Annotated in this window: 119 protein-coding genes and 2 pseudogenes (1 of these 121 running past the window's edge); 51 read left to right on the top strand and 70 right to left on the bottom strand. The window is 61.8% G+C overall.

Annotation, left to right across the window (positions count from 1 at the left end; translation table 11 throughout):
• Window positions 1-176 carry the 3' portion of a hypothetical protein gene (locus RWK44_RS26340; RefSeq protein ID WP_168286410.1) on the top strand. Its footprint begins 160 nt before the window's first position, so the window shows 176 of its 336 coding nt (coding positions 161-336); its start codon lies off the left edge, out of view; the stop codon is at window positions 174-176.
• A gap of 911 nt (window positions 177-1,087) precedes the next feature.
• Complete coding sequence (locus RWK44_RS26335) at window positions 1,088-2,125, top strand: fatty acid desaturase (RefSeq protein WP_017959652.1); 1,038 nt, start codon at window positions 1,088-1,090, stop codon at window positions 2,123-2,125.
• A 155-nt stretch (window positions 2,126-2,280) separates the two neighbouring features.
• Here RWK44_RS26335 and RWK44_RS26330 read toward each other — a convergent pair whose 3' ends face one another.
• On the bottom strand, window positions 2,281-3,195 hold the full coding sequence (locus RWK44_RS26330; protein WP_316029601.1) for an SDR family oxidoreductase: 915 nt from the start codon (window positions 3,193-3,195) through the stop codon (window positions 2,281-2,283).
• A gap of 118 nt (window positions 3,196-3,313) precedes the next feature.
• Here RWK44_RS26330 and RWK44_RS26325 point away from each other — a divergent pair, with 118 nt between their 5' ends.
• Entirely contained in the window at window positions 3,314-3,874 is a 561-nt protein-coding gene (locus RWK44_RS26325; protein WP_168284821.1) for a TetR family transcriptional regulator, read from the top strand.
• A 6-nt stretch (window positions 3,875-3,880) separates the two neighbouring features.
• Here the strand turns inward: RWK44_RS26325 and RWK44_RS26320 are convergent, their stop codons facing one another.
• The gene (locus tag RWK44_RS26320) at window positions 3,881-4,354 is read right to left on the bottom strand and encodes a YcgN family cysteine cluster protein (RefSeq protein ID WP_316029600.1); all 474 of its coding nucleotides are present in this window, start codon (window positions 4,352-4,354) and stop codon (window positions 3,881-3,883) included.
• Window positions 4,355-4,558: 204 nt separating this feature from the next.
• Between RWK44_RS26320 and RWK44_RS26315 the strand changes: the two genes are divergently transcribed.
• From RWK44_RS26315 to RWK44_RS26305, 3 genes are all read left to right on the top strand, one after another.
• Entirely contained in the window at window positions 4,559-6,769 is a 2,211-nt protein-coding gene (locus RWK44_RS26315) for a transglycosylase domain-containing protein (RefSeq protein WP_316029599.1), read from the top strand.
• Between the two features lie 302 nt (window positions 6,770-7,071).
• Window positions 7,072-7,659 (top strand): DUF1214 domain-containing protein, encoded by a 588-nt coding sequence (locus RWK44_RS26310; RefSeq protein ID WP_062945160.1) that lies wholly within the window; start codon window positions 7,072-7,074, stop codon window positions 7,657-7,659.
• The gene (locus RWK44_RS26305) at window positions 7,652-8,200 is read left to right on the top strand and encodes a DUF1254 domain-containing protein (protein ID WP_017963550.1); all 549 of its coding nucleotides are present in this window, start codon (window positions 7,652-7,654) and stop codon (window positions 8,198-8,200) included. The genes RWK44_RS26310 and RWK44_RS26305 overlap by 8 nt, the downstream gene beginning before the upstream one ends.
• Window positions 8,201-8,213: 13 nt before the next feature.
• Here RWK44_RS26305 and RWK44_RS26300 read toward each other — a convergent pair whose 3' ends face one another.
• On the bottom strand, window positions 8,214-8,381 hold the full coding sequence (locus tag RWK44_RS26300) for a hypothetical protein (protein ID WP_165503768.1): 168 nt from the start codon (window positions 8,379-8,381) through the stop codon (window positions 8,214-8,216).
• A 540-nt stretch (window positions 8,382-8,921) separates the two neighbouring features.
• Here RWK44_RS26300 and RWK44_RS26295 point away from each other — a divergent pair.
• Together RWK44_RS26295 and RWK44_RS26290 are read left to right on the top strand one after the other, a co-directional pair.
• A complete protein-coding gene (locus RWK44_RS26295; RefSeq protein ID WP_026158597.1) occupies window positions 8,922-9,128 on the top strand; it encodes a hypothetical protein in 207 nt (68 codons plus the stop codon).
• A 247-nt stretch (window positions 9,129-9,375) separates the two neighbouring features.
• A complete protein-coding gene (locus RWK44_RS26290) occupies window positions 9,376-10,425 on the top strand; it encodes a DUF2336 domain-containing protein (protein WP_316029598.1) in 1,050 nt (349 codons plus the stop codon).
• Window positions 10,426-10,495: 70 nt separating this feature from the next.
• Here the strand turns inward: RWK44_RS26290 and RWK44_RS26285 are convergent, their stop codons facing one another.
• From RWK44_RS26285 to RWK44_RS26270, 4 genes are all read right to left on the bottom strand, one after another.
• A complete protein-coding gene (locus RWK44_RS26285; protein WP_222374456.1) occupies window positions 10,496-10,840 on the bottom strand; it encodes a DUF1491 family protein in 345 nt (114 codons plus the stop codon).
• A gap of 62 nt (window positions 10,841-10,902) precedes the next feature.
• A complete protein-coding gene (locus tag RWK44_RS26280; RefSeq protein WP_316029597.1) occupies window positions 10,903-12,351 on the bottom strand; it encodes a methyl-accepting chemotaxis protein in 1,449 nt (482 codons plus the stop codon).
• Window positions 12,352-12,471: 120 nt separating this feature from the next.
• Window positions 12,472-13,386, bottom strand: coding sequence for a peptidoglycan-binding domain-containing protein (locus RWK44_RS26275; protein WP_077976025.1), 915 nt, complete (start codon window positions 13,384-13,386; stop codon window positions 12,472-12,474).
• Complete coding sequence (locus tag RWK44_RS26270; RefSeq protein ID WP_316029596.1) at window positions 13,358-14,938, bottom strand: sensor histidine kinase; 1,581 nt, start codon at window positions 14,936-14,938, stop codon at window positions 13,358-13,360. Before RWK44_RS26270 ends, RWK44_RS26275 begins: the two co-directional genes overlap by 29 nt.
• 413 nt (window positions 14,939-15,351) lie before the next feature.
• Here RWK44_RS26270 and RWK44_RS26265 point away from each other — a divergent pair, with 413 nt between their 5' ends.
• Together RWK44_RS26265 and RWK44_RS26260 are read left to right on the top strand one after the other, a co-directional pair.
• Window positions 15,352-15,846, top strand: a complete 495-nt coding sequence (locus tag RWK44_RS26265; RefSeq protein WP_222000485.1) for a DUF5330 domain-containing protein — start codon at window positions 15,352-15,354, stop codon at window positions 15,844-15,846.
• Window positions 15,847-16,091: 245 nt separating this feature from the next.
• Window positions 16,092-16,514, top strand: a complete 423-nt coding sequence (locus RWK44_RS26260; RefSeq protein WP_017959631.1) for a SufE family protein — start codon at window positions 16,092-16,094, stop codon at window positions 16,512-16,514.
• Window positions 16,515-16,849: 335 nt separating this feature from the next.
• Here RWK44_RS26260 and RWK44_RS26255 read toward each other — a convergent pair whose 3' ends face one another.
• The 9 genes from RWK44_RS26255 to RWK44_RS26215 all read right to left on the bottom strand — a co-directional run bounded on the left by RWK44_RS26255 (window position 16,850) and on the right by RWK44_RS26215 (window position 24,439).
• Window positions 16,850-17,281 (bottom strand): MucR family transcriptional regulator, encoded by a 432-nt coding sequence (locus tag RWK44_RS26255; protein ID WP_003557810.1) that lies wholly within the window; start codon window positions 17,279-17,281, stop codon window positions 16,850-16,852.
• Between the two features lie 440 nt (window positions 17,282-17,721).
• Window positions 17,722-18,054, bottom strand: a complete 333-nt coding sequence (gene mnhG, locus RWK44_RS26250; protein ID WP_020049186.1) for a monovalent cation/H(+) antiporter subunit G — start codon at window positions 18,052-18,054, stop codon at window positions 17,722-17,724.
• Entirely contained in the window at window positions 18,051-18,404 is a 354-nt protein-coding gene (locus RWK44_RS26245) for a cation:proton antiporter (protein ID WP_131641471.1), read from the bottom strand. The genes mnhG and RWK44_RS26245 overlap by 4 nt, the downstream gene beginning before the upstream one ends.
• Window positions 18,401-18,874, bottom strand: a complete 474-nt coding sequence (locus tag RWK44_RS26240; protein WP_077976021.1) for a Na+/H+ antiporter subunit E — start codon at window positions 18,872-18,874, stop codon at window positions 18,401-18,403. Before RWK44_RS26240 ends, RWK44_RS26245 begins: the two co-directional genes overlap by 4 nt.
• A complete protein-coding gene (locus RWK44_RS26235; RefSeq protein ID WP_131641473.1) occupies window positions 18,871-20,454 on the bottom strand; it encodes a Na+/H+ antiporter subunit D in 1,584 nt (527 codons plus the stop codon). Before RWK44_RS26235 ends, RWK44_RS26240 begins: the two co-directional genes overlap by 4 nt.
• A 378-nt stretch (window positions 20,455-20,832) precedes the next feature.
• Window positions 20,833-21,210: a Na+/H+ antiporter subunit C gene (locus RWK44_RS26230; RefSeq protein WP_168284840.1), complete on the bottom strand. Its 378-nt coding sequence runs from the start codon at window positions 21,208-21,210 to the stop codon at window positions 20,833-20,835.
• On the bottom strand, window positions 21,210-21,629 hold the full coding sequence (locus tag RWK44_RS26225) for a Na(+)/H(+) antiporter subunit B (RefSeq protein ID WP_168284826.1): 420 nt from the start codon (window positions 21,627-21,629) through the stop codon (window positions 21,210-21,212). Before RWK44_RS26225 ends, RWK44_RS26230 begins: the two co-directional genes overlap by 1 nt.
• Window positions 21,630-21,633: 4 nt before the next feature.
• Window positions 21,634-23,991 carry a putative monovalent cation/H+ antiporter subunit A gene (locus RWK44_RS26220; protein ID WP_316029595.1) on the bottom strand — a complete coding sequence of 786 codons (2,358 nt, stop codon included), beginning with the start codon at window positions 23,989-23,991 and terminating at the stop codon, window positions 21,634-21,636.
• 232 nt (window positions 23,992-24,223) lie between these two features.
• Window positions 24,224-24,439, bottom strand: coding sequence for a hypothetical protein (locus tag RWK44_RS26215; protein WP_017959623.1), 216 nt, complete (start codon window positions 24,437-24,439; stop codon window positions 24,224-24,226).
• Window positions 24,440-24,628: 189 nt separating this feature from the next.
• Here RWK44_RS26215 and msrB point away from each other — a divergent pair, with 189 nt between their 5' ends.
• Entirely contained in the window at window positions 24,629-25,042 is a 414-nt protein-coding gene (msrB, locus tag RWK44_RS26210; RefSeq protein WP_017959622.1) for a peptide-methionine (R)-S-oxide reductase MsrB, read from the top strand.
• Between the two features lie 131 nt (window positions 25,043-25,173).
• Here the strand turns inward: msrB and RWK44_RS26205 are convergent, their stop codons facing one another.
• Together RWK44_RS26205 and RWK44_RS26200 are read right to left on the bottom strand one after the other, a co-directional pair.
• A complete protein-coding gene (locus tag RWK44_RS26205) occupies window positions 25,174-25,683 on the bottom strand; it encodes an Hsp20/alpha crystallin family protein (RefSeq protein ID WP_017959621.1) in 510 nt (169 codons plus the stop codon).
• A gap of 41 nt (window positions 25,684-25,724) precedes the next feature.
• A complete protein-coding gene (locus RWK44_RS26200; protein WP_027665108.1) occupies window positions 25,725-26,201 on the bottom strand; it encodes an Hsp20 family protein in 477 nt (158 codons plus the stop codon).
• A gap of 209 nt (window positions 26,202-26,410) precedes the next feature.
• Here RWK44_RS26200 and RWK44_RS26195 point away from each other — a divergent pair, with 209 nt between their 5' ends.
• Window positions 26,411-26,632: a hypothetical protein gene (locus RWK44_RS26195; protein WP_168284829.1), complete on the top strand. Its 222-nt coding sequence runs from the start codon at window positions 26,411-26,413 to the stop codon at window positions 26,630-26,632.
• A gap of 215 nt (window positions 26,633-26,847) precedes the next feature.
• Here the strand turns inward: RWK44_RS26195 and RWK44_RS26190 are convergent, their stop codons facing one another.
• From RWK44_RS26190 to RWK44_RS26175, 4 genes are all read right to left on the bottom strand, one after another.
• The gene (locus RWK44_RS26190) at window positions 26,848-27,549 is read right to left on the bottom strand and encodes a pentapeptide repeat-containing protein (protein ID WP_131708464.1); all 702 of its coding nucleotides are present in this window, start codon (window positions 27,547-27,549) and stop codon (window positions 26,848-26,850) included.
• A 151-nt stretch (window positions 27,550-27,700) separates the two neighbouring features.
• On the bottom strand, window positions 27,701-28,252 hold the full coding sequence (locus RWK44_RS26185) for a GNAT family N-acetyltransferase (RefSeq protein ID WP_168284830.1): 552 nt from the start codon (window positions 28,250-28,252) through the stop codon (window positions 27,701-27,703).
• Window positions 28,253-28,318: 66 nt separating this feature from the next.
• Entirely contained in the window at window positions 28,319-28,987 is a 669-nt protein-coding gene (gene trhA, locus RWK44_RS26180; RefSeq protein WP_027665105.1) for a PAQR family membrane homeostasis protein TrhA, read from the bottom strand.
• 188 nt (window positions 28,988-29,175) lie between these two features.
• Window positions 29,176-29,595: a universal stress protein gene (locus RWK44_RS26175; RefSeq protein ID WP_168284831.1), complete on the bottom strand. Its 420-nt coding sequence runs from the start codon at window positions 29,593-29,595 to the stop codon at window positions 29,176-29,178.
• A gap of 191 nt (window positions 29,596-29,786) precedes the next feature.
• On the opposite strand from RWK44_RS26175, the gene RWK44_RS26170 reads away from it, so the two are divergent.
• Window positions 29,787-30,752 (top strand): VOC family protein, encoded by a 966-nt coding sequence (locus tag RWK44_RS26170; protein ID WP_410056141.1) that lies wholly within the window; start codon window positions 29,787-29,789, stop codon window positions 30,750-30,752.
• A gap of 10 nt (window positions 30,753-30,762) precedes the next feature.
• Here RWK44_RS26170 and RWK44_RS26165 read toward each other — a convergent pair whose 3' ends face one another.
• A complete protein-coding gene (locus RWK44_RS26165) occupies window positions 30,763-31,146 on the bottom strand; it encodes a hypothetical protein (protein ID WP_077976011.1) in 384 nt (127 codons plus the stop codon).
• 171 nt (window positions 31,147-31,317) lie between these two features.
• On the opposite strand from RWK44_RS26165, the gene RWK44_RS26160 reads away from it, so the two are divergent.
• Both RWK44_RS26160 and RWK44_RS26155 read left to right on the top strand, forming a co-directional pair.
• Window positions 31,318-32,484: an AI-2E family transporter gene (locus RWK44_RS26160; protein ID WP_077976010.1), complete on the top strand. Its 1,167-nt coding sequence runs from the start codon at window positions 31,318-31,320 to the stop codon at window positions 32,482-32,484.
• A gap of 18 nt (window positions 32,485-32,502) precedes the next feature.
• Window positions 32,503-33,795, top strand: coding sequence for an NAD(P)/FAD-dependent oxidoreductase (locus tag RWK44_RS26155; protein WP_168284834.1), 1,293 nt, complete (start codon window positions 32,503-32,505; stop codon window positions 33,793-33,795).
• Between the two features lie 224 nt (window positions 33,796-34,019).
• Here RWK44_RS26155 and RWK44_RS26150 read toward each other — a convergent pair.
• A pseudogene (locus RWK44_RS26150) lies at window positions 34,020-34,190 on the bottom strand (polysaccharide deacetylase family protein); the annotation flags it as partial.
• A gap of 10 nt (window positions 34,191-34,200) precedes the next feature.
• On the bottom strand, window positions 34,201-34,590 hold the full coding sequence (locus RWK44_RS26145; RefSeq protein WP_168284835.1) for a DUF930 domain-containing protein: 390 nt from the start codon (window positions 34,588-34,590) through the stop codon (window positions 34,201-34,203).
• Window positions 34,591-34,841: 251 nt separating this feature from the next.
• On the opposite strand from RWK44_RS26145, the gene RWK44_RS26140 reads away from it, so the two are divergent.
• Both RWK44_RS26140 and RWK44_RS26135 read left to right on the top strand, forming a co-directional pair.
• The gene (locus RWK44_RS26140; protein ID WP_316029593.1) at window positions 34,842-36,950 is read left to right on the top strand and encodes a S9 family peptidase; all 2,109 of its coding nucleotides are present in this window, start codon (window positions 34,842-34,844) and stop codon (window positions 36,948-36,950) included.
• 42 nt (window positions 36,951-36,992) lie between these two features.
• Entirely contained in the window at window positions 36,993-37,517 is a 525-nt protein-coding gene (locus RWK44_RS26135; protein ID WP_316029592.1) for a DUF1697 domain-containing protein, read from the top strand.
• 52 nt (window positions 37,518-37,569) lie between these two features.
• Here RWK44_RS26135 and RWK44_RS26130 read toward each other — a convergent pair whose 3' ends face one another.
• Window positions 37,570-38,199, bottom strand: a complete 630-nt coding sequence (locus RWK44_RS26130) for a TetR/AcrR family transcriptional regulator (protein ID WP_077976004.1) — start codon at window positions 38,197-38,199, stop codon at window positions 37,570-37,572.
• A 218-nt stretch (window positions 38,200-38,417) separates the two neighbouring features.
• Between RWK44_RS26130 and RWK44_RS26125 the strand changes: the two genes are divergently transcribed.
• Window positions 38,418-39,365: a homocysteine S-methyltransferase family protein gene (locus tag RWK44_RS26125; protein ID WP_316029591.1), complete on the top strand. Its 948-nt coding sequence runs from the start codon at window positions 38,418-38,420 to the stop codon at window positions 39,363-39,365.
• A 24-nt stretch (window positions 39,366-39,389) separates the two neighbouring features.
• The gene (locus RWK44_RS26120; protein ID WP_222302831.1) at window positions 39,390-39,620 is read left to right on the top strand and encodes a hypothetical protein; all 231 of its coding nucleotides are present in this window, start codon (window positions 39,390-39,392) and stop codon (window positions 39,618-39,620) included.
• 270 nt (window positions 39,621-39,890) lie between these two features.
• Here RWK44_RS26120 and RWK44_RS26115 read toward each other — a convergent pair whose 3' ends face one another.
• A complete protein-coding gene (locus tag RWK44_RS26115; protein ID WP_316029590.1) occupies window positions 39,891-41,342 on the bottom strand; it encodes an MFS transporter in 1,452 nt (483 codons plus the stop codon).
• 239 nt (window positions 41,343-41,581) lie between these two features.
• On the opposite strand from RWK44_RS26115, the gene RWK44_RS26110 reads away from it, so the two are divergent.
• From RWK44_RS26110 to RWK44_RS26100, 3 genes are all read left to right on the top strand, one after another.
• Window positions 41,582-43,084 carry a protein adenylyltransferase SelO gene (locus RWK44_RS26110; RefSeq protein ID WP_316029589.1) on the top strand — a complete coding sequence of 501 codons (1,503 nt, stop codon included), beginning with the start codon at window positions 41,582-41,584 and terminating at the stop codon, window positions 43,082-43,084.
• 196 nt (window positions 43,085-43,280) lie between these two features.
• Window positions 43,281-45,620: a glucose/quinate/shikimate family membrane-bound PQQ-dependent dehydrogenase gene (locus RWK44_RS26105; RefSeq protein WP_131665891.1), complete on the top strand. Its 2,340-nt coding sequence runs from the start codon at window positions 43,281-43,283 to the stop codon at window positions 45,618-45,620.
• A gap of 71 nt (window positions 45,621-45,691) precedes the next feature.
• The gene (locus RWK44_RS26100) at window positions 45,692-46,156 is read left to right on the top strand and encodes an AraC family transcriptional regulator (protein WP_131665890.1); all 465 of its coding nucleotides are present in this window, start codon (window positions 45,692-45,694) and stop codon (window positions 46,154-46,156) included.
• A 243-nt stretch (window positions 46,157-46,399) separates the two neighbouring features.
• Here RWK44_RS26100 and bla read toward each other — a convergent pair whose 3' ends face one another.
• The 3 genes from bla to dmeR all read right to left on the bottom strand — a co-directional run bounded on the left by bla (window position 46,400) and on the right by dmeR (window position 48,852).
• Window positions 46,400-47,302 (bottom strand): class A beta-lactamase, encoded by a 903-nt coding sequence (gene bla, locus RWK44_RS26095; protein ID WP_168285063.1) that lies wholly within the window; start codon window positions 47,300-47,302, stop codon window positions 46,400-46,402.
• 145 nt (window positions 47,303-47,447) lie between these two features.
• Window positions 47,448-48,431, bottom strand: coding sequence for a CDF family Co(II)/Ni(II) efflux transporter DmeF (gene dmeF / locus RWK44_RS26090; RefSeq protein WP_168285062.1), 984 nt, complete (start codon window positions 48,429-48,431; stop codon window positions 47,448-47,450).
• A 148-nt stretch (window positions 48,432-48,579) separates the two neighbouring features.
• On the bottom strand, window positions 48,580-48,852 hold the full coding sequence (gene dmeR / locus RWK44_RS26085) for a Ni(II)/Co(II)-sensing transcriptional repressor DmeR (protein WP_003546569.1): 273 nt from the start codon (window positions 48,850-48,852) through the stop codon (window positions 48,580-48,582).
• 268 nt (window positions 48,853-49,120) lie between these two features.
• Between dmeR and RWK44_RS26080 the strand changes: the two genes are divergently transcribed.
• Both RWK44_RS26080 and RWK44_RS26075 read left to right on the top strand, forming a co-directional pair.
• Window positions 49,121-49,615, top strand: a complete 495-nt coding sequence (locus RWK44_RS26080; protein ID WP_131665887.1) for a GNAT family N-acetyltransferase — start codon at window positions 49,121-49,123, stop codon at window positions 49,613-49,615.
• A 68-nt stretch (window positions 49,616-49,683) separates the two neighbouring features.
• Window positions 49,684-50,313, top strand: a complete 630-nt coding sequence (locus RWK44_RS26075) for a glutathione S-transferase family protein (protein WP_077975986.1) — start codon at window positions 49,684-49,686, stop codon at window positions 50,311-50,313.
• A gap of 79 nt (window positions 50,314-50,392) precedes the next feature.
• On the opposite strand, the gene RWK44_RS26070 is transcribed toward RWK44_RS26075, so the two are convergent.
• From RWK44_RS26070 to RWK44_RS26060, 3 genes are all read right to left on the bottom strand, one after another.
• Window positions 50,393-51,307, bottom strand: coding sequence for a cytochrome c (locus RWK44_RS26070; protein WP_221985846.1), 915 nt, complete (start codon window positions 51,305-51,307; stop codon window positions 50,393-50,395).
• 134 nt (window positions 51,308-51,441) lie between these two features.
• Window positions 51,442-51,882: a c-type cytochrome gene (locus RWK44_RS26065; protein WP_017959595.1), complete on the bottom strand. Its 441-nt coding sequence runs from the start codon at window positions 51,880-51,882 to the stop codon at window positions 51,442-51,444.
• Window positions 51,883-52,072: 190 nt separating this feature from the next.
• Complete coding sequence (locus tag RWK44_RS26060) at window positions 52,073-52,708, bottom strand: LysE family translocator (protein ID WP_017959594.1); 636 nt, start codon at window positions 52,706-52,708, stop codon at window positions 52,073-52,075.
• A 128-nt stretch (window positions 52,709-52,836) separates the two neighbouring features.
• Between RWK44_RS26060 and RWK44_RS26055 the strand changes: the two genes are divergently transcribed.
• The gene (locus RWK44_RS26055; protein WP_012756619.1) at window positions 52,837-53,529 is read left to right on the top strand and encodes a helix-turn-helix transcriptional regulator; all 693 of its coding nucleotides are present in this window, start codon (window positions 52,837-52,839) and stop codon (window positions 53,527-53,529) included.
• A gap of 22 nt (window positions 53,530-53,551) precedes the next feature.
• On the opposite strand, the gene RWK44_RS26050 is transcribed toward RWK44_RS26055, so the two are convergent.
• A complete protein-coding gene (locus RWK44_RS26050; RefSeq protein WP_316029588.1) occupies window positions 53,552-54,322 on the bottom strand; it encodes an SDR family NAD(P)-dependent oxidoreductase in 771 nt (256 codons plus the stop codon).
• 177 nt (window positions 54,323-54,499) lie between these two features.
• Between RWK44_RS26050 and RWK44_RS26045 the strand changes: the two genes are divergently transcribed.
• On the top strand, window positions 54,500-55,408 hold the full coding sequence (locus RWK44_RS26045; protein ID WP_316029587.1) for an AraC family transcriptional regulator: 909 nt from the start codon (window positions 54,500-54,502) through the stop codon (window positions 55,406-55,408).
• Here RWK44_RS26045 and RWK44_RS26040 read toward each other — a convergent pair.
• On the bottom strand, window positions 55,405-56,250 hold the full coding sequence (locus tag RWK44_RS26040; protein ID WP_221947534.1) for a metallophosphoesterase: 846 nt from the start codon (window positions 56,248-56,250) through the stop codon (window positions 55,405-55,407). The two genes, RWK44_RS26045 and RWK44_RS26040, sit on opposite strands and share 4 nt — an antisense overlap.
• 139 nt (window positions 56,251-56,389) lie before the next feature.
• The gene (locus RWK44_RS26035) at window positions 56,390-56,992 is read right to left on the bottom strand and encodes a superoxide dismutase (RefSeq protein WP_316029586.1); all 603 of its coding nucleotides are present in this window, start codon (window positions 56,990-56,992) and stop codon (window positions 56,390-56,392) included.
• A gap of 225 nt (window positions 56,993-57,217) precedes the next feature.
• Between RWK44_RS26035 and RWK44_RS26030 the strand changes: the two genes are divergently transcribed.
• The 3 genes from RWK44_RS26030 to RWK44_RS26020 all read left to right on the top strand — a co-directional run bounded on the left by RWK44_RS26030 (window position 57,218) and on the right by RWK44_RS26020 (window position 59,219).
• A complete protein-coding gene (locus tag RWK44_RS26030; protein WP_027665080.1) occupies window positions 57,218-57,544 on the top strand; it encodes a hypothetical protein in 327 nt (108 codons plus the stop codon).
• A gap of 228 nt (window positions 57,545-57,772) precedes the next feature.
• Window positions 57,773-58,426, top strand: coding sequence for a class I SAM-dependent methyltransferase (locus RWK44_RS26025; RefSeq protein ID WP_221947533.1), 654 nt, complete (start codon window positions 57,773-57,775; stop codon window positions 58,424-58,426).
• A gap of 61 nt (window positions 58,427-58,487) precedes the next feature.
• Window positions 58,488-59,219 carry a sulfite exporter TauE/SafE family protein gene (locus RWK44_RS26020; protein ID WP_221947532.1) on the top strand — a complete coding sequence of 244 codons (732 nt, stop codon included), beginning with the start codon at window positions 58,488-58,490 and terminating at the stop codon, window positions 59,217-59,219.
• 29 nt (window positions 59,220-59,248) lie between these two features.
• Here the strand turns inward: RWK44_RS26020 and RWK44_RS26015 are convergent, their stop codons facing one another.
• Window positions 59,249-59,593 (bottom strand): nuclear transport factor 2 family protein, encoded by a 345-nt coding sequence (locus RWK44_RS26015; protein ID WP_168285055.1) that lies wholly within the window; start codon window positions 59,591-59,593, stop codon window positions 59,249-59,251.
• Between the two features lie 309 nt (window positions 59,594-59,902).
• Between RWK44_RS26015 and RWK44_RS26010 the strand changes: the two genes are divergently transcribed.
• A complete protein-coding gene (locus RWK44_RS26010) occupies window positions 59,903-61,141 on the top strand; it encodes a multidrug efflux MFS transporter (protein ID WP_168258159.1) in 1,239 nt (412 codons plus the stop codon).
• On the opposite strand, the gene RWK44_RS26005 is transcribed toward RWK44_RS26010, so the two are convergent.
• On the bottom strand, window positions 61,138-61,758 hold the full coding sequence (locus RWK44_RS26005; RefSeq protein ID WP_168285054.1) for a TetR/AcrR family transcriptional regulator: 621 nt from the start codon (window positions 61,756-61,758) through the stop codon (window positions 61,138-61,140). The genes RWK44_RS26010 and RWK44_RS26005 overlap by 4 nt on opposite strands.
• 115 nt (window positions 61,759-61,873) lie before the next feature.
• Here RWK44_RS26005 and gstA point away from each other — a divergent pair, with 115 nt between their 5' ends.
• On the top strand, window positions 61,874-62,557 hold the full coding sequence (gene gstA / locus RWK44_RS26000) for a glutathione transferase GstA (protein ID WP_168285053.1): 684 nt from the start codon (window positions 61,874-61,876) through the stop codon (window positions 62,555-62,557).
• A 42-nt stretch (window positions 62,558-62,599) separates the two neighbouring features.
• Here the strand turns inward: gstA and nadE are convergent, their stop codons facing one another.
• The 3 genes from nadE to RWK44_RS25985 form a co-directional block, all read right to left on the bottom strand.
• Window positions 62,600-63,433 (bottom strand): ammonia-dependent NAD(+) synthetase, encoded by an 834-nt coding sequence (gene nadE, locus RWK44_RS25995; RefSeq protein ID WP_168285052.1) that lies wholly within the window; start codon window positions 63,431-63,433, stop codon window positions 62,600-62,602.
• A 226-nt stretch (window positions 63,434-63,659) separates the two neighbouring features.
• Window positions 63,660-64,547 carry a branched-chain amino acid aminotransferase gene (locus tag RWK44_RS25990; protein ID WP_168285051.1) on the bottom strand — a complete coding sequence of 296 codons (888 nt, stop codon included), beginning with the start codon at window positions 64,545-64,547 and terminating at the stop codon, window positions 63,660-63,662.
• Window positions 64,469-64,801, bottom strand: a complete 333-nt coding sequence (locus RWK44_RS25985; RefSeq protein WP_168285050.1) for a hypothetical protein — start codon at window positions 64,799-64,801, stop codon at window positions 64,469-64,471. Before RWK44_RS25985 ends, RWK44_RS25990 begins: the two co-directional genes overlap by 79 nt.
• Window positions 64,802-64,895: 94 nt before the next feature.
• Here RWK44_RS25985 and RWK44_RS25980 point away from each other — a divergent pair, with 94 nt between their 5' ends.
• Window positions 64,896-65,939: a zinc-dependent alcohol dehydrogenase family protein gene (locus RWK44_RS25980; RefSeq protein ID WP_168285049.1), complete on the top strand. Its 1,044-nt coding sequence runs from the start codon at window positions 64,896-64,898 to the stop codon at window positions 65,937-65,939.
• Window positions 65,940-66,084: 145 nt separating this feature from the next.
• Here RWK44_RS25980 and RWK44_RS25975 read toward each other — a convergent pair whose 3' ends face one another.
• Complete coding sequence (locus RWK44_RS25975; RefSeq protein ID WP_168285048.1) at window positions 66,085-66,903, bottom strand: sugar phosphate isomerase/epimerase family protein; 819 nt, start codon at window positions 66,901-66,903, stop codon at window positions 66,085-66,087.
• Window positions 66,904-67,312: 409 nt separating this feature from the next.
• Between RWK44_RS25975 and RWK44_RS25970 the strand changes: the two genes are divergently transcribed.
• A complete protein-coding gene (locus RWK44_RS25970) occupies window positions 67,313-67,780 on the top strand; it encodes a cupin domain-containing protein (RefSeq protein ID WP_131665874.1) in 468 nt (155 codons plus the stop codon).
• 61 nt (window positions 67,781-67,841) lie between these two features.
• Here the strand turns inward: RWK44_RS25970 and RWK44_RS25965 are convergent, their stop codons facing one another.
• The 3 genes and pseudogenes from RWK44_RS25965 to RWK44_RS25955 form a co-directional block, all read right to left on the bottom strand.
• A complete protein-coding gene (locus RWK44_RS25965; RefSeq protein ID WP_131665873.1) occupies window positions 67,842-68,351 on the bottom strand; it encodes an AAA family ATPase in 510 nt (169 codons plus the stop codon).
• Between the two features lie 73 nt (window positions 68,352-68,424).
• Window positions 68,425-68,895: a GNAT family N-acetyltransferase gene (locus RWK44_RS25960; protein WP_131665872.1), complete on the bottom strand. Its 471-nt coding sequence runs from the start codon at window positions 68,893-68,895 to the stop codon at window positions 68,425-68,427.
• Between the two features lie 57 nt (window positions 68,896-68,952).
• Window positions 68,953-69,200, bottom strand: a pseudogene (locus RWK44_RS25955) (AAA family ATPase); the annotation flags it as partial.
• Window positions 69,201-69,969: 769 nt separating this feature from the next.
• On the opposite strand from RWK44_RS25955, the gene RWK44_RS25950 reads away from it, so the two are divergent.
• The 3 genes from RWK44_RS25950 to zwf all read left to right on the top strand — a co-directional run bounded on the left by RWK44_RS25950 (window position 69,970) and on the right by zwf (window position 73,752).
• On the top strand, window positions 69,970-71,250 hold the full coding sequence (locus tag RWK44_RS25950; protein ID WP_025393767.1) for a hemolysin family protein: 1,281 nt from the start codon (window positions 69,970-69,972) through the stop codon (window positions 71,248-71,250).
• Window positions 71,251-71,337: 87 nt separating this feature from the next.
• Window positions 71,338-72,108 (top strand): trans-aconitate 2-methyltransferase, encoded by a 771-nt coding sequence (gene tam, locus RWK44_RS25945; RefSeq protein WP_131665870.1) that lies wholly within the window; start codon window positions 71,338-71,340, stop codon window positions 72,106-72,108.
• Window positions 72,109-72,243: 135 nt separating this feature from the next.
• Entirely contained in the window at window positions 72,244-73,752 is a 1,509-nt protein-coding gene (gene zwf, locus RWK44_RS25940) for a glucose-6-phosphate dehydrogenase (RefSeq protein WP_131665869.1), read from the top strand.
• Window positions 73,753-73,784: 32 nt separating this feature from the next.
• On the opposite strand, the gene RWK44_RS25935 is transcribed toward zwf, so the two are convergent.
• Window positions 73,785-74,126, bottom strand: a complete 342-nt coding sequence (locus tag RWK44_RS25935) for a hypothetical protein (protein WP_221947521.1) — start codon at window positions 74,124-74,126, stop codon at window positions 73,785-73,787.
• Between the two features lie 76 nt (window positions 74,127-74,202).
• Window positions 74,203-74,658, bottom strand: a complete 456-nt coding sequence (locus RWK44_RS25930) for an NUDIX hydrolase (RefSeq protein ID WP_168287821.1) — start codon at window positions 74,656-74,658, stop codon at window positions 74,203-74,205.
• 196 nt (window positions 74,659-74,854) lie between these two features.
• Between RWK44_RS25930 and RWK44_RS25925 the strand changes: the two genes are divergently transcribed.
• Both RWK44_RS25925 and RWK44_RS25920 read left to right on the top strand, forming a co-directional pair.
• Window positions 74,855-75,118: a type II toxin-antitoxin system ParD family antitoxin gene (locus RWK44_RS25925; protein WP_020049113.1), complete on the top strand. Its 264-nt coding sequence runs from the start codon at window positions 74,855-74,857 to the stop codon at window positions 75,116-75,118.
• A 3-nt stretch (window positions 75,119-75,121) separates the two neighbouring features.
• Entirely contained in the window at window positions 75,122-75,376 is a 255-nt protein-coding gene (locus RWK44_RS25920) for a type II toxin-antitoxin system RelE/ParE family toxin (RefSeq protein ID WP_222060293.1), read from the top strand.
• A 211-nt stretch (window positions 75,377-75,587) separates the two neighbouring features.
• Here the strand turns inward: RWK44_RS25920 and RWK44_RS25915 are convergent, their stop codons facing one another.
• Window positions 75,588-75,977: a hypothetical protein gene (locus RWK44_RS25915; RefSeq protein WP_020049111.1), complete on the bottom strand. Its 390-nt coding sequence runs from the start codon at window positions 75,975-75,977 to the stop codon at window positions 75,588-75,590.
• Window positions 75,978-76,201: 224 nt separating this feature from the next.
• Here RWK44_RS25915 and RWK44_RS25910 point away from each other — a divergent pair, with 224 nt between their 5' ends.
• From RWK44_RS25910 to RWK44_RS25890, 5 genes are all read left to right on the top strand, one after another.
• Window positions 76,202-77,764, top strand: a complete 1,563-nt coding sequence (locus tag RWK44_RS25910) for a helicase HerA-like C-terminal domain-containing protein (RefSeq protein WP_168285043.1) — start codon at window positions 76,202-76,204, stop codon at window positions 77,762-77,764.
• Window positions 77,765-77,983: 219 nt separating this feature from the next.
• A complete protein-coding gene (locus RWK44_RS25905; protein WP_316029585.1) occupies window positions 77,984-78,343 on the top strand; it encodes a type II toxin-antitoxin system RelE/ParE family toxin in 360 nt (119 codons plus the stop codon).
• Window positions 78,333-78,662, top strand: a complete 330-nt coding sequence (locus RWK44_RS25900) for a helix-turn-helix domain-containing protein (protein WP_020049108.1) — start codon at window positions 78,333-78,335, stop codon at window positions 78,660-78,662. The genes RWK44_RS25905 and RWK44_RS25900 overlap by 11 nt, the downstream gene beginning before the upstream one ends.
• A 259-nt stretch (window positions 78,663-78,921) precedes the next feature.
• Window positions 78,922-80,517, top strand: coding sequence for an ABC-F family ATP-binding cassette domain-containing protein (locus tag RWK44_RS25895; protein WP_222060291.1), 1,596 nt, complete (start codon window positions 78,922-78,924; stop codon window positions 80,515-80,517).
• A 697-nt stretch (window positions 80,518-81,214) separates the two neighbouring features.
• The gene (locus tag RWK44_RS25890; RefSeq protein ID WP_316029584.1) at window positions 81,215-82,735 is read left to right on the top strand and encodes an ABC-F family ATP-binding cassette domain-containing protein; all 1,521 of its coding nucleotides are present in this window, start codon (window positions 81,215-81,217) and stop codon (window positions 82,733-82,735) included.
• Between the two features lie 235 nt (window positions 82,736-82,970).
• Here the strand turns inward: RWK44_RS25890 and RWK44_RS25885 are convergent, their stop codons facing one another.
• From RWK44_RS25885 to RWK44_RS25875, 3 genes are all read right to left on the bottom strand, one after another.
• Window positions 82,971-83,750, bottom strand: a complete 780-nt coding sequence (locus RWK44_RS25885) for a VOC family protein (protein ID WP_131666800.1) — start codon at window positions 83,748-83,750, stop codon at window positions 82,971-82,973.
• A 70-nt stretch (window positions 83,751-83,820) separates the two neighbouring features.
• Window positions 83,821-84,288 carry a DUF1579 domain-containing protein gene (locus RWK44_RS25880; protein ID WP_131666799.1) on the bottom strand — a complete coding sequence of 156 codons (468 nt, stop codon included), beginning with the start codon at window positions 84,286-84,288 and terminating at the stop codon, window positions 83,821-83,823.
• A gap of 108 nt (window positions 84,289-84,396) precedes the next feature.
• A complete protein-coding gene (locus RWK44_RS25875; protein WP_131666798.1) occupies window positions 84,397-85,125 on the bottom strand; it encodes a DUF899 domain-containing protein in 729 nt (242 codons plus the stop codon).
• A gap of 88 nt (window positions 85,126-85,213) precedes the next feature.
• Here RWK44_RS25875 and RWK44_RS25870 point away from each other — a divergent pair, with 88 nt between their 5' ends.
• Window positions 85,214-85,660: a MarR family winged helix-turn-helix transcriptional regulator gene (locus RWK44_RS25870; RefSeq protein ID WP_020049099.1), complete on the top strand. Its 447-nt coding sequence runs from the start codon at window positions 85,214-85,216 to the stop codon at window positions 85,658-85,660.
• A gap of 92 nt (window positions 85,661-85,752) precedes the next feature.
• Here RWK44_RS25870 and RWK44_RS25865 read toward each other — a convergent pair whose 3' ends face one another.
• On the bottom strand, window positions 85,753-86,175 hold the full coding sequence (locus RWK44_RS25865) for an organic hydroperoxide resistance protein (RefSeq protein WP_077975934.1): 423 nt from the start codon (window positions 86,173-86,175) through the stop codon (window positions 85,753-85,755).
• A 124-nt stretch (window positions 86,176-86,299) separates the two neighbouring features.
• Between RWK44_RS25865 and RWK44_RS25860 the strand changes: the two genes are divergently transcribed.
• Entirely contained in the window at window positions 86,300-86,788 is a 489-nt protein-coding gene (locus RWK44_RS25860; protein WP_168255382.1) for a MarR family winged helix-turn-helix transcriptional regulator, read from the top strand.
• A gap of 55 nt (window positions 86,789-86,843) precedes the next feature.
• On the opposite strand, the gene RWK44_RS25855 is transcribed toward RWK44_RS25860, so the two are convergent.
• From RWK44_RS25855 to RWK44_RS25810, 10 genes are all read right to left on the bottom strand, one after another.
• Window positions 86,844-87,068, bottom strand: a complete 225-nt coding sequence (locus RWK44_RS25855; protein ID WP_003546479.1) for a hypothetical protein — start codon at window positions 87,066-87,068, stop codon at window positions 86,844-86,846.
• Window positions 87,069-87,289: 221 nt separating this feature from the next.
• Window positions 87,290-87,529, bottom strand: a complete 240-nt coding sequence (gene rpsU, locus RWK44_RS25850) for a 30S ribosomal protein S21 (RefSeq protein WP_003546477.1) — start codon at window positions 87,527-87,529, stop codon at window positions 87,290-87,292.
• A 76-nt stretch (window positions 87,530-87,605) separates the two neighbouring features.
• On the bottom strand, window positions 87,606-87,890 hold the full coding sequence (locus RWK44_RS25845) for a cold-shock protein (protein ID WP_221947516.1): 285 nt from the start codon (window positions 87,888-87,890) through the stop codon (window positions 87,606-87,608).
• A 164-nt stretch (window positions 87,891-88,054) separates the two neighbouring features.
• The gene (locus tag RWK44_RS25840) at window positions 88,055-88,264 is read right to left on the bottom strand and encodes a cold-shock protein (RefSeq protein WP_003546468.1); all 210 of its coding nucleotides are present in this window, start codon (window positions 88,262-88,264) and stop codon (window positions 88,055-88,057) included.
• A gap of 348 nt (window positions 88,265-88,612) precedes the next feature.
• A complete protein-coding gene (locus RWK44_RS25835) occupies window positions 88,613-89,347 on the bottom strand; it encodes a L,D-transpeptidase family protein (RefSeq protein ID WP_020049095.1) in 735 nt (244 codons plus the stop codon).
• Window positions 89,348-89,524: 177 nt separating this feature from the next.
• Window positions 89,525-90,331: a L,D-transpeptidase gene (locus RWK44_RS25830; protein WP_131666794.1), complete on the bottom strand. Its 807-nt coding sequence runs from the start codon at window positions 90,329-90,331 to the stop codon at window positions 89,525-89,527.
• 105 nt (window positions 90,332-90,436) lie between these two features.
• Entirely contained in the window at window positions 90,437-91,357 is a 921-nt protein-coding gene (locus tag RWK44_RS25825) for an alpha/beta hydrolase family protein (protein WP_316029583.1), read from the bottom strand.
• Between the two features lie 113 nt (window positions 91,358-91,470).
• Complete coding sequence (locus tag RWK44_RS25820; protein ID WP_316029582.1) at window positions 91,471-93,096, bottom strand: cisplatin damage response ATP-dependent DNA ligase; 1,626 nt, start codon at window positions 93,094-93,096, stop codon at window positions 91,471-91,473.
• 265 nt (window positions 93,097-93,361) lie between these two features.
• Window positions 93,362-94,372, bottom strand: coding sequence for a ligase-associated DNA damage response exonuclease (locus RWK44_RS25815; protein ID WP_131666790.1), 1,011 nt, complete (start codon window positions 94,370-94,372; stop codon window positions 93,362-93,364).
• Window positions 94,373-94,459: 87 nt separating this feature from the next.
• Window positions 94,460-95,266, bottom strand: a complete 807-nt coding sequence (locus RWK44_RS25810; RefSeq protein WP_316029613.1) for an alpha/beta fold hydrolase — start codon at window positions 95,264-95,266, stop codon at window positions 94,460-94,462.
• 111 nt (window positions 95,267-95,377) lie between these two features.
• Between RWK44_RS25810 and RWK44_RS25805 the strand changes: the two genes are divergently transcribed.
• Window positions 95,378-96,349, top strand: a complete 972-nt coding sequence (locus tag RWK44_RS25805; protein ID WP_222010748.1) for a glycerophosphodiester phosphodiesterase family protein — start codon at window positions 95,378-95,380, stop codon at window positions 96,347-96,349.
• A 110-nt stretch (window positions 96,350-96,459) separates the two neighbouring features.
• Here the strand turns inward: RWK44_RS25805 and RWK44_RS25800 are convergent, their stop codons facing one another.
• The 3 genes from RWK44_RS25800 to RWK44_RS25790 are packed head-to-tail and all read right to left on the bottom strand — an operon-like array spanning window position 96,460 to window position 99,463.
• Window positions 96,460-97,440, bottom strand: a complete 981-nt coding sequence (locus tag RWK44_RS25800; protein ID WP_131666788.1) for a GGDEF domain-containing protein — start codon at window positions 97,438-97,440, stop codon at window positions 96,460-96,462.
• A gap of 44 nt (window positions 97,441-97,484) precedes the next feature.
• Window positions 97,485-97,619, bottom strand: a complete 135-nt coding sequence (locus RWK44_RS25795) for a hypothetical protein (protein WP_276508043.1) — start codon at window positions 97,617-97,619, stop codon at window positions 97,485-97,487.
• A 50-nt stretch (window positions 97,620-97,669) separates the two neighbouring features.
• Window positions 97,670-99,463 (bottom strand): methyl-accepting chemotaxis protein, encoded by a 1,794-nt coding sequence (locus RWK44_RS25790; RefSeq protein ID WP_168285196.1) that lies wholly within the window; start codon window positions 99,461-99,463, stop codon window positions 97,670-97,672.
• A 464-nt stretch (window positions 99,464-99,927) separates the two neighbouring features.
• Here RWK44_RS25790 and RWK44_RS25785 point away from each other — a divergent pair, with 464 nt between their 5' ends.
• On the top strand, window positions 99,928-100,650 hold the full coding sequence (locus RWK44_RS25785; RefSeq protein ID WP_131666786.1) for a helix-turn-helix transcriptional regulator: 723 nt from the start codon (window positions 99,928-99,930) through the stop codon (window positions 100,648-100,650).
• Between the two features lie 35 nt (window positions 100,651-100,685).
• Here RWK44_RS25785 and RWK44_RS25780 read toward each other — a convergent pair whose 3' ends face one another.
• A complete protein-coding gene (locus RWK44_RS25780) occupies window positions 100,686-102,983 on the bottom strand; it encodes a sensor domain-containing protein (RefSeq protein WP_316029581.1) in 2,298 nt (765 codons plus the stop codon).
• Window positions 102,984-103,238: 255 nt separating this feature from the next.
• Between RWK44_RS25780 and RWK44_RS25775 the strand changes: the two genes are divergently transcribed.
• Window positions 103,239-104,606, top strand: a complete 1,368-nt coding sequence (locus RWK44_RS25775; protein ID WP_168285202.1) for a TIGR03808 family TAT-translocated repetitive protein — start codon at window positions 103,239-103,241, stop codon at window positions 104,604-104,606.
• 36 nt (window positions 104,607-104,642) lie between these two features.
• On the opposite strand, the gene RWK44_RS25770 is transcribed toward RWK44_RS25775, so the two are convergent.
• Entirely contained in the window at window positions 104,643-105,107 is a 465-nt protein-coding gene (locus RWK44_RS25770; RefSeq protein ID WP_316029580.1) for a YbhB/YbcL family Raf kinase inhibitor-like protein, read from the bottom strand.
• A gap of 17 nt (window positions 105,108-105,124) precedes the next feature.
• The gene (locus RWK44_RS25765; RefSeq protein WP_065279281.1) at window positions 105,125-105,364 is read right to left on the bottom strand and encodes a hypothetical protein; all 240 of its coding nucleotides are present in this window, start codon (window positions 105,362-105,364) and stop codon (window positions 105,125-105,127) included.
• A 289-nt stretch (window positions 105,365-105,653) separates the two neighbouring features.
• On the opposite strand from RWK44_RS25765, the gene RWK44_RS25760 reads away from it, so the two are divergent.
• A complete protein-coding gene (locus RWK44_RS25760) occupies window positions 105,654-106,319 on the top strand; it encodes a glutathione S-transferase family protein (RefSeq protein ID WP_131666783.1) in 666 nt (221 codons plus the stop codon).
• A 3-nt stretch (window positions 106,320-106,322) separates the two neighbouring features.
• On the opposite strand, the gene RWK44_RS25755 is transcribed toward RWK44_RS25760, so the two are convergent.
• Window positions 106,323-107,219 carry a LysR substrate-binding domain-containing protein gene (locus RWK44_RS25755; protein WP_131666782.1) on the bottom strand — a complete coding sequence of 299 codons (897 nt, stop codon included), beginning with the start codon at window positions 107,217-107,219 and terminating at the stop codon, window positions 106,323-106,325.
• A 172-nt stretch (window positions 107,220-107,391) separates the two neighbouring features.
• On the opposite strand from RWK44_RS25755, the gene RWK44_RS25750 reads away from it, so the two are divergent.
• Together RWK44_RS25750 and RWK44_RS25745 are read left to right on the top strand one after the other, a co-directional pair.
• A complete protein-coding gene (locus RWK44_RS25750) occupies window positions 107,392-107,592 on the top strand; it encodes a hypothetical protein (protein WP_131666781.1) in 201 nt (66 codons plus the stop codon).
• A gap of 38 nt (window positions 107,593-107,630) precedes the next feature.
• Window positions 107,631-107,996, top strand: coding sequence for an MmcQ/YjbR family DNA-binding protein (locus RWK44_RS25745; RefSeq protein WP_131666780.1), 366 nt, complete (start codon window positions 107,631-107,633; stop codon window positions 107,994-107,996).
• Here the strand turns inward: RWK44_RS25745 and RWK44_RS25740 are convergent.
• Window positions 107,981-108,601 (bottom strand): glutathione S-transferase family protein, encoded by a 621-nt coding sequence (locus tag RWK44_RS25740; RefSeq protein WP_131666779.1) that lies wholly within the window; start codon window positions 108,599-108,601, stop codon window positions 107,981-107,983. The genes RWK44_RS25745 and RWK44_RS25740 overlap by 16 nt on opposite strands.
• Between the last annotated feature and the right edge of the window lie 286 nt (window positions 108,602-108,887).

The following is a 108,887-nucleotide window of genomic DNA, read 5'->3' as shown; positions in this document are numbered from 1 at the left end:
AAGTGGATATGCTTCTGTCGATGACAGACCGCCTGCTCAAGGCCGGCGGCATGCTGGTGCCGCTCGATATCGGACGGGACATAGAACTCTGTTTGGCCCGCGGCATCATGTCTGCATCAGGCCGTGCGGAGATGGAAAGAACGAAGCTGATCCGCCTGTTTCCCGTGAATGACTAAGCGCGTCGGAAGATTCATCTCTCGCTTTAGTCCTATTGTTTCGAATGTCGTTATCGCAAAACCGCCGCCCCCTTTGCGCGGCACGCTTTATCCCCTGTGGAAATATGGCTTTCCTGCGGCGGCGGCCTTAATGGCACCTCAATTTTACTCTATAAGGAGGGCTCGCTGATTTGGCCGATGCGGCATTTGCGGTGACCGGATTTCCGGCCCCGCCATTTTCCCGATCGCGAAAGCATGGTGACGTCCCGTCTCAACGTCGGGTTTGGCTTTCGGTGACCTCTCCGGTCATCCGCCTCCAGACTGCGATGCGGTTTCAGCAGGCATCATTTTCATTCCATCCCTGCGGCCCGGTGTTGTCGGGTTGCCCCTCATGACGATCCCGCGATCTCCGATCGCGACCGACAAGCGGGGCGAATACCACGCAGGCTGCGGCTTTCAATTTCGATCTAAAGGGAGATTTTATCGATGGCAAAAGGACAAGTAAGAAGCAATCGCGAGGTCCGGAAGCCGAAGAAGGACAAGCAGGCAGCGAAGGTGGAAAGCACATTCGCCAATCAGATGAAGACGGCGACCAAAACTGCCCCGCAGGGCAGTGCTCCAAAGAAATAGAACCTCTTATCGAGCCCCCGCTCCGCCCCCGTGCGCATAACAGCGCCAGTGATAGCGCGTCTTGTCGGACGCGCCGCGCTCCGGCGCGACACCATCACCCATTGACATGTTTTCGGAAAAACAGGAATTGCTGCAACCATGACAACTCTTAATACAATGTACAACTTCGACTATCCGCTCTTCCTCATTCGCTCGGCCGTGGTGATTGCACTCGGCTTTTCGGCGATCGCCGCCTTTCACGGCGTCACTCTATGATCGAATCTGCGCGCCGCAGCGAGTGCGAGGAAATCCAAGTGGCCCCTTTGGGAGAGCCCGACGACAACCCGGAGCGATCCGCACTTTTCGCAGAAAAGCGCTGGCTGAAGATCCTTGCCGGATATCGCCAGCCGCGGGCCGGACGCAGCGCCTTCGAGCTTGCCGTCACAGTCGTCCCCTTCGCGCTGTTCTGGGCTGCCGCTTGGGCAGCGGTTCATTACAGTTTCTGGCCCGGCCTGATCCTCATCCTTCCCGCCGCTGCTTTCCTGCTCCGGCTGTTCATGATCCAGCATGATTGCGGCCACGGCTCGTTTTTCGCTCGTCGCCGCGTCGACGACTGGGTTGGACGCACGATCGGCATCCTGACGCTGACGCCCTACGACTACTGGCGCCGGGCGCATGCGGAACACCACGCCTCGGCCGGAAACCTGGACGAGCGCGGCGTTGGCGATATCGAAACGCTGACGATCGCCGAATATAACGCGCTGTCGCGCTGGGGCCGGCTTGGCTACCGGCTCTACCGGCACCCGATCGTGATGTTCGGGATCGGACCGGCATGGCTGTTCCTCTTCAAGCAGCGCCTGCCTTTCGGCATGATGCGCTCCGGCGCCCTGCCCTGGATCTCGACCATGGCGACCAATCTTGCCATCGCGGTGGTCGCCGCGCTGCTGATCTGGGCGGTCGGGATCGTCCCCTTTTTACTGGTGCATCTGCCGACCGTGCTTCTGGCAGGTGCTGCCGGCGTTTGGTTGTTCTACGTGCAGCATCAATTCGAGGAAACACATTGGTCGAAGGAGCCGGACTGGCAGTTCCAGCATGCGGCCCTGCACGGCGCCTCGCATTACGACCTGCCGCCAGTGCTGCGGTGGATCACCGGCAATATCGGCATCCACCACGTGCATCATCTGTCGAGCCGGGTGCCTTACTACCGGCTGCCGGAGGTGCTGCGAGATCATCCTGAGCTTGCCGATCTGGGCCGCATCACGCTCATGGAAAGCCTGCGCTGCGTCAAGCTGGTGCTGTGGGACGAGCAGACGAAGCGACTGGTCTCGTTTCGCGAGGCGGCGCGGCTTGCCACAGCATGATAACGGGGCGTTAGAGCGGTTTAGCTTTCACGGAAGCGCAGAGCCGCTCTAACCTTTTGTTCCTGGAATTGCTCCAGTAAAATCATCCTGTTCTAAATTAAACAGTTAGAGCATGTTGTCGTCCGAAAACCGCTCACACTTTTCGGCATCATGCTCTAGCGATAGTCTGTCACATCCGCCGGTCCGCCCGGCTCCTGCACTTCCACCATGTAGCGCCAGCAATCCGGCCGCGAACCGTCGATATCGTCGAAGCCATAGGTCTTGGCCACTCCGCCGCTCGACAGCGACTGGCCGTTCCAGCGGGCGCGGTCGGGATCGGCGGCGATGGCCGCAACGGCCCGGCCGACGAAGCGCGGGGTTTCGGAAATGGCGAAATGCGGCTGTACTTTCGTCGCCTCGCTCCAGTTCTCCTCGCGAACACCATAAGCATCCAGCATCATTTCCGAACGCAGCCAGCCGGGCGTGATCGAAACGGCGGTGGCGCCGTGTTTCGCCAGATCTTGCGCATGCGCCCAGGCCATGCGGGTGACGCCTGTCTTGACGAGGTCGTAAAAGGGCGACAGCCGGTAATGGGTGGCATTGTATTCGGCCGTGCCGTCGGTCATCTCCACCAGCAGCCCGCCGGGCCGCTCGATCATCAGCGGCAGGGCGTAATGTGCGGTGATCAGATGCGTCTCGATGCCGAGCTGCAGCATGCGCAGGCCCTTATCCAGCGAATGCTCCCAGACGGCCTTGTCCCATTCGAACAGTTTCTCGCAGCCCCAGATGTCGTTGACGAGAATATCGAGTCGGCCGGCCTCCTCGCGGATGCGGGCGACCAGCGCCTCGACCTGTTGCTTGACGAGATGGTCCACCTGCACGGCGATACCCTTACCGCCTGCGGCGGTTACCAGTTCGGCCGTCTCTTCGATCGTCTCCGGCCTGGCATACTCGGATTGCTGAGCGCGCGTCGTGCGCCCGGTCACGTAGACGGTGGCGCCGGCGGCGCCGAGTTCCACCGCGACGCCGCGGCCGGCGCCACGCGTAGCACCCGCCACCAAGGCCACTTTCTCCCGCAAGTTCGCTGTCACTTCTCCATCCTCCACGCTAGAACGCCTCATGCCGTAATGAAGCGCCAAGTATTAGCCAGCGCCGCTTGTTTATAAACGAATGATCGTTTATATACGACCTGAATGCAAGAGGAATTTCATGCCGCGCCGCCGCACACTGTCCGACGAACAGCTTCTCGCCATGGTGCTGGCGCTGATTCATGCCGAGGGGCCGGATGCAGCGACCTTTGCGGCGGTGGCGAAAGCCAGCGGACTTTCCGGTTCGACGCTGGTGCAGCGTTTCGCCACGAAAGCGGCGATGCTGCGCGCAGCGCTGCTTTATGCCTGGGACAGGCTGGATTCGGAAACGGCGCGGCTTGCCGAGACCGTGCCGAAAACGCCGGACGGCGCCGTCGTGCTGCTCGTCGGTCTGTCGCAGGATTACGGCGACAATGCCGCTGCCTATGGCGAGGGACTGCTGGTGCTTCGCGAGGATTTCCGCGATCCGGTGCTGCGCGCCCGGGGTGCGGCCTGGGGAACGGCACTGACGGCGGCAATCGCGCAATGTTTCGGATCGGCGAAGGCGCCGGAGACGATCGCCCGGCTGATGCTGTCGCAATGGCAGGGTTCGCTCATCTGGTGGGGTTTTGGCGCCGAGGGGCCGGTGGCCGCCTATGTGGAGACGGAGCTTCGGCGCTTCCTCGCCGCGCTTAAATCCTGAGCCCGCCTACGCTTCTTCGTCCTTCTCCTCGCCCACGGTCAGCGGCCAATCGACGACGTAATCTTCGAGGTCGTCGAGATCGATCTCATTTTCGTTGATCGCGCGGCCTCTCGCGGAAATGCCGGCTGCATGGACGGTCTCCGGGTCGCCGGAGACGAGCGGATGCCACCAGTAGAGGTCGCGGCCTTCATTGACCAGCCGGTAGCCGCAGGTGGGCGGCAGCCAGGCGATATCGGGCACATTCTCCTTCGTCAGCTGCACGCAGTCCGGCACGAAATCCCAGCGGTTCTCATAGCTGGAGCAGCGACAGCTTTCGCCGTCGAGCAGCTTGCAGCTGACCGAGGTGAAATAGATATCGCCGCTATCCCATTCCTCGATTTTATTGAGACAACAGAGGCCGCAGCCGTCGCAGAGGCTTTCCCACTCGGCGACGGTCATTTCGGCAAGCGTCTTACTCTTCCAGAAGGGCAGATCGTTCATCGTTCGTTTCTTGCAACAGCAACCCGCAAATTCGCGTGACCCTGATGCATCTCTCTTGTTATCAGCCGCAAAATCAATCAATCCTTCAGCATACTCCTGATACTCGGAGAATTCTTTCCTCGTATCGGAGAGCTTTGCGGCCATATGCGGGCCTCGCGCTTTCGTCGGGTATGACCAAAGCGAGATCAGGCGGGAATACAGGACGTGCAGGATCCGGACAACCCAGGAAATGGGCCAGGAAGTGGGCCAGGAAACGGGCCAGAAAAAAGGCCCGGAAAAGCGGCGAACGAGACGGCGGAAAAGCGGCCGGCGAAGAGCCGTCACATTCTGCTGCGTATCGATTCCTGGATCGATTCGACCGTCTGGAACGCCGGCTTCCGCGCCGCCGAGATCTGGGAAGACATCACCATTTTCTTCCGCCGCTTCCGCGTGCGCGGCTGGAAGCGCATGGTCTTCGAACTTGCCGGCGAAGGACTGACGCTCGGAGCGGCCGGCTCGGTGTTGATGCTGCTGCTTGCCCAGCCCGCCTTCGAGGCGACCAAGGAAGACTGGCGCAACCGGGGCGATTTCGCCGTCACCTTTACCGACCGCTACGGCAATGTCATCGGCCATCGCGGCGTCATCCACCAGAATTCCGTGCCGATCGACGAGCTGCCGGATTCGCTGATCAAATCGGTGCTCGCCACCGAGGACCGGCGCTTTTTCGACCATTTCGGTATAGATTTCATCGGCCTCTTCCGCGCCATGAGCGAGAATGCGCGCGCCGGCGAAGTCGTCCAAGGCGGCTCGACGCTGACGCAGCAGCTCGCCAAGAACCTGTTCCTGTCGAACGAACGCTCGATCGACCGCAAGGTCACCGAGGCGTTCCTGGCGCTTTGGCTCGAGGCGAACCTTTCCAAGAAGGAAATCCTCTCCACCTATCTCGACCGCGCCTATATGGGCGGCGGCACTTTTGGCGCAGCGGCGGCGGCGCAGTTCTATTTCGGCAAGAACATCACCGATGTGAACCTCGCCGAATCCGCCATGCTTGCCGGCCTGTTCAAGGCGCCGGCGAAATACGCGCCGCATGTCAACCTGCCGGCGGCGCGTGCCCGCGCCAACGAAGTGCTGACCAATCTCGTCCAAAGCGGGCTGATGACCGAGGGCCAGGTGATCGCCGCCAGGCGCAATCCAGCTACCGTCGTCGACCGCAACGAGGTGGAATCGCCCGATTTCTTCCTCGATTGGGCTTTCGACGAGGTCCAGCGGCTTTCGTCGCGCTTCCACCAGCATTCGCTGATCGTGCGCACGACGATCGACATGGGCATCCAGCAGGCGGCGGAGGATTCGGTCGAGACGTCGCTGCGCGAATATGGCGAGGCCTATCACGCCAAGCAGGGCGCGATGGTGATGATCGAAAACGGCGGCGCCGTGCGCGCCATGGTCGGCGGCCGGGATTACGGCGAGAGCCAGTTCAACCGCGCCAGCAGGGCGCTGCGCCAGCCAGGCTCGTCCTTCAAGGTCTACACTTATGCAGTGGCGATGGAGAGCGGCATGACGCCGCAGACGACGATCGTCGATGCGCCGATCTACTGGGGCAACTGGAGCCCGCATAATTACGCAAACCGCTATGCCGGCCGCATCACGCTTGAGACCGCGATCGCCCAGTCGATCAACACCGTGCCGGTGCGGCTCGCCAAGGAAAAACTCGGTATTCAGCCGATCCGGGCGATGGCGAAGAACCTCGGCGTCGAAACGCCGATCCGCGACGACGTCACCATTCCGATCGGCACCTCCGAGGTGACGGTGCTCGACCAGGCGACCGCCTATGCCACCTTCCCGGCCGGCGGCTACCAGTCGCGCCGCCACGGCATCACCCAGATCCTCGATTACGACGGCGACGTGCTTTACGATTTCGACCGCGACGAGCCGGCGCCGAAGCGTGTGCTCTCCGAACAGGCCGACGCCTATATGAACCAGATGCTGTCGCGCGTTCCCTATGTCGGCACGGCGCGCAAGGCGGCCCTCGACAACGGCATCCTGACGGCCGGCAAGACCGGCACGACCCAGGCCTATCGCGACGCCTGGTTCGTCGGCTTCACCGGCAACTACACCTGCGCCGTCTGGTTCGGCAATGACGACTACACCTCGACCAACGAGATGACCGGCGGCTCGCTGCCGGCGATGACCTTCAAGCGCGCCATGGACTACGCCCATCAGGGCGTCACGCTGCGCGCCATCCCCGGCGTCGAAAACCCGCTGCCCTCGGAAAAGGACCTCGCCAAGACTGCCGCCGCCAAGCCGCAGGATGGATTGCCGCAGCTCATCCGGCCGCGCATGCTCTCGGTTCAATCGACTGGCATCCTCAAGAAGCTCGGCGAGAAGCTGAAGGATGCCGCCCCGCTCGCGCCGGCGAAGGTGGCGAGCGCGGAGTAGTTGGCCCAGGAGATTGCCGGACTGCCCCTCATCCGGCTGCCGCCACCTTCTCCCCGTAAACGGGGCGAAGGGACCATGTCGCCACCTCTCCGTTCCCCGCACACCTCTCGTAGGGCACGTCCCCTCGCCCCGTTTACGGGGAGAGGGTTAGGGTGAGGGGCAGCCATTCGCGCAAACCGGACAGCCCTGTTGCCGCACTTTGCATAACGTGGATCAATCGGCGCCTATGTCACGGCGCGGCATTCCACCCTGCCAGAATCAGTGGTAACCGTTTCATCCGATATGGTTTCCAAGGTCATGACGTGTTTCGATTCCCCCTCTTTATCGCGATCACGCTGATCGTCGCCTTCGGCGGCGGGATCATGATTTCGCTTTATGCGCTGGACGCGACACAGGGTTTCGGGGCGATCAAGCTCGGTGCCTGGGAGGCCTTTCCGGCGTTGCAGACAGTCGAGGCCGATCCTTACGCCAAGTCGCACCGGGCGCGCGCCGGCAAGCTGCTCTATGGCAGCGCCGAGGGCCTGACCTTCACGGCGAGCGTCGACGACGAGGGCGCGCGGCTGAATGCCAATTGCCGCTACCGCATCAGCGGGCAGACGCCGCCTGCCCGGCTCTGGACGCTCTTTACCGCCGACAATGGCGGCAATCCGGCAGCGGTGAAGACCGGGCATCCCTCAGCGCTCAATTCCTGGACGGTGCTGCGCAATCAAGACAGCAGTTTCTCGGTTGAGATCTCCGCCGTCGCGCAGCCGGGCAACTGGCTGGCATTGCCAGAGGCCGGCACCTTCCGGCTGGTGCTCACGCTGTTCGACACACCGACAGCCGGCAGTTCCGGCGTGATCGACCTCGCTATGCCGAAGCTCACCAAGACCGGATGCGGCAATGCTTAGGATATTTTTCGCCGTCCTGACCGGCCTTTTCGGCGCAGCCCTGCTGCATCTCGTCATCATCCTGTCGCTGCCGCATTTCACCGGCAGGGATGCGGCGACCCGCGTGGAGGCAGAGGGCGACCTCAATAATTTCTACCTGCTCGGCGACCAATATGACGAGGCTGGCCTTGCCAATGGCGACCCCTTCCTGCGCACCGCCGTCTGCTCCTTCGACGTCGAGGATGCGCCGGTACATTTCACCGCCAAGGGCAATGTGCCCTTCTGGTCGATCGCGATCTATGACAGCGCCTCCAACGAGGTCTTCAGCATGAACGACAGGACATCGGTCGGCGGCGCGCTCGATGTGCTGGCCGGCAGTCCGATCCAGCTGACAGACCTGCGCAAGAACTTGCCGCAGGAGCTGCAGCAGGCGATCCTGGTGGAAATGGCACGGCCGGACGGCTATGCCGTGCTGCGGACGCTGGCGCCGCAGGCGAGCTTCGATGAGGCTGCGCGCAACTTCCTGACGGAAGCCGGCTGCGAGCAATTCGCCGCTCGCTGAGGTTGAAGAGCGGTTACTTCTTGTTGACGCGCGGCGCGGGCGCCGGACGATGTTTCGGGCTCTCGGCCAACCGCTCGTAGCGGACGCCGGTGAACCAAAGGATCTTGGCTTCGCGGGGCTCCTTGTCCGGGCGCCGCGGCGCCCGCGGCCGCCGATCCGCCAATGCAATTACTATTGCCATTCTCGTCTCCATGCACTGCCCGAGACGGATGAAGTTGCGATGGATTTCACCCTGCCCGCCAATGTGCGGGCCGGCGCGTCCTGCAGTGCCGGGATGACCGGACCGAGGGCATTCGCGCCTTTCCCACGGCACCTGATTGAAATACCGTGATGCGGAGTTTCAACGATCCAAATACTCAAATCGCGTCGTTCCTATCCGAATTGAGACAGATGACAGTTAACAGTTTACTAATACTCGGCCGATGCCGAACACAGTTCACGTTACTTCCCCTTTAACGCTCGAAGAGTTGATTTGGTTTCACCCCGCCTGCGCAAACGGCCGGCTGGAGATCAACGGATAAAATTAGAAACAATTCATATAGTTGACATCGGCGCTGCAATCCGCCGGCCGGGAAAAAGGGCGATGTTGCAAAAAAACATCATGAAAATATTTAATTGCGAGGCGCACAGATGCGCGTATGTTCGCTCATGTCGATCACACGTTTCCGGCTTCCGATCGATCGGGATTTCCACGTTCTTGCCGGAATGCGGAGGGCAAGCGGTGTCTTTGCTGGTGAATTCATCTTTCTCGCCTGAAGATCTCGACGTGCTGCGCAGTGCGCTTGATGCCTGGTGCACAGAACGGCGCATCGACATCAAAAGCGTCGACGCGCAATTCGCGGCATCCGCAGCACTCGACCTTTATCAGGCCGGTTACGACAGCCGCGAAAAGCTGCTGCACGCGCTGCGCGATCATAGGATCGCCTGATTTTTCCTCTATCTCGGCAGCGATGCGCGATCGTCGCAACGCGCCTTCCAAACCGCCCATTTTTATATTGCCGGCTGACAATGCCGCGACACGTTAAGCGTGTATATTTCTGTTGCATTTTAATAAAATCTTCAGCATGCATTAACCGTACCGGTGTAGGATTTGTTCATAACCGTATGGCCTGACATGCGTTCCGCCAGCGCATATCGGCCTTGGTCCCCTTATTCTGCGTTTTCGGGGTGTTTTTGTGCGTGACCGGTTTCGAGACCTAGAAGGCCCCTTGGCCGTCAGGAAAAAGGACGTGGTATTGATGGCGACTGTCAGCAGTTTCGAGAACCTGTCTCATCCGACACGGTCCGAACTGCGCCAATTCGCCGAGCTTTTCATGCCGCTGTTCCAGGCCTCCTCCGACGAGGCCAAGCGCCAGGCGGTCGCGGCGCTATCCCAATGCGAGAACATGCCGGCCGCCGTGGCGCTGTTCATCGGCAACCAGCCGATCGAGATCGCAGCCCCTTTTCTTGCCGCCTCAAAGGCAATCGCCGACGATACGCTGATCACCATCGCACGCATGCAGGGTGCAGCACATGTCAAGGCGATCGTCAGCCGCGATTCACTCTCGCCGAAGGTCATCGATGCACTGGTGGCGCTACGCCAGAGCCAGCCGCGGTCCGCGAGCGCATCGACGCCAGTCATGGAATCACCGGCGGTCCCGCTTTCACCAGCGCCTACCGAGACAAACGAGGCAGATGCGCTGGAGGAACAGCGGATTGCCAATGAAGAGGCGTTGCGCGAGCGTATCCTTGGCCTTGCCGGCCATCTCGGCCGTGCCGACGAGGACAGGCTCGGTCTGCGCACGCTCACCGACATTCAGGAGGCGCTGCTGGTGCGCTTCGCGCGCTCGCGCGAGGCGACGCATTTCGCGACCGCACTTGCCGATGCGCTTTCCGCCAGCCGCTGGCTTGCCGAGCGCATCATGCTCGATCTTTCCGGCCAGCAGCTCGCCACGACACTGACGAGCCTCGGCATGGGCTTTCTCGATGCCGTCTTCGTGCTCGAAAGACTCTATCCGCACCTTGCCGAACAGCAGCACAACGTCACGCGGGGCTGGATGGCGCTCGATGCGCTCGACCCGGAAGAATGCCACGAACGCGTCGAAGCCTGGCGGCGTGCCGATCGCTACACCTACAAGCCGGAAACCGCAGATATGCCCGCGCCGGCGGCAACGCCCGACTATCGCTTCATCCGTCAGGCGCCGCCGCAGCGCGACATGCGCGTCATGGGACGGCGGTCTCGCTGAGCTGCGGGTTGATGACCTCGCCCGAGATCAGCGGTCCGAAATGGCGCTGAGCTGACGAGCGCCTTGGCTGTCAGCCGCCCTTTGCAAGCGGGATCATGTCCCCCAGTTCCTCCGCCTCCAGTTCGACGATCCAGAGATCGGGGTCGAATTTGCGTTCGCGCTCCAGCATCGCCCGGACAGCTTCCGGATCGCTGCGCGACAGGCGGACCTCGAACAGACGGTCGCCGGCCTGGCCTTCGTCGAAAGCGGTCTGCGGCGCCGGCGCATAGAGCGTTTCCAGGCCGTCGCGGAAGTGCTGGCGGATGAAGATCGCACCCGCCTCCTCCGCACCCTTCTTCTCGACGGCGGCGAAATCGCCGCTGGCGAAGACGCGGCGCAGGAGGGCTGAAACGAAGATGTCGGCGCGTAATCTCATCGGCGCGGTATAGACCGGCGCGCCGGTGGCGGCAATGCAGGCTCAGAGTTTGAGCCCAGGGGTCAGACCTTGACTGCCAGCCGCAATCCGCCCCAATGCCGTCCGCCGACGGTGATTGGAGCGGAGATATCCTTCATCATCACGAAATTGCCGCCGCCCATGTCTCGCCGATAGGTCTGGACGAGGAAGGGTGCGGTGCTGCGGCCGGCGGCAAGACCGACGCGATCGGCGAAGATGCGGCGATTGCGGCAATTGGCAGTGTTCCAGACGGTGTCGCCAGGCCGCTGGGCTTGCGAGAATTTTCGGTTGTGGGTCGGCAGATAGCCGTTCTCGTCGATCGCCGCGCAGAAGGCGATGCGCTCGTCCAAAGCTGTGACGGGCTCCTGGATCGGCGGCAGCAGGCGGTCGGTGAGTTCGGTGAAGGCTGCCATCATCTGCGCCGGATCGGAGCCTGGAATCGGCCGATACCGTCGATCGAAGAGCGCATCGAACCCGATCTGACCCTCGGCGACGGCACGTTCGAAGGCGCCGGAAATCTGTCTTGCCACCGACTGCGCTTCCTCGATCCAACGGCTGTCGGCGGTCTTGACGCCGGCGCTCGCCGTCAGCTGGATCAGGGTTTCCGAGAGGCCGACGACGCTGTCGACGCGTTTTGCCGCCTGCTGCAGCCTGACATTCGAGCCGGCGACCTCGGCCGACATCTCGCCGAGTTTCTCGACGAAACCGGCGCATTGCTGATCGACCGCCTCGGTGGTGTTGGCCATGACAGTCGAACTGTCGAGGATGCGGGTGATGACATGTTCCATGTTTTCGAAGGCGCCACGCATCGCCTCCGACTTGTCACGCACGCCGGCCGCACTGTCGCGCGCATCGCTGCCGGCGGCCGACAGCCGGTCGATCTTCACGCGCAGTTCGTCCAGCGTCTGCTGGATGGAGCCGGTCGCCTTCGAGGTCTGCAGCGAAAGCGCGCGGACTTCGGTGGCGACGACCGCAAAACCCTTGCCCGCATCGCCGGCGCGCGCCGCCTCGATCGCGGCGTTCAGCGCCAGCAGGTTGGTCTGGCGGGCGATGGTGCTGATCTCCTCGGCAATATTGTCGACATCGGCAAGCGACTTGGAGAAGCCGGCGATCTCAGCGCCGATCTCGTTGGAGGACTGGACCATGTGGCCGATCTCGGCGACGGAGCCCGTCAGGCGGTCGGCCGATTCTTTCAGCATGTGGCGGGCCTCGGCGGCGGTGCGGTCGGTCTCGCGCAGCGACACGGCGACCGAGCGGTTGGTCTCGGCAATCGAAAGCGCGGTGCGGGTGACATGATCGAAGGCGGAGGCATGCCGGGCCGACATTCCCGCCATGTCCTGGATGGCGCCGGCGATATCGACGAGATCGATGCCAAGGGTGGAGGCTTCTTCGGCAAGACGCAGCAGGATGTGGCGCAGCGGCTCGCGATCAGGCCCTCCCGCTTCGACCGCCGGTTCTCCGGCCAGATCGTCTATCGCCTTCAGCGCATGCATGACCGATGCTCCCCGCCCCAATCAGAAAAGCTTCCGGCAACATGGTTAATAAGTTGCAAACAACAGCCTCGCCTTAGACTTAGGTTGTAGGGCGAAGCCAACTGTGCGGCATCATGGCGGCTATATCGCGCCGATTTCCTTGAGTTTCTTCAGTACCGCCTGGTTCGGCTCACCGTCTTCGGGCAGGTTGTAGTGCTTCTGAAAATGGCGGATGGCCGCGCGGGTCTGCTCGCCGGCGACGCCGTCGACGCCGACATTGGCATAGGCCATGTTGGAAAGACCCTTCTGGATCTTCAACACCAGGTCGACATTGGTGATTTGGCTTGATGGAACCTGCTTTGCCGCCGATGGAACGGTTTTGACGGTCTTCTCGGCGCTGCGGATCGCCGCTGCCACCGGGTCTTCCGCCGCCGCCTTCGAGCTGACATCCTCGGGTGGCTTTTCGGCGGGTACGGTCGAGGGGCCGGCAGCATCGGTCTTCAGCGCCACGAGCACCTCCGGCGTCGGATCGCCGGTCTGGGTCATGCCGACGGTTTCCTCGAAGAAGAGAATGGCCGCACTGGTGCGGGGGCCGATGATGCCGTCGGGTATGCCGTTATAGAGGCCGCGGCGCACCAGCTGCTGCTGGATGTCCATGACGAGTTGGCTCGGCTGCTGGCCGGGTGCGGCAGGCGCCGGTGTCGCGTTGGTGGCGGCGGTATCCTGCGGCCGTTCGATCCGGAAGGTGGTGACATCACCCTGTTGCTCCTCGGCCGGACGGCGGGCGCCGAGCACGGTTGGGGACTGCGGATCGCGGGTGCGGAAGATCGGATGCGGATGCAGGCCCGGCTGATACCAGAGCGCATTGGCGGCGACGAAGGAGAAGATGACGGCGAAGGTGATCGTGCCGCCGGCGACCGACGGATTGCGGCCGATGACGCCGCCGAGCACGGAGGCGCCCTGCAGGCCGAGCCCGCCGAGGGCGGCGGCGCCTGACATCAGAAGGCCCGGCTGCTGGCGCTTCCCCTTAGGCGATTTTCGCTTGCGCGCGGCCATCGAAACGCCCCTCTTCTAATTCTGCACCTGTGTTGACCGCGCCCTTCAGCCGCGGCGGAAACTCGACAGTCGCGCCATGGCCGGCGTCTTCGGCGTGCTGGGCACCCGAGCCGTCCATTGCGATCTCAATGGTAACGATCGTGCCTTCGCCCGGCTGGCTGGCGATGGCGAAATACCCGCCATGCAGCGCCACCAAGCCCTTGACCAGGGAGAGACCGAGGCCGGAGCCTTCGAACTGTCGGGTATAGTCGTTCTGGATCTGGACGAAGGGCTGGCCGAGCAATGCCAGCTTGTCGGCCGGGATGCCGATGCCGGTGTCGCTGACCGTCAGCTTGAGGATGCCGTCGCGCGCTGCCGCATCGACCGAGACCACGCCGCCGGCCTCGGTGAACTTTATGGCATTGCCGACGAGATTGATGAGGATCTGCTGGATGGCCCGCTGATCGGCGACGACCTCGCCGAGGCCGCGCTGGATACGGCTCGTCAGGGTGAGGCCCTTGGTCTTCGCCTGCAATGCCAGCATCGATTCGCAGGATTTGACGGAGCTTGATATGTCGAAGGCTTCGAGGATCAGCTCGTAGCGGCCGGCTTCGATCTTGCTCATATCGAGCATGGTGTTGACGACGGACAAGAGATGCGCGCCGGATTCGCGGACCAGGCCGACATATTCGCGCTGGCGGTCGTTTTCAAACTTGCCGAAATATTCGCCGATCAGGATGTCGGAAAAACCGAGAATGGCGTTCAGCGGCGTGCGCAGCTCATGGCTGACGGCGGCGAGGAAGCGCGATTTGGCATCATTTGCGGATTCGGCATCGGCCGCGCGGTTCTGGGCTTCGTCACGCAGCTGTTGCTCGACGGAGACATCGCGCAGCTGGGCAATGATGGCGGCAAGTTCGCCGTCGGCATCGCGCCGGGCCGTCATGTCCATTCTCAGATAGGCAAACTGGCGCTGATCGCGCGAGACCGAGGGCCGGTCGAGGCGCAGATCGACGCTCTGAGCATCCTCGCCCCGGCGCAGGCCATCGAGCGCCTGCAGGAAAAGAATGCGATCGGAGACATGCACCTGCTCGAGGAAGCCCCTGCCCTTGGGATCGCGCATCCAGGCGAGGAAGTCGCGCCGGTCGCGGCCGCCGACGGTCGCCACACTGCCATGCGGGTCGAGGAAGAAGACGAGGCCCGGTGTGGCGGCAAGGAAAAAATCCTCGGCCGACTGCGTGGCGATACCGGCGGACGAACCCTGACGGGCGAGCGCGATGCTGCCGACGGCGGAAAAAAGAAAGGCGGCGCAGACCATGGCGACACCGGCCGGCAGCGCCACGGCCGGACTGGTGACTGCCGAAAGGCCGATAGGAGCTGCAACGAGAGCAGCCGACGAGAGCAGCACGAGGCGGCGCAGGATCGCGAGCTCGCGTTGGCGCACGGCCTCGCCGCCGCCCGTCCGGGAGAGCCAGCTTGTCGCTGCCCGGTCTACGAGGGCCGTCATCCAGCCGCCAATGTTACTCAATACACGCACGCAATACCCGCCCGAAAGGCTGTCTATCGATCCGGACAATAGGCCTTGGCGACTTAAAGAAAGGATAAGGCAAAAGCGCTGTTCACAGCCTGAAACGGCCGAAATTCTCGTTTTGGCGCATCTGGAAGGCTCTTTGCCTTTTGTGGTTAATAGGGGGTAAGCGACGGATTTTCCTCATATTTCAGCATTGCGTTAACTCCTGTGGCAAGGCGAGCCGGCAAAAGTCCTGCAATTGCAAGCAGGTGCTGCCCTGATGCTTAACGGCGATCGCTCGCATTCGACTAAAATGCGGCTCAAATGCCGTTCGCTAAAATTTGAACTAAATTTGCCGCAAATGCGCGTGAGTTTCGAAAAGCGGCATTCGCAACTTGGCGGTAGGGTGAAAACACACCGGACAACCGGCCTGATTCGGCGACAAGAACCGGACGGGGAAAACAGGATGGGCAACGACAATGTGGTTTCTGATCAAAGGATCCTTCTGGTTTGGCCTCGTGCTCGTGCTTCTTTCCGTCTTCAGCACGGAGAGTTCCGACAAGCTCGCCAACGGCCCGCAATTGCAGCTTTCCGACACGTTCACGGCGGCAAGCGGCGCCTATGACTATTTGACCGGCATGTGCTCGGAGAAGCCCGAGGTCTGCGCCAAGGGCACCGAGACCCTCACCGCACTCGGCTATCGGGCCCGTGAAGGCGCCCGCGTTGCCTATGAACTTCTCGACAGCCAGTTCAAGGACGAGGCGCCGGCAGCCGCAAAGCTTGCCGAACCGCAGATGCCGGTGGCGCTCAACATGCCTTCCCTCACCACGCCTGCCATCCAGGAAAAGGTGCGCGAGGCAAAGGCCGCGCTCAACCAGCCGATGCCTTACCGTCCGCCGGTCGAAGATGACGCCTCCTCTGAGACGGTGGTGACCGGCGCTATTCCACTGCCGACGCCGAAGCCGGCGACCTGACCCTCAACCAGCTTGCATCGGTGGTCCGCATGACGCGGAGATGCCCCATGCCTGACGTGCCTGCCCTGTTTAATTCAGCATGTTGCTGCGCCGTGAGGATGCCCATCCCTCACGGCATTTCTTTTTAACGGTTCAAATCTGCCGGTCTTTCACCTATATGCAGTGTTAGAGCACTTCCTGACGCATTCCGGACGCAAAACCGCTGCGCACTTTTGCTGGAACTGCTTTAATAGTGAAAGGCTACCATGGCATCCCTCGACCAGATCATCGACGACTTCGCCTTCCTGGACGATTGGGAAGACCGCTACCGCTATGTCATCGAACTCGGCAAGGCGCTGCCCGACTTGGCGGAGGAAAAGCGTACCTCCGAGAATAAGGTGATGGGTTGCGCCAGCCAGGTGTGGCTGGTGAGCCATACGGCGGGCGATCCCGACAATCCCGTCATGAGCTTCGAGGGTGATTCCGACGCCCATATCGTGCGCGGCCTCGTCGCCATCGTGCTTGCCACCTATTCCGGCAAGACGGCCTCCGAGATCGCCGGGCTCGATGCCTTCGAGATATTCTCGAAGATCGGCCTGGTGGAGAACCTGTCATCGCAGCGTTCGAACGGACTGCGGTCGATGGTGAACAGGATCCGCGAAGAGGCGAGAGTCCGCGCTGCGGCTTGACCGTGCTCGTGGCTGCTGGCCTGTTTTGAAAGCGACAGGACGGGCGAGTGGGGCGGTGCCGGCTCTGCAATCGAGTATATTAACACTTACTCATAGTATAGGAAAACATTCTAAGCCCGTCGGCAAAGCATAAGACGGGACCGCTTACGCTGTCGTGGCGTCCGGCCGAAACGGGCCGGCCGGTCGACCAGCCGACTCCGTTTGAGCCAACAGAATGCTTCAATCTAACCCGGAAAGGCTCTAAATATCGGAATGAGTATTTCTTCGTCTTGAAAAAGCACACAAAAAGCCGGGCACAAGACCCGGCTTTTTGTCGTCGATGCTTTCGAAAAAGCTCAGCCGCGGCCGCGCTTGCGGCGCTGCCCGAGGCCCATTTCCTTTGCCAGGCGCGAACGCGCTTCGGCATAAGCGGGCGCTACCATCGGGTAATCGGTCGGCAGATCCCACTTCTCGCGGTATTCTTCCGGCGAGAGGCTGTGATGCGTCATCAGGTGACGCTTCAGGGACTTGAAGTTGCCGCCGCATTCCAAACACGTGATCTGCTCGTCCTGTACGGACTTGCGGACAGAAACTGCAGGCTTCTGTTTTTCGACGATCGCCGCAGCAGGCTGCGGTACGGACGTGTTGCTCAGTGCCGAATGCACGTCGGAAATCAGATTGGCCAGGTCGCTGACCGGTACAACATGGTTGCTGACATAGGCCGCGACGATGTCGGCTGTCAGTTCCACAAGCAGCTCCGGCGCATTGCCGGTCGCTATATCCGTCATATTCTTTCTCCTGTTAGCATGCTCAAACGGTCTTTGACTGACACGCCAAAGACCCGCCTCGTAGAAGCGAACAGCAAAAGCACAGGAAGCGACCTTCTGTTTCGAAAAACGCGAAATCCACCCCTAGATTCCGAAGAGCGTAACCTGTTCTTATACTGCCTGACTGGAAACCACTACGTCATGCCCCAGGCGATGGCCTCAGTTTAGACATTAAAAATCAAAACTGAGGGACTTGGAAGCAGTACGATTGCAATCCACAATCAGAACTCTACTTGCATTTTCAAATACCATCGTTTGGTCGAAAGGCCAATTATTATTTGTCGTTTTTCTTGAGAAAAAATGACAGATGAAGAATTGAGGGTCTCTTCGGCAAGCTTTACTCACAGCTTCCTGTGCATAAGTTTTGCATAAATCTGGTAAAGTCGCCGAACAGCATAGGCTCAACGATCCCTGATATCGTCACGGACCGAGAGTGCACCGAGATCATATCCCGAACGATGGGCAGCTCTGGCAAGCAGGTGGGCAGACACCGGCGCCGTCAGCAGGAAGAAGACGAAACCGGCAAGGGCGCGGGCGAGAATCGCCGGGTCCTCTGAATAGAGACCGGCGGCAAGGAGCAACAGCCCGGAGCCGACGGTCCCCGCCTTCGAGGCCGAATGCATGCGCGTATAGAGATCGGGCAGCCGGACCAGGCCGATCGCCGCCGCAAGCGCAAAGAGCGCACCGACGATCAAAAGCAGGGCGGTGACGGCAGCCACGATATAATCGATCATCGCTTCTTTCCCCCTGCCCGGCGCTTCTGCGTGTTGCTATTTGCCGTAGCGGCGGGCGGCTTCGATTTGATGTTGCCGCGCGACAGCACGAATCGGGCGAAGGCGACGGTCGCCAGGAAACCGACGAGGCCGAGCGAAATGGCGATATCGATATAGAGCGAAAAACCGGTCTTGACCGCGATGACGGCGATGAAGCCGATGGCGATGCCGGTCAGCATGTCGAGGGCGAGGATCCGATCCGGCAATGTCGGGCCGGCAACGACGCGCCAGACGGTCAGAATCAGCGCCAGGCCGAGGATGACGAGTGCGGCCGAGGATGCGACCGCGACGATGGCGGCAGGTGTGATCACCGGAAGGCCTCCATGATCTTGCGTTCGAAACCGTTGGCGATATCACGCTTGGTCGTCTCGGGATCGGAACAATCGAGCGCGTGCACAAAGAGCGTGCGGCGATCGGGCGAGACGTCGACCGAAAGCGTGCCGGGTGTCAGCGTGATGAGGTTTGCGAGCAAAGTGATCTCGAAATCGCTTGTCACCGTCAGCGGGAAGGCGAAGATGCCGGGCTTCAGCTTCATATCGGGCGAGAGGACGGTGACCGTGACCTTCCAGGCCGACAGCGACAATTCCTTCAGGAAAAGAGCGGCGAGCGAGAGCACCGGGAGGACGCGGGGGATATGTCCCTTGCCGCCGAAGGATTCACGGATGATGACCAGCGCCAAGGCCCCAAGCAGCAAGCCGAGGACGAGATTGTGCAGCGAGCCGCTGCCGGTAACGGCGATCCAGGCAATGGCAAGCAACAGGTTGAAGAGGAAGAAGATCACGGCGCGCGCCCTTCCGGGAAGACCGAATGAAGATAGGCCTGGGGATCGGCCAGGCCGGCAGCGGCCGATTGCGACAGCGCCAGCAACTGTTCCGGCAGGATGCCAAAACCGACGACCAGCGCTGTCAGTGCCGCGAGCGGCAGACCCGTGTGCCACCTGGCACGGGGAGACCTCAGGGTTGTCGACGACAATGCTATCGGCGTCGGGGCTATCGGCGCCGGGCGCCAATAGGCGAGCAGGAAGAGACGGCCGAAGGCAATCGTCGTCAGAAAACCGCCAACGAGGATCGAGGCCGCCAGCCACCAGGCACCGAGATCGAGCGAGGCCTTGACGAGAATGACTTTCGGCCAGAAGCCGGAAAAGGGCGGCAGGCCGCAGGCGGCAAGGAAGAGCGCGAGGGAGAGCGCGGTGAAGCCGCCGCTTTGCCTGTAGAGCCCGCCGAGGGCCGACAGTGAAAAGCCGCCGCCGCGCCGGGCGATCTCGCCGGCGGCAAGATAAAGCGCCGTCATCAGCACCATGGAATGGAGCGCATAGAAGACCGCGCCGCTGATGCCGCCAAGACCGCCGAGGGCGACGCCCGCCAGCATATTGCCGATGCCCGATATGACGACATAGCCGAACAGCCTGCGGATATCGTTTTCGGCGAGCGCGCCGAGAGCGCCGACGAGAATGGTCGCGGCGGCGGCGAGCGCGATCACCAGGCTCAATTCCTGGCGCTCCATCGGCAACAGCATGACCATCACCCGGATCAGCGCGTAGATGCCGACCTTGGTGAGCAGGCCTGCAAACAGCGCCGAGACCACGATGCGCGGCGTATGGTAGGCGGCGGGCAGCCAGAAGTTGACCGGGAAGGCTGCCGCCTTCATGCCGAAGGCGAGCAGGAAGAGGCTTGCCAGCGTCATCAGCGGCGCCGTGCCGCGTAAATCCCCAGCTTTTGCGGCGATATCGGCCATATTGAGCGTGCCGAAGGCGGCATAGAGGATGCCGACGCCGACCAGGAACAGGGTCGTGGCAATCAGATTGAGCACCGCATATTTCAGCGCGCCGTCGATCTGCTCACGTTCGGAACCAAGAATGATCAGCCCGAAGGAGGAGATCAGCAGCACCTCGAACCAGACATAGAGATTGAAAATATCGCCGGTGAGAAAGGCGCCGGTGACGCCGGCCATCAGCAGCATGAGCAGCGGGAAGAAGCCGTATCGCCGGCCGCTTTCGCCGATATCGGCCAGCGCATAGATGCCGCCGGCGAGCGCGGCAAGGGCCGCGGTGAAGGCCATCAGCGCACCGAAGAGATCGACGGTGAAGGCGATGCCGAAGGGCGGCAGCCAACGGCCCATGACCATGGTCAGCGGCCCGTCGGCCGCGACCTTGGCGAGCAGGGCCGCATCGATCAGCGCCAGCGCCGCTAGGCCCGGAATGGCCAGCCAGGCCTGCAGACGGGGATAGCCGCGCAGCATCAGCAGGACGGCACCGAACGTGATGCAATGGGCGACCGGCAGGATGGCAAGCCAATGACCGATCGGCACCGGAGCAGTGATCAGGGCGGCGGAGAGATCGACGGTGGCGGTGGGGGCGGCCATCAGATGGCGCCTCCGCTAGCGCGAGAACGGGTTTGCCGTGTGATACCCCCCTCTGCCCTGCCGGGCATCTCCCCCACAAGGGGGGAGATCGATATGCCGCGACGGCCTTCCCCAACATCGGCATCGACGCCCGTAGCTCTGCGGAGCCCGTCATTACCCTGCCAACTGATAAAGGCCAATCGGTGTCGACGGAGCTTAGCAACTTGCCGATCTCCCCCCTTGTGGGGGAGATGCCCGGCAGGGCAGAGGGGGGTGTGCATCCGCACAGCGGTGGTGGTCCGGGCAGCGGAGAGATCGATGGTAGAGGTGGGGGCAGCCATCAGATGGTACCTCCGCTATCGCGAGAGAGGGCTTGGGTCAGCATCCGCACCAACATCCTCAATACTCCAATGGCGGCAGCGGCCGGTCGTCGGGCTCGGCGGCGCGCATGTCGCTGGTGTTGTCGGTGCCGAGGTCCTGATAGGCGCGGTAGGTCAGCACCAGCAGGAAGGCGAGGAAGGAGAAGGAGATAACGATCGCGGTCAGGATGAGGGCCTGCGGCAGCGGGTTGGCCGTGCCCGCGGGCAAGCTGTCGAGACCCGCCGGGATGATCGGCGGCACCTCGCGCGTCAGCCGGCCGCCGGTAAAGAGCAGGAGGTTGACGGCGTTGCCGAGGATGGCAACACCGAGCATGATCCGGATCGAGAATTTCGACAGCATCAGATAGATGGCGGCGGCAAAGAACAGGCCGACGAGGATCGCGAGAAGCGGCTCCATCATTCCACCTCCTTTTCCTCGAGCGCCAGTGCGATCGAGGTGATGGCGCCGAGCACGACAAGATAGACGCCGATATCGAAAAGCAGGACGCTCGACAGCGGCACCTCGGCGCCCAAAAGTGTCGGATAGATCCAGAGGCCGGTCATGAAGGGAACGGCAAAGAGGATGGAGAGAAGACCGGCCGCGGTCGACAGAAGCAGGCCGAAGCCGGCAATCGACAGCGGATGGAAAAACAGTGCCCGACGAACAGCGCCGACACCGCGGGCAATGCCGTAGATCGCCAGTCCCGAGGCCGCGATTAGCCCGCCGATGAAGCCGCCGCCCGGCTCGTTATGGCCGCGCAGCAGCACGAAGACCGAAAAAAGCAGCATCAGCGCAGTAAGGAATGGGGCGACTGTGCGGAAGATGAGGGTGTTCACGCGATCAGTCCTCCGCCGCTGGATCATTGGCGGCAAGCTTGCGCTCGCTGCCGGCGCGAATCCGGATCAGCGCCAGGATGGCAAGGCCGGTGACCGCGACGACGGCGATTTCGCCGAGCGTGTCTGTGCCGCGGAAATCGACGATGATGACGTTGACGACGTTGGCGCCGTGGGCGATCGATTTGGAATAGGTGTTGAAGAAAGCCGTCAGCGCGATGTTGAACGGTGCCTCGGTTGCCCGCATCAGCAGAAGCGTGAAGCCGAGGCCGCAGGCAAGCGCCAACGCGCCGTCGAAGAACTTGCGGCCGAGCGGCCGCTGATCGTCGGGCGAGAGACGAAGCCTGGTCATGACCAGGGCGAGAATCACCACCGAAAGGGTTTCGACCATGAACTGGGTGAAGGACAGATCCGGCGCGCCGAACAGCAGGAAGATGATGGCGACGGCGAAACCCTGGATGCCGAGCGAAACGATCGCCGTCAGCCGGTCGCGGGCGATGAGCACGGCGGCAAGGCCGAAGGCGGCGATCAGGAAAACCGCCCATTCATAGAGTCTCACATCGGCCGGCCAAGCGGGAAAGCGCGGCAGTTCGCCATAGACGACTAGGGGAATGAGGAGGATGGCGGCGACGCAGAGGAAGGTGCAGGTGACATAGATTTCGAGCCGTCCCGGCTGCAGGACACGTATGACGCGGCTAGAGAAGCGTACAAGGCCCGAAATGGCGACATCAAAGCCATGGTCCGGGCCATGGCCGATCGAACGCAGGAAGACGGCCATCAGGAAACGGGCGCGATCGAGCTGCCAGTAGACGCCGATGCCCAGCAGCACGGTCAGGGCGGAGAGCGCCAAGGGCAGGCCGAGATGCGGCGTCAGCGAAATGTCGATGTCGGCAGGTGTCTGGCGGATGGCCGACGCGATCGGCGAGGACAGGACGGTATGCGTGAAGGTTGAAAAGATCGCAGCGAGCAGGCCGAGGACAGCAAGAACGGCCGGACCGAGCCAGAGCAGAACCGGTGCTTCGTGCGGCGGTTTCGGTGTCTCCACCGGCCGGCCGAGAAAGGGTTTCAGCGCCACCGCGAAAGCGACTGCGAACATCAGCGCATTGCCGAAGACAGCGATCGACGTAAAGGTTATCGCGCGGACATCGCCGCCGATCAGCGCCGTGTAGATCTCTTCCTTGGCGGGGAAGCCAAAGAAGGGCGGCAGGCCGGCCATGGAGAAGGCCGCCGCAAGCGCGATGATCCATGTCAGCGGCATCGCCCGCATCAGGCCGCTGAGCCTGGTGATATCGCGCGTGCCGGCCTCATGATCGATGATGCCGGCGACCATGAAGAGCGCGCCTTTGAAGAGGGAATGCGCCACCAGATAAAGTGCTGCCGCCTCGACTGCATGGTCCGAGCCGAAGCCGATCAGCATGACAAGCAGGCCGAGCGAGGAGACGGTGGTATAGGCGAGCTTGAGCTTCAGGTCGGTCTGGCGGATGGCGAGCGCGGTGCCGACCACCAACGTCAGCCCGCCAAAGAAGGGCAGAAGGATTTCCCAGGCAGGCGTTGCCCCCATGACGGGGTTGAGCCGCATCAGCAGATAGACGCCTGCCTTCACCATGGTGGCCGAATGCAGATAGGCCGAAACCGGTGTCGGCGCTTCCATGGCGTTCGGCAGCCAGAAATGAAAGGGAAACTGCGCCGACTTGGTAAAGGCACCGCCCAGGACCAGGATGAGGGCAGCCAGATAGAACGGGCTTTCACGCACGACATCGCTGGCGCCGATGAGCCGCGACATCTCGGTGACGCCCGAGATGTTCCAGAGCAGCAGCAGTCCGGCCAACAGGCAGAGCCCTCCCCCGCCGGTCACAACAAGCGCCTGCAGGGCGGCGCGGCGAGCCGCCGCACGCTCGTGATCGAAACCGATCAGCAGGAAGGACGTGATCGATGTCAGTTCCCAGAAGACGAAGAGCATCAGGAAACTATCGGAAACGACGACCCCGAGCATCGCGCCCATGAACAGGAAGATGAAGGAGAAGAAGCGGCCCTGATCCTTGTGTCCTTTGAGATAGCCGCCGGCATAAAGCACGATCAGGGTGCCGATGCCGGTGATCAGCAGCGCGAAAGCCAGCGACAGGCCGTCGAGGAACCAGGAGAAGGAGAGATGATAGCTCGGCACCCAGGAATAGCCGCCGGTGACGACCTCGCCTCGCGCGATCTGAGGAATGAACCGCAGGAAATGCAGGAAGGCGAGCAAGGGAGCGATCGCCAGGAGCCAAGCACCACTGGCGCCGAAGATGCGGATGACGATAGGAGCGACAAGAGCGCCGGCGAGTGGCAGACACAGGGCCAGAAATGTCAAAGCCGTGACATCGGCCATGTCTCCTCCTCTACCGAGATATTTCCTTGGATCGGGATCGATCCAACGATGAAATCATGCAGCAATTCAAAGTGCTACAGCACCTTTTGCGCATCTGACAAGACGCGCGGCGCTGTAAAGGCAACGGACGAAAAGCCGGCGAAAACCGGCCTGTCTTCTGACTTAGGCGAAACGAGGGAGTGTCTCAAGCGATTTCGGCCCGTCCTGCGAAGCACGCGATGTTCGAAGCCGATCAGGCCGTCGATCTGGAAAGGCGCGTCAGCAGCCGGGCGATGCAACCGTGCAGGATGAACACCAGAAGCGTCAACGGCCAGAGCAGGCAAGCAAGGAGCCCGGCGAGACGATGAAGCGTCAAGCCGTCATGGTTGGCCCAGCCTTCCAACAGGGTGACCGCCATGGCTGCCACGGCCACAAGGCCGTAGAGCAGGACGATTGCTGCCTCAAACACCAGTGATTCTCCAATGCACGCAACATTAACCCTAACAGAAAACCCCTAACGGATGTAAAAGCAAGCCTCTTCCCCCAATTGGGTATGCGGCCAATCTCATGGCGCGCCGCGGGAGACTTGATGAAGTGAATGCGGCGCACCACATTTTCTCGCGAAACGGAACCCGCCCCTCGGCGAAAGGAGCACCTCATGTCCGAAACTGCGACCACCGCCAAGATCCACAAGACCGACGCCGAATGGAAAGAGCAGCTCACCCCCGAGCAATACCGCATCACGCGCCAGCACGGCACCGAACGCGCCTTCACCGGCCCCTACTGGGATTCGTTCGAGACAGGGCTTTACCGCTGCGTCGGCTGCAACGCGCCACTTTTCCGCTCCGACACGAAATTCGATGCCGGCTGCGGCTGGCCGAGCTATTTCGAAGCGGTGTCGCCCGAAGCGGTGATCGAGCATCGCGACACGACCCACGGCATGGTGCGCACCGAAATCCGCTGCGGCAGCTGCGACGCCCATCTCGGCCACGTCTTTCCGGACGGCCCACCGCCGACCGGCCTGCGCTACTGCATCAACGGCCACTCCATGGTGTTCGAGCCTGGGAAATAGGCCTGAACCTGCGATCGGCATCTGCCGATCCCGCGGCCATGAGGAGACTAAGCGCGACGGAAATTTCCGTGCCACCATGGACGACATGGTAGCGGCGGCCGCCAGGTGGTCGGCCGCCGCCCCCGTTTCGATCAGCTTCTGATGGCGATGCGCCTGACCTGTGACTGCGCCTTTTCGGTTTTGGGCAAGGTGACGGTCAGGACGCCGTTCTTGAAGGTGGCGTCGACCTGATCTTCCTTGACCTCGGTGCCGAGCGGTATGCGTCGCTCGAAGCGGCCATAGTAGCGCTCCGAGAACTGCTTCTCCTTGTCTTCCGTCTCCGAACGCTTTTCACCCTTCAGCGTCAGAACGCCGTCATCGAGAATGACCTCGATGTCCTTTTCCTCAAGGCCGGGGACTTCGGCCGTCACCTTGATATCCTTATCGGTGTCGGAGATCTCGACGCTCGGCCAGCCGGCACCGAAACCGCTGGCGCCCCGCAGTGACGGCAGGCCAGAGCCGAAGCTGCGGAAAGCATCGTCGAACAGCCGGTTGACCTCGCGATGGAGCGACAGGAAAGGATCATGGTCGTCCTCGCGGAGGAGACTCGGAACTTGGTGGCCGTTGTTGCGGCCCCAAGGAATCAAATCACGAACACTCATGGCTTACTCCTTTCTGGTGGTTTTCAGGCATTCCTGACGGCTCAGGCTGCCTGCGTCTCGGCCTCGATCTGCTTGGTCTCGGCCTTCGGCATTGCATTCCCAGTTCCGATCTCGATCTGGCGCGGCTTCATCTCTTCAGGAATTTCACGCTTGAGATCGATAGTCAGCAGACCGTTGACGAGGCCGGCATCCACGACCTTGACGTGGTCGGCCAATTCGAACCGACGCTGGAAGCTTCGACCAGCAATGCCGCGATGCAGGTATTGAACATCTTCGCCGTTCGCCTTCTGCCCTGAGACGACGAGCATGTTCTGCTCTTGGATGATCGCCAGTTCGTCCTGCGAGAAGCCCGCCACCGCCATGGCGATGCGGTATTCGTCCTCGCCGGTTTTGACGATATCGTAAGGCGGCCAGTTGTCGATTGTTTCGGCGCGGCTTGCAGCCTCTAGTGCGTTCAACATCCGCTCGAAGCCAACGCTCGACCGGATCAGGGGAGAGAAATCGAGGTTTGTCCTCATAGCCATATCCTCCTTACAAGCAACATGGATACAGGAGACGCCAAGAGCGACAGGCGTCTCCTGGACCTGTCGATCCCTGCTCGGCGATCGACAATACTGATATAATTCAGCAGTTTACCGTTTCAAGAGGAGAGAATTTCTCAGCGAAAAATTGCTTTCTTCGAAGGCACCACCATATCTGGGCTGAGCTTGAGAGAGGAGAAATGGTTATGACAATGACTTCAAAGGACGTCATCGCCGTCCTCGGGCCCGCCGATGAAACGCTCGTGGCCGAGGTCATCGCGACAGGCGCCACCCAGGCTGAACTCGCCGAGGCATTTGCGTGGGCAAGCAACGACGAAGCCTTGATGGGTGAAGGCCGGCCTCCGCCAACAGGCAGGGTTGCTGCGCTTGTTGATCTGCTGAGTTCGGATGAAGAGGAACCGGAATAGGAAAGGCGGATGACCCGCCTCCCCACCGATCCGTCATGCTATCGTGAGCACCTGAACATTGCCGTGGCGATCCATCACATCGACCCCGACCGGCGAATGGCGAGTTGCGATTGCACTAAATCGAATCCTACAGTCCCCAGCCAATCGTTGCGTGCCCGCCAGCCATTGTTGCCCATAGGGCCTCACCAACCGCTTGTATCGCGCGAAAGCCCCAATCAATCGTGATCGGCAGGGCATGGCCAAGTGGAGGGTGCCGAAAGGCCTGCCGGCAGCTTGGTCGAGGCATCGCCGCAGGCAAGGTCGATCTGCGCCTGTTCGAGCCCGGCGGCGCCCGAGAGGTCGAGGCCTTCGATGCGGGTCAGGAACATGAAGGCGCGCTCGAAGGTCGCCGGGCCTTCGAAGGTGGCCTTGGAGAGATCGGCGCGGGAGAGATTGGCGAAAGAGAATTTCACCCCCGTCAGCACCGCCTTGTCGAAATCGGCGCGGCCGAGTTCAGCCTTTTCGAAGCTCGCGCCGGAGAGCTGGGCGCCGGCGAAATTGGCGCGCTGCAGCTCGGCGCCAGCAAAGGACGCGCCCTCGGCGGCGACATTGGCGAAGCTGGATCGGTAGGCCTCGATCTTGGCGAAATTGGCGCCCTCGGCGTGTGCGCCCTCGAGAGAGGCGCGCACCAGCGTCGCTTTCTCCAGATTGGCGGATTTGACGTTGGCGCCGGCGAGATCGGTCAGCGAAAAATCGGTGCCGACGAGATTGGCGCCTTCGAGATCACTGCCCTGCAGCATTAGGTTTTTCTTGGTGCATTCCTGCCAGTCGAGCTTCGGCTCGGCCAGACTGCTGCAATCGGCGGCCCGTGCGGCAATTGGCGGAAATGCCAGAAGGACGAGGGCAAGGAGACCGAGCGACGATCCGTGCATTGCCATTGAACAGTTCACCCCCATCACGCTTACATGACGCTTTCTGGCCGCCTTTCGCGAAGCAGCCTTCCATTTTCTTACACAGCTCAGACTACAATAAAAAGATGGCGCGCGCCGTTCACAATGGATTGCGGTCCGGCTTTTCCTGGCAGGTGGATCAATCCGCCTTGCCGGGCAGGCGAAGTTCCATGCAGGTGAGGTCCAGCCAGCGGCCGAATTTGGTGCCGACCTCGGAAAATCTGCCGGCGATGCGGAAGCCGAGCTTTTCGTGCAGCCTGATCGAGGCTGCGTTCTCAGCCTCGATACCGGCAATCATCACATGGATATTGCCGGCCGCAGCCCGCGCGATCAGTTCCCGCATCAGGCGCCAGCCGATGCCCGCACCGCGGCAATCCTTGTCGACATAGACGGAATGCTCGACCGTGTGGCGGTAGCCGTCGAAAGGCCGCCAGTCGCCATAGGAGGCATAGCCTGCGACCTTGCCCGACATTTCGGCGACGATGACGGGAAAGCCGCGCGCCTTGCGCGCCCTGAACCATTCCAGCCGGTTTTCGAGATCGACCAGCGTATCGTTCCAGATCGCCGTCGTGTGCTCGACGGCGTGATTGTAGATATCGCGGATGGCGGAAAGATCGGCTTCGGTGGCGTCGCGGAGGAGGATAGCGTCTGTCATGATGCTCGGGTTCATATTATTTGCGAAGGCGGGCATACGCCCCGCCTGCAAAGATGTAAACGGCGGATGCGCACTAGCAACGGCTTCGGGCACGGTCGTCGTTCAGAGGCCCGGCGCCGACAGGCTGAAACAGGTGAAGACGGCCGAATAATGCACCGCCGCGGCGGTGACGACGAAGCCGTGCCAAATGGCGTTCTGGAAGCGCAGCTTCTCCCAGACATGGAAGATGACGCCGAGCGAATAGATGACGCCGCCGATGACGATCAGCAGCATCGACGCGGCTGGAATGCGCGAGGCGACGGGCTCGGCCACCAGCACGCCGCTCCACCCCATGGCGAGATAAAGCAGGATGGCAAGACGGTCGAAACGCCCGGGAAAGACGCATTTCAGGAGAATGCCGACAGCGGCAAACAGCCAGATCGCGACCAGCATGAACAAGAGCAGCGGATCGTCGGCGCCACGTTCGAGGAAGGGCGTATAAGTGGCGGCGATCAGGAGGAAGATCGCCGAATGATCGAAGCGGCGCAGATACCACTTCGTGCGCGAGACCGGCCAGGCGTTGTAGGAAAAGGAAATGGCAAGCGTCAGCACCAGCCCGACGCCATAGATCCAGGCGGCAGCGAGCGCGCCGTAGGAGCTCCAGACCGTGGCATAGAAGATCAGCACGGTAGCACCGATCAGGGCCAGCACGAGACCGACGCCATGAACGATACCGTCGGCGATCAGTTCGTATCTATCATAAGCCCAGCGAATGCCGTTGAACTCGCCCATGCGCGCCCAATCCGTTTCATACTCCGATTGCAATCGTCGCATCGAACGGACGGGCGCGCAACTGCGGCAAAGCGCATAGGTAGTAAATCTTCGTGACAGGCAGCAGGGCACCCCGCCCTGCCTTCGACAGCGAGCGGAAAGGCCTATCGCGGCTGGCGCGCAACTGAGAAAATGCAGTTGCGCAAGAATCAGACCTTCTGCCGGTCGACCAGCACCGAGCATTTGGCATGGCGCACGACCCGGTCGGCGGTGGCGCCGATGAAGTAGTTGGAAAAGTCGGGAACGTGCGAGGCGACGATAATCAGGTCGGCGCCGTGGCTTTCGGCGGCCGAGATGATCGCTTTGGCGGGCGGGCCGTTGCGGATCTCGACAGTTGCCGCAACACCGGCTGCGGCGAGCAGCGCTTCCAGCTGCCCGCGGCTATCCCTCATGACGTCCTCGACCATATTGGCCGGCAGTTCGATCGCGACATAACTCGGCACATCCTCGACGACATTGAGCGCGATGATCTCGCCGCCTGCGTCGAGCAGAGACGCGGCCTTGCGAAGGATTTTTTCTCCCTTGTCGATGCCGCCGAGCGCGATCGCTACGATGATCTTCCTGTACATGGCTTCCCTCCATGACTGAGATATAACGTTTTCCTCTAATGGAGATATGGGCGCATTGATCGCAATCAAGTGGGCGCAAGTCATCGTCAACATCTGCTCAACGCTTCATCCTCAAAAACGGGTCTTCTGTGAACAATTGGAATGCGCCATATAGGGATCAAGTACGGCAGCCGAGGGGAGATCAGCGGCGAATGAACCGGCGAAACTTCCTCGGGCTTGCCACGGGCGGCATGTTTGCCGCCACCGCCGGTACGCCTTCTATCCTACGGGCCAATTCAGAGGCAGGAGAACAAGCCATGACGACCGATACTTCCTATGCGCTGACACGGCCCGCCTATATCGACCGGTCGCATCTGGTCGTGACCGACCTCGGTCTGGTTTCCGGCTTCTACCAATCGATGCTCGGCCTGAAGGTGATCGAGAAGACGGCGAGCGGCGAAGTGCTGGGTGTCGGCGACCTGCCCTTGCTAACGCTGACGACCGCAAAGAATGCGACCATCGCGCCGCGCAATGCCGCCGGCCTTTTCCACACCGCCTTCCTGATGCCGGACCGGACGGAGCTCGCACGCTGGCTGCGCCATGCGGCACAGAATAACGTCGCGCTGGACGGCGCCTCGGACCATCTCGTCAGCGAGGCGATCTATCTTTCCGATCCCGAAGGCAACGGCATCGAGATCTATGCCGACCGGCCGCACGAACAATGGAAATTCCATGAGGACGGCATGGTGGAGATGGCGACGCTACGCCTCGACCTGCAGGCGCTCTACAACAGCGCGCCTGATGAGCGCTGGGACGGCATGGCTGCGGGGACGGCGATCGGCCACCTGCATCTGCAGGTCGGCGACATCCCGCAGGCCGACGCCTTCTACCGCGACGTCCTCGGCCTCAAGCTGATGGCGCGCTATCCGGGCGCGAGTTTCTTTGCGAGCGGCGGCTACCACCACCATCTCGGCGCCAATATCTGGAACAGCCGCGGCGCCATGGCACGCGCCGGCAACATGACCGGGCTGTCCGACTACAAGATTCGTTTCAACGACAAGGGCACGCTGGATGCGGCCGTCTCCAAACTGGATAATCTCGAGATCAAAAGCGAGAAGCGCGACGGCGGCATCTTCCTGAAAGATCCGTGGGGCATTGGCCTAACGCTGTCGGCTTGATCCAAAGAGGCTATCGGACCTTCTCGGCGCCCGATGGTGTCGTCACCTGCGTCGGCCCACCACCATTTCCGCTCGGCGATGGTGAACGGTCCACTGCTTCCGGAGGCCTTGCCGGGGCGGAGACGGGATCGTCGTTGAAGGTGCCGGGGCCGGATGGTTGCGCATTGATCGGGTCCGGCTTGGTCGAGGCTGTCGCCGTTGGATCATTGCTGCTGGGGTCGGGCCAGATCGCGACACTGACGCCAGCGATGATGAAGACCGCCAAGCCCGCCCCAAGTATCCCCCAGACCCACCATCGCCGTTGGTCGGAGGCGTCAAGCGCCGCCTTGTCCGCATAAGGCGGCTCGGTGCCGTAGGTCTCGGTCGTATTGATCTGATCTCGATCTGCAGTCATAGCTGTAACTCCTTCCGAGGCCGAACTCCCGTGACCGAAAACTTGTTCCAGCGCTAAGGCCCAATATGCACATGTCCGGTACGGACACAGGCGCTGGAGTGCCGGGGGAACCGGAACCGCATCGGCGCGTTTCCGTCACGAAGCAATGGGCTTCGGGGGGACCTCACCGCAATGGGCATCGCAAATGGCATCCGCAAACAAGCAAAGAAGATCGCCATCGGCGAACGCCACACCAGCGCTTGGGCACAGTCGCTAAAGGAGGCTGCGGAAGAACTGCCGCCGCCGCCGCTGCACCGGCTGGAAAAAGACGGGCTCGATGTCAGCATGGCCTGGGCGATCATCGGCATCTTCGGCATTCTCTTCCTTGCCGCCGTCTATCTGATGTCGCTGATCCTCATTCCAATCACGCTTGCCGTCGTCGTCGGCATGATCCTTGGCATGGCGGCGGAAAAGCTCAGCAAGATGGGCGTGCCGCGGCTTGCCAACGCCTTCATCCTTTCAAGCAGCGTGGCGCTGGTGATCTTCCTGTTGATCAACTCACTCGCCGACCCGCTGATGACGCTTGCCAATGAAGGCCCCGCCTTCGCCGAGCGAACCATCAACCGCATCATGCCTTATCTGGAGCGCATCACATGGCTGCATATCACGCCGGCGACATTCGAAAGCGGGTCGATGTCGATCGGTGCGCTGCTCGAAAACACTGGCAACGTGCTGCACGTGGTGACAAGTAGCCTGACGCCGGCGCTGGTGCAGGGACTGATCTTCTTTGCGGCGCTGCTGTTTTTCCTCGCTGGTCGGGTCAACCTGCGCAAGACGATCATCATGACCTTCCGCACCCGCACGCAGCGCCTGGCGGCCATCCGAGTCATCAATGCCGTCGAGCAGGTACTCGGATTTTATTTCGCAACGGCCTCGCTGATCTATGTCGGGCTCGGCGTCGTCATGACCGTCATCGCCTATGCCGGCGGGCTGTCGGCCCCGGTGCTCTGGGGCTTCTTTGCCTTCCTGTCGAGCTTCATCCCCTATCTCGGCATCACTCTAATGACGCTTGCTGTCGCCATCGCCGGCATCCTGACTCATGATGGCATCCTCATCGGCCTAATGCCGGCCGCAGCCTTCTTCACAGTGCATCTCCTCATGGAGAACCTGATCTTCCCCGCAGTGATGGGACGGCGGCTGGAAATCAATCCCTTCGTCGTCTTCATCGCCATCCTGTTCTGGACATGGATGTGGGGCGCCGTCGGCGCCATGCTGGCGCTGCCGCTCTCGCTGATCGTCATGACTGTCATCGACGAACTGCTGATCGAGGAAAAGCCGCAGCCGCAATTGCCGAAATGATCAACCGGGGGAACGTCCGTGGCATCTGATCTCGATCTTACCGAATCCGATCACGACCAGATGGTGAGCGGCCGTTCTCTCTGGGGGAAGAGCGGCATACGGCCGGAATGGCGGCCGATCGAGCAGAGCTTTTCCACCGACGTCGCGGTAGTCGGCGGCGGCATCACCGGTGCCCTGGTTGCCGAACATTTGACGGCGCGCGGTTTTTCCGTTGCGGTCATCGACCGGGAGGAGCCCGGCTTTGGCAGCACCGCGGCGAGTACGGCGATGCTGCAATGGGAAATCGACAGCACGCTCAGCGAACTCGAGGATTATTACGGCTTCGAGCGCGCGGCCGGCATCTACCGCCGCAGTGGTGCTGCGGTCGCCGGCCTTTCCAAGCTCATCGCCGCAAACGGCATCGCCTGCGGCTTCCGGCCGCGCAACACACTCTATCTCGCCGCCAACTGCGAAGGCGCGCGCAACCTCAGGGAGGAGCGCCAGCTTCGCCGCCGGGCCGGCCTTCCCGGCGTCTATCTCGAACATCCCGATCTCTTCACACATTTCGAGCTCGACCGGGATGGCGCGATCTATTCACCGAGTTCGGCGGAGTGCGATCCGCTGCTTCTGACCTGGGCCCTGATCGAGATGGCGGCGCGGCGCGGCGCACAGCTGGTCAACGCTTCCGTGACTGCGCTTCACAGCGAAGGCGATCACGTGGCAGCGGAGACGGACGGAGGTCACCTCATTGAGGCGCGGCACATCGTGCTTGCGACCGGCTATTCGATGCCGGGCCTCGACATGCCGAAGCTGCACCGGGTCAGTTCGAGCTGGGCGCTCGCCACCGTGCCGCAGGACCCGGCAAATTTCTGGCGCGACAGGGCGCTGATCTGGGAGAATAGCCACCCCTATCTCTACATGCGCACAACGGCGGACAATCGCATCGTCGCCGGCGGCGAGGATGACGATACCACGGATGCCGAGGCACGAGATCGGAAGCTGCCGGCCAAGACCCTAGCGATCCAGGAGAAGATGAAGCGGCTGTGGCCGAAGGCGGATACGCGCGTTGCCCATGCTTGGTGCGGAACCTTCGGCGAGACGGTCGACGGTCTGCCGCTGATCGGCCCGGTGCCGGAGACGCCGCATGTGTTCTCAGCCTATGGCTACGGCGGCAATGGCATCACCTTTTCCTATCTCGCCGCGCAGATGATCGGCGCCATGCTAGCCGGCATGCATCGCGACTGGTTCGAGGATTTCGCGCTCGACCGGGATGGGCCGGGTTTGCGCCGTTTTGGAGAGGATGTGGCGCGGGCCGGGAAGGAGCTGAGGTAAGTAAGGTCTCACATCGACTGTCGTGGCGTGGGGCACCCCCTCTGCCCTGCCGGGCATCTCCCCCACAAGGAGGGAGATTGGCTGGGCGCGATGGCTTCCTTAAACAAGGGGCCGTCACATGAATCGTAGATTTAGGGCGAGGCATGGCTTCTTGCCGATCTCCCCCCTTGTGGGGGAGATGGCCGGCAGGCCAGAGGGGGGTGCCCCCCACGGCCTGCCTTCAATCACTCCGTCGTCTTGTCGTCGCCAGTGTCCTCGACATCCCCGAGGCGGACGAATTGCGTGCCTTTGGCCTTGAGATCGACCAGCGCCTTGGCTGCCACCCCCTCGCCGGCCGCATGGGTCGGCTGGTTGACAGCCATGCGGCCTGATGTCACCGCAGCCGCTTGAACGGACAGGGCAGCATCAATCATAGAGATAATACTTGTTCCACTTCTCGCGCGGCACCTTCTCGCCGATCTCGTAATTGAGCTCGCGCACGTTGATATGCTGCGGACCAGTGATGCAATTGTAGGAGAGATGGTACCAGTCGCCCTTGCTCCGAAAGACGGCACCTGGCGCCTCCAGCGAATTGTCGCCGGGGATCGGGTCCTTGAAGGTATAGGCGATCACCTTGTCGGGCTTGAAGCCCGTGCTGTCCTTGTTGATGCGGCTCATCGCCTCGGTGTCGCAGCTCTGTTCCAGGCGGGTCGCGGGATCGAGTTTTTCCAGCTGCTTCTTGATGGCGGGATCGACGGCAAAGGCGGGGGCAGCAAGGCTTGCGAGGGATACAAACAGGACCAGACGTTTCGGCATTGCGGAAAAAATCCCTTACTGTTCTGCAATTTTTACCCCACCCCCGACAGCTTGCCGGGAGCTTGGCACGTGCAAATTCACTGAGATAGCGGACTTTGTTAAATAATGTGGTGACATCAAGGCAAGGCCGGCAGAGCGTCCTCCTTGTCTGTGGAAGGGCAGCTGTACTCTTGCCGCACCCTTGCCGCTTGATCCGGCGGCGGCGCGCCTCTATCTCTTGCCAACCCGACATTCCGACCCGGAGCCATTCCTTGTCCGCTTTCAAGAGCCTGCCGACACCGCCTGCCGCACCGAAGAAGCCGATCTCCGATACGCGCCACGGCATTACCCGCACGGACGACTACGCCTGGCTACGCGCCGACAACTGGCAGGCGATGTTCAAGGATCCGTCGATCCTCGACCCTGAGATCCGCCGCCATCTCGAAGCCGAAAACACCTATATGAACGCGGCGATGGAGGACACCAAGCCGCTGCAGAAGATGCTGTTTGCCGAAATGCGCGGCCGCATCAAGGAAGACGACAGCTCGGTGCCGATGAAGGACGGCGCCTATGCCTACGGCACCTTCTATGTCACCGGCGGTGAACAGCCGCGTTATTTCCGCATCGCCCGCGACGGCAACGTCGCCGACGAGACGATCCGCACGGTGCTGCTCGACGGCGACAAGGAGGCATCAGGCAAGGCCTATTTCCGCCTCGCCGGCCTCGACCATTCGAGCGACCACAGCCGCGGCATCTGGGGTTATGACGACAAGGGTTCGGAATTCTTCACGCTGCAGGTGCGCGACCTCCAGACCGGACAAGACCTTGCCGACCGGATCGAGAATACCGGCGGCGGCGGCGTCTGGGCGCCCGACGGCAAGAGCTTCTTCTATTCGGCGCTCGACGAGAACCACCGGCCATCGAAGGTGTTCCACCACATTCTCGGCCAGCCGCAGTCGGAAGACCGGCTGGTCTATGAGGAGGCGGATGCCGGCTTCTTCATGGGCGTCGGCGGCTCACTGCTCGACGATTTCATCTATATCGACATTCACGACCACGAAACCAGCGAATACCGGCTGCTGTCGACCAAGGATTTGACCGCCGAGCCGAAGCTGGTGGCGGCGCGCGAGGAAGGCATCGAATATTCGCTGACCGAGGGCGGCGACGTCTTCTACATCCTCACGAATGACGGCGGCGCCAAGGATTTCAAGATCATGGAAGCGCCGGTCGATAATCCGGTGAAAGAGAACTGGCGCGAAGTGGTCGCCCACAAACCCGGCACGCTTGTTATCAGCCACATGGCCTATGCCCGCCATCTTCTGTGGCTGGAGCGCAAGGATGGGCTGCCGCAGATCATGATCCGCGATCGGGCGACCGGCGAGGAACATGCGATCGCCTTCGCCGAGGAAGCCTATTCGCTGGGGCTGCAGGGTGCGGCGGAATACGACACGGATATCATCCGCTTCTCCTATTCCTCGATGACGACGCCGTCGCAGCTCTATGATTACAACATGGTGACGCGCGAGCGCACGCTGTTGAAGACGCAGGAAGTGCCGTCCGGCCACAATCCCGACGACTACATCACCCGCCGCGTCTTTGCCCCGGCATGGGACGGCGAGAAGGTGCCGGTCACTCTGCTCTATCGTAGGGACACCCCACTCGACGGCAGCGCCCACTGCCTGCTCTATGGCTATGGGGCCTACGGCATCACCATTCCGGCCGGCTTCAACACCAACTGCCTGTCGCTCGCCGATCGCGGCTTCGTCTATGCGATTGCCCATATCCGCGGCGGCAAGGACAAGGGATTTTCCTGGTATGAAGACGGCAAGATGGACAAGAAGACCAACACCTTCAAGGACTTCGTCGCGGCGGCCGATTATCTGAATCAACAGAGGTTCACGTCTTACGCGAAGATCATCGCCGAGGGCGGATCGGCCGGCGGCATGCTGATGGGTGCGGTTGCCAACATGGCGCCGGAGAAGTTCGCCGGCCTCATCGCCGCCGTACCCTTCGTCGACGTGCTCAACACAATGCTCGACGACACTTTGCCGCTCACTCCGCCGGAATGGCCGGAATGGGGCAACCCGATCGACAGCAAGGAAGAATACGAGCAGATCGCCTCCTACTCCCCCTATGACAATGTCGACACGAAAGCTTACCCGCCAATCCTGGCGCTCGGTGGCCTGACGGACCCGCGCGTCACCTATTGGGAGCCGGCAAAGTGGGTGGCGAAGCTGCGCGACAAGACGACGGGCGACGCGCCGATCCTGCTCAAGACCAACATGGACGCCGGCCACGGCGGCGCCTCGGGCCGCTTCCAGCGGCTGGAAGAGATCGCGTTTGAATATGCGTTTGCGATCAAGGTTGCTGGGAAGATGTGAAGGGCTGGGTTGGGGGTGCCACACGGTACCAAGGGAGAAAAAATGGCCGTCTATATCGCCCTCCTCCGCGCCGTGAACGTCGGCGGTACCGGCGCGCTGCCGATGGCCGCACTGAAGGCGATCTGCGAAGACCTAGGCTTTTCCGACGTCAAGACCTACATCCAGAGCGGCAACGTGCTTTTCCGCGCGGATGAAGCGGAAAAGGCGGTGGAGGAGCGGCTCGACGAGGCAATCGGCAAGAAGCTCGGAAAGCGGCCAGGCGTGATGGTGCGCAGCCGCAAGGAACTCGACGGCGTAGTCGACGACGCACCCTTTCCCGATGCCAAGCCGAACTTCCTGCTCGTGTACTTCCTGCCCGAAAAGCCGCCCGGCGATGCGCTGGAAAAGATGGTGGCGCCCGACGGCGAGGAGGCCAAGCTCGCCGGCAGGGAAATCTATGTACACTATCCCAATGGTTCCGGCCGCTCGAAGCTGAAGCTGCCGGCGCTGAAACCGGGAACGTCGCGCAATCTCAACACCGTACGCAAGCTCGCGGAGATGGCGGCGGCGTTGGAGGACGGGGACTGAGGATGTCAGCGCAATTCCAGCAAAGCCGCTTCGCACTTTTGCTGGAGTTGCTTTAGGCCCTCGGCATTTCCACTACCGGCAGGAAGAGCATTTTCACGAAGGTGCGGAGCATCAGCACCTGCTCGGCCAGCGTGTTCGGCTCCTTCAGCGTCTTCGACAAAACGATGCCGCCTTCCAGGACGGAGGACACCATGTCGGCGAGCTGGTCGACGTCGACGGGTTCGCGCGGCGGATAGACTTCCATGATCTCGCGGAGCATGCGGCCGAAGCGCCGCCGCCAGGCAAGCACCGCATTCCGGTTGGTCTCTTGGATCTCCCGGTCGAACAGCCGCTCGTAATAGCAGACGGTCGCCACCAGGCAGCCGGGATGTCCGTTCGGCAGGTCGGAGAGCAATTCGGAAAGCAGCTTCAGGCCGAGCAGGAAGGATTGCAGCGGATCGCCGGTCAGATCGCGCGCGCGGCCGAAGATCTCATCATAGATGCGCTCGTCATTATCGATGTAGCGGTTGAGCAGCGCCTTGGCGAGCTCGTTCTTGTCTCTGAAGTGATAGAAGAAGCCGCTCTTGGTGATGCCGGTCTCGGCGATCAGCTCCTCGATGGAGGTGCCGCCGAAACCCTTCTGCAAGACTGCCGCTTCCGCCACATCGAGGATGCGGGTCCGCGTTTCCTCGCCCTTTCGCATGTCCCCTCCTGTACCGGCGGTACAGTTTTCAGTGTTGCACGATCAGATCTGCCTCCGCCCCCGGCAAGATCGGTCGAAGCAAGCGATTGATATCAATCGGTAAAAACCAAAACCGCTTGGAGTATACCGCAAGTCGCCTAGTTTGGCAGCCAATTAAGCGCCAGAACATCATTCATCGACGGCAGCCAATCGGGTGTCGCGAGGGAGAGGCTTCAACAATGGCAAAGTACAGAAACGGGTTGCCGCAGCTCAAAGGCGGCACCTTCATTACCGACGGCGGCATGGAAACGACGATGATCTTCCAGGAAGGAATCGAACTTCCGCATTTCGCCGCCTTCATATTGCTGGCTTCCGAAGACGGGCGGCAGCGCCTGCGGAATTACTATCGCCGCTATCTCGACGTCGCACGGCGGCACGGCACGGGCTTCGTACTCGACACCGCCACATGGCGGGCCAATCCGGACTGGGGGCAGAAGCTCGGCTATACGAGCGAAGCCCTGAGGGCGGTCAACGAGGAAGCTGTCGACCTGCTCGTCGGCTTGCGCAGCGCCTATGAGCGGCCGGAGCAGCCGATCGTCATCAGCGGCGCCATCGGCCCGCGCGGCGACGGCTACAAGGCGGGCGTGATGGATGCCGCCGAGGCGGAAGACTACCATGCCTTCCAGATCGGGGCTTTCGCCGGCACCGAGGCGGATATGGTGACCGCCTTCACGCTGACCAATGTCGACGAGGCGATCGGTGTGGCGCGGGCGGCACGGTCGCTCGGCATGCCCTCGGCCATTTCCTTCACGCTGGAGACGGATGGCAGGCTGGTGACGGGCCGCAGCCTTCAGGAGGCGATCGAGACGACCGATGCGATGACCGGCGGGGCGCCGGCCTATTACATGATCAACTGCGCCCACCCGACGCACTTCGAAACAGCGCTCGATGCGGGAAGCGCCTGGGTGAAGCGCATTTCCGGCATTCGCGCCAATGCCTCGACCATGAGCCATGAGCAGCTCGACAATAGCGAGACGCTGGATGCGGGCGATCCCGAAGATCTCGGCCGCCGCTACCGCAAGCTCATCGGCCGCATGCCGCAGCTCAGCGTGCTTGGCGGCTGCTGCGGCACCGACCACCGCCATGTCGCGGCGATCTGCGAGGCATGCTTGCCGCAGGCGGCATGACGACCTGAGAGGGAGGAAGTGACAATGACGGTAATAGGCGCGCTGCCGGGCCGGCGCGGCTGGCACGATCTATGGCTTGCGATCACCGGACGGCGGAGGCGCGCCGAGCCTGAGCCGGCCGTGGAGGTGGCGCTGCGGGATAGTGATCTTGCCTTCGGGGGTTTCGACGGCCCGATGACCTACGGGCTCGAGGCGGAGCGGCGCGAGGGCCGGCCCTCGCGACGCAGGCGGCTGCGGGAGCCGGTCGGCTTCTGACGAAGGGAAAGGCGGCGTCCGCCTTCGGCGACGGCGCCTTTCGTCTCGTACCCGGCCGGCTAAGGCGTGCCGTGTATGCCCCCCTCTGCCCTGCCGGGCATCTCCCCCACAGGTGGGGAGATCACGAGTGGCTTGAACTTCCTGTCCATCTACCGTTTCGCCGTGCTGGACGTTCGTTGTTTGGGGAAGCCCGTGAGCCCAGCCAATCTCACCACCTGCGGGGGAGATGCCCGGCAGGGCAGAGGGGGGCGCCGCGGCACAAAGCCGACGTCAGCCTTCGACGGCCCCTTTCGTCTGTTTGGCCCTGTAGCCGCTGATCTCCTCGCCGGCGGTCGGCGAGAAGCGCAGGTTCCAGAAGGTGGCGGTGATCGAGATGATGGTGACGACGATGAAGGCGGCGGAGAAATCGCCAAGAGCCGGCGTCTCAGTGCCTGACAAGGCCATGGAGCCGTGCAGCGCCAAGGCGCCGATGCAGATGCCGAGCGACAGCATGAGCTGCTGGAAGGTGGTGTAGAAGCTGGTGGCCGAGCTCATTCGCTCCTTGCTGATCTCGTCATAGGCAATGGTGTTATAGGCGGTGAATTGGAACGACAGGAAGAAGGCGCTGAGCACCAGGACGACGAAGATGAGCGGCATCGGCCAGTCCGGCCGGAAGGCGGCACAGAGGCCATAGCCGATCGTGCCGAGGATGCCGTTGAGAACGAGGCTTCGCCGGAAGCCCAGCCGGCGGAAGACGAACTTCGCCATCGGCTTCATGGCGAGAGCGCCAAGCGCGGTGGCGATGATGATCTGGCCGGCCGCAGCCGCAGACAGGCCGAAACCGATTTGGAAGAGCAGAGGCAGCAGGAAGGGCTGCGCCCCTTGCGTGATGCGGGTCAGCGAACCGGCGATGACAGACGTGCCGAAGCTCGGCACCTTCATCAGCGAAAAATCCATGATCGGCGACGGGTGCTTGCGGGCATGCCGGAGATAGCCGATGCCGAAGAGCAGGCCGATGGCGATCAGGAAGATCGAAAAGGCGCCCTCGCCTTCATGGCTCGACATTTCGAAGCCGAAGAGCAGCGAGCCGAGCGAGATGCCCGAGAGAATGAAGCCGATCGTATCGAAGGGACCGCTTGCCTTGCCCTTGACCTCGTCGATGTAGATCGAGACGAGGATCATGCCGATGATGCCGATCGGCACGTTGATATAAAAGATCCAGCGCCAGTCGAGATAGGTGACGAAGAAGCCGCCGAGCGGCGGGCCGACGATCGGCCCGATCAGCGCCGGCACGAGCAGCCAGGACATGGCGCTGACCATATCCTTGCGGTCGACGCTGCGCATCAGCACCAGGCGCCCGACCGGCATCATCATCGCGCCGCCGATGCCCTGCAGCAGCCGCGCCAGCACCAGGAAGGACAGCGTCGGCGCGAGCGCGCAGAGGATGGACCCGACGACGAAGACCGCGATGGCCGAGCGGAAAACGGTGCGGGAGCCGAAACTGTCGGCCATCCGGCCGCTTGCGGGAATGAAGATGGCAAGGCTCAAGAGATAGGAGGTCAGGGCGATCGACATGGCCGGAGCGCCGACGCCGAAATCGCGCGCCATGGTGGGCAGCGCTGTCGCAAGCACGGTCGCGTCGATGTTTTCCATCAGCATCGCACTCGCGACAATCATCGCGATCACCCGGAAATTGGGCGCGGCGCGCCGAACCATCGGCGCCTGGTAAATCTGATCCGACATCGTCCGGGATCACTCGCGGTGGCGCGGCGGAGCACACAAGGCAGCAGGGCCGCGGGGATGACATGGCGCAAAGCCAACGGGAGACGATTTGCTATACGCCCGCGATCATGGCGACGCTATGTCCTTTATGGCAAAGCTGCTTTGACGAGAGGTAAAGGCAGGTCACGATTCCTTGCATTGGCTCGATCTTCGTGAAGGTCCGGCTTGCGCCACAGACACCCCGGCCCTACCTATGAACCATGACCTCCGCCCTGCAGAAAAACCGGCCCGGTGCGGCCTTTCCGTTCGACAACAGTTATGTCGGCTTGCCCCCACGCTTCTTTGCGGCGCAAGCGCCGACTGCGGTGGCGGAGCCCTGGCTGATCAAGCTCAACGAGCCGCTCGCTGCCGAACTCGGGCTCGACGTCGAGACCTTGCGCCGTGACGGCGCGGCGATCTTTTCCGGCAATCTCGTTCCCGAAGGAGCCGAACCGCTGGCGATGGCCTATGCCGGGCATCAGTTCGGCGGCTTCTCGCCACAGCTCGGCGACGGCCGGGCGATCCTGCTCGGCGAAGTGGTCGACCGCAGCGGTAAACGCTACGATATTCAGCTGAAGGGCGCCGGGCCGACACCGTTTTCGCGCCGCGGCGATGGGCGGGCGGCGCTCGGCCCGGTGCTCAGGGAATATATCATCAGCGAGGCGATGTTTGCGCTCGGCATTCCGGCCACGCGGGCGCTGGCGGCGGTGACGACAGGCGAGCCGGTCTATCGCGAAGAGGTGCTGCCGGGCGCGGTCTTCACCCGCGTCGCGGCAAGTCATATCCGCGTCGGCACGTTCCAATACTTCGCGGCTAGAGGCGACACCGACGGCGTGCGGGCTCTGGCCGATTATGTGATCGACCGGCACTATCCGGCATTGAAAGAGGCCGAGAACCCCTATCTCGCGCTGTTCGAAGCGGTTTCAGACCGCCAGGCGGCGCTGATTGCCCGCTGGCTGCATGTCGGCTTCATCCATGGCGTGATGAACACCGATAATATGACCGTCTCCGGCGAGACGATCGATTTCGGCCCCTGCGCCTTTATGGACGCTTACGATCCGGCGACCGTCTTCTCGTCGATCGACCAGCACGGGCGTTACGCCTATGCCAACCAGCCCGCCATCGGCCAATGGAACCTCGCAAGGCTCGGCGAAACGCTGCTGCAGCTGATAGACGCCGAGCCAGACGGCGCGGTCGAAAAGGCGAATGCAGTGATCAAGAGTTACGGCGAACGGTTCCAGGCGCATTGGCTGGCCGGCATGCGCGAAAAGATCGGCCTTGCCGGCGAAGAGGACGGCGATCTCGACCTGGTGCAGGCGCTGCTGACGCTGATGCAGGCGCAGGGTGCAGATTTCACCCTGACCTTCCGGCGGCTGTCGGATCTTGCCGGCGATGACGCCGCAGAGCCTGAATTTGCAGTGGGTTTCCGCGAGCCGGATGCCGGCGGCGCCTGGCTTGCGCAGTGGCGCGAGCGGCTGTCACGCGATCCACAGACGGCCAGTGAGCGTGCTGTTGCTATGCGCCGCGTCAATCCGGCCTTCATTCCGCGCAATCACCGCGTCGAACAGGCGATCGAGGCCGCGGTCGAAAACGGCGATTTTTCGCTGTTCGAGGCGCTGCTGACCGTGCTGTCGAAACCCTATGACGACCAGCCGGGCTTTGCCGCCTATAGGGAACCTCCGAAGCCCAACGAACGGGTGCTTGCCACCTTCTGCGGAACGTGACAGGTGCTTCGACCGTTTCGGTGCGGCAGTTGTGCCACAGCGATCCGCTTCCATCCGGCCCAGCGCCCCGTTCGACGCATCCGCACCCTGCGGCAATTGTGGCCGTTGAAAGGCATCTCCTTCGCGCTATCTGGCTGATCGGCGGGACTTTTCCGCCGATCCCTCAGCCCGGCTAACCTCAGCGGGAGACTGCCTTATGGCGATCATCGTCACCTCCATCTTCTTCATCATCATCGGGCTCACACTCGGCGGCGGCGGGCTCTGGCTCGTCACGCTCGGCGGCAGCGTCTTCTATCTGTTCGCCGGGCTGATGTTCCTGATTACCGCCGGGCTGCTGTTGATGCGCAAGGCTGTGGCGCTCTGGGTCTATGCAGTGCTCGTCGTCGCAGCACTCGCCTGGGCGATTTGGGAGGTCGGCTTCGACTGGTGGCAGCTTGGCCCGCGCGGCGGCATGATCATCCTGCTCGGGCTCTGGCTGCTGACACCATGGATTCGCCGGCCGCTCGGCCTGCGCAGCCCGACCGGCATCACTTACGCCGCCAACCCCTGGCCGCTTGCCGTGCCCGTCGTTCTCGCCATCCTGGTCGCCCTTTATTCGATGACGACAGACCCGCATGATCTTGCCGGCGAGCTGCCGAAGGATACGGTCGCCGCCCAACCCGCCTTCGGCGGCAGCGTGCCGGATGGCGAATGGCATCAATACGGCCGCACGCCATTCGGCCAGCGCTACTCGCCACTCGACCAGATCACCGCCGAAAACGTCTCCACCCTCAAGGAAGCGTGGCGATACCAGACCGGCGACGTCAAGCGGCCGGACGATGTCGGCGAGACGACCTATCAGGTGACGCCGCTCAAGGTGAAGGACACGCTCTATCTCTGCACGCCGCACAACTGGGCGATCGCGCTCGACGCCAAGACCGGCAAGGAGAAATGGAAATACGACTCCAACTCCGGCATGAACCCCGACCGGCAGCATCAGACCTGCCGCGGCGTCACCTATTATGCCGATCCAACTGTCGCCGCCGGCCAGCCCTGCGCCGAGCGTGTCTACCTGCCGACCTCGGATGCCCGGCTGATCGCGCTCGATGCGGCAGACGGAAAGGTCTGCACCAGCTTTGCCGACCAGGGCGTGCTGCATCTGGAAACCGGCATGCGCTACAATCCGGCCGGCTATTATTATTCTACGTCGCCGCCGGTCGCGGTGGCGGGCAAGATCATCGTCGGCGGGGCGGTGAACGACAATTATTCGACCGAGGAACAATCCGGCGTCATCCGCGCCTTCGACATCAACACCGGCGCGCTGGTCTGGAACTGGGATTCGGGCAATCCCGACGTGACGACGCCGATCACCGAGGGCCAGACCTATACGACCAACTCGCCGAACAGCTGGTCGGTTTTCAGCGTCGACGAGGCACTCGGCATGGTCTACATCCCGCTCGGCAACCAGGTGCCCGACCAGATCGGCATCAATCGCAGCGAGAATGTCGAGAAATTCTCGTCTTCGATCGTCGCGCTCGATATCGCCACCGGCCAGCTGCGCTGGGTGCGCCAGACGGTGCATCACGATCTCTGGGACATGGATGTCCCGGCCCAGCCGGCGCTGATCGACCTGACCAAGCAGGACGGCACGACCGTTCCCGCCCTCGTCGGCCCGACCAAGCAGGGCGATATCTATGTGCTCGACCGGCGCAGCGGCGAGCCGATCATCCCGGTCAAGGAAATACCAGCGCCAGGCGGCGCGGTCTCGGGCGATCATACCGCGCCGACACAGCCGATCTCGGACCTCACCTTCTCGCCCGAGCCTCTCCAGGAAAAGGACATGTGGGGCGTGTCGCTGTTTGATCAGATGGCCTGCCGCATCGACTTCCACCGCTACCACTATGAGGGCCGCTATACGCCGCCTTCGCTTAAAGGGACGATCGTCTATCCCGGCAATTTCGGCACCTTCAACTGGGGCTCGGTGGCGGTCGACCCGGAGCGGCAGATCATGTTCGGCATGCCGACCTATCTCGCCTTCACCTCGCGGCTGGTGCCGGCCGCCGATATTCCGCCGAGAGGCCAGGACGAGAAGGGCAGCGAACAGGGGCTGAACCGTAATGACGGCGCGCCCTACGGCGTCTTCATGGGTCCCTTCCTCGGACTGCTGCAGATCCCCTGCCAGGCGCCGCCATGGGGTTATGTCGCGGGCGTCGACCTGCGCACCGGCAAGATCGCCTATATGCACAAGAACGGCACCGTGCGCGACATGACGCCATTGCCCCTGCCCTTCAAGGTCGGCGTGCCCGGCATCGGCGGGCCGATGCTGACCAAGGGCGGCGTCGCTTTTCTCGGTGCTGCGGTCGATAACTACCTGCGCGCCTACGACGTGACCAACGGACGAGAGATCTGGAAGGCGCGGCTTCCGGCCGGCGGCCAGGCGACGCCAATGACCTATACGACCGATGACAACAAGCAATATGTCGTCATGGTCGCCGGCGGCCACGGCTCGGTCGGCACCAAGCCCGGCGATTATGTGATCGCCTATACGTTGCCGTGACGTGAAGCTTCCCGCAAGCTCTGCGCAGGTTTGCCGCGCCATTCTCTCCCCGTTTTTCGGGGAGAGTTTTTATGGAAATTTCCAGTAATATTCGCAACTATTACGGCATCGGCGGCCTTTTCGATCAGCCGGCCAAATCCAAGAATCAGCAGACGGCGGATTTCACGAAAACGGCCTCCAATGCCGCGCCCGGCCTCGAACCGAGCAGCACGCCGCCGTCGATCGCCAATACCATGTGGGCCCTTCAAAGCGCTGAAGGCCCTTATATCAACCCGCCTTCCGAGGAAGAAGTGGCGGCAAGGGCGGCGCATAATTCCCTGGTCGACGAATTCTCCAAATGGGGAAACATGACGCCGGCGGAATACATCCGGGCCCGCTACCTCGAGCAGCACGATCTGTCCGAAGCCGATCTGGCCGCCATGCCGGCCGACCAGCGCGCCGCGATCGAGAAGGAAATCGCCGACCAGATCAAGCGCGAGATGGCCGGCATCGAGGATGACGGCACCGAGACGGTGGACGACGTACCGGCTGCTTGAGCTGGAGCATTTCGAATTGCCCGCATTTGAGAAAGACCCCTCCCCAACCCCTCCCCACAAGGGGGAGGGGCTGCCGTGTGGCGCCCGTTGCATTTCATTCCTGACGGTGCAGCGTGTGGCAGCGTATTTTGGTGGCAGGATCTCGCCTCAGGTTAATCCCTCCCCCTTGTGGGGAGGGGTTGGGGAGGGGTTTTCCGACGCGAACCGGACAGCTGTCGATGATGCCCTTCACATTTTCCTGGTTCACACCATCTCGACGATCATGCGGCCGACTTCGGCAAAGACCGGGTTGAGCTCCTTTACCGGCACGGTCGTCTCGCTGATATAGACGGCGGCGACGATCGGGCCGCGATCCGGCGGCCAGATCACCGCGATATCGCCGAGTGATCCATTCGGGCCGGTGCCGGTCTTGTCGCCGACCTTCCAATCCGCAGGCAGGCCGGCCCTGAGCCGTTCCTTGCCTGTCGTGCTCGCCACCAGCCAGGCGATCAGCCTGTCCGAGGAGGCCTCGGTGAGCACCGAGCCGAGCGTCAGATTGCCGAGCGTGTCGAGCATCGCATCCGGTGTCGTCGTGTCGCGCGGATCACTCTTCCTGCCCTCGTTCAGCGTCGGCTCGGTACGGTCGAGACGCGTCGTGCCGTCACCGATCGAGCGCAGCCAATCGGTCAACCCCGCCGGACCGCCGAAACTTTCGAGCAGCAGATTGCCGGCAGTGTTGTCGCTGACGGTCACCGCCGCCTCGCAGAGTTCGGCAAGGGTCATGCCATCGGTTCCGGCGTGTTTTTCGCTGATCGGCGAATAATCGACGAGCTTGTCCCTGCCGTAGCTCACCCGCCGGCCGAGGTTCTCCTCGCCCTTGTCGGTCCGGGCAAGCACGAAAGCGGCGGCCAGCGCCTTGAAGGTGCTGCACATCGGAAATGCCTCGCTGCCGCGATAGCCGAAGGAGATGCTCGTCTCGGTATCGAGCACGGAGACGCCGAGACGGCCGCCGGTGCGTTTTTCCAAAGCGGCAAGGCGATGTTCAATATTGTCCTCGCCCTCGCCTGCACTCCCCTTGGCCCCCTCCTCGGCATTGGCTCGAAGCGTCAGCACGGGTAGGCACAATGCCGAGCCGATCAGCATGCGGCGGGTCAGACTGAGATCCATGAAATCCTCCGGCGAATCAGGAGGACAGAGCTAAGCAGCGATTGCGGCGGCATCTCGTCCCCGCGGCGACCTTTGTCGTCCGCCGAGCGATGTTAATCGTCCATCGAGCGATCTTGTCGTCCGCCGCGCGTCTCCGCCCGCCCGATCATGCGGCGCGGGTGACCTCGACCGTCACATGCGACAGTTCTCCCAGCGCCGAGAGCCTGCCCTTGTAGAAAGCCGGGTCGCGCGGCTGCGAGGTGAGAACGGCGACGATCGCGGCATGATGGCCGGGGCCGACCTGCCAGACATGCAGATCGGTGATCCGGTCATCCTCCGTCTCGATGGCGCCGCGGATTTCCGCTGGCAGCGTCTCGCCTTCGGGAACGACGTCGAGAAGAACGCCGCCCGAGGATCTCATCAGGCTCCAGGACCAATTGGCGATCACCAGCCCGCCGACGATGCCCATCAGGGGATCGAGCCAGAGCCAGCCGTAGAGACTACCGAGCGTCAGCGCCGCGATGGCGAGCACGGAGGTCAGGGCATCGGCGATGACATGCAGATAGGCGGCGCGGATATTGTTGTCGCCGGTCTTTGCGTGATGGGCATGGTCGCCATGTCCGTGATGATGATGGCTATGGGCATGCCCGTGATGCGCATGATTGCCATGCGCGACATGGCCGCCGCCGGCCAGCAGCCAGGCGCTCACCAGATTGACGGCAAGGCCGATCACCGCCACGGCGATTGCCTGGGCAAAGCCGATCGGCACAGGATTGGACAGGCGCAGCAGGCTCTCCCAAGCCATCAGCAGGGCGATCAGCGCGAGGACGATGGCGCTGGCGAAGCCGGCGAGATCGCCGAGCTTGCCTGTGCCGAAGGTGAAACGCGGATTGCGCGCCTGCCGGCGGGCGAAGAGATAGGCGAGCGCGGAAATCAGCAGTGCGCTGGCATGTGTCGACATGTGCCAGCCATCGGCGACGAGCGCCATCGAGCCGTAGATGGTGCCCGCGGCGATTTCCGACACCATCATCACCGCCGTCAGCGCGATCACCAGCCAGATGCGCCGCTCGTTGCGCGCATGATCGGTGCCGAGGAAGACGTGATCATGTTCCAGGGCATCAATTCCAGCTTTGTCGATTCCGGCACTCATGACAGGCTCCTTCGTCGCCGCGCTTAGAGCGGTTCAGCGTTTCATGAAAACGCATAACCGCTCTAAGGTTTTGTTTTTACGCAATTCTCGGCAAAATCGCTTCGCGCTTTGCCGGGGAAAACCGCTTCACACTTTTCCCGGAATTGCTCTAGCGCATATAGGTTCTCAAGACTTCCGATATTTCCTCGACCGCCTCTGCCCTTGCCGCATCGTCAGCGGCATTCAGCACATGCTCACGCAGGTGATCGTCCAGCACCTCGCCGGTCAGCCCGGTCAGGGCGCCGCGGATCGAAGCGAGCAGTTGCAGGATCTCGCCGCAGGGACGCTCGGCCTCGAGCGCGCGCTCGACCGCCTCCATCTGCCCCTTCAGGCGGCTGATGCGGGCGACGAGCTTCTTTTTCTGCAGTGTGGTATGGGACATGACAGGTTCTCATATAGTATAGGGGGGTATGCTATCAAGACTGAAGCCGGAGCTCAATGCCATGTTGGGGCTCCGAACCCCATTGACAAAGGCTGCGTTTCCGACGATCTATGACCGATGATCGAAAACGCGCACCAGAGCCGCTCGTATTTTTGGCTGTACCTGTAAAGGGCGGCCGGACAAGATCATATTGTCAACAAGCCGCCGTCAGGCGGCTTTGTTGTATCGGCAGCGTCCTGACGGCAGACTATCAAAGGACGCGAAGACCATGACCGAAATCGAAGACAGCGAAATTTCACTGATGCGCCCATCGGTGGTGACCATCCGTGCCGCCAAGCCGCGCGACCTGCCCGAGCTCGGCGAGATGATCGCCCTGCTTGCCGCCCATCACGGCGATGCGGCTGCCACTACGCCGGAGCAGCTGGAGCGCGACCTCTTCGGGCCCCTGCCCTGGATCAATGCGCTCGTCGCCGAGACCAGCGAAGGGCTGATCGGCTACGCCATTCTCGTACCGCTCTACAGGGCGCAGGAAGGCAAGCGCGGCATGGACCTGCACCATCTCTTCGTGCGCGACGGCCATCGCGGTCACGGCACCGGCCAGCTCCTCGTCGACCGGGCGCGCGAGACCGCCCGCAATGCCGGCTGCGGCTACCTCTCCGTCAGCGCCGCGACCGGAAACGTGCTGGCGCACCGCTTCTACGAACAGCTGGATTTCATCCCGCGTCCGGTGACCGGCATGCGCTACCTGCAGTCGATTACTTAAAGCGCATCGCGATCTTCCAGATTCGCGTGATCAATCCTTTTGAGTTTTATTTTTGTAAGGAGCTTTTCATGCCTGACTTCAAACTCCATTGCTTCGCTCTCTCGGGGAATTGTTACAAGGTCGCACTCTTCTTTGCTCTCGCCGGCATCAAGTGGGAAAGCATTTTCGTTGATTATCTGGGCGGCGAAACGCGAACTGAAGAATGGCGAAAAACCATCAACGAACAGGGCGAAGCGCCTGTGCTCGAACATGGGCAAATGAAGATCAGCCAATCGGGTATTATCCTGGACTACTTGTCAGAGGTGACAGGCCAGTTTGGCGCGCAGACGGCCGAAGAACGACGCGACGTCATGCGCTGGATCCTTTTCGACAACCATAAATTCACGAGCTATTACGCGACGCTGAGGTTCATGTATGGCCTGCAGAAGAGCGGCGAGACACCCGTCGTCGAGTTTTTAAGACTGAGGGCTAAAGCTGCCTATGCAATTGTTGACGAACATCTGGCGCACCGGGCCTTCATGGTCGGCGACCGGGTGACGATCGCCGACCTCTCTCTGGCGGGCTACGTCTTCATGCCGGAGGAAACCGGAATCGATCACAGCGCCTATCCGGCAATCGCAGCCTGGAAAGATCGTATCAGCAACATGCCCGGCTGGCGCCATCCCTATGATCTCATGCCTGGTCCTACATCCCTGTAAGCAGGATCGAGATCGGCTTTCGGAAAATGCAGCGCCCTTTTATCCCGCAAAACCACTGCACATTTTTGCCCGACATGCTTTAACGCCCCGGCACCGCCTTCAGATAGGCGGCGATCGCCTCGCGATCGGAGGCCGCCAGGCGGGCGATGTTCTGCTGCACATCGACCATCTGGCCGCCGACGGAATCGAAATCGGGCGTGAAGCCGGTTTCGAGGTAGCTCACGATATCGGCTTCGCTCCAGCTGCCGATGCTCTCGGAGGCCGGGGTGATATCGGGTATGCGGCCCTTGCCTTCCGGATTGGGCGCGCCGGCAAGCCACTGATCCGCCTTGAAGCCGCCGAGCGCATCACGCGGCGTATGGCATTCGCCGCAATGGCCGGGGCCTTCGACGAGATATTGCCCGCGCTTGATCTTGTCGTCGCTCTTTGCCAGGGCGACGCGCGGCTGGTCGTTGAGATAGAGGAATTTCCAGCCGCCGAGCGCCAGCCGGATGTTGTAAGGGAATGGCAGGTCATGCGGCGGCGCGACGTTTGCGCTCTTCGGCAGGGTTTTCAGGAAGGCGAAAAGATCGTTGACGTCCTTGTCGCTCATGCGGGAATAGGAGCCATAGGGGAAGGACGGATAGAGATGCTGCCCGCCCGGGCCGACGCCCCGCTTCATCGCGTTGCCGAACTCAGCAAGTGTCCAGCCGCCGATACCGGCCGTTTCATCGGGTGAGATGTTCGGCACATGGAAGGTCCCGAAGGGGCTCTTCAGCGCCAGGCCGCCTGCAAGTGTCAGCTTGGCATCGCCTTCGGAACCGGGTGCAGCATGACAGCTGACGCAGCCGCCCGCCCAGAAAACCATCTGGCCGTTTGCCAGGTCGGGCGCGCCGAGACCCGCCCAATGGCTCTCCGGCAGCGGATCGGGTGCGGTGACGAGATAGAAGGCGCCCCCGCCGAGGACGGCGACGCCGATCAGACAGAGCAGTACCCGGATGAACCTGCGGACCATGCGCCGCCTCCCCTGTTGTCAACATTTCCCTGCAGTCGATCCCGCGACCGGTCCGCGCAGGCGGAGAATAAGGCGATCCGCGCCGGCGGCAAGGCTGGCGCGGATCGAGTATCCAGATGAAAACGGCCTATCGCTCACTTGCCGAGGCGATAGGCCTTGTGACAGCCGGCGCAATTGGCGCCGAGCGTGTTCATCGTCGCACCAATGGCTGCGGGATCGGCCGGAAGCTGAGCCAGCGCGGTTTCGGCATCAGCAGAGAGTTTGGCGGCGCGCGCCTTGAAGTCGTCCATGTTTTCCCAAATCTTCGGGCTCGCTGCCTCGTCGCCGGTCTCCGTGCCCGGCTTGAACTGGTCGGGGAAGACCTTGGCCGTTGTGGCGATCGTCGTCAGCGCCGCCTTCACCGCTTCGGCGTCATACGGCTTGGTGCCTTTGGCGATGGCTGCTAAGGCCCCGGCCGAACCGCCGATCTGCTTCATCAACGCAACCCGCGAATCATGGGTGCCGTCGGCGGCGGTCACCGAACCGAAGGCCATGCCGGCCATGGCTACGGCCGCCGCTGCTGCTTTCCAATTCATATTGCTCTCCCTTTTTCCTCGGCCAAGCTGGCCGATGGCCAATCTGCACCGGCAGCATGACAAAATCCATGCTTCTGGGCAGTCACGTTTTGCCGGATCATCATAAAAACAATGTGATAGGCAGTTCTCTGCTTTATGCACGTCGTTATCCCGGAACCGCTGCACACTTCCGGGCGACATGCAGTGGCGCTCAAGCGCTTTTCCACCCCTGCCAGAGGCTGAAGGCGGAGACCGCAACCAGCAGCAGTCCGGCGAAGCGGCCGACAAAGGCCGTGACATCAGGGTTGGCGACGAGCAAGTCGCGGCTGCGGCCGGCCGTCATCGCCAGCGTGCCGTAGATGGCAAACTGGGTGACGACGGTCATGGCGCCCATGATCAGCCCCTGCATCCAGATGGGGCCATATTCCGGCCTGAGGAACTGCGGATAGACGGCAAACATGAAAATATAGGCCTTCGGATTGACCAGACAGGTGACGGCGCCCTGGCGGAAGGCGCGCCAGCCGGAGCGCGCGGTTCCCGGCCCGACCGCCTCGACGGTGATCGAACTGCGGATCAGCGAGATGCCGATCCAGATCATGTAGGCGACGCCGGCAAAGAGCAGCACGTTGAAAAACTGCGGCAGCATGGTGACGAGCACGCCGACGCCGGCCGCGCCATAGGCCGAATGCACCGCGCCGCCGGCCATGATGCCGCCGGTCGCCGCCAGCCCGCGTTTGACGCCGCCGGTCAGCGAATTGGCGAGCACGAAGAGCATGTCCATGCCCGGCACGATGATGATGCCGAAGAGAAGGGTGAAGAAGAGCCAGAGGTTTTCATGGTAGTTCATGTCAGTTACCGCCTTGGGTTCTGCGGGTCGTTTTGAAAGACCCTGATTGATTTCAATCCGATAGACGGCTCTATACGCAAACCCAACTGACAGTGTATTGTCAGGAGCGTGGCGGATGGAGAGGTAAAATGCGCAAGGCCTCCAGGCTTTTCGAGATCATTCAGATCCTCAGGCTGGCAAGAAAGCCGATGACGGCGGCAACGATGGCGGAGACGCTCGAAGTGACTGTGCGCTCGATCTATCGCGACATCGCCGCGCTTCAGGCAATGCGGGTGCCGATCGAAGGCGGGCGCGGTATCGGCTACATCATGCGGCCGGGTTTCGACCTGCCGCCGCTGATGTTCTCGATCGAGGAGATGGAGGCGATCGTGCTGTCGCTGGCGCTGCTCGAACGGACGGCCGACGAGGAGCTGAAACAGGCCGCGCGCCGGGTCAACCGGAAGATATCAGGCGCCGTGCCGGCGCCGCTGCGCCAGGCGATGGACAACAAGGCGCTTTATGCCTGGGGCTCGATTGCGCAGCCGGCAGGCTTCGACCTTGCGATCGTGCGCCGCGCGATCCGTGACGAACGCAAGCTGATGCTCGGTTACCGCGACGAACTCGGCCGCGCGAGCGAGAGGACGATCCGGCCGGTCGCGCTGATCTATTATTCGCAGACCGCCAATATCGTCGCCTGGTGCGAACTGCGCCAGGCGATCCGCAATTTCCGCAGCGACCGGGTGGAGCGCTGCGCAACAGCTGAGGATTTCTTCAAGGGCGACGGCGACCGGTTGCGGGAACTTTGGACCAGCGGTTGGACGGAGAAACCGATCGCCGTCTAGCTGTTCACCCAATCGCGATTATTCAGAGCGACATGCCGCCCGAAACCTCGATGCGCTGGGCATTGACCCAACGGTTGGCATCGCTCAACAGGGAGGCGATCATCGGCCCTATATCGTCGGGCACACCGGCGCGGCCGAGTGCGGTCATAGAAGCGACTGCACGGTTGATCTCCGGATTGTCCCTCACCATGCCGCCGCTGAAATCGGTCTCGATGGCGCCCGGGGCGACGGTGTTGACGGCAATGCCGCGGGGGCCAAGCTCCTTGGCCATGTAGCGCGTCAGCACCTCGACTGCACCCTTCATCGAGCCATAGGCCGATGCGCCAACCATGGCCATGCGGGCAAGACCGCTGGAGAGGTTGACGATGCGGCCGCCGTCCTCGATCACCGGCAGGAGCTTCTGCGTGAGGAAAAAGACGCCCTTGAAATGCAGGTTGTAAAGCTTGTCCATTTCCGCCTCGGTTGTCTCCGAAATCGGGGCGTGGTAGCTGGTGCCGGCATTGTTGACGAGAAAGTCGAAGTGCTCACGCCCCCAGCCCTTGAGGATCTCGCGAACACTTTCGACAAAGGCATCGAACGCCGCCACGTTGCCGGCGTCAAGTTGAAGTGCGGCGGCCTTGCGGCCCAGCGCCTCGATCTCAGCGACGACCTTCTCCGCCTCGTCGCGGTTCGAGTTGTAGGTCAAGATCACATCGACGCCGCTCCTTGCCAGATGGACGACCGTATTGCGGCCCAGGCCGCGGCTTCCGCCGGTTACGATTGCGATTTTCGAGGTTGAATTCTGGTTAGGCATTTCAGGTACTCCTGATGTTTTGATAGACCAGTTTATGCGCCGCAAGCTTGGAATCCTGAATGCCGAAACCCTGCAATTTCTTGCCTATTCCTCCAAACGCCTTGCCCAGCCGGGCCGAGGGATTAAGATCATCCTCACCGGCGCGGCAGACCGACCCCGCGTTCACTGGAGACTAAGATGTCCGCAGATCTGAAGCAGGCGCTCAATGGGTACATGGATGCACATGGCGGAGGTGACGGGCTCTTTGCCACCACTATCGACGGTCTTTTCCTGATGCGTTCCAGCACTCTCTCCATGCCGAAACCGGCGATCTACCGACCGGCGCTCTGCATCATCGTCGATGGCGCCAAGCAGCTCATGTTCGGAGGCCGGCTTTTCGATTACGAAGCGATGCAAGCGCTGATCATCAGCGTCGAGATGCCGGCTTTCGGACAGGTGACGAAAGCCAGTGCCGAACGGCCGATGATCGCCATCAACCTGGAACTCGACGTCACTATTCTACGCGAGGTGCTGGAGGAGATGGATGCACCGCCGAGGCCGGCAGGCGACGGCGGGCCGGGTGTTTTCGTACAAGAATTCGGCCCTGAACTGCAGGATTGCATACTGAGACTGATCCGGACCCTCGCAACGCCCGGGGCAATCCCGATCCTTCCTCCGACAATCATGCGAGAGATCAGTTTCTGGTTGCTTTCTGGAGAAAACGGCGATCAGGTCTGCAAGCTTGCGTTGCCGGACAGCCATACGCGCCGCGTGGCCGAGGCCATCTACTTGTTGCGCGGTAATTTTGCGGACGCCGTCCGGGTGGAAAAGCTTGCGGCGGCAGCCAAGATGAGCCCTTCCTCCTTCCATCAGCATTTCAAAATGCTGACCTCGATGACGCCGCTGCAGTATCAGAAGCAGTTGCGGCTACTCGAGGCCCGGCGGCTGATGGTGACCGATGGGTTCAACGCCGCAAACGCGGCCTATCAGGTGGGTTATGAGAGCGCCTCCCAGTTCAGCCGCGAATATGCCCGCATGTTCGGGACACCACCGAAGCGCGACATCAGTGAAATCAAGGCGATGCCGGTTGAGCCGGCAATCAGCTAGATGGAAAGCGTGCGGCTCACCTCGCGGCCGAAGCCGCGGATTTCGATGCTGGAGGCATGGACCTCGACGATCGCGAAGGCGTTTTCCATCTCGGTGTCGACGACGCCCTTGAAATTGACGAAGTGGCAGCCGCCGGCCAAGCCGTAATTGCCGACGTGGTCGTGGCCGTTGAGATAGGCGACGACATTGCTGGTGGAGGCGAGCAGCGCGACGATGCGCTCGCTGTCCCACATGCCGTGCTCGCTGGGCGGATGCACCGGATAGTGATTCATGACAATCACCTTCTCGCCGGCCTCGGCCGCTTTTGCGATTTCATCGCCGAGCCAGGCAAACTGCTCGTCGCTCAGCGCGGCATTCCAGCGATGGGCATTCCTCGCACCTTTTGCCTGCAGCTCCGCCAGCATCTCGGCGGCAAGGGCGCGATGATGATGGCCTTCTGGCGGCGCGAAGATGCTGACCTCGTTGCCGTCGAGCACGATAAAGCGCCAGCCGTGGCGCAAGAAGCTGTAATAGGGCGACGGCATGCCGAGACGCGCCGCGACTTCGGACAGGTGCCCCGACGAGACCGAGAAATCGTGATTGCCGAGCAGGAAGAGCGCCTCGTGCCTCAGCCTGCCGTAGACCGGCAGGATATCGTCGAAGCTTGAAAAGCTGCGGTCGATGACATCGCCGAGCGTCATGACGAAGCTCAGTTCCTCACCGTTGAAGATCTCGATCGCCTCGGCGACTTTGGCGAGGCTGTTGGCGTAATAACGATCCATGGCCACATGCGGCGCGATCGCCGCATATTGCGGGTCGGCGATGATGCCGAAGCGGAACAGGGGAGAAGCAGAGGAAGACATGGGGCGTGATTAGGAGCGGCCGATGACAGGCATGTGACGGCTTCGCGTGAAAACAAAACACCCGGCGCTTTGGACGCGCCGGGTGTCAAATTCAAAAAGGCAGACGACATCGCCGCCATGGCGGCGAGCCTGGTGCCGCCTACTTCGTGGCTTCTTCGTAACGTTCCAGGACGTAGTCCCAGTTGATCAGGCTATCGACGAAGGCCTCGAGATATTTCGGGCGGGCGTTGCGATAGTCGATGTAGTAGGAGTGTTCCCAGACGTCGACGCCGAGGATCGGGGTGGCGCCGTGAACGAGCGGGTTTTCGCCGTTCGGGGTCTTGGAGATTTCGAGCTTGCCGTTCTTGACGGAAACCCAGGCCCAGCCGGAGCCGAACTGGGTGGCGCCGGCATTGGCGAAATCGGCCTTGAACTTGTCGTAGCCGCCAAGATCGGACGTAAAGGCCGCTTCGAGCTTGCCCGGCAGCTTGTCGCCGCCGCCGCCCTTCTTCATCCACTTCCAGAAATGGATGTGGTTGTAGTGCTGGGCAGCGTTGTTGAAGAGGCCGGCATTGGTGCCGAAGGACTTCTTGACGACGTCTTCGAGCGACAGGTCCGAAAGACCGGCTTCGGCGGCGAGCTTGTTGCCGTTGTCGACATAGGCCTTGTGGTGCTTGTCGTGGTGGAACTCCAGCGTTTCCTTCGACATGAAGGGAGCAAGCGCTTCGTAGTCATAGGGAAGTTCAGGCAATTCGAAAGCCATGTCAGATCTCCTCTTGGCAATAGATTGCGTCTCGGCAGGTGAGGCGGAACATAGGAGGGGAAAGGGGGAGAGGCAACCGGCGAATTATCAAAAAACAACCGTCCGGAGGAAAATTTGCCTCAGTTGCGGGGTTGGAGTCGTGCGTAGAAATCGCCTGGGCAAATCAATGGGAATACCCGCCGCGAAAACCACTTTGCCTATTATGGAGATCAACGGAGACCCGATATGAACAGGAATATAATCCAGCCTCTCGCCACAGCTGCGCTGCTTTTGCTGGCAGGTGTGGCGCATGCCTCCTCCGATGACGCCTGGAAGCAGCTCGCCGCCGACGTCGAGGCCAAATGCAAGAAGGCAGCGGTCACGATCGAGAAGCCCAGCGCCACCGTCGATCCCTTCGGCAGCTCGCATTACGGGCTTGCCCTAGTGACAGGCAAGCCGAAGGGCGCCAAGGGGCTGATCGCCCAGATCTGCGTCTACGACAAGCAAAAGAAGACCGTCGAGATCGGCAGCGAACTGGACGCCAAGACGCTTGGTCTGACGCCGGCAAAATAGGCGGCCAGGGAATGCGCACAGGCGCCCCCAAAGCGGTCGCAGGTGAGAATCTGTGCCTTGCGTCACATTTCGTGGGGAACCGGAGCCTCCCTTAGGAGTTGAAAGGCTGGGCTTTACGGCGGATCGCGCTATTTCATGGGAGCGCAGAACCGCTGAAATCTTTTGTTTTATGCAATTCCTGGAAAACCGCTTTTCACTTTTCCTGGAATTTTCTGGGGAGATGCCGGCATGTCAGAGCTTCGCAGCAGCGCGGAAGATCAGCAAAAAATCTATCAGCGCTGGGCACCGGTCTATGACCGGGTCTATCGCGGCATCCTGCGCGATGGCCACCGCAAGCTTGCAGCCCTGGCCGCTGCGGCCGGCACCGACATCCTGGAGATCGGCGTCGGCACCGGCCTGACGCTCGGGCATTACCCGCGCCACTGCCGGGTGACCGGCATCGACATTTCCAAACACATGATCGCGCGGGCGCGTGAAAAGGCGACACGCGAAAACTTTGAGCATGTGCAGGCGCTGGAGGTGATGGATGCGCATGCGCTCACCTTTGCCGACCGGTCTTTCGATGCGGTCTGCCTGCCCTTCGTCATCACCCTCATCCCCGAACCCGAACGGGCGCTGGACGAATGCGCCAGGGTGCTGAGGCCGGGCGGCGAGATCATCCTCGCCAGCAAGCTTGGCGACGGCTCCGGTCTGCAGGGCGCAATCGAGACGGCGGTGGCGCCGCTGGTGCGTCACATCGGCTGGTCCTCCGCCTTCCGCATTCACCGCATCGTCGCCTGGGCCGAGCGCCGCGGTGACTTTGCCGCTGCCGATATCCTGCCGGTCTTTCCGAACGGCTTCTTCAAGATCATCCGGCTGAAGCAGCGCGGGCTTGCCGGCTGAGACCGGAAATTTTTTCCCCGCGTCGCTTATTCTGATGCTACCGTTCGTCTGAGGGGACTGCATGACATCGGATTTCTTCTTTTTCATCGTCGTGGGTTTCTGCGCGCAGATCGTCGACGGCGCACTCGGCATGGCCTTCGGCGTGCTGTCGACGACGAGCCTTCTCGCCTTCGGGGTGCCGGCGGCCAATGCCAGCGCCATGACGCATGTGGCGGAAATGTTCACCACCGCCGCCTCGGGCATCTCGCATGCCTATCACCGCAACGTCGACTGGCGCCTGGTGGCGCGGCTCGCACCGGCAGGCATGATCGGCGGCGCGATCGGGGCCTATCTGCTTTCCAATATCGACGGCAAGGTGATCGAGCCCTTCGTGTCGGCCTATCTGATCGCGATCGGGCTGGTGATTCTCTACAAGGCGTTTCGGCCGCCGCCGAAGCGGGATGTTCGCGACTGGATGGTGCCGCCGGTCGGGCTTTTCGGCGGCGTGCTCGATGCGATCGGCGGCGGCGGCTGGGGGCCGATCGTCACCAGTTCGCTCGTCAGCCGCGGCCACGACCTGAAGCGGGTGATCGGCTCGACCAATTTCACCGAATTCGCGGTGACGCTGACGATTTCCCTGACCTTCATCCTGACGCTCGGCTGGTCGGAACTCGATTCGGCGATCGGCCTGATCATCGGCGGCGTCATTGCCGCCCCCTTCGGCGCGATCCTCGTCAAACGGCTGCCGGTGCAGCCGCTGATGGTGGCGGTGTCGATGATCATCATCGGCACTTCGGCGATGCGGCTCCTGTAAAGACAGGGCGATCACAGCCTCGGCCGGAGTTACAGATTTCGGCCGAAATAGACATCCACGGAGGCGATCTTGTCGCCGCGGAAGCGAAAGCTCTCTATGTTGCGGAAGCTGCCGCCATCCCGTTTTTCGGCACGGTAGCGGACGACCGCCTCGTCGCCGTCGATCGCCAGGAATTCGATGTCAAAGCCGCGGAAGACCGGCTCCTTCGGCCAGCAGCGCTCGAAATAAGTCGCCCGGTCGATGTGGTCGTCACGCGGGCTGGAGAAGGTGAAATCCTCCGTCAACATGGAGCCGACGATATCCTTGCGGTCGTCGAGATAGGCGGCGTAGAGATGACGGACGGTCTGTTCTCGGGATGTGCGCATGTCGCTCATGGCAATGTCCTCAGATTAACCGATTGCATCATGCAATCGGTTAAGTTCTAGCACTTTCGTCCGGGACGGTCCACAGGCGATCGATGCCCGAAGCCGTCTTGAAGGATGGGCCATAGCGCGGTTATATCAGCACGTGCCCGCCCTGGAACGGCGAGCGCATGCACCGCTACGGCCTATTCGCTCGACCTCGAAAAGCTCGATCTTCAGGACAGTTTCATCCGCGCCGATTTCCTCGCCGCGGCAACGTGCACATCATTTCATCAGGCGCGGCGGAACCCGTGCTTCCAGATCAATGCCAGGGCCGAGAGAATGACCGATACGCAGTGGGACGCCAGCGCCAGGCCGGGCTCGATCTACTGGAAGCGCAATCTGACGATCTCGCTGATCGGCTCCTTTACCACGATCGTGGCGATGACGCTGCTGCTTCCCTTCCTGCCGCTTTATGTCGAGGAACTCGGCGTCAGCGACCATGCTGACATCGTGCAATGGTCGGGCATCGCCTATGGCGCCACCTTCTTCGCCGCGGCTCTGGTCGCGCCGCTCTGGGGCCGGCTCGGCGACATCTACGGCCGCAAGCTGATGCTGGTGCGCGCCAGCCTCGGCATGACGCTAGCGATCTCGCTGATGGGCATGGCTGGCAATGTCTGGCAGCTGGTGGCGCTGCGCCTCTTCGTCGGGCTTGCCGGTGGCTATGCCTCCGGCTCGATGGTGCTGGTGGCGACGCAGACGCCGAAGGATCGTTCGGCCTGGGCGCTCGGCGTTCTGTCTTCCGGCATCATGGCCGGCAATCTCGTCGGGCCGCTCATCGGCGGCGCACTGCCGCCGATCATCGGCATCCGCGGCACGTTCCTCGCCGCCGGCGGCATGATCTTCCTCGCCTTCCTCGCCACGGCCTTCCTGATCAAGGAGGAAAAATCGCCGGCCCGCAAAAAGGCGGCCAAGGCCAGCGGCGGCTGGAAATCCATTGCCGACAAGCGGCCCGTCATCGCCATGCTGGCGACCGGCATGCTCTTGATGTTTGCCAATATGTCGATCGAGCCGATCATCACCGTCTATGTCGCGCAGCTGGTGCCCGTCGAATCCCAAGTGACGATGGTATCAGGCGTTGTCATGTCGGCCGCCGCCCTCGGCAGCATCCTGTCAGCCTCATGGCTCGGCAAGCTCGCCGACAGGATCGGCCACTGGCCGGTGATTTCAGGCGCGCTCGCCGTCGCCGGCCTGCTGCTGATCCCGCAAGCCTTCGTCACCAGCGCCTGGCAGCTGATTATCCTGCGTTTCCTGATGGGTGTGGCACTCGGCGGGCTGCTGCCCTGCATCGCCGCGGTCATCCGCCACAGCGTGCCGGATAGTGCGGCCGGCAGCATTCTCGGGCTTTCGATTTCCTCGCAATATGTCGGCCAGGTGGCCGGCCCCATCCTTGGCGGTTTTGTCGGCGGCCATATCGGCATGCGGGCGGTGTTCCTCGGCACCTCGGTGCTGCTTCTCGCCGGTGCGGCCTATGCCTGGGTAGTCCGGCCGAGGGATACGGAGACCCGGGACTCGACCTAAGGATTATTGGCGCTTCCGCAGATCAGCTCGACGCCTGACCGGGCAATCGCTTCCAATACCTCGCGGCTGTCGCCGGCGCGGGCGCGGACGGCGAGCGAATGCATGACGGCGGAGGCGAGCCTGGCAAGCATCTGCGGATCGGCGCTTTCCGGAAGCTCGCCTCTTTCCACGCCAAGCCGCATGCGCTTCTCGATCTTGTCGTCGAAATCGTTGAGGCTGCGGCCGAGCACCTCGCGGACCCGCTCATGCTGGACCGCCTCGGCCGACGCCGTGCCGATCAGCAAACAGCCGCGGGCGGCGGTTTCACCATGCAGATAGATCGCCAGCGCACCGGCATAAACGCGGGCGATGTTGTCGCGCAGCGGCAGTGACGGGTCGAGCGCCTCGGCGAGCGTATTCATGCCGTCCTGCCGATACCCCTCCAGCGTATCGAGATAGAGATCCTCCTTGTCGCCGAAGGCGCCGTAGAGGCTCGGGCGGTTGAGGTTGGTCGCAGCGCTCAGATTGTCGAGCGAGGCGGCGGCAAACCCCCTGTCCCAGAAGACATCGCGCGCCTTGCCGAGCGCCGCCTTGGCGTCGAAGGCCCTCGGGCGGCCACGCTTCTTCTCGTCTTTCATATTTGTACCGTTTCGCATTAAATTCTTGACGAGAGTTATTTTATGCGAAACAGTACAGATATTCAACGCTATCGACGGGCGGCATTGACTGCCTCCCCAAGGAGAGGAAACCGCAATGAAACTTTACATGCACGCCGCGGCCTGCTCGCTTTCGCCGCACATTATCTGCCGGGAGCTGGGGCTCGATATCGAGCTCGTCCAGGTCGACCGGCAAACCCACAGGACGAGCACCGGCGAGGATTATCTCGCGATCAACGGCAACGGCTATGTGCCGACGCTGATGCTCGACGATGGCAAGGTGCTGACCGAGGGGCCGGCGATCGTGCAGTTCCTCGCCGACAGCGTGCCCGAAGGGGCAGCCCTATTGCCTGAGGTCGGCAACATTCGCCGCAACGAGGTGCAATCCTATCTGAACTTCATCACCGCCGAGCTGCACAAGCCGATGGTGTTGCTCTTCAATCCGATTTATTCCAGCGTTCATGGAGAGGTCCGCGCGCTGATATCGAAGCGGCTGACATGGCTGAACGGCCGTCTTGCCGGACCCTATCTCACCGGCGATGCCTTCACGGTGGCGGATGCCTATCTCTTCGTCTGCCTGAACTGGTCGCCCTGGACCGATATCGATCTCAAGCAATGGCCGGCGCTGCACGGCTTCATGGCGCGGGTGGCGGCACGGCCGAATGTGCGCGAGGCGCTGCAGGCCGAAGACCTCGAAGCCTTCGATGCCGACGGCGTCTATTTCGCGCCGCATGCCTATCTCGCTTCGTCAGGACGGACGGGCGAGCCGGTCAGGCCGTAAACCCCGGGTCGCGCCCGCACGCATCCCGCGCCTGGACGACCTTCAGAGGGCGCTGACCGCCACCGGCAAAGCGCGCTTATGGGCGGTCGCCCGATAGGCGGCGAGGATGCGGCGGCGGGCAATCTCGCCGACCGGCTTGCCTTCGAGGAAATCGTCGATTTCGTCATAGCTGACGCCATAGGCCTCCTCGTCGGGACGCAGCGGCCGCTGGTCCTCGAGATCGGCGGTCGGCACCTTGAACACCAGTTCGTCCGGGGCGCCGAGCCGCTTTGCCAGCAGGCGGACGCGGCGCTTGTTGAGGCCGGCGAGCGGCAGGATATCGGCTGCGCCATCGCCGAACTTGGTAAAGAAGCCCATGACCGCCTCGGCCGCATGATCGGTGCCGATGACGAGGCTGCCAAGCGCCCCGGCAAGGGCGAACTGGGCGATCATGCGCTGGCGCGCCTTGATATTGCCGAGGATGAAATCCTGACGGCCGGCATCGGCAAAGGCGAGACCGCCGTCCTGCGCGGCGGCAAGCATCGCGTCCGCCGACGCTTTGATGTTGACCGCCATCGAGCGGTCGGCGCCGATCGTTTCCAGCGCCTTCACCGCATCGGCCTCGTCCGCCTGGACACCATAGGGAAGGCGCACGGCAATGAATTCGGCCGCATGCCCGCTTTCCCGCAGCTCGCGCACCGCCTTTTGGGCCAGCAGTGCTGCCGTCAGCGAATCGACGCCGCCGCTGATGCCGAGGACGTAGCCGCGCATGCCCGAGGCGACGAGATAATCCTTGAGGAAAGCGGTTCGCCGTTCGATCTCCCGCTCAGGGTCGATATCGGCGGCAACACCCAGTTCGCGGATGATCTCGCCTTGTTCGTCGAACAGCACAGTCATAAGCCACTTCCTCCCCGCTTACGGAATTTCGGCGCCACTATGGCGAAAAGATGGGGGAGGACGAAGCCGTTTTGGGCAAACCTGCCATGCATTTTATGCAAGTGGGCGGCTTGGTATCTCTCGGTAGGATGTGCGGCACCCCCCTCTGCCCTGCGCTTGCGCTCCGGGCGTTCGTCGCGGCAATCGATTCACTGGATCGATTGCTTCGGCTTCGCCGAACCGCTGCTCACTCTTCGCTTTCGCTGCGGCCGTGGGCCCAGTCCATGTAGAGATCCAGCGCCTTGCGGGTGACCGGGCCTTCCTGGAGATCGCGGTCGTCGAGACGGATGACGCCGACGACTTTGGAATAGTTGCCGGTGGTGAAGATCTCGTCGGCTTGCATGAAATCCTCGACGGAGAGTGTTGCTTCGTGCACGTCGAAACCGGCCTTGCGCAGCAGGCCAATGACGCGGGCGCGGGTGATGCCGGCGAGGAAGGTTCGGTTGGCGGCCGGCGTCATCACTACGCCGTCCTTGACCATAAAGACGTTCGAAGAAGCGGTTTCGACGACGTTGCCGTTCAAGTCGCGCACCAGCGCATTGTCGAAGCCGCGGCTGCGCGCTTCGGCGATCATGCGGCCGCTGTTTGGATAGAGCGAGCCGGTCTTCGCCTCGGTCATCGCCGTTTCCGGCGACGGGCGGCGGTAGGGCGAGACGGTGAGGCTGGTGCCGCCATGGCCACCCATCGGCGCCTCGAACAGGCAGAGCGCGAAGCGGGTTGAGTCCCCATCGACCGAGACGACGCTGCCCGGCGAACCGTGCTCGCCCCAATACATCGGCTTGATGTAGATCGGTGTGGCGCCATCGAATTTCGCGACGCCTTCCCAGGCAAGTGCCACAATCTCCTCGGCTGATTTCACCGGCTTCAAGCCCATGGCGAGCGCCGAGCGGTTGATGCGCTGGCAGTGCAGGTCGAGATCCGGCGCGATGCCGTCGAACCAGCGGGCGCCGTCGAAGACCGTGGAGCCGAGCCACATGGCATGCGAGGTCGGTCCGATCAGCGGCGGATTGCCCGGGAGCCACTCCCCGTCGACATGAGTCCAAGTGGTTGAACGGGGTGATGTATCGACGGCCATGATGGTTTCCTCCTGAAGCCGGAGAAGGAAAAACCGCCGCGGCAAGCCGGGTCAAGAACAAATCCCGAGCGGAAACACGGAAGCAAGAAAATGCCGAGGAATGGCGCCAGGCCGCAATATTCGTGCGCAGCGATGGCAGCTTCATCGATGGGTGCATCAGCAAAAATGATGGAATGGAATGTTGGAATAGCTGCCTGCCGCATGCGATGATGGGTGGAACCGCCGCTTAAGAGCGGCGCATCGACTTGATCCATGCTAGGCTCTTAAGCTCTTTTTTATGCATGTCGTTATCCCGGAACCGCTGCACATTTCCGGGCGACATGCATTCGGCAGCAAGGGAAGACGCCGATGAAAGCCATGTTTTACGAAGCCTTCGAACAGGCGCCGGAGATCCGTACCGTTGCCGATCCGACGCCTGCCGAGGACGGGGTCGTCATATCCGTCGGCGCCAGCGGGCTCTGCCGCAGCGACTGGCACGGCTGGATGGGGCACGATCCCGACATTCGCCTGCCACATGTGCCGGGACACGAGCTTGCCGGGCGGATCGTCGCCACCGGCCGCGGCGTGATGCGCTTCAAGGTGGGCGATCGGGTGACCGTGCCTTTCGTTTCCGGCTGCGGCCATTGCGGAGAGTGCCATTCCGGCAACCAGCAGGTCTGCCCGAACCAGTTCCAGCCGGGTTTCACCCATTGGGGCTCGTTTGCCGAATATGTGGCGATCGATTATGCCGATACCAATCTGGTGCACCTGCCCGATACGATCGACGATGCGACGGCGGCAAGCCTCGGTTGCCGCTTCGCCACCTCGTTTCGCGCCGTCGCCGACCAGGCGCGCACCGGGCCCGGCGAATGGATCGCCGTGCATGGCTGCGGCGGTGTCGGCCTGTCGGCGATCATGATTGCCACCGCGCTCGGAGCGAATGCGATCGGCATCGATATTTCGGAAGAGAAACTCGCCTTTGCGCGGGAGTGCGGGGCGGTGGCGACGGTCAATGCCTCCGGCGTCGCCGACGTTGCCGAGGCGGTGCGCGAGATCACCAAGGGCGGCGCGCATGTCTCGATCGACGCGCTCGGCCATCCCGTCACCTGCTTCAACTCGATCAAGAACCTGCGTAGGCGCGGGCGGCACGTGCAGGTGGGACTGATGCTCGGCGAGCATGCGACGCCGTCGATTCCGATGGCGCAGGTGATCGGCCACGAGCTGGAAATCTACGGCAGCCACGGCATGCAGGCCTGGCGCTACGATGCCATGCTGGCGATGCTTTCAGCTGGAAAGATCGCGCCGCAGAAGCTGATCGGACGCCGCATCAGCCTCGAGGAGGCCGTGCCGGCGCTGATGGCGCTCGACAAGGCTGAGGCCACGGGGATCAGCGTGATCACCCGGTTTTCATGAAGCGATGCCGCCCTGCCCGCCGGTGGCGCGCAATGGTGAGGAGCAAACGGGATTCGTCCGATGTCTTGCTTCTGCTGAGAAGAAGGGAACCAAGGCGCTGCCACGAATCTCTTCCCCCCAGCGGGGAGAAGAGGGAGCCAGGACCTTATTGAGCCAGCCCGATCGAGGCGAGATACGCAGCAGACGCCGGGATCTTCGACTTGTCCTTGATCTCGATGATGAGGCGCGGATTGCTTTCGAGCTTGGCAAGGGCCGCGAAGACCGCATGCCAGCGGATCGTGCCTTCGCCGAGGCTCCAGTGGCGGTCGGCATATCCGTCGGCATCCTGCAGGTGGACATGCTGGAGGCGATTGCCGGCGGCCTTGACGTAATAATCGACCGGCGGCGCACCGGTATAGCCATGGGCATAATGGGCGTGGCCGGTATCGATCGAGACGGCGACGGCGGGCGAGTTGAAGCTTTCGGCTAGCGCCACGCGAATATGCGGATCCTTGTCCTCGATGTTCTCGATGACCATGGTGCAGCCGATATCCTCGGCGCGCCTGACGGCGTCGCGCAGGGTCATGTGCGTGCGCTCGAGCAAGGCTTCGCGGGCGCCGGCATTGTCATCGAGATTGTTGTAGGACCAGGACGTATAAGGGCTGTGGATGACCATATGGGTCGCGCCGATGGCAGCGCAGACATCGAGGCCCTGCAGCAGGCGCCGGGAGACGATGGCGCGGATATCGGGATCTTCCGAGGCGATGGTGAAGCCCCAGAACGGGCCGTGAATGCCGAGGCGGCCGCCATGACCGTCGAGAAGCCGCCTGGTGCGGGCGGCAAGCGGCGCCCAGTCGCCGTTCAGAACCTCGGCATCGATGAAGCTCTGCAATTCGAGATCGCGGGACTTTTCGAAGAGCCAATCACGGTGAAGTTCGACTTCATCGAGCGTCATGGCGGCGCCGACGACAGGAAGAGAGGACATGGATGCGCTCCATCAATGTGAATGATCTGCCGGGACGGCGTGGAAGGACGGCCCCAAGAACGGCCGCCGCGTTCTATGCGCCCGTTCTGTGTCGGCGGTATTACAGGCGCCGAGCCTTTCGAACTCCTCCGGCCTCAGTCATTTCCGCATAGCTGATGCGGCATTGGCGGGCCTTGCGAAAACGCCCCGAAGTACCGATATCGGCCCCGACAGTCTCGTGACGCAGTGGCGCGCGAGCGGCGCTGAACCCTGGCAACGGAGCCGTTGTTCATCGCTTCGGCTGACGTAGCGCGCTTCTTTGAAAGCGCTCAGCGATGTTACCCCCAACAACAGGGCGGGTTGTCAAAGGCGTCGTAAAGGTCTAACGGCTGCGCCCGCAAGAAAAAGCCCGTAAGAAAAAGAAAGAGACATGATGTCCAACTCATTTGTGAAAGTGCCTGCGGGCGATGAGGCCAAGCGGTTTTTCGTCCTCGGCGACCGGGTCGAGCGGCGGCTTAGAATCAGCGGAACCTGGCTCAATATCTTCGACGTCACCGTGCCATCAGGCAGCCGGACGCCGAAACATGCGCATGCGAGCCCCGAAGTGTTCCGCATCATCGAGGGACGCCTGACGATCTGGCGCTTGAGCGACAGCGGCCCCGAAGAGATCGAAGCCAGCGCCGGCGACATCATCACCATCCCGCCCTTCATGGTGCACGGCTATTCCAACCGCGGAACCGTCCCCGTGGTCTTTTCTGCGGTGGTCGATCGGGACATGGCCGAGTTCATCGAAGCGGAAGGCACGACGGAGCCCCCGAAGGCCAGCCCTTCGACGGAGACCATCGCCCGCATGACGGCGGCGGCCAATGCCTACGGGATCACCATCCTCGCGGCCTGATGGCGCGCGAGTGCCTGATGCCGCTTTTCGGACGACATCAGGCACTGCTTCGTCAGTTATGCTACGGTTTTGGCGGTATCGATCTCAATCGGCTCACCAGTTCCTCCAAAGAAGTGTCGACCGTTTTCGAAGCCGTATCGATGACGATTGCATCTTGCCATTCGTCATAGGCTCTTTCGGAAATCTCTTGCCATGTTGGCTTCACCAGACCTTCGACGTCGGTGAGGCGCGTTTCAGCACGCTTGCGGTGCTCGGCTTTATCCGAGCAAACGACCTCGACCTCCGCCGCTATCACACCGGCCGCTTGCGCGACCGAACGCCACGCTGACCTGGTTATCCGGAGCGGGTTGACGGAGTCGGCGATAACGGTCCTGCCGAGGGTCAGATTGTCTCCGGCGATACCGTAAGCCGCGATATAGCCTGCAGGTCCGGCATCATCGGCTATGCCGGAGGCACGGATTGCTTGCTCGATGGTATCGACGCGCACATGGACCGCATTCAACCGCTCAGCCAAAGCGCGGGCAATCGTCGTCTTTCCACTGCCAGGCAGACCGCCAAAGATAATGAGCATCGTGACCTCGTCGTTTTTGGAGAGGCTCCACAAGAACGTCAGAGCAGCTCGCGGTCAGCGCAATACTTCACCATTAAGGCCCGGTTCGCAATTCCTTAGTCAGCACCGGGTTTTCACCACCGGCCTCAACGACGGTCCACCCGAGCGCGCCGTAGAATCCGACGGCGTCTCGCGCCGCATTCACAACCAATCTCTCGACCCCGTATTGTGATGCGAATTTTTCGAGGCCGGTCATGAGCATCCGGCCGTACCCTTTTCCCTGGCATTCCGCCCTAATCGCGACGGTTCGCACACACGCCGCCGCATCGTCCATCAGATCGAGGCGAGCCGCACCGACCGGAGTATTTTCGAGCAAAAGCAGCAAAGGGAAATGCCCATCCCTTCGGTCATCGGGATGGTTCGCATCATAGCCAATCAACCCGCGGGCCTCGAAAAGGACAGCGCGGCGGATGTCGTGGTAGGCGTTCCAGTGTTCATCCGCAGACACCTGGACGACCATCCAGGCGTCTTCGCCCTCGTCATTCGGAAATCTGGGCTCGTTCATAGATGGCCTCGTCGATGCTCGTGAACAACCGGCCGGTAACATCGGTGACGGCCCTCACGCCAGCTGCCCGTAAACGCCCTCCATGACCCAGGCGTCGCCCTCGGCCGCCTCCTTGACCATCTCGTCCCGCAACGCTCTGTCGTGATCGATGCCGTGCGCCCCGGCTCCCAATGCATATCATCAAGGTGGACAACCGGATGCTGAAGCTGCTCACCGATACGACAGGCGAGCCATGTTTTACCCGCGCCGCCATTGCCCATGATGAGCATGCGGTCAAAGGCGGCTGAGGGATCGGGAAACGTCATCGGCAACTCCGAGGACTTTGCGCTGATGCTAGTTTGTGTGACCTTAGCGCGAGATATTGAATGCTTTCAAATCAAAATTGAGCGCGTCCTATCCTTGCAGCCCTGTCCGCTGGAGGAAAACAATGTCTGCCGCCTTCGAGGACGCGCCAAACGTCTAGAACTCTTCCCAGTTGCCCTCGGTCGACGCCGGTGCGGCTGAGGTGCCGAAGGCGGCTGCGAGCTTGCCGCCGAGTGCGCGGGCCGGTGACGGAGCGGGCCTGGCATGGTCGGTGGCCGAAGCGGGGACCGGTCTGCGCGCCGCAAGCGTCGCCGCGACCCTTTTAAGACGCGCAGATGCGGTGCTGCTGCCGTTGGCGAAACTGTCACATCAAGACGCTATAAGGATTTTTGCCCGGCGCCTCTTGCGTCGGCACTGTTTCACCGTCAAAATTGCTTCATGCCTGACAGCGACCCATCCAGTACAAGCTCCGCCCCTTCCAACCCGGATCTCCCGGCCGAGGAAGCAGGCGACCATTGTAGACGGTGCGATGACCTCCGCCTCGCCTCAGGCATATCAAGGCTCCCGAGAGGGCCGCTTCCCAGACCATTGCCGATGACGGGTGGCCGCGGATCACTTCAGAGGAAGCGGTCTGATGGAACCTGCACTCATGTCAACACGATGGTGGAAAGACGACAGGCGATGCGTATATGCGTATAAGAGCGTCCCGTCGAATGCCTCGCCGCTTCGCCTGACGAATGCGGCATTACAACCTCAACGAATAGGGTCCCTGTGTTTCTGGAAATTGGAATTGTGGCGTTTCTCACCATCCTGAATGGTGTGCTCGCCATGTCTGAGCTGGCCGTTGTGTCTTCTCGAACAGCCCGCCTGAAGGTTCTCTCCGACAATGGAAGCAAGGGTGCAGCTCAAGCGATCAAACTTGCCGAAAACCCCGGTCGTTTTCTCTCTACGGTGCAGATCGGCATCACGCTGGTCGGCGTGCTATCCGGCGCTTTCTCGGGGGCCACGCTCGGCGGCCGCCTGAGCGGATGGCTGGAAGCCCAGGGGGTGTCATCGACGGCCGCCGATGCCATTGGCGTAGGTTCGGTCGTGGTGGCAATCACCTATCTTTCGCTGATCATCGGCGAACTTGTTCCCAAGCAGATTGCATTGCGGGAACCCGAAGCGGTTGCGGCCAAGGTCGCACCCGCTATGGCGGTCCTTTCAAAAATCGCGCTGCCACTCGTGTGGCTTCTGAACGCCTCCGGAAATCTTGTGCTGAAGCTCTTGGGCCAGGCAGGAAAAGGTGGCGACAATGTCTCTGACGCAGAGATCAAAACTGTTCTGGCCGAGGCGCAGTCGGCTGGTGTTATCGAAAGCGAAGAGTCCGCGATGATATCAGGTGTCATGCGGCTGGCGGACCGCACTGCCCGAGCGCTTATGACGCCCCGACGCGATGTCGAAATTATCGATATCGACGACAGCCTTGATGAAATTCGGACCCAGTTGCACAGGACGAAGCGGTCGCGGTTGCCGGTTCGAAAAGGCAGTTCGGACGAGGTGATCGGCATCCTTCCGGTGAAGGACTTCTACGACTCGATGTCCGAACACGGCACTGTCGACATCAAGGCGCTGACGCAGGATGTCCCGGTGGTTTCAGACCTTGCAACTGCCATCAATGTTATTGAAGCCATCAGGAAATCACCCATTCACATGGTGCTGGTTTTCGACGAGTACGGCCACTTCGAGGGGATTGTCTCGTCGGGTGACATTTTGGAAGCAATCATGGGGGCTCTCCAGGAGGGACCTGTCGATGAACAGGCCATCGCTCGTCGAGATGACGGTTCTTACCTCGTGTCGGGCTGGACGCCGATTGACGAGTTCGCTGAATTCTTAAACCTCAGGCTCGATGACGATTTGGAATATCAGACTGTGGCCGGCCTGGTGTTGGAGGAGCTGAAACATCTGCCCGAATTGGGGGAGAGCTTCACGAGAGGTGGATGGCGCTTCGAGGTCATCGATCTCGACGGGAGGCGCGTCGACAAAATACTTGTGTCTGAAGATCGAGGGTGACGGCTTGGCCCGTGTCGTCAAGCTCGACGGCAGCAACATCGACACGATGCGCATGGAAGACGTGGCCCGACACCAGGAGGTACCGCCATGGCATGGTCCGCCAGCCAATATGTGAAATTCGAGGACGAGCGCACGCGACCGTCGCGTGACCTTCTGGCACAGGTGCCGCTGCAAAACATTCGTCATGCCATCGATCTCGGCTGCGGCCCGGGCAATTCGACCGAGCTGATTATCGAGCGCTATGGGGCGGACGGCGTCTCCGGCGTCGACAGCGACATGAACATGCTGGAGGCGGCCCGCAAGCGGCTTCCCGGCACTGCCTTCGTCGAGGCCGATCTCGGCATCTGGCAGCCGACTGAGCCCGCCGACCTGCTCTTTGCCAATGCGGTCTTCCAATGGCTGCCCGATCATCTCGATATCTTCGACCGGCTGATGGACGGGCTTTCCGAAGGCGGCGTGCTGGCCGTGCAGATGCCCGACAATCTCGGCGAACCCTCGCATCTGGCGATGGAGGAGACTGCCCATGCCGGCCCATGGAAATCCGCCTTCGAGGTGAAGAGCGTGCGCCGCAAGCCGCTGCCGCCGCCGTCCACCTATTACTCCAGACTGATCGCCAAAGCTTCGCGCGTCGATATCTGGCACACGGTCTACAATCACCCGATGGCGGATGCGGCGGCGATCGTCGAATGGGTGAAGGGAACCGGACTGATGCCCTATCTCGCCCATGCCGGCGAAGAGCATCGCGAGGCATTCCTGGCGGATTATCGGGAGCGGTTGGAAAAGGCCTATCCCAAGATGTCGGACGGGCGGGTGCTGCTCAGGTTTCCGAGGATCTTCATGGTGGCTGTGAAAGGGTAATCGGCCGCCTACCACCAAGGTGACGTGGGCTCAGCCAGTCCGGATGGTGTCAAATGCTTGTTATCCCTCGCCTGCATATGTTGCGGCAAAGCCGGCGCGCAGTATAGTCGGCCGCAAATTCCAAGGAGATGGCACATGGACGCTGCCCCTACCCCGCCGGTCACCCTCGTCATCTTCGGCGCCACGGGAGACCTGACGCGCCGCCTGCTGGTGCCGGCGATCATCAATCTGACGCGCAGCCGCCTGGTGGGCGAGGATCTCCACATTCTCGGCATCGGCATCGAACCTGGTGACGACGAATTCCTGCGCGGGCGGCTCGACCAATTCCTCAACCATCTGAGCGGCGAAGCGCCGACAGTGAAGGACGAAGCCTGGGAGAGCCTGCGCCGGCGCATTTCCTATACGTCCGGGGATTTCACCAAGGACGATATTTTCGTCGAGATCGGCAAGCGCCTAGGCCCGAATGCCAATGCCGCCTTCTATCTCGCGGTGCCGCCATCCTTTTTCGGCACGATCGTCGAGAAGCTCGCCGCCCATGGGCTGACCGATGAAAGCGACGGCGTCTTCCGCCGTGTCGCCATCGAAAAGCCGTTCGGCACCGATCTCGCCTCGGCGCGGGCGCTCAATGCACAGATCCTCGCGCAGGTCGGGGAAAGCCAAGTTTACCGGCTCGACCATTTCCTCGGCAAGGAAACCGTGCAGAACTTGATGACGGCGCGTTTCGCCAACATGATGATCGAGTCCTTGTGGAACAGCCGCTACATCGACCATGTGCAGATCACCGCCGCCGAAATCGTCGATGTCGGCAGCCGCGGCAAATTCTACGATGCAACCGGCGCGTTGCGCGACATGGTGCCGAACCATCTCTTCCAGCTGCTGGCGATGATCGCCATGGAACCGCCGAACAGCTTCGATGCCGAGGCGATCCGCAACGAGAAGAGCAAGGTGCTGAAGGCGCTACGCATCTATACGCCTGATGAGGCCAAGACGCATGGCGTGCGCGGCGCCTATGGCGCAGGCCCACTCAATGGTGCTGCGCTTCCGGCCTATCGCCATACCAAGGACGTCTCGCCCGACAGCAGGACCGAGACCTTCGTGGCGCTGAAGCTCTATGCCGATACCTGGCGCTGGGCCGGCGTGCCCTTCTATCTCAGGACCGGCAAGGCGCTGACGGCGCGCGACACCGAGATCGTCATTACCTTCCAGCCGGTTCCCTTCGCGCAGTTTCGCGAGACGGAGGTCAATAGTCGCCTGCCGCCGAACCGGCTGGTGATCCAGGTGCAGCCCGACGAGGGCATGAGCATGGAAATCTCGATCAAATCGCCGGGGCTTTCCGTCGACACCGTGCCGGTCTCGCTCGATTTCCGCTATGCCGACAAATTCGATATTGCCAAGACGACCGGCTATGAATCACTGCTCTATGATCTCTTCATCGGCGACCAGACGCTGTTCCAGCGCGCCGACGGCATCGAGGCCGGATGGGCGGCGGTGCAACCCTTCCTCGATATCTGGGCTAGGGATCAAAGCGTGCCAGACGCTTACGCGCCGGGCAGCATGGGACCGGCCTCAGCCGACGAACTGATCCAGCGCGACAGGCGGCAGTGGCATGAACTCGGCGTGATACTACACAAGGACGGCAAATAGCCGGTTCTGCCTTCCAATCCCGGACTACCCCGTCAGCGGCAGGCGTCGCTTAGCGTACCGTCGCGCTCGGCCGCGCGGTACTGACGCGTCCCGGGCCGCGGGCAGGTGGGTCGATCCGGCGGAAAGACGACGTTGATATCACCGGTTTCGACTGGATCGAGCGGAATCACGAGTCCGCCGCTGGATTCCGCCCCCGGCACCGTGCCGGGCGGCATACCGCCGAAGCGGCCGCTATAGTCCATATCAGCAAGCGCCTGGGAGAAGGCCGGCGTGGCGAATCCGAGTAGAATGATCGAGGCTGCTGCAAGAAACATACGCATGATGCTATTCCTTCTGGTTTCGGCGATGCGGCAGAAACAGCAGAACGACATCATTGTTCCCCCGGAAGCGGGGCGGACGATCAAAGTTTGGCGATCGGAATATGGCGCCTCAGAGCGGGCGATCTCCGGCTCAATCGCGCCAGCGCGACAGCAGCCTGTCGAGACCTGTCGGATAGAGATCGATACCGGCGTCACGCAGGCTGTCGCGGCCAAACCAGCGCGCCGTCGCCGCCGTCTCGTCGAGTTCGGAATAGCGGATTTCGTCGCGCTGATAGAGCGATGCATCGGCCAGTTCGATATCGGCCGCGAAGATGTATTCGTGACCGATTGCGCCTTGATGTTCGTAGATGTTTTCAAGCAGATGCCAGGGACCGACGATACGGATATCGGTCTCGAGTTCCTCCCTGAATTCGCGGTGCAGGGCCTCTTCGCGGCTCTCGCCGAATTCAATCGCGCCGCCGAGCGGGCGAACGCCCTTGATGCGGCCGCTGTCGTCCTCCACCTCGGCGGCAAGCAACTGGTCTTTCCGCCAGGCGAGGCCGATCACCTTCACCCTGATCTGCTGCGATGGGCGCCAGACGGTCACGAGCTCTCCTTCCATCCAATGGCAGCCGTTAATTAGCGGGCGGAGGCTGCAAGGCAAAGGCGATCAGGGCCACCGCGGCCGGATACCGCCGATCACCAGGCGACCGGAGGAGGTAACGACCGTTTAACGTCAAGGATTGACATCTATTGCCATCACGGTGTGACAGCTTCATATTGACGACAACGAAAGGAAGACCATGCCCAACGTTGCGCTCGGGAACCACTACGAAGAATTTGTTCGGAAGCAGCTGGAGTCCGGCCGCTACAATAATGCCAGCGAGGTTGTCCGTGCAGGCCTGCGGCTACTGGAGGATCATGAGGCGGCCCGCGAGCGCTGGCTCAATGAAGAAATTCCGGCGCGCTACGACGACCTAGTGAACAAGCCGGGCCTCGGCATCCCGGCCGAGACAGTGCGCGCCCGCTTTGAAAAGCGCCGGAATGACGCGGCGAAAGCCAAGTAGGGCATGGCCTACCGCATTATCTACCATCCGAAGGCAGAAGCCGAACTCGACAAGCTCTATGCCGATATCGCCGTTGAGGCGGGAACCGGCATCGCCGGCGACTTCGTTCACGCAGTGATCACTTTCATCGAGGCCCTGGAGACGTTTCCGGAACGGGGCACGCTGCGGGAAGGCCGAATTCCCGGCCTCCGGATCATCGGCTATCGGCGCAGCGTCAGCGTGGCGTTCACGGTGAGCGGCAATAACGTCAGCATATAGGGCGTGTTTGCGCGTGGGCGTGATATCACCGACGAATTCCTCGAGGAGCGACAACGGTGAGCCGACCGCGAGCGCCTTCCGAATGAACGGCAGGTACGGCTCCCTCAGGTTCAGCTTGCCGTGCTGCCGACTGGCCACCCCTTCAAGTGGGACCAGGGCAAAATATGATGAGCCTCGCGGCGACGCCGCGAAGGCTCTTTCTCGTCGTCGCTCAGACGAACTGGCTGAGGCCCGGGACGGAAGCGACGACCTCGTCGACGACTTCCTCGCCGGCATATTGCTTGGCGATCGCGATGGTTTCCTTGGCAAGCGAGGTGATTTCGCCCATGCCGAGGCCTTCGCCCATCAGCTGCTGGCCGAGCCCCATGATGCCGCCGCCGCCGAGCGAGCTCATCAGCCCGCCGAGCAGACCGCCGCCGGCACCTTCGCCGTTGAACTGGGCGACAAGATCGGCACCGCCGGGGATCGCTTCGATCATCTTGGCAACCGGGCCATCGGCGGCCTCGCGCTGCAGGAAGCCGAGCATCATGCCGAGCGCCTTTTCGGCCAAATCAGGCGCAATACCCACGCGATCGGCGATCTGGGTCACAATTTCATTCATCGTCAGCCTCCTGTTTTTTGACGTTAACGTCAACGTTAATCGAGATTCGACCACAACTCAAGCCGGCCCCTCCCCGGGCCGCACTTTGTCCGGTTTTGCTTTTAATGCAAACAGTTGTCCGCATGCGCATGCCTGCTTATAACAGGGAAACGATAGTTCAATGAAGGCGGCAGAAGCACGCCTTCTCATACAAATGGCGGCAGAGCCCCAAGGGAGCATTCCGAATGATCGAGGAAGGCAAGATTTTCATCGGCGCGAGCCGTAATCCCGATGACAGCATCAACAAGCCGGAATATCTCGACCTGAAATTCGGCAATCGCCACGGCCTCGTCACCGGCGCTACCGGCACCGGCAAGACGGTGACGCTGCAGGTGCTGGCCGAAGGTTTCTCGCGGGCCGGCGTTCCGGTGTTTGCGGCCGATATCAAGGGCGATCTTTCCGGCATCGCCGCCAAGGGCGAGCCCAAGGACTTCCTGACCAAGCGCGCCGAGCAGATCGGCTTTGCCGACTATGAATTCGACCAGTTTCCGGTGATCTTCTGGGATCTGTTCGGTGAGAAGGGCCACCGGGTGCGCACCACCATCGCCGAGATGGGACCGCTGCTGCTCGCCCGCCTGATGGATGCCTCCGAGCCGCAGGAAGGCGTCATCAACATCGCCTTCAAGATCGCCGACCAGGGCGGGTTGCCGCTGCTCGACCTCAAGGATTTCAGCTCGCTGCTCAACTATATGGGCGAGAACGCCAGCCAACTTTCCAACCAGTACGGGCTGATCTCCAAGGCTTCGGTCGGCTCGATCCAGCGGGCGCTGCTCGTTCTCGAACAGCAGGGTGCGGAGCATTTCTTCGGCGAACCGGCGCTAAAGATCACCGACATCATGCGCACCAGCAATAGTGGCTACGGCCAGATCTCGGTGCTGGCCGCCGACAAGCTGATGATGAACCCCCGGCTTTACGCCACTTTCCTGCTCTGGCTGCTTTCCGAGCTCTTCGAGGAATTGCCCGAAGTGGGCGATCCCGAAAAGCCGAAGCTCGTCTTCTTCTTCGACGAGGCGCATCTGCTCTTCAACGACGCGCCGAGGGTGCTGACCGAACGTGTCGAGCAGGTGGTACGGCTGATCCGTTCCAAGGGCGTCGGCGTCTATTTCGTGACGCAGAACCCGCTCGACGTGCCGGAAACGGTACTTGCCCAGCTCGGCAACCGGGCGCAGCATGCGCTTCGCGCCTATTCGCCGCGCGAGCAGAAAGCGGTGAGGACGGCGGCCGATACATTCCGCGCCAATCCGGCCTTCGATTGCGCCACCGTCATCACCAATCTCGGCACCGGCGAGGCACTGGTCTCAACGCTCGAGGCCAAGGGCGCGCCTTCGATCGTCGAGCGCACACTGATCCGCCCACCCTCCGGCCGCGTCGGCCCGGTGACGGATGCCGAGCGCCGGCAGATCATGGACAGAAGCCCGGTCCTCGGCATCTATGACGAGGATGTCGACCGCGAATCCGCCTTCGAGATGCTGGTGGCGCGGGCAAAGAAGGCGGCCGATGCCGAGGCCGCCAAGCGAGCGCAGGAAGAAGCGGCAGAGCAGCAGCCGGGCACCACCTCCGGCTGGACCCTTCCCGGCTTCGGCGGCAGCAATGACGACAGCCAGGGCCGCGGCCAGTCGCGCGGCCGGGGGTCCGGCTATCAGCGCGAAACGGTGGTGGAAGCGGCGATGAAAAGCGTGGCGCGCACGGTGGCGACCCAGGTCGGCCGGGCACTGGTGCGTGGGATCTTAGGGAGCTTGAAGCGGTAAGCCTGGGTCTCTTCTTCCCTGGGGTCCGAAGGACGATGCCCGCAGGCAGATGAAGGGTAAGAAGCATCATCGAGAACGCCTTGAGCGACCAGTGAAAGGCAGCAACGCGGTGCTCTGTCCCTCATCGAGCTGCCTGGGTTGAGCCAAGTCTCTCAATCCAGCTTGTTTGATCTCGATCTTGATTTTATATCTTTCAATATATATTTCTTAGGCAGCCCGATGACATATAAGGTTCAATTCCATCCCGACTTCGTCCCTGAATGGAAAGAACTGGAGATGGGGTTGAAAGAACTGGTTGGCGAAGTGTTCGACCACCTTGAAGACGATGGCCCGTTCTTAGGGCGCCCTGAGGTCGATACGCTTTCAGGTTCCGATTATGCGAATATGAACGAAATCAGAGTCAAATTTGGCAAACAGGTCTGGCCTTTTGCTTTCGCCTTCGATCCCGCTCAAAGCGCCATCATCCTTTGCGGAGGAGACAAGCAAGGCATGAATAAAGCGCTCTTTTACAAACAACTGATCAACAAAGCTGACGTGCGGTTTGGTGCGTGGCTGAAGGAGAAGAAAAATGAGCACTGAATGGAAGACGTTACGCGACGAACTTCCAGAAGATGTTCGTGCTCGGCTTGACATGAAACGTCAGGAGCGTCGTCTGGGCAAAGCCTTGGCGGAAGTGCGCAAAGCGATGCATGCAACACAGCAAGAGGTCGCTACGCGTGCGGCCATGACGCAGAACACTGTTTCGAAAATCGAAAGCGCCGACGATGTCCTCCTATCGTCCATCGTGCGGTACATGCATTCTCTTGGAGGCGGAGTCGAGCTTGTCTTGAAAACGCCTGACGGAAAAGCGAGGCGCGTTGATTTTGATCCTGAGATCTACGTGAAGCAGACCGTGTAACTGCAGAGCACTCGAATACGGCAGCCCCGCGCTCCGTGCGCGGAACATTCGGCAGGCTGAAGCGACAAATCCGCCGACTGCAAGCAGAAGAAGGGCGGCAAGATCGCTGTCTGCCGCGCGATTGGCTGCCTCGCCTTGAACCTGATGCGTTTATTCCCTAAATTACCAGTCATCGACCATTTCAACAGGATGTGTGCCGCAATGGATTTCAACCCGATCGCAACGCCAGTTCGCCTTGCCAACGGGGAAATCCATATTCATGCCTGCATCCATCACTCTCTCCCAAATTTCATGGTCCGCTCCTGACGGGCGGCCACTTTTTTCCAATCTCGACCTGAGTTTCGGGGCCGAGCGGACCGGTCTCGTCGGGCGCAACGGCGTCGGCAAGACGACGCTGCTGAAGCTCGTCTCCGGAGAGGTCCATCCGCATTCCGGGACGGTATCCGTCGGCGGCAGCCTCGGTGTGCTGCGGCAGAGTATTCAGGTGGCGCTCGAGGAAACGGTCGCCGATCTCTTCGGCGTGACCGATGCGCTCGCTATTCTTCGCCGCGCCGAAGCCGGCGAAGCAACGGCCGATGAGCTCGCATCGGCGGACTGGATGCTGGAGGCGCGCATCGCCGCAGCGCTCAATCGGACGGGGCTCAACGCACCGCCGGAGACGCCGCTTGCCGTGCTCTCTGGCGGGCAGCGCACCCGTGCCGGGCTTGCCGCGCTTGTTTTCACCGAACCGGATTTCCTGCTGCTCGATGAACCCACAAACAATCTCGACCGCGACGGCCGCGAGGCGGTGATCGCGCTGATCTCAGGCTGGCGGGCCGGCGCCATCATCGTCAGCCATGACCGGGAACTGCTCGACAGCGTCGATGCAATCGTCGAGCTGACGTCGCTCGGTGCCACGCGCTACGGCGGCAACTGGAGCCATTATCGCGAGCGCAAGGCCCTTGAGCTCGCGGCGGCACAGCATGATCTCACTGAAGCCGAAAAACGCATGGCCGAGGTGGCGAAGAAGGCGCAGGCGACGGTGGAGCGTCAGGCGCACAGGGACAGCACTGGGCGGAAGGTCGCAGCCAAGGGCGGCATCCCGCGCATCATGCTCGGCGGCATGAAGGAACGGAGCGAAACGACGGGTGGCGACAATGCCCGGCTCGCCGACCGCCGGCGCGCCCGGGCGCTGGAAGAAGCAACAGCAGCGCGCGAGAAGATCGAGATCCTCCAGCCCTTGTCGGTCGCCCTGCCCCCGACCGGGCTGCCTGCCAGCAAGATCGTGCTGAAGATGGATGGCGTGACATCGGGCTACCGGCCTGATGATCCCGTTATCCGAGATCTCTCCTTCGATGTGACGGGACCCGAGCGTATCGCCGTCACCGGCCGCAACGGCTCGGGCAAGACGACCTTGCTAGCGCTCGTTACCGGCGCGCTGAAACCCTGGGCCGGCACGGTCAGCGTCATGACCGCTTTCTCGATGCTCGATCAGAAGGTGAGCCTGCTCGATCCGTCAGCCTCGATCCGCGACAATTTTCGCCGGATCAATCCGCAGGCCGATGAAAATACCTGCCGGGCCGCCCTTGCCCGCTTCATGTTCAGGGCCGATGCGGCGCTACAGACGGTATCGACGCTGAGCGGCGGGCAATTGCTGCGGGCGGGCCTTGCCTGCGTCCTCGGCTCGGCACCGCCGCCGCTGTTGATCCTCGACGAGCCGACCAATCATCTCGACATCGACTCGATCGCCGCGGTCGAGGCAGGACTGCGCGCCTATGACGGCGCGCTGCTGGTGGTCAGCCACGACGAGACATTCCTCAGGAGTATCGGGATCACGCGGCGGCTGGAGCTGTCGCCAGCCGATCCGGCCGGGTGATTTTGGGATTGGGCAACGTGCCCATCCGTCTGCCCCACCTCTCCGTCCCCCACCCGCCTCTCGCATGGCAAGTCCCCTCGCCCCGTTGTTTTCGAGAGCGCGGCATCCTCCAACGTCCCTCATCCTGAGGCGCGCAGGCCGAAGGCCGAAGCCTCGAAGGACGCGCTCGGCGCTGCTCCTTGCATCCATTAACCGCCAGCGCACCCGCCCCGCCCTTCGAGGCTCCCTTACAGGGCACCTCAGGGCGAGGCTCTCGTGAGCGCCGAGCACCAGAGCACAATCCTCACTCAGCCACCAACAACGGCATATAGGCGATAGCGGAGTTTAGAGGACGCCTTCCGGCCAAGCTCGCCGCCGACGCGGTGACCGGAAATCGGCGTGCCTGCGCCTCTCTTGCCTCTTTTCGCGGGCAATGTTATTGGAATCCCGCAACCTTTTGAGAAAGGAGGATCACGCAATGCAATATTATTTTCGACATCATCGCCAGCGTGGTCCCGTCAACGCCCTGCAAATGCGTTTGCAGGGCTGACCAGAGACCGTTTCTCGACATCTCTTCCTGGTCTGCCCTTCGTGGCCAATGCGGCGCCGTAGATGACAGCGCGCATTCCTCTCATTTCCCGGGCCCGAACCGCGAAATTCCGTGATGGCTGAACGCCCCGGACCGCGCTTGATACCCGGTCAAGACCAGAGAACGATCATGACACTCATCAATATCCGCAATCTCGGCGTGACGCTGGGCAATCCGTTGTTTTCCAAGCTTAATCTCGTCGTCAATGCCGGCGACCGCATTGGCCTCGTCGCCGCCAACGGGCGGGGGAAATCGACGCTGCTTGCCTGCATCACCGGCGCGCTGGAGCCGAGCGAGGGCGAGATCACCAAAGCGCGCGGGCTGACCGTCGGCCATGTCGCGCAGAATGTGCCACCTGCCCTTTTCGACACGCCCTTCTACGACGCGGTGCTGCAGGCCCTGCCGGCCGATCAGGCCGAAAGCGAAAGCTGGCGGGTCGACGTGGTGCTGGAATCGCTCGAAGTGCCGGAGGTCATGCGCGGCCGGCCATTGAAGCAGTTGAGCGGCGGATGGCAGCGGCTTGCCATGCTTGCCCGCACCTGGGTTGGCGAGCCCGACGTGCTTCTGCTCGACGAGCCGACCAACCATCTCGACCTCGAAAAGATCTCGCAGCTGGAGAGCTGGCTGAATGCGCTGCCGCGCGACGTGCCGGTTATCCTGTCCAGCCACGACCGCGCCTTCCTCGATGCGACGACCAACCGGACACTGTTCCTGCGGCCGGAGCAATCGCCGGTCTTCGCCCTGCCCTATAGCCGGGCGCGCGCCGCCCTCGACGAGGCCGACGCCTCGGAGGCGCGGCGCTACGAGCGCGACATGAAGGTGGCGGAGCAACTGCGCAAGCAGGCGGCCAAGCTCAACAATATCGGTATCAATTCCGGCAGCGATCTACTCGTCGTCAAGACCAAGCAGCTCAAGCAGCGGGCGGAGAAGCTGGAGGATGCGGCAAAACCGGCGCATCTGGAGCGCTCGGCCGGCGCCATCCGGCTTTCCAACCGCGGCACACATGCCAAGGTACTGGTGACGCTGGAGGATGCGGCGGTGACGACGCCGGATGGAACGCTACTGTTCAAGACCGGCCGGCAATTCATCTGCCAGGGCGACCGCATCGTGCTGCTCGGCCTCAACGGCGCCGGCAAGTCGCGGCTGGTGTCGATGCTGAAAGAGGCGATCGAGAGACCGGAGACGGCGCGGGACAGCATCAAGGCGACGCCTTCGCTCGTTCTCGGCTATGGCGACCAGGCGCTTGCCGATCTTGCCGATACCGACACGCCGATCGGCACGATCATCCGCCGCTTCGATGTCGGCGATCAGCGGGCGCGGGCTTTGCTCGCCGGCGCCGGCATGACGATCGACATGCAGGTAAAACCGATCGGCCAGCTCTCCGGCGGCCAGAAGGCCAGGCTCGGCATGCTGGTGCTGCGGCTGACGGAGCCGAACTTCTATCTGCTCGACGAACCGACCAACCATCTCGACATCGACGGGCAGGAGGCGCTGGAGAGCGAGTTGATGGCGCATGAGGCGAGCTGCCTGCTGGTCTCGCATGACCGCAGTTTCGTGCGGGCGGTGGGAAACCGGTTCTGGTTGATCGAGAAGAAGCGGCTGGTGGAGGTGGAAAGCCCGGAAGGGTTTTTTGCCTCGGTGGCGAGATGATGGATGGTGGGGATGTGGCGGGAGCCGCGGCCCCTCACCCTAACTTACCCGGGTCGAGCCACTCGTCTCGACCCGTCCTGCGGACCCCCGCTCGCGGGGAGAGGGAACGTGCCCTGCGAGGGGTGGATGGGGAACGGAGAGGTTGCGACATATCCCCTTCGCCCCGCAAGCGGGGAGAAGGTGCCGGCAGGCGGATGAGGGGCCAACCACCCACCGCCAACGTCGCTCCCAAATCCTACCGCTTCGGTGCGACCAGGCAGAAGAAGGCGCCTTGCGGGTCGGTGGCCTGGATGATCCAGCTGCCGCCGGGGACTTCCATCGGGCCGTTGACGACCGTGCCGCCGCCTGAGGTGACACGTTCGATCGCGGCGTCGAGGGTGGGCACGATGAAATAATAGCACCAGAAGGTCATCGGCATGTTTTCCGGCTTGGTCATCATGCCGCCGGTTTGCCTGCCGTTATGGGCGAAGATGTAGTAGACGCCCATCGGTCCCATATCCATCTCGCTGTCCTTCGTCCAGCCGAACAGCTTGGAATAGAAGGCCAGCGCCTCTTTGCCATTGCCGGCATAGAGTTCGCGCCAGCCGATATTGCCGGGGGCGTCGAAGGCCAGTTCCGGCATGGGTTTCTCCATCGGCGCCGGCGTCATGATGCAGAGCACCGCGCCATGCGGATCGGCGACGACGGCGAAGCGGCCGATGGTCGGAATGTCTTCCGGCGGACGGCGGACCGAACCGCCATTGGCGGCGAAATCCTTGGCCGACTGGTCGACGTCGTCGACATCGACATAACCCGTCCAGTTCGGTGGAATGCCCTTATCCTCAAGTTCGGCCGGAAATTCCATCAGCCCGGCGACGCCGATGCCGTTCGCCTCGAAGATCGTGTAGGTGGGCATGCCCTCCACCTTCATTTCCGAGGTGGTCCAGCCGACGACAGAGCTGTAGAATTTCGCCGCGGCCGATGTGTCGGGGGTCATCAACTCGCACCAGATGAACTTTCCATGCGTCTTGGACATCGTACTCTCCCTTTTTCGACGCCGCTTTTTCCTGGGCCCCGTTTTTGGGGTTTGGGGCGCGCCGTGATTGTCAGATCTTGCGGGCGTAATGCGCTTCCATGAACTGCTTCCACGAGCCATCCGGCTGTTTGGTGCTGGAGACGAAAGTGCGATGATCGGCGTCCACGAAGATGATCTGCTCGCGATAATCGGTAAGGCCTTCGGTGTTGAAGTCGGGACCTGTCGTATAGAGGTCGAGCACATTGCCCGACGCGTCGACCTCGCCCTCATAGACCCACATATAGTCCATCATGCTGCCGATCCAGCTGCCGATGTACTTAGCTTTCGAAGCATTGTAGCCGAGCGTCAGGATGCTGGTGGCTTGTTTGCCATCCGGCATACGGCCGGTCCCTTCGGCGACGAACCAGATGCCGTGCAGTGAGCGCACGGTCTCGATCCAGGGCTCGCCGCCACTCATGTCGGGTGTGGTGACGGTCCAGTCGCCGACCAGTCTTCCCAGGAAGGAATGTTCCTTCAGCACTTCAGCGGTCTTCATCATCCTCTTCTCCCTTGAATGATGGTGGTGTTAGTTTTTACGCATCCTGTGAAAGTCACTTCGCGGCTTTCCCGGCAAAGCCGCTTACACTTTTCGGCATCATGCTCCGGCTCAGTGACAGCAGGATGGCGCCTTGGCGGCTTCCTCATATTCGTCGTGGCGGCGCACGAAATTCATCGTGCTGTCCTCGTTGCGGCCCTTCGGCGCGCGGTCGAGCATCATCAGGGTGCCGATCAGTTCTTCCGGCCCGCGGGCATAACTCGAATAGGTATGGAAGACCTCGCCCTTGTCGTTGCAGTAGAAAGCGCTGAGGCCCGGCAGTTCGTCATTGGCATCAGCCGGCGGCATAGGCGTGAAATTATAAAAGACCTTGTCTTTGGCAAGATCCTCCGGGCTGAAAGAAACGTGATAATCGAAATTGAAATCGTTGCCGAAGGAAGAAACCCAGGGAAATTGCCAGCCCATGCGCTGCTTGTAGGCGGCGATCTTATCGAGCGGTGCGCGCGAAACGGCGACCCAGGTGACGTCGTGATGGTTCAGATGCGGCAGGGCGCCATCGACATGATCCGACAGGAAGGAGCAGCCGGTGCAGCCGGCATCCCAATCCGGGCCAAGCATGAAATGGTAGATCAGCAACTGGCTGCGGCCGTCGAAGAGATCGGCGAGCGACTTCCTGCCCTCCGGCGTTTCGAAGACATAATCCCTGTCGACCTTCACCCAGGGCAGCGCCAGACGGGCGGCGTTGACGCTGTCGCGCAGCCGCGTCGCCTCTTTCTCCTTTGCCAGCAGGGCACGGCGGGCTTCGAGCCACTCTTCGCGGGATACAACTTCATTCTGCATGGAATGCGCCCTCCTCCGGCGCTTGCCGGTGAAGCCGGCTCATCTCCTTCTCCTTGACTAAATAGATTGATATCAATAGAAATGGAGCATGTCAAATTTGATCGAGATTCCTTTTTCCACGACGCTGATGGTGCGCGACACCTGCCTTTGCCTGCATGTGCAGCGGGCAGCACGCGCGCTTGCCCGGCTGTTCGACGATGCGCTGAGGCCGGCCGGGCTGACCAATGGGCAGTTTTCGCTGATGATGTCGCTGAACCGGCCCGAGCCACCGCCGATGGGGCCGGTCGCTGCGCTGCTCGCCATGGATCAGACGACGCTGACGGCGGCGCTGAAGCCGCTGCAGCGCAAGGGCTGGGTGACGGTGACGGAGAATCCGCGGGATAGGCGCGGCCGGCTGCTGAGCCTCACCCCTGAGGGCAAGGCGGTGCTGGCAAAAGCGCTGCCGATCTGGAAAAGCACACATGCGATGATCGACGGAAAGCTGCCGAAAGGCGGCTCCGCCCGGCTGCGGCAGGATCTGCAGGCGCTGTCATGAATAACGATAGAAACGCCGGAGCCCGCCGGACAGCGCGCTGTCCGGCGGGCAGATGGCGGCAGCCGATACGGCTACCAAGTTTTTAAAATCGATCAGGCGACGGTGACTGGGACCTCGGTCGAGGTGCGCATCGCGTGGCTGTAGGGGCAGACGATGTGGGCTGCGGCTGCGAGCTTTTCGGCGGCTTCGCGGTCGAGACCCGGGATGTTGACCGTCAGCGCCACTTCGATGCCGAAGCCGCCGCCATCTTCACGCGGGCCGATGCCGACCTTGGCGGAGACCGTCGTGTCCTCGGGAATCTTGACCTTCTGCTGGCCCGCGACAAATTTCAATGCACCGAGGAAGCAGGCGGAGTAGCCGGCAGCAAAGAGCTGTTCGGGATTGGTGCCGGTCGCGCCGTCACCACCGAGTTCCTTGGGAACGGTCAGCGTCACGTCCAGAACGCCGTTTTCGGAAACGGCGCGGCCCGCGCGGCCGCCGGTGGCAGAGGCTTTGGTCGTATAGAGAATAGGCATGACAATCTCCTTTGGTTGGCCCTTCGATCGGGTTGGATTTTTATTATCGCACAATTAAATTGTACGCAAGTGAATTTTGCAAATTGCATTTCGGATTCGAAAAGAGGACAATCAGGCTTCAGGGATAATAGATATGAGAGCGCAAACGACGAAGACGATGGAGATACCGCAAGAGGAGAAGCGACTGGAAAAGCAGTTGTGCTTCGCGGTCTACGCGACGGCGCATGCTTTCACCCGCGCCTACAAGCCCATCCTCGACAGGGTCGGCCTGACCTATCCGCAATATCTGGTGATGCTGGTGCTGTGGGAACGCGGCGAACTGCCGGTCAAGACGATCGGTGAGCAGCTGGATCTCGATTCCGGCACGCTGTCGCCGCTGTTGAAACGGCTGGAACAGAGCGGGCTGATCAAGCGCATCCGCGACCTGCGCGACGAACGGCAGGTGATCGTGTCGCTGACCCCTAGAGGTGAGGCAATGAAAGGAGAGATCGATACGATCATGACGGCGATCGGGCAAGCCGCAGGCTGCACGCTTCAGGAAATGGCCGAGATGCGCGACATGCTGCATCGGCTGCGGGGCAATCTCGGGCGGGCCGGCACGGACGGCGGCTGAACGCATTCCCCCGGTAGAACGGGCACCCGGTAGAGCCGGCGTGCGCGCCGAGGAATCAGGGCCGCGGCTTGGCCGGCGACCGGCGCTTCTTTGCAGGCGCAGCCTTAGGTTCGGCCTCGGCCTCCTGCTGCAAACGCAGCGCCTTCAGCTTCTCCGTCTTCTTGTCACGGGCCGATGCCTCGGCGGCGATAATGGCGCGCGCCGTGTGATCGGTCGCTTCCGCCTTGTCGCGAGACGAAAGCTTGGCGGGATTGAAGAATTCTCCCTTGGTGGCGGTCATAGGCCCCTTTCCCAGGTGATGGCGGCGTTACTGCATCGTTCCTCAAATCGGAATCGGTTCAAGGAATTATGCTGAAATTCAAAGTGTTACAGCCTCCTTTGCGCGTCTCAAAAAGACGCGCGGCGCTGTAAGCCATGACTCCACGGCAGAAACCATGATTCACGGCTGAACCGTGATTGCAACGGTTGGGCCGTGATGCCACGGTTGGGCCACGCCCGGGATTAGCGGGTGGGGCGGAGAACCTTCTTCGGTGCCGGCAGCAGACCTTCGCGCTGCAGCTTCTTGCGGGCGAGCTTGCGCTGGCGGCGAATGGCCTCGGCCTTTTCGCGGGCGCGCTTCTCGGACGGCTTCTCAAATGCGCTGCGCGCCTTCATTTCCCGGAACAGGCCTTCCCGCTGCATCTTTTTCTTGAGCACGCGGAGCGCCTGATCGACATTGTTATCTCTGACGAGTACCTGCAAAACGATATCCTTCCTGTCGCGGCGGCGAGGCCGCACTGTCCAAAATAAAAACCCGGGCCAAATAAAAAACCCGGAACTACTTCCCGATTTTGATGCTCGAAAACTTCAGCCAGGGCTCGGCGCCGTCGGACTTGGCCGCCGCCTCGGGGGAAGCCCTCGACGGAGATTCACCGGTGTCGATGTCGGCCTCAGTGATTCGGCGCTCGAAATTCTCCGCGTCGAACTGGACACGATATTGCACATGCCCGTGGTCGTTGGGCAGGATGCTGGAGATCCGGCACCGCTTGTTGGCTTTCGCCGTTCGAGTGAGGCCGGATTTCAGCACGATCATGTCGCCGACTCTATAGTTCTGTCTGCCCATTTCAGCGTCCCTTCAACTCTTCGGCTGCTCAATCGGTCAATCACAAGGCCTGCGCAAAGCAAAAAGGCCGGGCTCGAACCCGACCTCTTCCAGTCACTCAGCCCGCTGCCAGTTTGGTCAGCCCGCTGCCAGTACATCCGTGGTCAGCGTAGGCGAATGACAAATCATGCGGCCTGAAGATTGTCGGCCGAATTCTTGCCGGACTTCTTGTCGCGGACGAGATCGTAGCGGATCTTCTGACCTTCAACGAGTTCGCGCATGCCGGCGCGTTCAACCGCTGAGATATGGACAAAAACGTCCGTAGAACCATCATCGGGCTGAATGAAGCCAAAACCCTTGGTGCCATTGAACCACTTGACGACGCCTGAATTCATAACGATCTCCTTTTCAACCGTTTGTGTTCGCCTGCGGAAAGATGTCCGACAAGCCGTATCGATGTTGAGAGGATATCTGACGGAGCGCTCAAGCGCGTGGACAAAGGTCGCAAGCAATTCGATACGCACCATGTAGGATATTTACCGAATTAAGCAATGGTATTTCGGAAAATAATTCTCTCGAGGGGGCAAAATGAAGCACTTGCCCCAGGGGGAAGCACCTGTTTTTCCGGGGCAAAGCGCCACCTTGGCTGGGACAAAGCAACCACTTGCCTGGGGGAAAGCACCAGCTTGCCCGGGAAAAGCGATCGATCCGAGGCGGCCGGATTGCGGCCGCCTCGGTGACGATCATTGCCAGACGACGATGGGCGCCTTTGTCGGCACGCGGTCGTAGAGATCGATGATATCCTGGTTCATCAGCCGCACGCAGCCCGACGAGACGGCCTTGCCGATCGAGCGCCAGTCGGGATTGCCGTGCAGGCGGTAGAGCGTATCCTCTCCGTTCGAGAAGATATAGAGCGCGCGGGCGCCAAGCGGGTTCTTCAGACCCGGCTCCATGCCGCCGTTCTCGATCGAATATTTGACGAGTTCGGGCTGGCGGGCGACCATCTCGTTCGGCGGCTTCCAGCGCGGCCATCTCTGACGCCACTGGATGACGCCCGACCCCTGCCAGGCGAAACCCTCGCGGCCGATGCCGACGCCGTAACGCATCGCCATGCCATCGCCCTGGACGAGATAGAGGAAGCGCGACGGCGTATCGACGACAATGGTGCCGGGGGGCTGACCGGTGGGATCGACGACGCGCTGGCGATAATAGCGCGGATCGATCTGCTCGTAGGGGACGGCTGGAATGAGAAAGCCGCCGTCTTCGATGGGGCCATACATGACGGCAAGTTCGGCCCCGCTCGGCACGCTCGATGTTCCCATCGATTGGAACAGGCGCATGGGCGAACGGTAAATGATCGTCGTATCGCCTGATGTCACGGTGTTGGCTGAGGAGGCGCAGCCGGTGAGCGCGGAGGCTGCGGTCAACGCCGAAAAGGAAAGAAAGCTGCGGCGGGAAAGATGTCTATCGAAGCTCATGACGCGAGACTGATTTCCTTTGATACGGGAAGCCGGACAAGACGCCGGTTAAACCGGTGATTCGTCCCATGCCGATAACGATATTAGGAATATCTATCGGCTTGCGCCAAATAAACCATAGCTTCACGCAGACGTGTCCCGCCAGAAGCAGACGATATGGGAAGCGCTGTTGCAGCACTACATCACAACGATCTCGGCCTTAGCAGGAAGGCGGTCGTAGAGATCGACGACGTCCTGGTTCAGCATGCGCACACAGCCCGACGAGGTGGCCTTGCCGATCGACTGCCAGTCGGGTGTGCCGTGGACACGGTAGAGCGTATCCTGCCCATCCTTGAAGATATACATGGCGCGGGCGCCGAGCGGGTTCATCAGCCCCGGATTCATGCCGCCATTCTCCACCCCAAACGGGCGAACTTCAGGCTGGCGCGAGACCATTTCGACCGACGGCGTCCAGCGCGGCCATTTCTGCTTCCACTGGATGACGCCGCGGCCCGACCAGGCATAACCATCGCGACCGAGACCGACGCCGTAGCGCATCGCCTTGCCGTTGCCCGCGACGAAATAGAGGAAATGCGCCTTGGTATCGATGACCACCGTGCCGGGGCGCTCGGTCGTCTGATAATCGACCTCCTGGCGCAGGAACTGCGGCTGCACGCGGCTGACCGGGATCGCCGGCAGGGTGAAATCCTCATCCCGCAGCTGGCCATACATCGCCATATGCACGGGATTGGTGACCGGCAGGCCATAGGTCTGGTGAAACTGGGTCTTGTAGAGCTCGCGCGTCTGCGGCACCGGCTGATCGGGGATCGGCCGCACCCGGCGCGGATCGACGCCGGGCGGCTGATAGAAGACCGGCGAGGTTTCCTGGACGAAGCGGGCGGGCGAATCGGCGGCGACATCGGGAATGAGGATGTTGCAGCCGCTCAGCGACGCAACCGCAATCACAAGCCCGGCAATCGGGAAGACCCGGCGCAGAAAATTCATGGAACCACCCTTATCAACGATCGGCAGACAGCGATATCTGCCGGAACGATGGCATCCGCGGCTGGAGCGAGGCTGGCGTTGGCGTGGGAAAGGCGGCGGCGAAAGTCAGGTTGCCACCCAGCGGAAGAAGCGGATGCTCTGTTCGATCTCGGCCGGCAGTGCCGAGGTGTGATTGCCGGCGACGGTTTCGGTCTCGATGTGAACGCCGGCGCCGCGGGCTCGGCGGGCCAGCAGATCGGCGCGGTCGTTGAAGTGCGGCTCCTCGGTGCCGTGGACGACACGGACCGGGCATTTGAAGCTGTGGGCGTAACACAGCGCCGAACGCACCTCGAATTCGTGCGCGTTGCTATCGTCGAAACGGATGTCCTGGGGATAGCGGTTGAAGAAGCGGAAGGCATCGGGGTTACCTGAAATCGGTGCAGCGGCGCGGAATTTGTCAGTGCTCATCGCCGTCAGCATGGTCAGCGTGCCGCCGATGCTGTGGCCGGCGATGAAGAGGCGCTCGGGATCGACACCCGGCAGATGTGCCAGGCGCTCGGTGGCGGCGAGCACGTCGTCGACCTCGTCGTAGAAGCCGGAGAAATTGCCCATCTGGCCGTTCTCGCCACGCAACGACGGCATCATCACCACGTAACCGGCATCCATATAGGGCTTCATCAGCTGCCAATGGCCGCTGCCCATGGCATTGCCGCCGTGCAGGAAGAGCACGGCCGGCCTGGCGGCCCGCTCGCGCTTGTATTTCGAAACCCAGGCCGCCAGTTCCAGCTCGCCGTAGCCTGAGCGGTAGAAGATCTTGTCGGCATCGGCTGGCGCATCCAGCGGTTCGTATTTGTCGGGCGCCGGGCCCTTCTGCAACAGCTTGGTGCGGAAATGGTGGCGGACCTTGGCATAGTCGCGCTTGGCAAGGCGCGGCTCGTCCGGGACATCGAAAGCGGCCGCCACGCGCGGCAGGATAAGTGCACCGGCAAGACCCGCCAAAACTACACGGCGCTGGAGGAAAAGGGAATTTCGTTCACGCGAGCTCATAACGCACCCATCATTTTCCCGGCATGCAGAATCTGCACCGGAAGATCGTTGCCGCCAATACACATGCTGTTGAAAATATTGCCCTGCGTCATTGTTGCGCAGGGCTTGCAACTTCACGCCGGCTTGGCCTCGATCATGGCGATCAGCGTGCGCAGCCGGTCGGCCTCGTAGGAGGGTTTGTCGGGGCGAAGGCGGGCGATGCGGGGGAAGCGCATGGCGACCCCCGATTTGTGCCGGGTCGAGCGGTTGATGCCTTCGAAGGCCACTTCGACGACGAAGCCGAAATCCTTGTCGGCGCGCACGGCGCGCACCGGGCCGAAACGCTCGGTGGTATTATTGCGCACGAATTTGTCGAGCACCTCGAGCTCGGCATCGGTGAAGCCGAAATAGGCCTTGCCGACGGGCACCAGCTGTTCGCCGTCCTCGTCATCGGCCCAGACGCCGAAGGTGAAATCAGAATAGTAGCTGGAGCGCTTGCCGTGGCCGCGCTGGGCATACATCAGCACCGCATCGACATTATAGGGATTGCGCTTCCACTTGAACCAGGGACCCTTCATGCGGCCGGCCTGGTAGATGCTGTCGCGGCGCTTGATCATCACGCCTTCGATGACCGGATCGGGCGGGGCGGCGCGCAGAGTATCGAGCTCTTCCCACGACGAGAACGGCACGAGCGGCGAGAGGTCGAAACGGTCATGGGGGGCGCGGTCGATGATCTCGGTCAGCCGGTCGCGGCGATCGACATAGGTGCGGCCGCGGACGTCGTCGTCGCCATCGAAGAGCAGGTCATAGGTGCGGATGAAGGCGGGGTAATCGCCAAGCATCTTTGCCGTCACCGTCTTGCGGTTCAGGCGCTGCTGCAGGTCGGAGAAGGTGCGGGTCGGGCTGTTGGAGCGGGCGGTGCCGCCGACCAGCAGCTCGCCGTCGACGACGCCGGAAAAATCGATCGCGTCGAGAATATCGGGAAAGGCGCCTGATATGTCGTCGCCGGAGCGGGAATAGATCTTGCGCCTGTCGCCGGAGCGGGAGAGCTGGACGCGGATGCCGTCCCATTTCCATTCGGCGGCATAATTTACTGGATCGAGACCGGTCAGATCCCCCTCCTCCACCGCATTGGCGAGCATGACGGAATGGAAGATCGCCGGTGTGGCCAGCACCGGCTTTTCGCCACCACCCGCCAGCCATTCGAACAGCGTCTCATAGGGCGGCTGCAGGCCATGCCAGAGGGTTTCGATCTCGGTGACGTCCTTGTCGCCGAGATCGGCGAGTGCCTGCTTGGCAAGGCGGGCGGAAACGCCGATGCGCATGGCGCCGGTGGCAAGCTTGATGAAGGCGAAACGGCCGGAGGAATCCAGCCGGTCGAGAAGATCGCGGACGTAGCTGCGCACTTCGGTGCGGCCGAGCGCATTCATGCCGGTGACGACCTCGCCGAGACGCGGCTGGGCAAAGGCCGAGCGGTCGATATCCCTCTCATTGTCCCAGACGAGCGAAATGGTTTCGGCAAGATCGCCGACATAGTCGTAGGAATAGCGAAACAGCACCTCGTCCATACGCTCCAGCACCAGCTCGCGCAGCATGGCGGGCTTGACGTTGCGCACCTCCAGCGTGCCGGCGATGGCGGCAAGGCCGTAACCGCGGTCAGGGTCCGGCGTGTCGCGGAAATAGTCGGTGAGAAGCTTCAGCTTGCCGTTGCGGCTGGGGGTCAGCACCAGGCGGTCGAGGAGGTCGGCGAAGGCTTTCATGGGTGCCTCCCACTAGCGTGAAGAGGCCCAACGTGTACTGCCTCATTCCTGTGCTTGTCACAGGAATCCAGTGCGTCCAAGTCCTTGGACGCGGGAGATCCTTTTACGTCGCATGAGTCTTTCACCGCGCCGACGCGCGGTGGCTGGATTCCTGTGACAAGCACAGGAATGAGGGAGCGAGAAATACGACGGGCGGCGCCACGGATTAGCCCCTCCCCCTTGTGGGGAGGGGTTGGGGAGGGGTTTTCAGCGAAAAACTCCACGCTCAATCCCCCTCATCCTCGTAACCCACCAGATGCAGCGGCTTCGCCTTAATGCCCTGCAATTGGCACCAGCGCACTAGGGCCTCTTCGCGGCCATGCGTTACCCAGACCTCGGCCGGGTGCAGCTCTCGGATTGTTTCGGTCAGTTCCGGCCAGTCGCAATGATCGGAGATGACGAGCGGCAGTTCGACGCCGAGCTGCTTGGCGCGCTGGCGCACCATCATCCAGCCGGAGGCGAAGGCCGGCAGCGGCTCGTTGAAGCGCCGGGCCCAGCGGTCGGCGAAGGCCGATGACGGGCCGATGACGACCGCCCCCCTGAAGGCGGATTTGTCGCGGCTTTCGATCGTCGCCGGCAGCAGCTCGCCGAGATCGATGCCCTGCTCGATGTAATAGTCGCAGAGAGTTTCCATGGCGCCGTGGATATAGATCGGTTCGGCATAACCGGCATCGCGAAGCAGCCGGATGACGCGCTGGGCCTTGCCGAGCGCATAGGCGCCGACGAGATGGGTCCGCTCGGGAAATTGCCGCAGCGATGCCAAAAGCTTGCCAATCTCGTCCATCGGATCGGGATGATGGAAGACCGGCAGGCCGAAGGTCGCCTCGGTGATGAAGACATCGCAGGCAACCGGCACATAGGCGGCGCAGGTCGGGTCGGGGCGGCGCTTGTAGTCGCCGGAGACGACGATGCGGGTGCCGTTCTTCTCGATGGCGATCTGGGCGGAGCCGAGCACATGGCCGGCCGGGTGAAAACTTACCTTGACGCCGTTGACCAGCAGCTCCTCGCCGAAGGCTGCCGCCTGCTCGCTGGCGCAGAAACCGTCGCCGTAACGCAAGCGCATGATGTCGAGCGTCTGGCGGGTGGCAAGCACGTTCACATGGCCGGGGCGGGCATGGTCCGAATGGCCGTGGGTGACGAGCGCCTGCTCGACGGGCCGCACCGGATCGACATAAAAGCCGCCTTCCGGGCAATAGAGCCCCTCCGGGGCGGGATAAAGCAGCGCATCAGGTCTCATGAAACGAGAGATAGCGGCAAATGGGCGCGAGGCCAGAGGGCGGGAAGAAGGGACTGGCGAATGCGCCGCGGTCAACCCCGGCGATCGTCACGGCCCTATTCCATCGAGGAAGGATTCCACGGCGGCATTAAATTGCGACGGCCGCTGCAGCGGCGCGAAATGGCTGACACCGTTGAGATAGATCATCTCAGCGTTCGGAATGCTGCGGGCAAGATATTCGGCATGGTCTGGCTTGATGAATTCGTCGTGCTCTGCAAGCACGATCGCAACCGGCACGCGGATCAGGCCTAAGTCGGCGGCCTGGTGGTTGGGCTCCGTCCGCATCATCAGGCTGACCGCCTCGACCAATGGATTGAAATCATCCGGCGTGGTGGACAATGCGGCATAGTCCTTGGCGTGCCGGCTGAAGCATCGGTCGATGACCGGAGTCGCGACGAATTCCCGCGTGCCGCTCGGATCCATGTTGCAGCCGAAGAAAAAGACGCCCTCGACCCGCGACGGCGCCGCCATGGCGAGGATCAGAGCGATGCAGGCGCCGTCGCTCCAGCCGATGATGGCCGCCTTGTCGAGATGCAGTTCGTCCATGACGGCGAGCACATCTGAAGCCATCAGCTCATAGGTATAGGGACGGGAATCGCGGGTGCTTCGTCCATGGCCGCGGCTGTCGATCAGCACGACGCGGCGGCCGCGGCGCAAGAGAGCCGGGACCTGATAGCCCCAGTTGCCGCTGTGGCCGAGGCCGCCATGCAGCAGAATGACGGGTGGGCCAGAGCCATAGCTCGCATACCAGATACGGGCGCCGTCATGCGCGACATGACCGTCGACTGCTGCCGGCGGCAACGGGGCAGCGCCGTGCGCTTCGAACTGGATAAGCTCGTCGTCGTCAAATTCCATAGCGATCAGGCTCATTGTTGTCGCGGCATAGAAAAGCCAGAAAACAGCCCAAGAACAACCGGAATCGCTTTCTAGCACTTGCTCGTCGATACAACCAGAGGGGGATCAACTTTGGGCAGGAAGCTTTTCTATTGCGCCGCGGCGATCGTGGTTGCAGTCGCCGGCATCTACCTCAACAATACCAGCCTGCTCGCCGAACATCGGCCGGGAAAGCCGGTGCTGCTCGCCCATCGCGGCATCGCCCAGCGCTTCGACGAAACCGATCTCAAGAACGACACCTGCACGGCGAGCCGCATGCTGGCGCCGAAACACGACTATCTGGAAAACACACTTCCGTCGATGCAGGCAGGTTTTGCGGCCGGCGCCGATATCGTCGAGATCGATGTGCATCCGACGACCGACGGCGAATTCGCCGTCTTTCACGACTGGACGCTCGACTGCCGCACCGACGGGCATGGCGTCACCCGCGAGCATTCGATGGCTGACATGAGGAAGCTCGACATCGGCTATGGCTATACTGCCGATGGCGGCAAGACCTTTCCCTTTCGCGGCCGAGGCATCGGCATGATGCCGACGCTTGCCGAGGTGCTGTCGACCTTTCCGGATCGGCGCTTCCTGATCAACGTCAAGAGCCGCGATCCGTCCGAGGGCGAAAAGCTCGCCGCCGTGCTCAACGGGCTTTCCACGGAGCGACGGGCCGAGATCATCGTCTATGGCGGCGACGAGCCGATCGACGTGCTTCGCCGGCTCGTGCCCGGTATCAAGACCGCCTCGCGCAACAGCCTGAAGGGCTGCCTCACCGGCTATATCGGCTATGGCTGGACCGGCCTGCTGCCGGACGAATGCAAACATGCGATGATGCTGGTGCCTATCAATATCGCGCCGTGGCTCTGGGGCTGGCCGGATCGTTTTCTCAACCGGATGGCAGATGCCGGGACCGAGGTTTTCGTGCTCGGCCCCTATCGCGGCAGCGATTTTTCCACCGGCATCGACGACCCCTCGCAACTGGCGCGGCTGCCTGAGAACTATGCGGCGGGCATATGGACGAACGAGATCGAGGCGATCGGCCAGCTGAAGAAATAAGTTCAGAGGCCTCCCGCCCGCAGCAATAGGGGGGAATCTCCTCCGGCGAGACCGGCTTTAAAAAGCGGGAGCCCTGTGCCTTTCGCAGCGCCCCTGGCACAGGAAACGGTTCATTTTGTCGCAGTCAATCTTTGCCGCGACTGCAGAGTTTCTTCATCGATGCACACGCGATTTCGGCCGCTTTCCTTTGCTCGGTAAAGGGCACGATCAGCGTTCGAAAACACTGTGTCGAAGGAACCGTCTGTCGGACGGCGTATCGCAACTCCGATTGACACTGTCGCGTAGAAGACGCCGGATGCGGTGACGATCGGCTGCCGCTCAATGGCGCATCGAACATGTTCGCAGGCAGCGATCACTGCATCACTCTCCATTTCTGGAAGCAAGAGGAGGAACTCTTCGCCACCAACCCGAGCGAACGTCGACCCATCGAACTGCAGCGTCGAAATCAGTTCTCGTACCGTTTGCGACAATGTTCTCAGCGCAGCGTCGCCAGCTGCGTGTCCGTAGGTATCATTCACGCGCTTGAAATGGTCAATATCAAGGACAGCGACCGCGAAGGCATGGGACCCAGGACGCGTGCTGTCGAAAAACCTATTCGCAATCGCGAAGGCATGGCGACGATTGAAGGCACCAGTAAGCTCGTCGGTGATTGTGAGACGATGCAATGCATTCTGAATGGTCTTGAGATCTGTGATATCCTGAAGGAGAAGCTGGACGACGGGGTTGCCGTCCCAAGGCAATGCACCTGCTATCAACTTGATCGTGCGCACCGTTCCCTCAGCCGTCCGTATGTCGGCCTCCGTCGAGTTTTCGCAGATCCGCCCTTTAAATGCTTCGTCCATCTGTTGTGCCGCTTCATCGATTTGAGTTTGAAGGAAATCGAGAAAATGCCTGCCGACGACTTGGTCTTGCGGCACTTGGAGGAGTCGTGACGCTTCTTGATTTCCGAAGATAATTCCCTGTCTGGTATGGATGAGGAGCCCCATGGGCATGAGATCAAGCATCATCCCCATTCGCGCCTGCGTATCGACCAGTGTTTCCTTTGTAAGCTGAGCCGCAAGAAGCGCTTCGTGATCTTCATCCAAAAACATGGGTTGTTCTCCGCCTTCGAGGGGAGTCCGAGGTATTTTCGAGCTCAAGCCGCCCTAGCCGCGGCGGCCTCAACGCGGTCACAACCATTCTTCTTTGCCGCGTAAAGCGCCTCGTCCGCAGCACCGACCAGTTCTGCCGCCGGCTCGACACCGGCGCCGCCCATGGAGATCCGCTGCACGGACGTGAAGGCTCCCGTCACAAGAACAGCCAGTGGCGCTCACGCAGACATCAGAATTCCTTCCACTCGCTGGCGACAACTGCGGCATTGCCGTGAAAAACGGCAGTCACGTTGGCTGCCCTCGTCCGCGCCGCCGACGCGACAGGCTTGGAAGCGGCAGTTGCTATAGCGGGGCGGATTTGACGTGATGCCAGGCCGCTTCCGATGTTGAACTGCCCCAGCAACTGGAAAAGTGCATCGGCCTCTCTGGCAAGGCTGTGGGCAGCGGCCGTCGATTCCTCGACCATGGCTGCATTTTGCTGCGTGCCCTGGTCCATGGTGTTCACAGCCGTATTGATCTCCTTCAATCCGGTCGCCTGCTCCTTCGAGCTTTCGACGATTGCGAGAACGTTGCCATTGACCTGCTGGACCTGGGCGACGATCTCATCCAAGGCCTTTCCGGTCTCGCCCACGAGAGCGACGCCACTCTTCACATGCTCGTTGGACGCGGCGATCAATTCCTTGATTTCCTTTGCTGCTTTCGCGGATCTCTGAGCAAGCTCACGCACCTCCTGCGCGACGACGGCGAAACCTTTGCCGGCGTCGCCGGCGCGTGCTGCCTCGACACCAGCGTTGAGCGCCAAGAGATTAGTCTGAAATGCGATCTCATCGATCACACCGATAATGTTGCCGATTTCAGCGGATGATTTTTCGATCTTGCCCATCGCATCGATTGCGCTTCGGACCACCGCGCCGGAGTGCTCCGCATTTTCCCGTGTCCTTCGCACCAGTTGGCCGGCTTCCTGGGCACGGTTGCTGGAATCGGCGACAGTCGTGGTGATCTCTTCAAGGGCGGCTGCGGTTTCCTCGACGGAGGCTGCCTGCTGTTCCGTTCGCTTTGACAAGTCGTCCGAAGCGGAACGAATTTGCTGGGCTCCGGCAGCGATACCCGTTGCATTTTCCGCCACGGTCTGCATCGCACCACGCAGCTTGCTAACTGTCGCGTTGAAATCGGTCCGGAGTTTTTCCAGCGCGGGCGTGAATAGGGTTCTAACTTCCTGGGTCAGATCCCCACCGGACATGGCCTGCAAAGAGCTTGCAAGTTCGTCGACATTGTTCACGCGCGCGGTGACGTCGGTCGCGAATTTGACGACCTTGAAGACCTTGCCGTTCATGTCGAGGATCGGATTGTAGGAGGCCTGGATATAGATCTTTTTCCCGCCCTTGCCGATGCGCATAAACTCATCGGCCACAAAATCGCCAGCTGACAGACGCTCCCAGAACCGCCGATAATCGTCACTGTTTGCGTAAGCGCTCTCGCAAAACATCGAATGGTGGCGTCCCCGGATTTCGACAAGCTGGTAGCCGAGCGCCGACAGGAAATTCTCGTTCGCGGTCAGAATCTCGCCTTTCGGTGTGAATTCGATTATCGCCTGGGCGCGCGAAAGCGCGTTTATTTTGCCGGCATCCTCGGCGCTTTGCAGCTTCTGCTTCGTGATATCGGTGGCGAACTTCACGACTTTATACGGCTTTCCGCCGCTGAAGACCGGATTGTAGGAGGCTTCGATCCAGATTTCCTTGCCGCCCTTGCCAATGCGCTTGTACTGGCGTTGGTTGAACTCACCCCTATTCAGCCTCGCCCAGAACTCGCGATAATCGGCGGACAAGGCTTCTGCCGGCTCAACGAACATTCGGTGATGCTGGCCGACGATCTCGGCCAATTCGTATCCGAGTGCGGCACAGAAATTGGTATTGGCCGTCAGGATCTTGCCGGCGAGATCGAATTCGATGATGGCCTGTGACCTGTTCATCGCGGCGAGTATCGCCTTGGCGTCAGATCCAAAGCCGAATGCTATTGCCTTCATGCTGTTTCCCCACTCAGGACCAAGAGAGCGACTGCCGCCACCCGGACGGGGGACGAGCAATCCGAGAATAAAATCCATTAAAATCTTTAAGTATCCATTAACCGCGTGGCTTCCGAATTTTGATCGCTTGAAGCTGCTTCAGATGAATGAAATATATTAATTCAATCAAAAAGTTATGCGAAGATCTTTTGAGCGCATCCGAGTGATGAAGATTTCTCGATGGCCGGCTTTCAATCCTTGCATGGACTTTTTTCGGCATTCTTGCATCATCAAATCGGAATTGTGTTTACCAGTTTTTAAGAAGTTATAGCTGCACTAACGCCACCTCACGAGCTTTGCAATTATCCCCTCGAGGGCATGTCGCACTTTCGTCCATACGTGTAAAAACCACTCCCAACGCGAGCGGATTCGCTAGGCACATCAGCCGCCAAGCGCCCTGACGCGACTGCTGATCGGAGAAAGAAATGAAATTCGAGGCCGAGTTCAATCGAATTGAGGAAGTCGCCGCGGCCTTCAACACGCATTACGAAGTATTCAAATACATGAAGGGTCTCACACAGGACCTTGGAATGAATGCTTTCCTGTTCATGACGCTGCCGACGGTCGACATCGTCGAAATCGGCGCAGCCAAGATCATCACCAATTGGCCGGCGGAAATGGTGGATTACTATGATGCCCATAACCTCATGATCGACAGCCCGGTCATCCGGCGGATGCTGAGATCGACCAGCCCCTTCAACTATGATGTCGAAGCGATCAATACCAATCGTGGAGGAGGCAAGAAGTCCACGGTCATCGAGCTGTTCAACCGATACGGCATGGAAAAAGGGGCCTATTTTCCTGTTCACGATGCCGCCGGTGGACGCGGCGCCATGTCGATTTCGGGATCTCGGAATTTCAACATGACCGAAATGGCAAAGCTGCTGTTCATCGCCACACTGATTTATGACCGGCTCTCGCAGCTAACATTGAACGAGAAACACAAGCCCATCGAGTTTACGCCGAGCGAACTGGACTGCCTGAGGCTGACCGCCGGCGGCAGGAAGGGCAATGAAATTGCCAAGCTTCTCGATCTCACAGAAAATGCGGTCAACAATCACATCGGCAACGCGATCAGGAAGCTCGGATGTACGACAAGAACGCAGGCCGTCGTGAGCGCTCTGCGGCTCAATATCATTCGTGTTTAGAGATCGAGGCGATCGGCAGGCTGATGAAATAAGGCTCAGAGACTGCGTGCCCGCAGCAATTCCGGGATCTCCTCCGGGGAGACCGGTTTGGAGAAGCGGAAGCCTTGCGCCTCCTCGCAGTGCGCCTGGCGCAGGAAATCCATCTGGGCGTCGGTTTCGACGCCTTCGGCGAGAACCGAGAGCTTCAGCGTCTGCGCCAGCGAAATGACCGCCGAGGCGATGGCGACGGCGGTCTTGTCGCCGGGCAGCGCCTCGACCAGCGAGCGATCCATTTTCAGGCGGTCAAAGGGGAAGGTCTTCAGCGCCGCCAGGCTGGAATAGCCGGAGCCGAAATCGTCGATCGACAGGCGCACGCCAAGCCCCCGCAGCGTTTCCATCACGGCGAGCGCGCGTTCGGCATTCTGCATCACCACGCTTTCGGTGACTTCAAGCTCCAGCCAGCGGGACTGCAGGCGGTGGCGCTCCAGCGCCTCGGCGACATGGGTTGCGAAATCCGGATCGGCGAACTGTTTGGCCGAGACGTTGACGGCGATCGTCAGCGGCGCCAGGCCCATGTCCTGCCAAAGCCGCGCCTGGCGGCAAGCCTCGTTCAGCACCCAGAGGCCGAGGGGAACGATGAGGCCGGTCTCTTCGGCGAGTGGAATGAAATTGATCGGCGGCATCCTGCCTTTTGCCGGATGGTCCCAGCGCACCAACGCCTCGAGCCCGGTGATGCGGCCGGTGGCGACATCGACCTGCGGCTGGTATTGCAGGAACAGCTGGCCGCCGGTGATCGCCTGGTGCAGCTCTTCCTGCTCGCCGAGCGGCATTCCGACAGGCGTGCCGCCGCAGTCGTGATATTGTAACGTGTTGCGGCCGAGCTCCTTGGCGCGGTACATGGCGCGGTCGGCATTGGCGAGAAGCTCTTCCGAGGTCGCGCCATCGAAGGGGAAGGCGGCAACGCCGATGCTCGAGGTGACGGTGATCTCGCCGTTCGCGCCGCGGATCGGCCGGTTGATTGCCTTCTGCAGCTCGCGAAGGCGGCGCGTGATGCCGGCATCGTGGCTCGACTGGTGGACGAGCACCACGAGGAATTCGTCGCCGCCGAGACGCACCACCATATCGGACGCCCTGACGCTGTTGGCCATGCGGGTGGCGATCTCTTTCAGAACCTCATCGCCCGCAGCGTGGCCGCGGCCGTCATTGATATCCTTGAAATTGTCGAGATCGATATAAGCGACGGTGACCTTGCGGTTGTTGCGCCGGGCCTGATCGAGGATGCTCGCCAGCCGTTCCTTCAGGAAGGCGCGGTTCGGCAGGCCGGTGAGATCGTCGTGATGGGCCATGAAATGGATGCGGTCATCGACGCGCTTGCGCTCGATGGCGATGCCGGCGATATGGGTGGCGAGCGCCACCAGCGTCATCTCGTGCTCGGTGGGACGGCGGACTTCCCGGGAATAGAGCGCAAACGTGCCGAGCACGTTGTTCTCAGAGGTGGCGATCGGCGTCGACCAGCAGGAGCGGAAGCCGAACGGCGCGATCATCGCGCGGAAATCCTCCCAGAGCGGATCGATCGTCACGTCCTCTACGATCACCGTCTGGCCGCGCCACACCGCGGTGCCGCAGGAGCCGACCTTGGGGCCGATCGTGACGCCATCGATCAGGCGGCTGTAGCCGCCGGGCAGATTGGGAGAGGCGCCGTGATAGAGCCTGGTGCCCTCGCCGTCGAGCAGCAGCACCGATCCGTCAATCCCATCCAGTTGCGCCTCGATCATCAGCACGAGCGCCTCGAGGATCATCGGCAACGGCTCGTTGCGGGCGATCATTTCGAGCAGGCCCGCCTGGCCGCGATGCAGATCCTCCTGGCGCTTGCGTTCGGTGATATCACGGGAAACACCGATCAGGCCGACGATCTCGCCGCGATCGTTGCGCAGCGGTATCTTCGAGGTCAGCCGGCATATCGGCCTTCTGCTGCCGGGAAGGACGTAGGATTCCTCCATGTCGATGCGGGCTTCGCCCGTCGCCATGATCTGCTGCTCGATGTCGAAATGGCGGCGCGCCGTCTCGAAATCGAACAGGTCGAAGTCGCGCTTGCCGGTGATCAGATCGGCGCGCTGCAGGCCGAGGCTGTTGGCGGTGACGGCGTTGGCGAAGACGAAGCGGCTGTCACGGTCCTTGACGTAGAGGAAATCCGGAAGTTCGTGGACGATCGCCTTAAGGCGCAGGTTCTCGATGCCCTCGGAGAGGTGGTGGGCGGTCGATGCCATCATTGCCTCCGTCGCGGCGACGATGCGTCGCGTTTCGGCCGTCAGGTCATCGATTGATTCCCATCGCCTGGCACCCAATTCGTGCATGATGCCATTCTCCCCGCCGGCCGAAGGCCGTATCCCGCACTCGTCATCATTGAAATTCCCTTCAAAGTAGTCCTCATTTCCTTCGGCTTGCTTAAATGAAAGGGTGAACAAGACGACAATATAAGCAGCGAGATCCTGCCGTCGGCCTCGGCCATAACGGCAATTTCATCCGCCTTTGCCCAGCCTGTGCCAAAAGAATACATGCCCGCCTGGCACGTTTCCTGCTACGGGCGCGTTATGACAAGTGATCCCAGGATGCCCTCACGCCGCGACATGCTTTTCTTTCTTGCCGCCTCGGCCGTTGCGGGAGGGGCATCGCGCACGCTTGCCTCGCCGCTGACGGCGGCCGCTCAGCCCGATCTGCGCGGGGCGATCGACGCGGTGGAATATCGCGCCATTCCCGAAAGCGGCAACCGCAAGACCCGCAACCTGCAGCAGATGATCGAACAGGCGGCGCGCGAGAACGTGCCGGTCTTCCTGCCGCCCGGCACCTACCGGGTCTCCAATCTCACTTTGCCGGACAATACGCGTATCACTGGCGTGCCCGGCGCCTCGCGGATCGTCTATACCGGCGAAGGCCACCTGTTTGCGGCCGAGAACGTGCGGCGGATCGAGCTTTCCAATCTCGTCATCGACGGCGGCAACCGCTGGCTTGGCGACGATGCCGGCGGGCTTTTGCAATTTACCGGCGTCGACGAGGTGCTGATCGACAATTGCGAGATCGGCGGCAGCCGCAAGCACGGCCTGCAACTGGAGCGCTGCGGCGGGCGGATCGAGCGCAGCCGTATTTCGGGGGCTGCCCAATCCGGGCTTTACGCGGTGGATTCCACCACCCTCTCGGTCACCGGCAACACGGTCTCGGATTGCGGCAATGGCGGCATCCTGGTGCATCGCTGGAAGAAGGCAGAGGACGGCACTGTCGTCTCCGGCAACCGCATCTCCAATATCCGCGCCAATGACGGCGGCACGGGGCAAAACGGCAACGGCATCAACATCTTCCGCGCCGACGGCGTGATGGTGGTGAACAACCAGATCTCCGATTGCGCCTTTACAGCGATCCGCGCCAATTCGGCCTCGGACATCCAGATCAGCAGCAATCAGTGCCGGCGTTCCGGCGAGACGGCGATCTATGTCGAATTCGCCTTCGAGGGCGCCGTCGTTTCCGCCAACATGATCGACGGGGCGGCAAACGGCATCTCGATCGCCAATTTCGACGAGGGCGGCCGGCTGGCGAGCGTCACCGGCAATGTCGTGCGCAACCTGACGCTGCGCGGCCCCTATCGGCACGAGGTCGGTTTCGGCATCGGCATCGCGGCGGAGGCCGACACGATGATCTCAGGCAATGTGATCGAGGGCGCGCCGCGCTGGGGGCTGCAGATCGGCTGGGGGCCGTATCTGCGTAACGTCGTTGTGACAGGCAATGTGGTGCGCAAGGCACCGGTGGGATGCGCCGTCTCGGTCGCCGATGGCGCGGGGACCGCCGTCATCACCGACAACGTGTTCCAGGAGACCGCCGAAGGGGCAGTGCTCGGCTTCCAGTGGGAGAAGAAGGTCTCCGGCGAGATGGCGGGCGGCGGCTCGCCCTATGCGCAGCTCACCGTCGAGCGGAATCGCGTCTCCTGAGGAGCACGTCGATCATCCACGGTCAATTTCCATCGGTTATCGCGCCTGATAGGTGCCGGTGACGGTCGCTTCCTCCAATGTGTGTTTCTTTGCCTCTGCCCACATCACGCCTATGCCGGCGGCATCGGGAATCGCAAGTGTAGGCACGTCGAGAGCAGCGAGGCGGAAGATATAGCGATGGGGGCGATCGCCAGGGGGCGGTTGCGGGCCGTCGTAACGGGCGTGGCCGAAATCATTCCGATAGAATCGCGGCGCGTGCTCCGGCGCCGTATCGGCACTTTCGCCAAGAGCAGTCCACTCAGCCGGAATGTTGGCGATCCCGCAATGGCGGAACGTGCCATGAGGGGCGTCCGGATCCTCGACCACCAGAGCGAAGCTCCTGGTTCTATCAGGAGCGCCGCCCCAGGTCAGTGGCGGGAAGAGGTTCTCGCCCGTTCGCGCATATTTCGCAGGGATCGGCTCGTTTTGCGCAAAAGCTTTGCTGATCAATGTCAAAGCCATGACATTCTCCTTCCCTCTCAGGGGCGACCGCTTCCCTTTTTATGCCCGCTTTCCTGATTGCGGCCGCGCACAATGCTCCGATCCTCGTTCCCGGAATCGGTGCCGGTCTTCAGATCGCTTCCTTTTCGATAGGCTTCTTTCGCCTGTTCATTGCGGTGCAGATCCGCCGCCGCGTCGAAGGCCTCGTCGGCATTGGCGGTTTTCTCGCGTTTTTCGATGATGCGAAGCTGCTGTTCATGCGTCTTCTTCCCCGTCATGACATTCTCCTTCGTTTGCAGGTGTATGTTTTGGGGTGCGGTTGGTCGCTGTGGACACCTTGGCCGTGCCAATCTTCGAGACGAACCCGCTGGCGTTGCCATTGTTCCTTCGAAACGGCAGGAATTGTGCTTCGATCTTTTCGGGCGGGGGAAGTGCATTTGAACTGAGCCCTGGTCGGTCCGAGCTCTCGCATCAAAAGCTTTCATCATCCCATTAGCGGCAGGGACTTTTCGCAACCCGATCCGGCATTTACGCTCTCCTGGACAAATACCGAGGGGATATCCAATCATGCTGACAGTCTACGGGGTCTATCGCTCGCGCGCATCGCGTGTCTACTGGATGGCGGAGGAGCTGGGGCTCGAATTCCGGTCGGTGCCAGTGCTGCAGGCAAGGCGGCTCGCAGATCCGCTGGCGCCGGAGGCGGCGCTTAACACGCACTCGCCTGACTTTGCTGCCGTCAATCCCATGGCGCAGATTCCCAGCATCAGGGACGGCGATCTCGTCATGCACGAGTCGCTGGCGATCAATCTTTACCTGGCACGTAGACATGGCGGACCGCTTTCCGGCCAAACCGTCGAAGAAGACGGATTGCTGACGATGTGGACGGTCTGGGGGGCGTCCCAGGTCGAACCGCAGACGGTGAAGATCGTGCTCACTTATGATGACCGGCTCGAAAACAGCGAAGGCGGCCAGCAGACGATCGCGGTTGCCTGCCGGTCGCTGCGCAGGCCGCTGGCGGTTCTCGAAAGCCACCTTGCCTACCGGCAATGGATCGTCGGCGACCGCTTCACCGTCGCCGATCTCAACCTCGCCGAGGTGCTGCGCTATGCCCAGAGCGAAGAGGCGCTTTTCCAAGCGCATCCGAATATCAAAGCCTGGATCGAGCGTTGCCAGTCCCGCCCGGCCTACAAGGCGATGCAGGCGACGCGGGCCAAGGAGCCGGTCGAGGTTTGAAAACTACTTGAAAAGCGTCAGCGTACCGGCCATTTCCTCGCGGATCCAGGCCTTGAAATCCCTCACCTTCTTCGGCTCGCGCGTGCCTTCGGCGGTGACGAAGTAGTGACCGAAGCCGGTGCGGGCGCGAATGCCGAAGGGGGCGACGAGCCGGCCCTCGGCGAGCGCAAAGGCGGCAAGGGTCTGCCAGGCCAGCATGACGCCCTGGCCGGCGATCGCCGCATCGAGGCAGAGCGAGGCGTCGTTGAAGACGTGGCGGGTCGGAAGGGTGGCGCCGGATAGTCCGGCCTCGCGCATCCAGACCTCCCAGGTGAACATGGCGCGGCCATCGATGATGGCAGGCAGTGCGAGGATATCGGCGGGCTCCTTCAAATTCGCCGCCATCTCGGGGGAGCAGACGGGAAAGACCTCCTGTGCCAACAACAGTTCGGCCTTCACGTCAGGCCACTTGCCGCTGCCGACGCGGATGCCGATGTCGACGTCGCAAAGCGCCGGATTGACGAGATTGGTGGTCGCATCCAGCCGCAGTTTGATGTCCGGGTGACGCTCGGCGAAGCGATCGAGCCGGCAGACGAGCCAGCGGGCGGCAAAAACCGGCGCCACCGAGATCGTCAGGATCGTATCGTCCTTGCGGCTGGCGATCGACACCGCCGCCGAAAGCCGGGCAAAACCCTCGTCGAGCGCCAGAAGTATCGGCCGGCCGGCTTCGGTGGCATTCATTCCCCTAGCGGTGCGCTCGAAGATCACCTGGCCGAGCTGGGCTTCGGCCTTGATGACCTGCTGGCTGACGGCGCCGACCGAGACGCCGAGTTCATCGGCGGCTGCCTGCAGCGAGCCGAGACGACCGACGGCTTCCAGCGCGCGCAGGCCGTTGAGATGGACCATATTCAGGTTCTTCATATAGTTTTTCTATAGCGCTTCAGCGTTATTCTCAATTGAAAATCTGCCTGTTGGGGCCGACATTGCAAGTATAGGCAATCCATTCGAACGCAGAGTATTGGCAGATAGATGGCTCGAAGGCGAAAAGCCGCTGGTCAATCACATCAAGCCACTGAAGAAAGCGAGGCATACCATGTCGTTGCTGAAGTTTTTCTTGAGGTCCGTTCCTCCTATGGGCAGCGCAGAAATTGCCGAGACCACCGCCTGGAAGGACGATCCGTTGCGGCATCCCGAGGTCGAGCGCATGTCGATGCGCGAAATCGCCGATCTGCCGCTGGGGATGCCGGTCGGCTTTCAGGCGGAAACCAAGCCGCCGCTGGCGAAATGCGCGTGAAAATATGGTAGCTTCGCCCTGGCAGAAAGGGCGGAACCATGGCCGGCGACGTCGATGCGATCTTCGAACGGCTGAAGCGACTGGCGGCGGAAGCCGGGCTGCCTGATGTCGAGGAGAGCACCTCATACGGCAATCCGGCGCTGAAGGTCGGCGGCAAGAGCTTCGTGGCGGTGAAGAATGCCGAGACGATCGTGATCTCGATTTCGCTCGACGACAAGGATCACCTGCTGGAGATGGCGCCCGACGTTTATTTTCAAACCGATCATTATGTCGGCTGGCCGCATCTGCCGGTGCGCGCCGCCGTGATCGGCGACGAAGAATTGCGGCTGCGGCTGATCGGCGCCTGGCTGTTCCGGGCGCCGAAGAAGCTTGCCGCCGGATTTAAGGATCAGGCCCGATCGTAGGCCAGCGCCCGCTGCACGGCGGGGCGCTGCAGCATGCGGGCGTGATGGTCGCTCGCCTTTTCGAACCGGGCGGGATCGACGCCGTCGGACGGCAGCCAGTCGGTCATGACGAAGAGATAGGGATCGGCGAGCGAATAGGCTTCGCCCATCACCCACGGACCTTCAAACATCGTCTGCTCGATCAGCGTGAAACAATCGGCCATATTCTCAGGCACCTTCGCCTTCATCGCCTCGATTGCCGCCGGCTCGTCGGCCCAGCGCGAGCCGCGCGGACGATGGGCATGGTTCACATGCACGGTCGAGCAGATATAGCTGTTGAAGGACTGGAGCCTGGCAAATTCGAAGGCATCGTCAAGCGGCGCCAGCTTGGCGGCCGGCGCGCTCTGGGCGATAAAGGCCAGGATCGCCGGCGTTTCCGTCAGCACGCCATAATCGGTGACCAGTGCCGGCACCCGGCCCTTCGGGTTGATCTTCAAATAGTCCGGCGAGCGCTGCTCGCCATCGCGGAGGCTGATCTTCTTGACTTCGAAGGCCAAGCCGGATTCTTCCAGGGCAATAAGGCTTGCGAGCGCGCAGGTTCCCGGCGCGTAGTACAATGTCAGCATGGTTTCGACTCCCTTTCGGCAAGGGTTATAGCGTAGCGGTGCGCGGGTCGGAACTGGTGGGACTGGGTTTTGATGTCCATCGGGACAAGGTGGGTGCTTCAGGCGCAAGGGCATAATCGATGTGCCGTGTGGCCCCCTCAACCGCCTGCCGGCACCTTCTCCCCGCTGGGGAGAAGAGATTCGTGGCGGCGCCTCACTTCCTCTGAAAGCGTCTGTTGCGGAAACGAGGACAATCGGCTTGCTCCCTCTTCTCCCCAGCGGGGAGAAGGTGGCCCGAAGGGTCGGT

The sequence above is a fragment of the Rhizobium sp. 25PS6 genome (genome assembly GCF_032464655.1).
In the GTDB taxonomy this organism is placed as follows: domain Bacteria; phylum Pseudomonadota; class Alphaproteobacteria; order Rhizobiales; family Rhizobiaceae; genus Rhizobium; species Rhizobium laguerreae.
The sequence above is the reverse complement of the archived record's forward strand: the minus strand, read 5'-3'. Positions and strand labels throughout refer to the sequence as shown.

Excerpts from the sequence above, each read along its gene's own strand:
- RWK44_RS26160 (WP_077976010.1), top strand. The coding sequence starts at position 31,318 with ATGGGCATCGCAAATGGCATCCGCAAACAAGCAAAGAAGATCGCCATC.
- RWK44_RS26080 (WP_131665887.1), top strand. The coding sequence starts at position 49,121 with ATGACCGAAATCGAAGACAGCGAAATTTCACTGATGCGCCCATCGGTG.
- RWK44_RS26105 (WP_131665891.1), top strand. The coding sequence starts at position 43,281 with ATGGCGATCATCGTCACCTCCATCTTCTTCATCATCATCGGGCTCACA.
- RWK44_RS26130 (WP_077976004.1), bottom strand. The coding sequence starts at position 38,199 with ATGCGAAAGGGCGAGGAAACGCGGACCCGCATCCTCGATGTGGCGGAA.
- mnhG (WP_020049186.1), bottom strand. The coding sequence starts at position 18,054 with ATGATCGATTATATCGTGGCTGCCGTCACCGCCCTGCTTTTGATCGTC.
- RWK44_RS25935 (WP_221947521.1), bottom strand. The coding sequence starts at position 74,126 with ATGATGTCGTTCTGCTGTTTCTGCCGCATCGCCGAAACCAGAAGGAAT.
- RWK44_RS25790 (WP_168285196.1), bottom strand. The coding sequence starts at position 99,463 with ATGAAGGCAATAGCATTCGGCTTTGGATCTGACGCCAAGGCGATACTC.
- RWK44_RS25775 (WP_168285202.1), top strand. The coding sequence starts at position 103,239 with ATGCCCTCACGCCGCGACATGCTTTTCTTTCTTGCCGCCTCGGCCGTT.
- nadE (WP_168285052.1), bottom strand. The coding sequence starts at position 63,433 with ATGACTGTGCTGTTCGACGAACAAGGCGAGATCATCCGCGAACTGGGT.
- RWK44_RS26265 (WP_222000485.1), top strand. The coding sequence starts at position 15,352 with ATGTGGTTTCTGATCAAAGGATCCTTCTGGTTTGGCCTCGTGCTCGTG.
- RWK44_RS26275 (WP_077976025.1), bottom strand. The coding sequence starts at position 13,386 with ATGGCCGCGCGCAAGCGAAAATCGCCTAAGGGGAAGCGCCAGCAGCCG.
- RWK44_RS26005 (WP_168285054.1), bottom strand. The coding sequence starts at position 61,758 with ATGAAAGACGAGAAGAAGCGTGGCCGCCCGAGGGCCTTCGACGCCAAG.
- RWK44_RS26260 (WP_017959631.1), top strand. The coding sequence starts at position 16,092 with ATGGCATCCCTCGACCAGATCATCGACGACTTCGCCTTCCTGGACGAT.
- RWK44_RS25825 (WP_316029583.1), bottom strand. The coding sequence starts at position 91,357 with ATGAGCTCGCGTGAACGAAATTCCCTTTTCCTCCAGCGCCGTGTAGTT.
- RWK44_RS26120 (WP_222302831.1), top strand. The coding sequence starts at position 39,390 with ATGACGGTAATAGGCGCGCTGCCGGGCCGGCGCGGCTGGCACGATCTA.
- RWK44_RS26255 (WP_003557810.1), bottom strand. The coding sequence starts at position 17,281 with ATGACGGATATAGCGACCGGCAATGCGCCGGAGCTGCTTGTGGAACTG.
- RWK44_RS25780 (WP_316029581.1), bottom strand. The coding sequence starts at position 102,983 with ATGCACGAATTGGGTGCCAGGCGATGGGAATCAATCGATGACCTGACG.
- RWK44_RS25845 (WP_221947516.1), bottom strand. The coding sequence starts at position 87,890 with ATGGGCAGACAGAACTATAGAGTCGGCGACATGATCGTGCTGAAATCC.
- RWK44_RS26285 (WP_222374456.1), bottom strand. The coding sequence starts at position 10,840 with ATGAGATTACGCGCCGACATCTTCGTTTCAGCCCTCCTGCGCCGCGTC.
- RWK44_RS25990 (WP_168285051.1), bottom strand. The coding sequence starts at position 64,547 with ATGGCCGTCGATACATCACCCCGTTCAACCACTTGGACTCATGTCGAC.
- RWK44_RS26280 (WP_316029597.1), bottom strand. The coding sequence starts at position 12,351 with ATGCATGCGCTGAAGGCGATAGACGATCTGGCCGGAGAACCGGCGGTC.
- RWK44_RS26175 (WP_168284831.1), bottom strand. The coding sequence starts at position 29,595 with ATGTACAGGAAGATCATCGTAGCGATCGCGCTCGGCGGCATCGACAAG.
- RWK44_RS26305 (WP_017963550.1), top strand. The coding sequence starts at position 7,652 with ATGCTTAGGATATTTTTCGCCGTCCTGACCGGCCTTTTCGGCGCAGCC.
- RWK44_RS26205 (WP_017959621.1), bottom strand. The coding sequence starts at position 25,683 with ATGAGTGTTCGTGATTTGATTCCTTGGGGCCGCAACAACGGCCACCAA.
- RWK44_RS26040 (WP_221947534.1), bottom strand. The coding sequence starts at position 56,250 with ATGTCTTCCTCTGCTTCTCCCCTGTTCCGCTTCGGCATCATCGCCGAC.
- RWK44_RS25865 (WP_077975934.1), bottom strand. The coding sequence starts at position 86,175 with ATGCCTATTCTCTATACGACCAAAGCCTCTGCCACCGGCGGCCGCGCG.
- RWK44_RS26165 (WP_077976011.1), bottom strand. The coding sequence starts at position 31,146 with ATGACTGCAGATCGAGATCAGATCAATACGACCGAGACCTACGGCACC.
- zwf (WP_131665869.1), top strand. The coding sequence starts at position 72,244 with ATGGACGCTGCCCCTACCCCGCCGGTCACCCTCGTCATCTTCGGCGCC.
- RWK44_RS25785 (WP_131666786.1), top strand. The coding sequence starts at position 99,928 with ATGAAATTCGAGGCCGAGTTCAATCGAATTGAGGAAGTCGCCGCGGCC.
- RWK44_RS26235 (WP_131641473.1), bottom strand. The coding sequence starts at position 20,454 with ATGGCCGCCCCCACCGCCACCGTCGATCTCTCCGCCGCCCTGATCACT.
- bla (WP_168285063.1), bottom strand. The coding sequence starts at position 47,302 with ATGGATCTCAGTCTGACCCGCCGCATGCTGATCGGCTCGGCATTGTGC.
- RWK44_RS26060 (WP_017959594.1), bottom strand. The coding sequence starts at position 52,708 with ATGAACTACCATGAAAACCTCTGGCTCTTCTTCACCCTTCTCTTCGGC.
- RWK44_RS26170 (WP_410056141.1), top strand. The coding sequence starts at position 29,787 with ATGAACCGGCGAAACTTCCTCGGGCTTGCCACGGGCGGCATGTTTGCC.
- RWK44_RS25910 (WP_168285043.1), top strand. The coding sequence starts at position 76,202 with ATGATCGAGGAAGGCAAGATTTTCATCGGCGCGAGCCGTAATCCCGAT.
- RWK44_RS26025 (WP_221947533.1), top strand. The coding sequence starts at position 57,773 with ATGTCAGAGCTTCGCAGCAGCGCGGAAGATCAGCAAAAAATCTATCAG.
- RWK44_RS25925 (WP_020049113.1), top strand. The coding sequence starts at position 74,855 with ATGCCCAACGTTGCGCTCGGGAACCACTACGAAGAATTTGTTCGGAAG.
- RWK44_RS25980 (WP_168285049.1), top strand. The coding sequence starts at position 64,896 with ATGAAAGCCATGTTTTACGAAGCCTTCGAACAGGCGCCGGAGATCCGT.
- RWK44_RS26010 (WP_168258159.1), top strand. The coding sequence starts at position 59,903 with ATGACCGATACGCAGTGGGACGCCAGCGCCAGGCCGGGCTCGATCTAC.
- RWK44_RS26070 (WP_221985846.1), bottom strand. The coding sequence starts at position 51,307 with ATGGTCCGCAGGTTCATCCGGGTACTGCTCTGTCTGATCGGCGTCGCC.
- RWK44_RS25885 (WP_131666800.1), bottom strand. The coding sequence starts at position 83,750 with ATGTCCAAGACGCATGGAAAGTTCATCTGGTGCGAGTTGATGACCCCC.
- RWK44_RS25770 (WP_316029580.1), bottom strand. The coding sequence starts at position 105,107 with ATGGCTTTGACATTGATCAGCAAAGCTTTTGCGCAAAACGAGCCGATC.
- RWK44_RS25905 (WP_316029585.1), top strand. The coding sequence starts at position 77,984 with ATGACATATAAGGTTCAATTCCATCCCGACTTCGTCCCTGAATGGAAA.
- RWK44_RS25760 (WP_131666783.1), top strand. The coding sequence starts at position 105,654 with ATGCTGACAGTCTACGGGGTCTATCGCTCGCGCGCATCGCGTGTCTAC.
- RWK44_RS26110 (WP_316029589.1), top strand. The coding sequence starts at position 41,582 with ATGACCTCCGCCCTGCAGAAAAACCGGCCCGGTGCGGCCTTTCCGTTC.
- RWK44_RS25815 (WP_131666790.1), bottom strand. The coding sequence starts at position 94,372 with ATGAGACCTGATGCGCTGCTTTATCCCGCCCCGGAGGGGCTCTATTGC.
- RWK44_RS25765 (WP_065279281.1), bottom strand. The coding sequence starts at position 105,364 with ATGACGGGGAAGAAGACGCATGAACAGCAGCTTCGCATCATCGAAAAA.
- RWK44_RS26195 (WP_168284829.1), top strand. The coding sequence starts at position 26,411 with ATGACAATGACTTCAAAGGACGTCATCGCCGTCCTCGGGCCCGCCGAT.
- RWK44_RS25875 (WP_131666798.1), bottom strand. The coding sequence starts at position 85,125 with ATGCAGAATGAAGTTGTATCCCGCGAAGAGTGGCTCGAAGCCCGCCGT.
- RWK44_RS26115 (WP_316029590.1), bottom strand. The coding sequence starts at position 41,342 with ATGTCGGATCAGATTTACCAGGCGCCGATGGTTCGGCGCGCCGCGCCC.
- gstA (WP_168285053.1), top strand. The coding sequence starts at position 61,874 with ATGAAACTTTACATGCACGCCGCGGCCTGCTCGCTTTCGCCGCACATT.
- RWK44_RS26145 (WP_168284835.1), bottom strand. The coding sequence starts at position 34,590 with ATGCCGAAACGTCTGGTCCTGTTTGTATCCCTCGCAAGCCTTGCTGCC.
- RWK44_RS25800 (WP_131666788.1), bottom strand. The coding sequence starts at position 97,440 with ATGTTTTTGGATGAAGATCACGAAGCGCTTCTTGCGGCTCAGCTTACA.
- RWK44_RS26035 (WP_316029586.1), bottom strand. The coding sequence starts at position 56,992 with ATGGCTTTCGAATTGCCTGAACTTCCCTATGACTACGAAGCGCTTGCT.
- RWK44_RS25895 (WP_222060291.1), top strand. The coding sequence starts at position 78,922 with ATGCCTGCATCCATCACTCTCTCCCAAATTTCATGGTCCGCTCCTGAC.
- RWK44_RS25755 (WP_131666782.1), bottom strand. The coding sequence starts at position 107,219 with ATGAAGAACCTGAATATGGTCCATCTCAACGGCCTGCGCGCGCTGGAA.
- dmeR (WP_003546569.1), bottom strand. The coding sequence starts at position 48,852 with ATGTCCCATACCACACTGCAGAAAAAGAAGCTCGTCGCCCGCATCAGC.
- RWK44_RS25975 (WP_168285048.1), bottom strand. The coding sequence starts at position 66,903 with ATGTCCTCTCTTCCTGTCGTCGGCGCCGCCATGACGCTCGATGAAGTC.
- RWK44_RS25870 (WP_020049099.1), top strand. The coding sequence starts at position 85,214 with ATGTCAAATTTGATCGAGATTCCTTTTTCCACGACGCTGATGGTGCGC.
- tam (WP_131665870.1), top strand. The coding sequence starts at position 71,338 with ATGGCATGGTCCGCCAGCCAATATGTGAAATTCGAGGACGAGCGCACG.
- RWK44_RS26320 (WP_316029600.1), bottom strand. The coding sequence starts at position 4,354 with ATGAACGATCTGCCCTTCTGGAAGAGTAAGACGCTTGCCGAAATGACC.
- RWK44_RS26230 (WP_168284840.1), bottom strand. The coding sequence starts at position 21,210 with ATGGAGCCGCTTCTCGCGATCCTCGTCGGCCTGTTCTTTGCCGCCGCC.
- RWK44_RS26015 (WP_168285055.1), bottom strand. The coding sequence starts at position 59,593 with ATGAGCGACATGCGCACATCCCGAGAACAGACCGTCCGTCATCTCTAC.
- RWK44_RS26030 (WP_027665080.1), top strand. The coding sequence starts at position 57,218 with ATGAACAGGAATATAATCCAGCCTCTCGCCACAGCTGCGCTGCTTTTG.
- RWK44_RS26055 (WP_012756619.1), top strand. The coding sequence starts at position 52,837 with ATGCGCAAGGCCTCCAGGCTTTTCGAGATCATTCAGATCCTCAGGCTG.
- RWK44_RS26075 (WP_077975986.1), top strand. The coding sequence starts at position 49,684 with ATGCCTGACTTCAAACTCCATTGCTTCGCTCTCTCGGGGAATTGTTAC.
- RWK44_RS25890 (WP_316029584.1), top strand. The coding sequence starts at position 81,215 with ATGACACTCATCAATATCCGCAATCTCGGCGTGACGCTGGGCAATCCG.
- RWK44_RS25900 (WP_020049108.1), top strand. The coding sequence starts at position 78,333 with ATGAGCACTGAATGGAAGACGTTACGCGACGAACTTCCAGAAGATGTT.
- trhA (WP_027665105.1), bottom strand. The coding sequence starts at position 28,987 with ATGGGCGAGTTCAACGGCATTCGCTGGGCTTATGATAGATACGAACTG.
- RWK44_RS25915 (WP_020049111.1), bottom strand. The coding sequence starts at position 75,977 with ATGAATGAAATTGTGACCCAGATCGCCGATCGCGTGGGTATTGCGCCT.
- RWK44_RS26100 (WP_131665890.1), top strand. The coding sequence starts at position 45,692 with ATGGAAATTTCCAGTAATATTCGCAACTATTACGGCATCGGCGGCCTT.
- RWK44_RS26050 (WP_316029588.1), bottom strand. The coding sequence starts at position 54,322 with ATGCCTAACCAGAATTCAACCTCGAAAATCGCAATCGTAACCGGCGGA.
- RWK44_RS25855 (WP_003546479.1), bottom strand. The coding sequence starts at position 87,068 with ATGACCGCCACCAAGGGAGAATTCTTCAATCCCGCCAAGCTTTCGTCT.
- RWK44_RS25960 (WP_131665872.1), bottom strand. The coding sequence starts at position 68,895 with ATGAACGAGCCCAGATTTCCGAATGACGAGGGCGAAGACGCCTGGATG.
- RWK44_RS25970 (WP_131665874.1), top strand. The coding sequence starts at position 67,313 with ATGATGTCCAACTCATTTGTGAAAGTGCCTGCGGGCGATGAGGCCAAG.
- RWK44_RS25965 (WP_131665873.1), bottom strand. The coding sequence starts at position 68,351 with ATGCTCATTATCTTTGGCGGTCTGCCTGGCAGTGGAAAGACGACGATT.
- RWK44_RS26135 (WP_316029592.1), top strand. The coding sequence starts at position 36,993 with ATGGCCGTCTATATCGCCCTCCTCCGCGCCGTGAACGTCGGCGGTACC.
- RWK44_RS25745 (WP_131666780.1), top strand. The coding sequence starts at position 107,631 with ATGGCCGGCGACGTCGATGCGATCTTCGAACGGCTGAAGCGACTGGCG.
- RWK44_RS25830 (WP_131666794.1), bottom strand. The coding sequence starts at position 90,331 with ATGAATTTTCTGCGCCGGGTCTTCCCGATTGCCGGGCTTGTGATTGCG.
- RWK44_RS26325 (WP_168284821.1), top strand. The coding sequence starts at position 3,314 with ATGCCGCGCCGCCGCACACTGTCCGACGAACAGCTTCTCGCCATGGTG.
- RWK44_RS25880 (WP_131666799.1), bottom strand. The coding sequence starts at position 84,288 with ATGATGAAGACCGCTGAAGTGCTGAAGGAACATTCCTTCCTGGGAAGA.
- RWK44_RS26125 (WP_316029591.1), top strand. The coding sequence starts at position 38,418 with ATGGCAAAGTACAGAAACGGGTTGCCGCAGCTCAAAGGCGGCACCTTC.
- msrB (WP_017959622.1), top strand. The coding sequence starts at position 24,629 with ATGTCCGAAACTGCGACCACCGCCAAGATCCACAAGACCGACGCCGAA.
- RWK44_RS26220 (WP_316029595.1), bottom strand. The coding sequence starts at position 23,991 with ATGGCCGATGTCACGGCTTTGACATTTCTGGCCCTGTGTCTGCCACTC.
- RWK44_RS25820 (WP_316029582.1), bottom strand. The coding sequence starts at position 93,096 with ATGAAAGCCTTCGCCGACCTCCTCGACCGCCTGGTGCTGACCCCCAGC.
- RWK44_RS25840 (WP_003546468.1), bottom strand. The coding sequence starts at position 88,264 with ATGAATTCAGGCGTCGTCAAGTGGTTCAATGGCACCAAGGGTTTTGGC.
- RWK44_RS26200 (WP_027665108.1), bottom strand. The coding sequence starts at position 26,201 with ATGAGGACAAACCTCGATTTCTCTCCCCTGATCCGGTCGAGCGTTGGC.
- RWK44_RS26300 (WP_165503768.1), bottom strand. The coding sequence starts at position 8,381 with ATGGCAATAGTAATTGCATTGGCGGATCGGCGGCCGCGGGCGCCGCGG.
- RWK44_RS26045 (WP_316029587.1), top strand. The coding sequence starts at position 54,500 with ATGTCCGCAGATCTGAAGCAGGCGCTCAATGGGTACATGGATGCACAT.
- RWK44_RS25750 (WP_131666781.1), top strand. The coding sequence starts at position 107,392 with ATGTCGTTGCTGAAGTTTTTCTTGAGGTCCGTTCCTCCTATGGGCAGC.
- RWK44_RS26065 (WP_017959595.1), bottom strand. The coding sequence starts at position 51,882 with ATGAATTGGAAAGCAGCAGCGGCGGCCGTAGCCATGGCCGGCATGGCC.
- RWK44_RS26020 (WP_221947532.1), top strand. The coding sequence starts at position 58,488 with ATGACATCGGATTTCTTCTTTTTCATCGTCGTGGGTTTCTGCGCGCAG.
- RWK44_RS25920 (WP_222060293.1), top strand. The coding sequence starts at position 75,122 with ATGGCCTACCGCATTATCTACCATCCGAAGGCAGAAGCCGAACTCGAC.
- RWK44_RS25985 (WP_168285050.1), bottom strand. The coding sequence starts at position 64,801 with ATGGATCAAGTCGATGCGCCGCTCTTAAGCGGCGGTTCCACCCATCAT.
- dmeF (WP_168285062.1), bottom strand. The coding sequence starts at position 48,431 with ATGAGTGCCGGAATCGACAAAGCTGGAATTGATGCCCTGGAACATGAT.
- RWK44_RS25835 (WP_020049095.1), bottom strand. The coding sequence starts at position 89,347 with ATGAGCTTCGATAGACATCTTTCCCGCCGCAGCTTTCTTTCCTTTTCG.
- RWK44_RS25740 (WP_131666779.1), bottom strand. The coding sequence starts at position 108,601 with ATGCTGACATTGTACTACGCGCCGGGAACCTGCGCGCTCGCAAGCCTT.
- RWK44_RS25810 (WP_316029613.1), bottom strand. The coding sequence starts at position 95,266 with ATGGAATTTGACGACGACGAGCTTATCCAGTTCGAAGCGCACGGCGCT.
- RWK44_RS26190 (WP_131708464.1), bottom strand. The coding sequence starts at position 27,549 with ATGGCAATGCACGGATCGTCGCTCGGTCTCCTTGCCCTCGTCCTTCTG.
- RWK44_RS26185 (WP_168284830.1), bottom strand. The coding sequence starts at position 28,252 with ATGCCCGCCTTCGCAAATAATATGAACCCGAGCATCATGACAGACGCT.